Origin of the sequence: Pseudonocardia kongjuensis, assembly GCF_039526905.1 — a bacterium.
Classification (GTDB): Bacteria; Actinomycetota; Actinomycetes; order Mycobacteriales; family Pseudonocardiaceae; genus Pseudonocardia; species Pseudonocardia kongjuensis.
This window is the reverse complement of the sequence record NZ_BAAAJK010000024.1, coordinates 1-110,127: the sequence shown is the minus strand read 5'-3', so window position 1 is coordinate 110,127 and position 110,127 is coordinate 1. Positions and strand designations below refer to the sequence as shown.

119 protein-coding genes and 1 tRNA gene (1 of these 120 only partly in view) are annotated in these 110,127 nt (G+C 73.5%); 46 read left to right on the top strand and 74 right to left on the bottom strand.

Annotation, left to right across the window (positions count from 1 at the left end; all coding sequences use genetic code 11):
- On the top strand, positions 1-14 hold the end of the coding sequence (locus tag ABD160_RS20650; protein WP_344024938.1) for a phosphoribosylaminoimidazolesuccinocarboxamide synthase. The gene continues 847 nt to the left of window position 1, outside the view; 14 of the gene's 861 nt are visible here — the last part of the coding sequence; its start codon lies beyond the left edge, outside the window; its stop codon occupies positions 12-14.
- A 265-nt stretch (positions 15-279) separates the two neighbouring features.
- Here ABD160_RS20650 and ABD160_RS20645 read toward each other — a convergent pair whose 3' ends face one another.
- A complete protein-coding gene (locus ABD160_RS20645; RefSeq protein WP_344024936.1) occupies positions 280-1,230 on the bottom strand; it encodes a sugar-binding transcriptional regulator in 951 nt (316 codons plus the stop codon).
- 156 nt (positions 1,231-1,386) lie between these two features.
- On the opposite strand from ABD160_RS20645, the gene ABD160_RS20640 reads away from it, so the two are divergent.
- The 6 genes from ABD160_RS20640 (at position 1,387) to ABD160_RS20615 (ending at position 7,574) form a co-directional block, all read left to right on the top strand.
- Positions 1,387-2,484 carry an alcohol dehydrogenase catalytic domain-containing protein gene (locus tag ABD160_RS20640; RefSeq protein WP_344024935.1) on the top strand — a complete coding sequence of 366 codons (1,098 nt, stop codon included), beginning with the start codon at positions 1,387-1,389 and terminating at the stop codon, positions 2,482-2,484.
- Positions 2,485-2,495: 11 nt separating this feature from the next.
- Positions 2,496-3,803: an RbtT/DalT/CsbX family MFS transporter gene (locus tag ABD160_RS20635; protein WP_344024934.1), complete on the top strand. Its 1,308-nt coding sequence runs from the start codon at positions 2,496-2,498 to the stop codon at positions 3,801-3,803.
- Positions 3,800-5,512, top strand: coding sequence for a dihydroxyacetone kinase family protein (locus ABD160_RS20630; protein ID WP_344024933.1), 1,713 nt, complete (start codon positions 3,800-3,802; stop codon positions 5,510-5,512). Before ABD160_RS20635 ends, ABD160_RS20630 begins: the two co-directional genes overlap by 4 nt.
- A complete protein-coding gene (locus tag ABD160_RS20625) occupies positions 5,509-6,015 on the top strand; it encodes a ribose-5-phosphate isomerase (RefSeq protein ID WP_344024931.1) in 507 nt (168 codons plus the stop codon). The genes ABD160_RS20630 and ABD160_RS20625 overlap by 4 nt, the downstream gene beginning before the upstream one ends.
- Positions 6,015-6,734: a GolD/DthD family dehydrogenase gene (locus tag ABD160_RS20620; protein WP_344024929.1), complete on the top strand. Its 720-nt coding sequence runs from the start codon at positions 6,015-6,017 to the stop codon at positions 6,732-6,734. The genes ABD160_RS20625 and ABD160_RS20620 overlap by 1 nt, the downstream gene beginning before the upstream one ends.
- 78 nt (positions 6,735-6,812) lie before the next feature.
- On the top strand, positions 6,813-7,574 hold the full coding sequence (locus tag ABD160_RS20615; RefSeq protein ID WP_344024927.1) for a DUF2334 domain-containing protein: 762 nt from the start codon (positions 6,813-6,815) through the stop codon (positions 7,572-7,574).
- 69 nt (positions 7,575-7,643) lie between these two features.
- Here ABD160_RS20615 and ABD160_RS20610 read toward each other — a convergent pair whose 3' ends face one another.
- Positions 7,644-8,003 carry a VOC family protein gene (locus tag ABD160_RS20610; RefSeq protein ID WP_344024925.1) on the bottom strand — a complete coding sequence of 120 codons (360 nt, stop codon included), beginning with the start codon at positions 8,001-8,003 and terminating at the stop codon, positions 7,644-7,646.
- 186 nt (positions 8,004-8,189) lie between these two features.
- Here ABD160_RS20610 and ABD160_RS20605 point away from each other — a divergent pair, with 186 nt between their 5' ends.
- The gene (locus ABD160_RS20605) at positions 8,190-9,050 is read left to right on the top strand and encodes an alpha/beta fold hydrolase (protein WP_344024923.1); all 861 of its coding nucleotides are present in this window, start codon (positions 8,190-8,192) and stop codon (positions 9,048-9,050) included.
- Positions 9,051-9,062: 12 nt separating this feature from the next.
- Here the strand turns inward: ABD160_RS20605 and ABD160_RS20600 are convergent, their stop codons facing one another.
- Positions 9,063-10,079 carry an NAD-dependent epimerase/dehydratase family protein gene (locus ABD160_RS20600; protein WP_344024921.1) on the bottom strand — a complete coding sequence of 339 codons (1,017 nt, stop codon included), beginning with the start codon at positions 10,077-10,079 and terminating at the stop codon, positions 9,063-9,065.
- Between the two features lie 90 nt (positions 10,080-10,169).
- Between ABD160_RS20600 and purS the strand changes: the two genes are divergently transcribed.
- From purS to purM, 6 genes are all read left to right on the top strand, one after another.
- On the top strand, positions 10,170-10,403 hold the full coding sequence (gene purS, locus ABD160_RS20595; RefSeq protein WP_344024919.1) for a phosphoribosylformylglycinamidine synthase subunit PurS: 234 nt from the start codon (positions 10,170-10,172) through the stop codon (positions 10,401-10,403).
- Positions 10,400-11,080, top strand: coding sequence for a phosphoribosylformylglycinamidine synthase subunit PurQ (gene purQ, locus ABD160_RS20590; protein ID WP_344024918.1), 681 nt, complete (start codon positions 10,400-10,402; stop codon positions 11,078-11,080). The genes purS and purQ overlap by 4 nt, the downstream gene beginning before the upstream one ends.
- 74 nt (positions 11,081-11,154) lie before the next feature.
- Positions 11,155-13,452 carry a phosphoribosylformylglycinamidine synthase subunit PurL gene (gene purL, locus ABD160_RS20585; RefSeq protein ID WP_344024916.1) on the top strand — a complete coding sequence of 766 codons (2,298 nt, stop codon included), beginning with the start codon at positions 11,155-11,157 and terminating at the stop codon, positions 13,450-13,452.
- Positions 13,449-13,811 carry a sterol carrier family protein gene (locus ABD160_RS20580; protein WP_344024914.1) on the top strand — a complete coding sequence of 121 codons (363 nt, stop codon included), beginning with the start codon at positions 13,449-13,451 and terminating at the stop codon, positions 13,809-13,811. The genes purL and ABD160_RS20580 overlap by 4 nt, the downstream gene beginning before the upstream one ends.
- Positions 13,812-13,879: 68 nt before the next feature.
- Positions 13,880-15,451 carry an amidophosphoribosyltransferase gene (gene purF, locus ABD160_RS20575; protein ID WP_344024912.1) on the top strand — a complete coding sequence of 524 codons (1,572 nt, stop codon included), beginning with the start codon at positions 13,880-13,882 and terminating at the stop codon, positions 15,449-15,451.
- A 58-nt stretch (positions 15,452-15,509) separates the two neighbouring features.
- Positions 15,510-16,607: a phosphoribosylformylglycinamidine cyclo-ligase gene (gene purM / locus ABD160_RS20570; protein WP_344024910.1), complete on the top strand. Its 1,098-nt coding sequence runs from the start codon at positions 15,510-15,512 to the stop codon at positions 16,605-16,607.
- Between the two features lie 21 nt (positions 16,608-16,628).
- Here purM and ABD160_RS20565 read toward each other — a convergent pair whose 3' ends face one another.
- The 4 genes from ABD160_RS20565 to ABD160_RS20550 all read right to left on the bottom strand — a co-directional run bounded on the left by ABD160_RS20565 (position 16,629) and on the right by ABD160_RS20550 (position 19,629).
- Positions 16,629-17,345, bottom strand: a complete 717-nt coding sequence (locus ABD160_RS20565; RefSeq protein ID WP_344024908.1) for an NUDIX hydrolase — start codon at positions 17,343-17,345, stop codon at positions 16,629-16,631.
- Between the two features lie 205 nt (positions 17,346-17,550).
- A complete protein-coding gene (locus ABD160_RS20560) occupies positions 17,551-17,754 on the bottom strand; it encodes a DUF3073 domain-containing protein (protein WP_344024905.1) in 204 nt (67 codons plus the stop codon).
- Between the two features lie 223 nt (positions 17,755-17,977).
- Positions 17,978-19,114: a CAF17-like 4Fe-4S cluster assembly/insertion protein YgfZ gene (gene ygfZ, locus ABD160_RS20555; RefSeq protein ID WP_344024903.1), complete on the bottom strand. Its 1,137-nt coding sequence runs from the start codon at positions 19,112-19,114 to the stop codon at positions 17,978-17,980.
- Positions 19,111-19,629, bottom strand: coding sequence for a Fur family transcriptional regulator (locus tag ABD160_RS20550; RefSeq protein ID WP_344024901.1), 519 nt, complete (start codon positions 19,627-19,629; stop codon positions 19,111-19,113). The genes ygfZ and ABD160_RS20550 overlap by 4 nt, the downstream gene beginning before the upstream one ends.
- A gap of 248 nt (positions 19,630-19,877) precedes the next feature.
- On the opposite strand from ABD160_RS20550, the gene ABD160_RS20545 reads away from it, so the two are divergent.
- Both ABD160_RS20545 and ABD160_RS20540 read left to right on the top strand, forming a co-directional pair.
- Entirely contained in the window at positions 19,878-21,770 is a 1,893-nt protein-coding gene (locus ABD160_RS20545) for a hypothetical protein (RefSeq protein WP_344024899.1), read from the top strand.
- Positions 21,771-21,813: 43 nt separating this feature from the next.
- A complete protein-coding gene (locus ABD160_RS20540; protein ID WP_344024897.1) occupies positions 21,814-23,448 on the top strand; it encodes a hypothetical protein in 1,635 nt (544 codons plus the stop codon).
- 94 nt (positions 23,449-23,542) lie between these two features.
- Here the strand turns inward: ABD160_RS20540 and ABD160_RS20535 are convergent, their stop codons facing one another.
- Genes ABD160_RS20535 through ABD160_RS20520 form a run of 4 tightly spaced genes read right to left on the bottom strand, consistent with a single transcriptional unit; the run spans position 23,543 to position 25,829 of the window.
- Positions 23,543-24,406: a 5-oxoprolinase subunit C family protein gene (locus tag ABD160_RS20535; RefSeq protein ID WP_344024895.1), complete on the bottom strand. Its 864-nt coding sequence runs from the start codon at positions 24,404-24,406 to the stop codon at positions 23,543-23,545.
- The gene (locus ABD160_RS20530) at positions 24,403-25,017 is read right to left on the bottom strand and encodes a 5-oxoprolinase subunit B family protein (protein WP_344024894.1); all 615 of its coding nucleotides are present in this window, start codon (positions 25,015-25,017) and stop codon (positions 24,403-24,405) included. Before ABD160_RS20530 ends, ABD160_RS20535 begins: the two co-directional genes overlap by 4 nt.
- A complete protein-coding gene (locus ABD160_RS20525; protein ID WP_425563640.1) occupies positions 25,018-25,647 on the bottom strand; it encodes a heme-binding beta-barrel domain-containing protein in 630 nt (209 codons plus the stop codon).
- Positions 25,644-25,829 (bottom strand): hypothetical protein, encoded by a 186-nt coding sequence (locus ABD160_RS20520; RefSeq protein WP_344024892.1) that lies wholly within the window; start codon positions 25,827-25,829, stop codon positions 25,644-25,646. Before ABD160_RS20520 ends, ABD160_RS20525 begins: the two co-directional genes overlap by 4 nt.
- A gap of 140 nt (positions 25,830-25,969) precedes the next feature.
- Here ABD160_RS20520 and ABD160_RS20515 point away from each other — a divergent pair, with 140 nt between their 5' ends.
- From ABD160_RS20515 to ABD160_RS20500, 4 genes are all read left to right on the top strand, one after another.
- Entirely contained in the window at positions 25,970-27,511 is a 1,542-nt protein-coding gene (locus tag ABD160_RS20515; RefSeq protein ID WP_344024890.1) for an FAD-dependent oxidoreductase, read from the top strand.
- A 152-nt stretch (positions 27,512-27,663) separates the two neighbouring features.
- On the top strand, positions 27,664-28,602 hold the full coding sequence (locus tag ABD160_RS20510) for an alpha/beta hydrolase (protein ID WP_344024888.1): 939 nt from the start codon (positions 27,664-27,666) through the stop codon (positions 28,600-28,602).
- A 102-nt stretch (positions 28,603-28,704) separates the two neighbouring features.
- Positions 28,705-30,324, top strand: a complete 1,620-nt coding sequence (locus tag ABD160_RS20505; RefSeq protein ID WP_344024886.1) for a flavin-containing monooxygenase — start codon at positions 28,705-28,707, stop codon at positions 30,322-30,324.
- 83 nt (positions 30,325-30,407) lie between these two features.
- Positions 30,408-31,055 (top strand): GntR family transcriptional regulator, encoded by a 648-nt coding sequence (locus ABD160_RS20500; RefSeq protein ID WP_344024884.1) that lies wholly within the window; start codon positions 30,408-30,410, stop codon positions 31,053-31,055.
- A 60-nt stretch (positions 31,056-31,115) separates the two neighbouring features.
- Here the strand turns inward: ABD160_RS20500 and ABD160_RS20495 are convergent, their stop codons facing one another.
- From ABD160_RS20495 to ABD160_RS20475, 6 genes are all read right to left on the bottom strand, one after another.
- The gene (locus tag ABD160_RS20495; protein ID WP_344024882.1) at positions 31,116-31,415 is read right to left on the bottom strand and encodes a DUF1416 domain-containing protein; all 300 of its coding nucleotides are present in this window, start codon (positions 31,413-31,415) and stop codon (positions 31,116-31,118) included.
- 1 nt (position 31,416) lies between these two features.
- The gene (locus ABD160_RS20490) at positions 31,417-32,253 is read right to left on the bottom strand and encodes a sulfurtransferase (RefSeq protein WP_344024880.1); all 837 of its coding nucleotides are present in this window, start codon (positions 32,251-32,253) and stop codon (positions 31,417-31,419) included.
- 42 nt (positions 32,254-32,295) lie between these two features.
- Positions 32,296-32,763 (bottom strand): DUF4395 domain-containing protein, encoded by a 468-nt coding sequence (locus tag ABD160_RS20485; RefSeq protein WP_344024878.1) that lies wholly within the window; start codon positions 32,761-32,763, stop codon positions 32,296-32,298.
- A gap of 67 nt (positions 32,764-32,830) precedes the next feature.
- Complete coding sequence (locus ABD160_RS33350; protein ID WP_358481078.1) at positions 32,831-32,905, bottom strand: Ms5788A family Cys-rich leader peptide; 75 nt, start codon at positions 32,903-32,905, stop codon at positions 32,831-32,833.
- A gap of 80 nt (positions 32,906-32,985) precedes the next feature.
- Positions 32,986-33,411, bottom strand: coding sequence for a thioredoxin family protein (locus ABD160_RS20480; RefSeq protein WP_344024876.1), 426 nt, complete (start codon positions 33,409-33,411; stop codon positions 32,986-32,988).
- A 15-nt stretch (positions 33,412-33,426) separates the two neighbouring features.
- Positions 33,427-34,254 carry an LmeA family phospholipid-binding protein gene (locus ABD160_RS20475; RefSeq protein WP_344024874.1) on the bottom strand — a complete coding sequence of 276 codons (828 nt, stop codon included), beginning with the start codon at positions 34,252-34,254 and terminating at the stop codon, positions 33,427-33,429.
- 215 nt (positions 34,255-34,469) lie between these two features.
- On the opposite strand from ABD160_RS20475, the gene ABD160_RS20470 reads away from it, so the two are divergent.
- The 6 genes from ABD160_RS20470 to pstB all read left to right on the top strand — a co-directional run bounded on the left by ABD160_RS20470 (position 34,470) and on the right by pstB (position 40,505).
- Positions 34,470-35,264 (top strand): winged helix-turn-helix transcriptional regulator, encoded by a 795-nt coding sequence (locus ABD160_RS20470; protein WP_344024872.1) that lies wholly within the window; start codon positions 34,470-34,472, stop codon positions 35,262-35,264.
- Positions 35,265-35,326: 62 nt separating this feature from the next.
- Positions 35,327-36,229, top strand: coding sequence for a mycothiol synthase (mshD, locus tag ABD160_RS20465; RefSeq protein WP_344024870.1), 903 nt, complete (start codon positions 35,327-35,329; stop codon positions 36,227-36,229).
- A gap of 180 nt (positions 36,230-36,409) precedes the next feature.
- Positions 36,410-37,510 (top strand): phosphate ABC transporter substrate-binding protein PstS, encoded by a 1,101-nt coding sequence (gene pstS, locus ABD160_RS20460; RefSeq protein WP_344024868.1) that lies wholly within the window; start codon positions 36,410-36,412, stop codon positions 37,508-37,510.
- Between the two features lie 142 nt (positions 37,511-37,652).
- Positions 37,653-38,597 (top strand): phosphate ABC transporter permease subunit PstC, encoded by a 945-nt coding sequence (pstC, locus tag ABD160_RS20455; RefSeq protein ID WP_344024866.1) that lies wholly within the window; start codon positions 37,653-37,655, stop codon positions 38,595-38,597.
- Between the two features lies 1 nt (position 38,598).
- Positions 38,599-39,714, top strand: a complete 1,116-nt coding sequence (gene pstA, locus ABD160_RS20450; protein WP_425563639.1) for a phosphate ABC transporter permease PstA — start codon at positions 38,599-38,601, stop codon at positions 39,712-39,714.
- An 11-nt stretch (positions 39,715-39,725) separates the two neighbouring features.
- Positions 39,726-40,505, top strand: coding sequence for a phosphate ABC transporter ATP-binding protein PstB (pstB, locus tag ABD160_RS20445; protein ID WP_344024862.1), 780 nt, complete (start codon positions 39,726-39,728; stop codon positions 40,503-40,505).
- Between the two features lie 63 nt (positions 40,506-40,568).
- Here the strand turns inward: pstB and phoU (ABD160_RS20440) are convergent, their stop codons facing one another.
- The 7 genes from phoU (ABD160_RS20440) to ABD160_RS20410 form a co-directional block, all read right to left on the bottom strand.
- Entirely contained in the window at positions 40,569-41,228 is a 660-nt protein-coding gene (gene phoU / locus ABD160_RS20440; protein WP_344024860.1) for a phosphate signaling complex protein PhoU, read from the bottom strand.
- A gap of 84 nt (positions 41,229-41,312) precedes the next feature.
- A complete protein-coding gene (locus ABD160_RS20435; protein ID WP_344024859.1) occupies positions 41,313-41,480 on the bottom strand; it encodes a dodecin domain-containing protein in 168 nt (55 codons plus the stop codon).
- Positions 41,481-41,590: 110 nt separating this feature from the next.
- Entirely contained in the window at positions 41,591-42,247 is a 657-nt protein-coding gene (gene phoU, locus ABD160_RS20430) for a phosphate signaling complex protein PhoU (protein ID WP_344024857.1), read from the bottom strand.
- A gap of 102 nt (positions 42,248-42,349) precedes the next feature.
- Positions 42,350-43,879: an LCP family protein gene (locus tag ABD160_RS20425; RefSeq protein ID WP_344024855.1), complete on the bottom strand. Its 1,530-nt coding sequence runs from the start codon at positions 43,877-43,879 to the stop codon at positions 42,350-42,352.
- A gap of 1,284 nt (positions 43,880-45,163) precedes the next feature.
- Positions 45,164-46,039, bottom strand: a complete 876-nt coding sequence (locus tag ABD160_RS20420) for a GGDEF domain-containing protein (protein ID WP_344024853.1) — start codon at positions 46,037-46,039, stop codon at positions 45,164-45,166.
- Positions 46,040-46,193: 154 nt separating this feature from the next.
- Complete coding sequence (dusB, locus tag ABD160_RS20415) at positions 46,194-47,351, bottom strand: tRNA dihydrouridine synthase DusB (protein ID WP_344024851.1); 1,158 nt, start codon at positions 47,349-47,351, stop codon at positions 46,194-46,196.
- 60 nt (positions 47,352-47,411) lie between these two features.
- Positions 47,412-48,008, bottom strand: coding sequence for a superoxide dismutase (locus ABD160_RS20410; protein WP_344024849.1), 597 nt, complete (start codon positions 48,006-48,008; stop codon positions 47,412-47,414).
- Between the two features lie 94 nt (positions 48,009-48,102).
- On the opposite strand from ABD160_RS20410, the gene ABD160_RS20405 reads away from it, so the two are divergent.
- Positions 48,103-48,318 carry a hypothetical protein gene (locus ABD160_RS20405; RefSeq protein ID WP_344024847.1) on the top strand — a complete coding sequence of 72 codons (216 nt, stop codon included), beginning with the start codon at positions 48,103-48,105 and terminating at the stop codon, positions 48,316-48,318.
- Positions 48,319-48,462: 144 nt separating this feature from the next.
- A tRNA-Lys gene (locus tag ABD160_RS20400) sits at positions 48,463-48,535 on the top strand.
- Between the two features lie 12 nt (positions 48,536-48,547).
- On the opposite strand, the gene ABD160_RS20395 is transcribed toward ABD160_RS20400, so the two are convergent.
- The 12 genes from ABD160_RS20395 to ABD160_RS20340 all read right to left on the bottom strand — a co-directional run bounded on the left by ABD160_RS20395 (position 48,548) and on the right by ABD160_RS20340 (position 56,417).
- Complete coding sequence (locus ABD160_RS20395) at positions 48,548-49,642, bottom strand: site-specific integrase (RefSeq protein WP_344024845.1); 1,095 nt, start codon at positions 49,640-49,642, stop codon at positions 48,548-48,550.
- Positions 49,643-49,749: 107 nt separating this feature from the next.
- A complete protein-coding gene (locus ABD160_RS20390) occupies positions 49,750-49,938 on the bottom strand; it encodes a helix-turn-helix transcriptional regulator (RefSeq protein ID WP_425563638.1) in 189 nt (62 codons plus the stop codon).
- Positions 49,935-51,320, bottom strand: a complete 1,386-nt coding sequence (locus ABD160_RS20385) for a replication initiator (RefSeq protein ID WP_344024843.1) — start codon at positions 51,318-51,320, stop codon at positions 49,935-49,937. Before ABD160_RS20385 ends, ABD160_RS20390 begins: the two co-directional genes overlap by 4 nt.
- A gap of 103 nt (positions 51,321-51,423) precedes the next feature.
- Positions 51,424-52,083, bottom strand: coding sequence for a hypothetical protein (locus tag ABD160_RS20380; protein ID WP_344024841.1), 660 nt, complete (start codon positions 52,081-52,083; stop codon positions 51,424-51,426).
- Complete coding sequence (locus ABD160_RS20375; protein ID WP_344024839.1) at positions 52,080-52,295, bottom strand: hypothetical protein; 216 nt, start codon at positions 52,293-52,295, stop codon at positions 52,080-52,082. Before ABD160_RS20375 ends, ABD160_RS20380 begins: the two co-directional genes overlap by 4 nt.
- Positions 52,295-53,665: an FtsK/SpoIIIE domain-containing protein gene (locus ABD160_RS20370; RefSeq protein WP_344024837.1), complete on the bottom strand. Its 1,371-nt coding sequence runs from the start codon at positions 53,663-53,665 to the stop codon at positions 52,295-52,297. Before ABD160_RS20370 ends, ABD160_RS20375 begins: the two co-directional genes overlap by 1 nt.
- Before the next feature lie 184 nt (positions 53,666-53,849).
- Positions 53,850-54,038 carry a hypothetical protein gene (locus ABD160_RS20365; protein ID WP_344024834.1) on the bottom strand — a complete coding sequence of 63 codons (189 nt, stop codon included), beginning with the start codon at positions 54,036-54,038 and terminating at the stop codon, positions 53,850-53,852.
- A gap of 1 nt (position 54,039) precedes the next feature.
- Positions 54,040-54,390, bottom strand: coding sequence for a hypothetical protein (locus ABD160_RS20360; protein ID WP_344024832.1), 351 nt, complete (start codon positions 54,388-54,390; stop codon positions 54,040-54,042).
- 3 nt (positions 54,391-54,393) lie between these two features.
- A complete protein-coding gene (locus tag ABD160_RS20355) occupies positions 54,394-54,591 on the bottom strand; it encodes a hypothetical protein (protein ID WP_344024830.1) in 198 nt (65 codons plus the stop codon).
- 275 nt (positions 54,592-54,866) lie between these two features.
- Positions 54,867-55,130 (bottom strand): hypothetical protein, encoded by a 264-nt coding sequence (locus ABD160_RS20350; protein ID WP_344024827.1) that lies wholly within the window; start codon positions 55,128-55,130, stop codon positions 54,867-54,869.
- Positions 55,127-55,528, bottom strand: a complete 402-nt coding sequence (locus tag ABD160_RS20345) for a hypothetical protein (protein ID WP_344024825.1) — start codon at positions 55,526-55,528, stop codon at positions 55,127-55,129. The genes ABD160_RS20350 and ABD160_RS20345 overlap by 4 nt, the downstream gene beginning before the upstream one ends.
- Positions 55,529-55,640: 112 nt before the next feature.
- Positions 55,641-56,417 carry a GntR family transcriptional regulator gene (locus tag ABD160_RS20340; RefSeq protein WP_344024823.1) on the bottom strand — a complete coding sequence of 259 codons (777 nt, stop codon included), beginning with the start codon at positions 56,415-56,417 and terminating at the stop codon, positions 55,641-55,643.
- A 106-nt stretch (positions 56,418-56,523) separates the two neighbouring features.
- Between ABD160_RS20340 and ABD160_RS20335 the strand changes: the two genes are divergently transcribed.
- Entirely contained in the window at positions 56,524-56,922 is a 399-nt protein-coding gene (locus tag ABD160_RS20335; protein WP_344024821.1) for an NUDIX domain-containing protein, read from the top strand.
- Positions 56,923-57,495: 573 nt separating this feature from the next.
- Here the strand turns inward: ABD160_RS20335 and ABD160_RS20330 are convergent.
- The 6 genes from ABD160_RS20330 to ABD160_RS20305 are packed head-to-tail and all read right to left on the bottom strand — an operon-like array spanning position 57,496 to position 63,097.
- Positions 57,496-57,852 (bottom strand): cation:proton antiporter, encoded by a 357-nt coding sequence (locus tag ABD160_RS20330; RefSeq protein WP_344024817.1) that lies wholly within the window; start codon positions 57,850-57,852, stop codon positions 57,496-57,498.
- Positions 57,849-58,106, bottom strand: coding sequence for an MrpF/PhaF family protein (locus ABD160_RS20325; RefSeq protein WP_344024815.1), 258 nt, complete (start codon positions 58,104-58,106; stop codon positions 57,849-57,851). The genes ABD160_RS20330 and ABD160_RS20325 overlap by 4 nt, the downstream gene beginning before the upstream one ends.
- The gene (locus ABD160_RS20320; RefSeq protein WP_344024813.1) at positions 58,103-58,462 is read right to left on the bottom strand and encodes a Na+/H+ antiporter subunit E; all 360 of its coding nucleotides are present in this window, start codon (positions 58,460-58,462) and stop codon (positions 58,103-58,105) included. The genes ABD160_RS20325 and ABD160_RS20320 overlap by 4 nt, the downstream gene beginning before the upstream one ends.
- A complete protein-coding gene (locus ABD160_RS20315) occupies positions 58,459-59,970 on the bottom strand; it encodes a monovalent cation/H+ antiporter subunit D family protein (RefSeq protein WP_344024811.1) in 1,512 nt (503 codons plus the stop codon). The genes ABD160_RS20320 and ABD160_RS20315 overlap by 4 nt, the downstream gene beginning before the upstream one ends.
- Entirely contained in the window at positions 59,967-60,305 is a 339-nt protein-coding gene (locus tag ABD160_RS20310; protein ID WP_344024809.1) for a sodium:proton antiporter, read from the bottom strand. The genes ABD160_RS20315 and ABD160_RS20310 overlap by 4 nt, the downstream gene beginning before the upstream one ends.
- Positions 60,302-63,097, bottom strand: coding sequence for a DUF4040 family protein (locus ABD160_RS20305; protein WP_344024807.1), 2,796 nt, complete (start codon positions 63,095-63,097; stop codon positions 60,302-60,304). Before ABD160_RS20305 ends, ABD160_RS20310 begins: the two co-directional genes overlap by 4 nt.
- 535 nt (positions 63,098-63,632) lie before the next feature.
- On the opposite strand from ABD160_RS20305, the gene ABD160_RS20300 reads away from it, so the two are divergent.
- Positions 63,633-64,505: an alpha/beta fold hydrolase gene (locus tag ABD160_RS20300; RefSeq protein WP_344024805.1), complete on the top strand. Its 873-nt coding sequence runs from the start codon at positions 63,633-63,635 to the stop codon at positions 64,503-64,505.
- Between the two features lie 789 nt (positions 64,506-65,294).
- On the opposite strand, the gene ABD160_RS20295 is transcribed toward ABD160_RS20300, so the two are convergent.
- The 5 genes from ABD160_RS20295 to ABD160_RS20275 all read right to left on the bottom strand — a co-directional run bounded on the left by ABD160_RS20295 (position 65,295) and on the right by ABD160_RS20275 (position 69,028).
- Entirely contained in the window at positions 65,295-65,447 is a 153-nt protein-coding gene (locus ABD160_RS20295) for a hypothetical protein (RefSeq protein WP_344024803.1), read from the bottom strand.
- A gap of 677 nt (positions 65,448-66,124) precedes the next feature.
- Entirely contained in the window at positions 66,125-66,589 is a 465-nt protein-coding gene (locus ABD160_RS20290; protein WP_344024801.1) for an excalibur calcium-binding domain-containing protein, read from the bottom strand.
- 411 nt (positions 66,590-67,000) lie between these two features.
- Positions 67,001-67,141: a hypothetical protein gene (locus ABD160_RS20285; protein WP_344024799.1), complete on the bottom strand. Its 141-nt coding sequence runs from the start codon at positions 67,139-67,141 to the stop codon at positions 67,001-67,003.
- A gap of 26 nt (positions 67,142-67,167) precedes the next feature.
- Positions 67,168-67,827, bottom strand: a complete 660-nt coding sequence (locus tag ABD160_RS20280) for a trypsin-like serine peptidase (RefSeq protein WP_344024797.1) — start codon at positions 67,825-67,827, stop codon at positions 67,168-67,170.
- A 427-nt stretch (positions 67,828-68,254) separates the two neighbouring features.
- Positions 68,255-69,028, bottom strand: a complete 774-nt coding sequence (locus ABD160_RS20275) for a helix-turn-helix domain-containing protein (RefSeq protein ID WP_344024795.1) — start codon at positions 69,026-69,028, stop codon at positions 68,255-68,257.
- Between the two features lie 72 nt (positions 69,029-69,100).
- On the opposite strand from ABD160_RS20275, the gene ABD160_RS20270 reads away from it, so the two are divergent.
- The 6 genes from ABD160_RS20270 (at position 69,101) to ABD160_RS20245 (ending at position 75,988) form a co-directional block, all read left to right on the top strand.
- A complete protein-coding gene (locus ABD160_RS20270; RefSeq protein WP_344024793.1) occupies positions 69,101-70,378 on the top strand; it encodes a CaiB/BaiF CoA transferase family protein in 1,278 nt (425 codons plus the stop codon).
- The gene (locus ABD160_RS20265) at positions 70,375-71,520 is read left to right on the top strand and encodes an acyl-CoA dehydrogenase family protein (protein ID WP_344024791.1); all 1,146 of its coding nucleotides are present in this window, start codon (positions 70,375-70,377) and stop codon (positions 71,518-71,520) included. The genes ABD160_RS20270 and ABD160_RS20265 overlap by 4 nt, the downstream gene beginning before the upstream one ends.
- Entirely contained in the window at positions 71,517-72,815 is a 1,299-nt protein-coding gene (locus ABD160_RS20260) for an acyl-CoA dehydrogenase family protein (RefSeq protein ID WP_344024789.1), read from the top strand. The genes ABD160_RS20265 and ABD160_RS20260 overlap by 4 nt, the downstream gene beginning before the upstream one ends.
- A gap of 189 nt (positions 72,816-73,004) precedes the next feature.
- Entirely contained in the window at positions 73,005-74,618 is a 1,614-nt protein-coding gene (locus ABD160_RS20255) for a flavin-containing monooxygenase (protein WP_344024787.1), read from the top strand.
- Positions 74,619-74,846: 228 nt separating this feature from the next.
- The gene (locus ABD160_RS20250) at positions 74,847-75,125 is read left to right on the top strand and encodes a YciI family protein (protein WP_344024785.1); all 279 of its coding nucleotides are present in this window, start codon (positions 74,847-74,849) and stop codon (positions 75,123-75,125) included.
- Positions 75,122-75,988 (top strand): MBL fold metallo-hydrolase, encoded by an 867-nt coding sequence (locus ABD160_RS20245; protein ID WP_344024783.1) that lies wholly within the window; start codon positions 75,122-75,124, stop codon positions 75,986-75,988. Before ABD160_RS20250 ends, ABD160_RS20245 begins: the two co-directional genes overlap by 4 nt.
- A gap of 471 nt (positions 75,989-76,459) precedes the next feature.
- On the opposite strand, the gene ABD160_RS20240 is transcribed toward ABD160_RS20245, so the two are convergent.
- The 5 genes from ABD160_RS20240 to ABD160_RS20220 all read right to left on the bottom strand — a co-directional run bounded on the left by ABD160_RS20240 (position 76,460) and on the right by ABD160_RS20220 (position 81,199).
- Complete coding sequence (locus ABD160_RS20240; RefSeq protein WP_344024781.1) at positions 76,460-76,906, bottom strand: HIT domain-containing protein; 447 nt, start codon at positions 76,904-76,906, stop codon at positions 76,460-76,462.
- A 125-nt stretch (positions 76,907-77,031) separates the two neighbouring features.
- Positions 77,032-78,444: a phytoene desaturase family protein gene (locus tag ABD160_RS20235; protein ID WP_344024779.1), complete on the bottom strand. Its 1,413-nt coding sequence runs from the start codon at positions 78,442-78,444 to the stop codon at positions 77,032-77,034.
- 100 nt (positions 78,445-78,544) lie between these two features.
- On the bottom strand, positions 78,545-78,934 hold the full coding sequence (locus tag ABD160_RS20230; protein WP_344024777.1) for a DUF4870 domain-containing protein: 390 nt from the start codon (positions 78,932-78,934) through the stop codon (positions 78,545-78,547).
- Between the two features lie 375 nt (positions 78,935-79,309).
- Entirely contained in the window at positions 79,310-80,308 is a 999-nt protein-coding gene (locus tag ABD160_RS20225) for an amidohydrolase family protein (protein ID WP_344024775.1), read from the bottom strand.
- A gap of 129 nt (positions 80,309-80,437) precedes the next feature.
- The gene (locus ABD160_RS20220; protein ID WP_344024773.1) at positions 80,438-81,199 is read right to left on the bottom strand and encodes an EAL domain-containing protein; all 762 of its coding nucleotides are present in this window, start codon (positions 81,197-81,199) and stop codon (positions 80,438-80,440) included.
- Between the two features lie 317 nt (positions 81,200-81,516).
- Between ABD160_RS20220 and ABD160_RS20215 the strand changes: the two genes are divergently transcribed.
- Complete coding sequence (locus ABD160_RS20215) at positions 81,517-82,521, top strand: AraC family transcriptional regulator (RefSeq protein WP_344024771.1); 1,005 nt, start codon at positions 81,517-81,519, stop codon at positions 82,519-82,521.
- A gap of 170 nt (positions 82,522-82,691) precedes the next feature.
- Complete coding sequence (locus tag ABD160_RS20210) at positions 82,692-83,300, top strand: TetR/AcrR family transcriptional regulator (RefSeq protein WP_344024770.1); 609 nt, start codon at positions 82,692-82,694, stop codon at positions 83,298-83,300.
- On the opposite strand, the gene ABD160_RS20205 is transcribed toward ABD160_RS20210, so the two are convergent.
- The 10 genes from ABD160_RS20205 to ABD160_RS20160 form a co-directional block, all read right to left on the bottom strand.
- Positions 83,258-84,259: a DUF2891 family protein gene (locus tag ABD160_RS20205; RefSeq protein WP_344024768.1), complete on the bottom strand. Its 1,002-nt coding sequence runs from the start codon at positions 84,257-84,259 to the stop codon at positions 83,258-83,260. The two genes, ABD160_RS20210 and ABD160_RS20205, sit on opposite strands and share 43 nt — an antisense overlap.
- 7 nt (positions 84,260-84,266) lie before the next feature.
- Positions 84,267-85,241, bottom strand: a complete 975-nt coding sequence (locus tag ABD160_RS20200) for a 5-oxoproline transporter, DUF979 family subunit (protein WP_344024766.1) — start codon at positions 85,239-85,241, stop codon at positions 84,267-84,269.
- Positions 85,238-85,930, bottom strand: coding sequence for a 5-oxoproline transporter, DUF969 family subunit (locus ABD160_RS20195; RefSeq protein ID WP_344024764.1), 693 nt, complete (start codon positions 85,928-85,930; stop codon positions 85,238-85,240). The genes ABD160_RS20200 and ABD160_RS20195 overlap by 4 nt, the downstream gene beginning before the upstream one ends.
- 102 nt (positions 85,931-86,032) lie before the next feature.
- Positions 86,033-86,650 carry a vitamin K epoxide reductase family protein gene (locus ABD160_RS20190; RefSeq protein WP_344024762.1) on the bottom strand — a complete coding sequence of 206 codons (618 nt, stop codon included), beginning with the start codon at positions 86,648-86,650 and terminating at the stop codon, positions 86,033-86,035.
- Positions 86,647-87,387, bottom strand: a complete 741-nt coding sequence (locus tag ABD160_RS20185) for a DsbA family protein (protein WP_344024760.1) — start codon at positions 87,385-87,387, stop codon at positions 86,647-86,649. The genes ABD160_RS20190 and ABD160_RS20185 overlap by 4 nt, the downstream gene beginning before the upstream one ends.
- 22 nt (positions 87,388-87,409) lie before the next feature.
- Positions 87,410-88,354 (bottom strand): serine hydrolase, encoded by a 945-nt coding sequence (locus tag ABD160_RS20180; protein ID WP_344024758.1) that lies wholly within the window; start codon positions 88,352-88,354, stop codon positions 87,410-87,412.
- 307 nt (positions 88,355-88,661) lie between these two features.
- A complete protein-coding gene (locus ABD160_RS20175) occupies positions 88,662-89,441 on the bottom strand; it encodes an IclR family transcriptional regulator (RefSeq protein ID WP_344024756.1) in 780 nt (259 codons plus the stop codon).
- Positions 89,442-89,519: 78 nt separating this feature from the next.
- Complete coding sequence (locus tag ABD160_RS20170) at positions 89,520-89,924, bottom strand: hypothetical protein (protein WP_344024754.1); 405 nt, start codon at positions 89,922-89,924, stop codon at positions 89,520-89,522.
- Positions 89,925-90,091: 167 nt separating this feature from the next.
- Positions 90,092-91,303, bottom strand: coding sequence for an ATP-binding cassette domain-containing protein (locus ABD160_RS20165; protein ID WP_344024752.1), 1,212 nt, complete (start codon positions 91,301-91,303; stop codon positions 90,092-90,094).
- Positions 91,304-91,482: 179 nt separating this feature from the next.
- Entirely contained in the window at positions 91,483-91,944 is a 462-nt protein-coding gene (locus tag ABD160_RS20160) for a nucleotide triphosphate diphosphatase NUDT15 (RefSeq protein WP_344024750.1), read from the bottom strand.
- A gap of 37 nt (positions 91,945-91,981) precedes the next feature.
- On the opposite strand from ABD160_RS20160, the gene ABD160_RS20155 reads away from it, so the two are divergent.
- Both ABD160_RS20155 and ABD160_RS20150 read left to right on the top strand, forming a co-directional pair.
- Positions 91,982-92,335 (top strand): TraR/DksA family transcriptional regulator, encoded by a 354-nt coding sequence (locus ABD160_RS20155; protein ID WP_344024748.1) that lies wholly within the window; start codon positions 91,982-91,984, stop codon positions 92,333-92,335.
- Between the two features lie 71 nt (positions 92,336-92,406).
- The gene (locus ABD160_RS20150; protein ID WP_344024746.1) at positions 92,407-94,485 is read left to right on the top strand and encodes a transglycosylase domain-containing protein; all 2,079 of its coding nucleotides are present in this window, start codon (positions 92,407-92,409) and stop codon (positions 94,483-94,485) included.
- A 304-nt stretch (positions 94,486-94,789) separates the two neighbouring features.
- Here ABD160_RS20150 and ABD160_RS20145 read toward each other — a convergent pair whose 3' ends face one another.
- The 4 genes from ABD160_RS20145 to ABD160_RS20130 form a co-directional block, all read right to left on the bottom strand.
- Positions 94,790-95,050 (bottom strand): hypothetical protein, encoded by a 261-nt coding sequence (locus ABD160_RS20145; RefSeq protein ID WP_344024744.1) that lies wholly within the window; start codon positions 95,048-95,050, stop codon positions 94,790-94,792.
- Positions 95,047-96,444: a sensor histidine kinase gene (locus ABD160_RS20140; RefSeq protein WP_344024742.1), complete on the bottom strand. Its 1,398-nt coding sequence runs from the start codon at positions 96,442-96,444 to the stop codon at positions 95,047-95,049. The genes ABD160_RS20145 and ABD160_RS20140 overlap by 4 nt, the downstream gene beginning before the upstream one ends.
- Positions 96,441-97,217, bottom strand: coding sequence for a response regulator (locus ABD160_RS20135; RefSeq protein WP_344024740.1), 777 nt, complete (start codon positions 97,215-97,217; stop codon positions 96,441-96,443). The genes ABD160_RS20140 and ABD160_RS20135 overlap by 4 nt, the downstream gene beginning before the upstream one ends.
- A 179-nt stretch (positions 97,218-97,396) precedes the next feature.
- A complete protein-coding gene (locus ABD160_RS20130) occupies positions 97,397-98,284 on the bottom strand; it encodes a nicotianamine synthase family protein (RefSeq protein ID WP_344024738.1) in 888 nt (295 codons plus the stop codon).
- A gap of 129 nt (positions 98,285-98,413) precedes the next feature.
- Between ABD160_RS20130 and ABD160_RS20125 the strand changes: the two genes are divergently transcribed.
- Positions 98,414-98,743 carry a DMT family transporter gene (locus ABD160_RS20125; protein WP_344024736.1) on the top strand — a complete coding sequence of 110 codons (330 nt, stop codon included), beginning with the start codon at positions 98,414-98,416 and terminating at the stop codon, positions 98,741-98,743.
- A complete protein-coding gene (locus ABD160_RS20120) occupies positions 98,736-99,254 on the top strand; it encodes a TetR/AcrR family transcriptional regulator (protein ID WP_344024734.1) in 519 nt (172 codons plus the stop codon). The genes ABD160_RS20125 and ABD160_RS20120 overlap by 8 nt, the downstream gene beginning before the upstream one ends.
- A gap of 13 nt (positions 99,255-99,267) precedes the next feature.
- On the opposite strand, the gene ABD160_RS20115 is transcribed toward ABD160_RS20120, so the two are convergent.
- Positions 99,268-99,786: a TIGR02611 family protein gene (locus ABD160_RS20115; protein WP_344024732.1), complete on the bottom strand. Its 519-nt coding sequence runs from the start codon at positions 99,784-99,786 to the stop codon at positions 99,268-99,270.
- A gap of 61 nt (positions 99,787-99,847) precedes the next feature.
- On the opposite strand from ABD160_RS20115, the gene ABD160_RS20110 reads away from it, so the two are divergent.
- Positions 99,848-100,558: a metal-dependent transcriptional regulator gene (locus ABD160_RS20110; protein WP_344024730.1), complete on the top strand. Its 711-nt coding sequence runs from the start codon at positions 99,848-99,850 to the stop codon at positions 100,556-100,558.
- Between the two features lie 55 nt (positions 100,559-100,613).
- On the opposite strand, the gene ABD160_RS20105 is transcribed toward ABD160_RS20110, so the two are convergent.
- Positions 100,614-102,320, bottom strand: coding sequence for a BCCT family transporter (locus ABD160_RS20105; RefSeq protein ID WP_344024728.1), 1,707 nt, complete (start codon positions 102,318-102,320; stop codon positions 100,614-100,616).
- Between the two features lie 237 nt (positions 102,321-102,557).
- Here ABD160_RS20105 and ABD160_RS20100 point away from each other — a divergent pair, with 237 nt between their 5' ends.
- The gene (locus tag ABD160_RS20100) at positions 102,558-102,881 is read left to right on the top strand and encodes a DUF3040 domain-containing protein (protein WP_344024726.1); all 324 of its coding nucleotides are present in this window, start codon (positions 102,558-102,560) and stop codon (positions 102,879-102,881) included.
- A gap of 165 nt (positions 102,882-103,046) precedes the next feature.
- Here ABD160_RS20100 and ABD160_RS20095 read toward each other — a convergent pair whose 3' ends face one another.
- Positions 103,047-103,592 (bottom strand): Dps family protein, encoded by a 546-nt coding sequence (locus ABD160_RS20095; protein ID WP_344024725.1) that lies wholly within the window; start codon positions 103,590-103,592, stop codon positions 103,047-103,049.
- 46 nt (positions 103,593-103,638) lie between these two features.
- The gene (locus ABD160_RS20090; RefSeq protein ID WP_344024723.1) at positions 103,639-103,788 is read right to left on the bottom strand and encodes a hypothetical protein; all 150 of its coding nucleotides are present in this window, start codon (positions 103,786-103,788) and stop codon (positions 103,639-103,641) included.
- A 117-nt stretch (positions 103,789-103,905) separates the two neighbouring features.
- Here ABD160_RS20090 and ABD160_RS20085 point away from each other — a divergent pair, with 117 nt between their 5' ends.
- Entirely contained in the window at positions 103,906-104,847 is a 942-nt protein-coding gene (locus ABD160_RS20085) for a ring-cleaving dioxygenase (protein ID WP_344024721.1), read from the top strand.
- Positions 104,848-104,854: 7 nt separating this feature from the next.
- Here the strand turns inward: ABD160_RS20085 and ABD160_RS20080 are convergent, their stop codons facing one another.
- The 4 genes from ABD160_RS20080 to ABD160_RS20065 form a co-directional block, all read right to left on the bottom strand.
- On the bottom strand, positions 104,855-105,193 hold the full coding sequence (locus ABD160_RS20080; RefSeq protein ID WP_344024719.1) for an STAS domain-containing protein: 339 nt from the start codon (positions 105,191-105,193) through the stop codon (positions 104,855-104,857).
- A gap of 20 nt (positions 105,194-105,213) precedes the next feature.
- Positions 105,214-106,281 (bottom strand): cobalamin B12-binding domain-containing protein, encoded by a 1,068-nt coding sequence (locus tag ABD160_RS20075; protein WP_344024717.1) that lies wholly within the window; start codon positions 106,279-106,281, stop codon positions 105,214-105,216.
- The gene (locus tag ABD160_RS20070; protein ID WP_344024715.1) at positions 106,278-107,915 is read right to left on the bottom strand and encodes a PP2C family protein-serine/threonine phosphatase; all 1,638 of its coding nucleotides are present in this window, start codon (positions 107,913-107,915) and stop codon (positions 106,278-106,280) included. Before ABD160_RS20070 ends, ABD160_RS20075 begins: the two co-directional genes overlap by 4 nt.
- 128 nt (positions 107,916-108,043) lie before the next feature.
- On the bottom strand, positions 108,044-108,718 hold the full coding sequence (locus ABD160_RS20065; protein WP_344024714.1) for a DUF4383 domain-containing protein: 675 nt from the start codon (positions 108,716-108,718) through the stop codon (positions 108,044-108,046).
- Positions 108,719-108,875: 157 nt separating this feature from the next.
- Here ABD160_RS20065 and ABD160_RS20060 point away from each other — a divergent pair, with 157 nt between their 5' ends.
- On the top strand, positions 108,876-109,397 hold the full coding sequence (locus ABD160_RS20060) for a CvpA family protein (protein ID WP_344024712.1): 522 nt from the start codon (positions 108,876-108,878) through the stop codon (positions 109,395-109,397).
- Positions 109,398-110,127: the final 730 nt, after the last annotated feature.

Genomic DNA, 110,127 nt, shown 5'->3' with positions numbered 1-110,127 from the left:
CGGTCACCGGCTGAGGCCTCCTCCGGCGGGTGTTGTCGCGTGACACCCGCGGAGGAGCTCCACCACGAGCGGGTCATCGCGGTGCCCGAAACAGTGGGCCGACCCGGACCGACTGTCCGGGTTCGACGGTCAGCTACGGCCGTCGAGTGCGTGCTCGGTCGCGGCCAGGATCGTGTCCCACGGGAGCGGGCGGTTCGCCGGTGCACGTCCCGGCTCGTGGAGCTCCCAGACTCCGGGCCCTTCGATCAGCCGCACCCCCGCGCCCCGGCCGGCGCCGTCTCACCCCCCGCCCAGCGCCTCCAGCAGCGCCCGCGCCGTCGGGGCGTCGGTGACGAGCCGGTTGAACAGCCCGGCCCGCGCCCCGCCGACGATGCTCGGCACCTTCTCCGCCCCGACGGCCACCGCGATCGTCCGCGGCACCTTCCGCAGCTCGTCGGGGGAGATCCGGACCATCCGGTCGCTGCCCGGGAACGCGATCTCGCCGCCGTCGGCGCGGTAGAAGTTCAGGCACACGTCGCCGGCGCCGGCGCGCAGCCCCTCGTCGTCCAGCGGGACCGAGGTGGAGATCGACTCGCGCCCGGCGGGCGGCGCCCCGACGCCGACCAGCGCGGCCTGCGCCCGGCCCCAGAACCCGGTGACCCGCCGGAACTCGGGGTCCTCGGCGAGCGTGTGCCGCATCGCCGGTGACGGCATGGCCTGGGTGAACAGGAAGTGCGGGTGCGCCTGCATCCGTTCGGCGAGCGCCCGGGTGATCTCGTTGGTCTGGTGCCACGCCTCCGGCTCGGCGACGCCGCCGACGGTCGGCACGATCTCGCAGCCGGGGAACGGGGGCAGCGCCTCGTGGCTGATCTCCCACACGGTCCGGCCGGAGGACACCAGCAGCACGTCGCCGGGGGCGAGCGCGGCCTCGCGCAGCGCCTCGCCGACCGGCTCGGCGAGCGCCGGGCCGAGTGGGTCCGCCGTGTACGGCGCCAGCCACACCCGCTCGACGCCGAGTGCCGCGGCCAGCCGGACCGCGTCGTCGCCGCCGGTGGCCAGGGTGTCCGGGTCGTGCACGGTGATCCGGACGATGCCGACCCGCCGGGCCTCGGCGAGCAGCCGGGACACCGTCGGCCGGGACACCGTCAGCCGCTCCGCGATCGCGGCCTGGTTGAGGTCGTCGAGGTAGTACAGCCGCGCCGCCCGGTGCATCAGGGCCAGGTCGCGGCGGGTGAGCCCACGCGGCGCCATCGCCGGCCTCCCTTCGTCGTGGCCGATCCTGCCGCACCACCGTACTGCACGTTTGTTCATCATGGAACCGATGTGTTGACGGATGTTCACAACAGAACGCATGCTCAGAACCAGCGTTCATGCAGAGATCCGCATGGCACCAATGGAGGTTCTGCCGTGGCTGTCGATACAGCGATTCCCGCCCGGATGCAGGCCGTCGTCGTGCACGGCCCGGAGGACTACCGGCTGGAGGAGGTGGACGTCCCGAAGCCGGACGCGGGAGAGCTGCTCATGCAGGTCGAGGCCGTCGGCGTCTGCGCCAGCGATCTCAAGTGCTACCACGGCGCCGCCAAGTTCTGGGGCGACGAGAACCGCCCCGCCTGGGCGCAGACCGGCGTGACCCCGGGCCACGAGTTCGTCGGCCGGATCGTCGGCGGCGACGACGCCGGGCTCGCCCGGCACGGCGTCGCGCTCGGCGACCGGGTCGCCTGCGAGCAGATCGTGCCCTGCGAGGAGTGCCGCTACTGCCTGCGCGGCCAGTACTGGATGTGCGGGCCGCACGACATGTTCGGCTTCCGCAACTTCAACGGCGCGATGGCCCAGTACATGCTGGTCCCGACCCGCGCCCGGGTGCACCGGGTCTCGCCGGACCTGGAGCCGCAGCACGCCGCGTTCGCCGAGCCGCTGTCCTGCGCGCTGCACGCGGTCGAGCGGGCCACCATCTCCTTCGACGACGTGGTGGTCGTCGCCGGCTGCGGCCCGATCGGGCTGGGCCTGATCGCCGGCGCCCGCGCCAAGAACCCGCGGCTGCTGATCGCGCTGGACCTCGACGACGACAAGCTGGAGCTGGGCCGGCGCACCGGTGCCGATCTCACGATCAACATCGGCCGGGAGGACGCCGTCGCCCGGGTCAGGGAGCTGACCGACGGCTACGGCGCCGACGTCTACCTGGAGGGCTCCGGCGCCGTCCCGGCCGTCGCGCAGGGCCTCAACCTGCTGCGCAAGCTGGGCACCTTCGTCGAGTACTCGGTCTTCGGGTCCGACGTGACAGTGGACTGGTCGATCATCTCCGACGACAAGGAGCTCGACGTCCGCGGCGCCCACCTCGGCCCGCACTGCTGGCCCGCCGCGATCAAGATGCTGGAGGACGGCAAGCTCCCGGTCGCCGACATCTGCACCCACCAGGTGCCGCTCGCGGAGTTCCAGAAGGCCCTCGACCTGGTCGGCGACACCTCCGGTGCGTCGGTGAAGGTCTCGATCCTCCCGAACGCGTGAGGGGGCCGGACGTGAAGGAGACCTTCCTCGACCGGCTCGGCATCCCGCACTCGCTGCGCTGGGGATTCCTCGGCCTGCTGGTCTTCATGACCGGCAACGGCACCGAGTCGAACTTCATCTCGCCGCACATCGAGGCGGTCCTCGGCTCGCCCGAGGCCACCGTCGCCACGATCATCTCGATGTACGGCCTCGCCGTGCTCGTCGCCAGCTACCTGGCCGGCGCGCTCGCCGACCTGTGGGGGCCGCGCCGGGTGATGACCCTCGGCGTCGTCGTCTGGGTCGTGTTCGAGGTGCTCTTCCTGCTGAGCCTGCAGGCGGAGAGCTTCTGGGGCGTCGTCATCACCTACTTCCTGCGCGGCTTCGGCTACCCGCTGTTCGCCTTCGCCTTCCTGGTGTGGGTCACCGCGGTCACCCCGTACTCCCGCAACGGCGCCGCCGTCGGCTGGTTCTACGTGATGTTCACCGGCGGCCTGCCCACCCTGGGCTCGCTGTTCGCGATCGGCATGATCCCGGCGTTCGGCGGCGGGACCGGCGGCGAGACCGCCGCGATGGTCGGCGCGACCGCGCTCGTCGTCGCCGGCTGGGCGATCTGCCACTTCGGCGTCCACGAGGGACACGCCCACCGGCGCCTCGCCCCGGCCGGCGAGACCAGCGCCCAGGTGCTCACCGCCGGCCTGCGGCTGACCGCGAAGAACCCGCGGATCCTGATGGGCTTCCTGGTCCGGCTGATCAACACCGCGCCGCAGTACGGCATGTTCGTCATCCTGCCGACCGTCATCGCCGTCGACCTCGGCTGGGGCCAGAACCGCTGGCTGACCATGACCGTGTTCGTCTACGCGACGAACATCCTGGTCAACGCCGTGTTCGGCTGGGTCGGCGACAGGTGGGGCTGGCGCCGCACCGTGCAGTGGTTCGGCGTGTTCGGCTCCGCCGTGGGCCTGCTGCTCTGGTGGTACGTGCCGCAGGCCGTCCCGGCCGGCTCCACCTGGGGCTTCTGGGTCTCCGTCGCGGCCGGCTGCGTCTTCGGCTGCCTGCTCGCCGGGTTCGTCCCGATGGGCGCGATCATGCCCGCGCTGGCACCCGACCACAAGGGAGCCGCGATGGCCATGTACACCACCGCGGCCGGTGGCGCCGCGTTCCTGGGCGCGGCCGTCGTCGCGATCATGCTGGCGCTCGGCACCGGCAACGTCGGCGTCGTCTGGGCCTTCGTCGCCCTCTACGGGGCCGCCTTCGTGATGATGTACTGGCTCGACGTCCCCCAGCGCGCGGAGGACCTGCCCACCTCGGCCGACTCCGCCGGAGTGGGTGAGCGCGCATGACCCGCATCTACGACGACCCGGCCGAGTTCGCCGACGACCAGCTCGCCGGTTTCCTCGATCTCTACGCCGACCGTGTCCGAGGGGTGCACGGCGGCGTGGTCGCCCACCGCGGCGACGACCCGCAGGTCGCGGTGGTGATCGGCGGCGGATCGGGCCACTACCCGGCGTTCTGCGGGACGGTCGGGCCCGGCCTGGCGCACGGCGCCGTGGTCGGCAACATCTTCACCTCGCCGTCGGCGGCCCAGGCGTACTCCGTCGGCCGGGCCGCCGACCAGGGCCGCGGCGTGATCTTCAGCTTCGGCAACTACGCCGGCGACGTGATCAACTTCGGGATCGCCGCCGAGCGGCTGCGCGCCGACGGGATCGACGCCCGGATCGTGGTCGTCACCGACGACATCGCCTCCGCCGCCGACGAGGAGCGCCGCCGCGGCATCGCGGGCGACTTCACCGTGTTCAAGGTGATGGGCGCCGCCGCCGCGCGCGGCCACGACATCGACGAGGTGGAACGCCTCGGCCGGGCCGCGAACGCCGCGACCCGCACCCTGGGCGTCGCCTTCGCCGGCTGCACCATGCCCGGCGAGGACGAGCCGCTGTTCACCGTGCCGGACGGGCATCTCGGGCTCGGCCTGGGCATCCACGGCGAGCCCGGGATCCGGGACGTCCCGATGCTGCCCGCCCGCGAGCTCGCCGACCTGCTGGTCGACGACGTCCTGAAGGCCGCCCCGGCCGGCGCGGGCAGCCGGGTCGGCGCGATCCTCAACGGACTCGGGACGACCAAGTACGAGGAGCTGTTCCTGCTCTGGGGGCACGTCGCGCGGCGGCTGCGCGACGCCGGGTACGAGATCGTCGATCCCGAGGTCGGCGAGCTCGTGACCAGCCTGGACATGGGCGGCTGCTCGCTCACCCTGATGTGGCTCGACGACGAGCTGGACCCGCTGTGGCGGGCCGACGCCTACACCCCCGCCTACCGCAAGGCCGGCGCGCCGCTGGCCGGGCTGCGCGCCCCGAGCAGCGACGAGCTGGCCGGCGCGCAGGCCGCCGTCACCGCGCCGGAGGCGGGCGAGGCCGCCCGCCGGCTGGCCGGCACCGTGCGCGACGCGCTCGCCGCCGTCGAGGCGACGGTCCGGGAGCACGAGCACGAGCTCGGCCGGATCGACGCCGTCGCCGGGGACGGCGACCACGGCCGCGGCATGCTCAAGGGGATCACCGCCGCGACCGCGCGGATCGCCGACCTCGGTCCCGAGGTCGGCGGCGGCTGGCTGCTCCAGCAGGCCGGCCAGGCCTGGGCCGAGCGGGCGGGCGGCACCTCCGGCGTGCTCTGGGGGGCCGCGCTGGAGTCGTTCGGCCGGCATCTCGGCGACTCCGCGGACGGCTACCCGGCCGACGTCGTCGCCGCCGGCGTCCGCGAGTTCGCGAGCACCATCGAGCAGCTCGGCGGGGCCCGGCCGGGCGACAAGACGCTGCTCGACGCGCTGCTGCCGTTCGCCGACGACCTGCAGCGACGGGTCGCGGCGGGCGCGGACCTCGCCACCGCCTGGACCGCCGCCGCGGACAGCGCGACGGCGGGCGCGCGGGACACCGCCGAGCTGCGCCCGCGGATCGGGCGCGCCCGGCCGCTGGCCGAGAAGAGCGTGGGGACGCCCGACGCGGGGGCGACCTCGATGGCGCTGATCGTCACCGCGGTCGGACGAGTTCTGGAGGACGGATGAGCGACAAGCTGCGCATCGTGGTCGGTGCCGACGACGCCGGGTTCGACTACAAGGAACGGCTCAAGGCCGATCTGCAGGCCGACGACCGGGTCGCCGAGGTGATCGACGTCGGGGTGGCCGCCGACGGGCACACCGCCTACCCGCACATCGGGGTGGCCGCGGCCCGCAAGGTCGCCGACGGCGAGGCCGATCGCGCGCTGCTGGTCTGTGGCACCGGGCTCGGCGTGGCGATCTCGGCGAACAAGGTGCCCGGCATCCGGGCGGTGACCGCGCACGACCCGTTCTCGGTGGAGCGCTCGGTCAAGTCCAACGACGCCCAGGTGCTCTGCTTCGGGCAGCGCGTGGTCGGCATCGAGCTGGCCCGCAAGCTCGCCTCGGACTGGCTGGACCACCGGTTCGACCCGCAGTCCGCGTCGGCCGAGAAGGTCGCCGCGCTGGACGGCTACGACCGGCGGGACGGCGAGCGCACCGCCGCGGCCGGGACGGTGGGGACGGACTGCTGATGTTCGACCTGACGGGCCGGGTGGCCCTGGTGACCGGCGCCGCCTCCGGGATCGGCGCCGAGGTGGCGGGCGCGCTCGCCGCGCAGGGCGCCGTCGTCGCCGGGGCCGACCTGCGCACCGACGGGCTCGGCGGGTGCACCTCGGCGCACCGGGTGGACGTCGCCGATCCGGACTCGGTGCGCGCCTGCGTGGACGAGGTGCTCGACCGGCACGGCCGGCTCGACGTGCTGGTCAACTCGGCCGGGCTGGCGCTGCTCGCGCCCGCCCTGGAGCTGGGTGTCGACGAGTGGCGCCGGACCCTCGACGTCAACCTGACCGGATCGTGGCTGATGGCGCAGGCCGCCGGCCGGGTGATGGTGGAGCAGGGCCACGGCCGGATCGTGAACCTGGCGTCCCAGGCGGCGAGCAGCGGGCTGGAGAAGCATGCGGCCTACTGCGCGTCGAAGGCCGGGATCAACGGGCTCACCCGCACCCTCGCCGTGGAGTGGGGGCCGCACGGGGTGACCGTGAACGCGGTGTCGCCGACCGTCGTGCTCACCGCGCTGGGCCGCGAGGTCTGGGACAACCCGGCCGGCGACGCGCACCGCGCCGAGATCCCCGCCCGGCGGTTCGCCGAGCCGTCCGAGATCGCCGCGGCCGTGGTGTACCTGGCGTCGGCCGAGGCGGCGATGGTGAACGGCGCCGAGCTGCGCGTCGACGGCGGGTTCACCGCCCGCTGAGCGACCGCCGGTCGTTCGTCGCCGGGCCGACCCGCGCGGCTCACACCGCGTTCATCCCGGTGCGCTGTCATGGCGGGCATGGGAACGCTGCTGGTCTCGCTGTCCGGCCTCACCGACGGCGACGACGCCGACCGCGCCCGCGCCGTCGCCTTCGCCGTCGAGCTGGACCGGCGCGGGGTGCCGCTCACCCACCTGGTGCAGCCCCGCGCCGCCGGCGCGCCGCCGCTGCGCCGCGCCGACGACCTGGTCCGCTGGATCGCCGGCCGGGTCGGCGCCGGCGACGACCTGCTGCTGCACGGCTACGACCACACCGCCGACCCGGTCGGGGCCTGGCAGAACGGTTCGGTCCCGCGGATCGGGCGGCGCACCGAGTTCGGCGCGCTGCCCCGGCACGAGGCGCTGCTGCGGCTGACCGCCGCGCGCCGGGTGCTCACCGCGACCGGCCTGTCCACCGACGGCTTCGCGGCGCCCGGCTGGACGGCGTCCGCGGGCACCGTCGCGGCACTCCCCGAGCAGGGGTTCACCCTGTGTGCGGACGAGACCGCGATCCGGTCCACGCTCCCCGGCGGACCCGTCCTGCGGGCCAGGGTGCTGACCTTCCGCAGCTCCGAGCCGTGGCTGCGGGCCGAGCCGGCGGCGGGCGGCAGGCGGGCGCTGCCGGCCCAGGCGCTGCGCTCGGTCAGGCGGGCAGGCGTCGTGCGGATCGGCTTGCGCGCCAAGGACCTCCGGAAGCCGCACCGGGTCGGGGCCGCGCTCGAGGCGATCGACGCCGCCCGCTCCGCCGGTGCCGTCGGGTCGGTGCACCGCGGGCTGTTCCCGGTGGTCGCGGCGGCCGCGTGACAGCACCCGCCCACCGGGTTGTCCACAGTGTGTGTGTCCTGTGGACAACCCCGGTCGCCTGTGGATGGATCAGCTGCGGTGCTCGCCGAGCACGCAGAACTCGTTGCCCTCGGGATCGGCCAGCACGGTCCACGGCTGGTCCCCGTGCTGGCCCACGTTGATCCGGGTCGCGCCCAGCATCAGCAGCCGGGCGACCTCGGAGTCGCGCACGCCGTCCGGCCGCAGGTCGATGTGCATCCGGTTCTTCGTCCGTTTGCCCTCCGGCACCGGCACGAAGGTGATCCCCGGGGCGCCACCGCGGACCGGCCGGATGGAGAACTCGCGCGGCGACACGGCGACGACCTCCCAGTCGAGCGCCTCGGCCCACCAGCGGCCCAGCCGTTCCGGGTCGCGGGCGTCGAGGACCACCTGCTCCCAGGTCATGCCCATCGGAGGTGTCCCGCCGGTCCCCGGCCGGTGACCGGTGCGGGGCAGGGCGGGCCCGCCGGATCGTGCGTGTGGCTGCGGTGCATGCGACCAGCATCCCCGGTCCGTCCGCGCTCGTCCGAGCGGGTGACGTGGGTCGTTGCTCACGCGGCACCGATGAGAACGCCGTCCCGGCCCGGTCGGGGATGCATGGACACGCACACCCTCGACGTCGGTGACGCCGTCATCGCCTACGACGTGCACGGCCCCGATCCAGCGCCGGGCGACCGGCCGCTGCTCGCGATCGCCCAGCCGATGGACGCCACCGGGTTCCGCTCGCTCGCCGCGCAGCTGCCGGAGCGCCGGGTCGTCGCCTACGATCCGCGCGGGATCGGCCGGAGCACCCGGCGGGACGGGCGCACCGATCACGACCCGCAGGTGCAGGCCGCGGACGTGCACGCGCTGATCGGCGCCATCGGCGGGCCGGTGGACCTGCTGGCGAGCAGCGGGGGTGCGGTCACGGCGCTGGCGCTGGTCGCCGCGTACCCCGCCGATGTCCGGGTCCTGGTCGCGCACGAGCCACCGCTGATCGACGAGCTGCCGGACGCGGCGGCCGCCCGGCGGGCGTGGCGCGGGGTGCGGGAGGTCTACGACGCGAAGGGCCACGGCGCCGGGATGGCCGCCTTCATCGCGCTGACCTCCTGGTCCGGCGAGTTCACCGACGACTACTTCGCCGCCGGGCCGCCGGATCCGGCCGCGTTCGGCCTGCCCACCGACGACGACGGCTCCCGCGACGACCCGCTGCTGTCCGATCTGTCGGCGTCGGTCCTCACCCACGTCCCGGACGGGGCCGCGCTCGCCGCGGCGCCCACCCGGGTGCTGATCGCCGCCGGGGAGGAGTCCGGGGACACCCTCACCGCGCGCACCGCGCGGGCGCTCGCCGCGCGGCTCGGCCGGGAGATCGTGCTGTTCCCCAGCCACCACGGCGGATTCGCCGGCGGCGAGTTCGGTTACCCGGGCGATCCGGCCGGGTTCGCCGCCCGGTTGCGCACGGTGCTCGACGGCGGCTGAGCGGCCACCGGATCAGCCGGTGGCGTGCGCCCGCAGCACGGCCCGCTCCTCGTCGGGGGTGAGCCCGGACCGGCGGTGCCGGGCCACGCCCAGCTCCCGCTCGCGGTCCAGCGCGGCGCGCGCCGTCTCGCCGACCGACCGGACGCCGAGCCCGGCCGCCAGGGTCGCGGTGACGTCCCGGTCGGCGATGCCCCAGTGCGACTCGGGCAGCCACAGCGGCAGCGACCGCGGCCCGGCCCAGATCGCGACGTCCTCGGAGACCAGCGTCTCGGCCGGCACCCGCACCAGGTCCAGGTCCGGGGCGCCGACGGCGTCGGCGACCTGTTCCAGCACCCGGGCCAGGGTGGAGCGCGGCCCGGTGCCGTCGAAGACGCCGGTGGCGCCGGCCTCGGCGGACCGCACGATCCACTCCGCCAGATCGCGCACGTCGATGATCTGCATCGGGTGCCCCGGCACGTCCGGCACGACGGCGCGCCCGCCCCGGGCGAACCGGTTCGCCCAGTACCCGAACCGGTCCGACAGGTCCCCGGCCCCGCAGATCAGCCCGCCGCGCACGATCAGCGCCCGGTCCCCGACCCGTTCGCGCACGGCCTGCTCGCTCGCCACCTTCGCGGCGCCGTAGACCTCCGGGTCGTCGGAGTCCGGATCGGGACGGGTGTGCAGCGGACCGAGGGTGGGCTGGCCGACGGTCCCGCCGCGGACCGACGGATCGGCGTAGGCGTTGATCGACGAGACGAACGTCCAGTGCGCGGCCCGGTCGGCGAGCGCGTCCAGGGCGTCGCGCACCCAGGGCGCCGACATCGTCGCGACGTCGATCACGGCGTCGAACCCGCCTCCGGACGGCTCACCGGCCAGCGCCGCCGCCAGCGCGCCGGGCTCGGAGCGGTCCGCCTTCACCGTCGCCGCACCCGGCGGCGGCGCGCCGGAGACGCCGCGGGACACGCAGGTCACGGCATGTCCGGCGGCCAGCGCGGCCTCGGCGATCGCGCGCGAGAGGAAGACCGTCCCACCCAGCAGCAGAATCCGCATACCCGATGGTGGGGCCCGGCCCGGTGGGCTGTCATCCCCGTTCGCCGTGGGACGAGCAAGTGCCGCGGAACGAACCTCTACCCTGGTGCCGTGGCCAGAGTGGTGGTGGACGTGATGCCCAAGCCCGAGATCCTCGACGTCCAGGGACAGGCGGTGACCCGGGCGCTCGGCCGGATCGGGATCTCCGGGGTGAGCGGGGTGCGGCAGGGCAAGCACTTCGAGCTCGAGGTCGACGAGGCGATCGACGACGAGACCCTGCACCGGCTCGCCGGCTCGCTGCTGGCGAACCCGGTGATCGAGGACTGGACGGTGACCCGGCTGTGAGTCGTGTCGGCGTGATCACCTTCCCGGGCACGCTCGACGACGTCGACGCCGCCCGTGCGGTCCGGCGCGCCGGCGCCGAGGCCGTCCCGCTCTGGCACGGCGACCACGACCTGCGCGGTGTGGACGCCGTCGTCGTCCCGGGTGGCTTCTCCTACGGCGACTACCTGCGGGCCGGCGCGATCGCGTCGCTGGCGCCGATCATGCGCGAGGTCGTCGACGCGGCCGGGCGCGGCCTGCCGGTGCTCGGCATCTGCAACGGCTTCCAGATCCTCTGCGAGGCGCACCTGCTGCCCGGGGCGCTGGTCGCCAACGCCGGGCTGCACTTCCTGTGCCGGGACCTGGTGCTGACCGTGGAGAACGGCCGGACCGCGTGGACCGCCGACTACGCGGCCGGCGACCAGCTGCTGGTCCCGCTGAAGTCGCAGGAGGGCCGGTACGTGGCCGACGCCGCCACCCTCGACGAGCTGGAGGGCGAGGGCCGGGTGGTGTTCCGCTACCGCGACGGCGCCCCGAACGGCTCGGCCCGCAACATCGCCGGCGTCACCAACGCGGCCGGGAACGTGGTCGGGCTGATGCCGCACCCGGAGCACGCGACCAGCACCCTGACCGGTCCGTCCGAGGACGGTCTGGGCCTGTTCACCTCGGTGCTGAAGGCGACGGTGGCCGCCGGTTCCTGAGGCGCTGACCGGGCGGGCTGTGCTTCCGGGCACGGCCCGGCCGGGTGCCGGGACCCCGCGATTACCCTGGTGCCGTGACGCAGTCCCAGGTGCAGGTCGATTCCGTCTCCCACGCCGAGGCGACGCCGGAGGCGCCGCAGCCCTACCGCGAGCTGGGCCTCAAGGACGACGAGTACGCCCGCATCCGGGAGATCCTCGGTCGCAGGCCCACCGACGCCGAGCTCGCCATGTACTCGGTGATGTGGAGCGAGCACTGCTCGTACAAGTCGTCGAAGGTGCACCTGAGCTACTTCGGTGAGACGACGACCGAGGAGATGCGCTCGGCGATGCTCGCCGGGATCGGCGAGAACGCCGGCGTGGTGAGCATCGGCGACGACTGGGCGGTCACGTTCAAGGTCGAGTCGCACAACCACCCGTCCTACGTGGAGCCCTACCAGGGCGCGGCGACCGGCGTCGGCGGCATCGTGCGCGACATCATGGCGATGGGTGCCCGCCCGATCGCGGTCGGCGATCCGCTGCGCTTCGGCCCGATCGACGCCGAGGACACCGCCCGGGTGCTGCCCGGGATCGTCGCCGGGGTCGGCGGCTACGGGAACTGCCTGGGCCTGCCGAACGTCGCGGGCGAGGTCGTGTTCGACCCGTCCTACGCGGGCAACCCGCTGGTCAACGCGCTCTGCGTGGGGGCGCTCAAGCGCGAGGACCTGCACCTGGCGTTCGCCTCCGGTACCGGCAACAAGATCATCCTGTTCGGTGCGACCACCGGGCTCGACGGCATCGGCGGCGTGTCGGTGCTGGCGTCGGAGACGTTCGGGGAGAACACCGGCCGCAAGAAGCTCCCCAGCGTGCAGGTCGGCGACCCGTTCACCGAGAAGGTGCTCATCGAGTGCTGCCTGGAGCTGTTCGCGGCCGGGCTGGTCGTCGGCATCCAGGACCTCGGCGGGGCCGGGCTGTCCTGCGCCACCTCCGAGCTGGCCAGCGCCGGTGACGGCGGGATGAGCGTGGACCTCGACGCCGTCCCGCTGCGCGCCACCGGGATGACCGCCGCCGAGATCCTCTCCTCGGAGTCCCAGGAGCGGATGTGCGCGGTGGTGAAGCCCGAGCACGTCGAGGCGTTCCTGGCGGTCTGCGCGAAGTGGGACGTGCTGGCGTCGGTGATCGGTGAGGTCACCGAGGGCGACCGGCTGGTGATCACCTCCGGCGGCGAGACGGTGGTCGACGTGCCGCCGCGCACCGTCGCCCACGAGGGACCGGTCTACCGGCGCCCGGTCGCCCGCGACGAGGTGCAGCAGGACGCGCTCAACGCCGACCTGCCGGACCGGCTGCCGCGCCCGGAGACCCCGTCCGAGCTGCGCGCCGAGGTACTGCGGATGGCGGGCTCGCCGAACCTGGCCAGCCGCGCCTGGGTCACCGACCAGTACGACCGCTACGTCCGCGGCAACACCGTCGCCGCGCACGGCGCCGACGCCGGTGTCGTGCAGGTCGACGAGGAGACCGGCCGCGGGATCTCGGTCGCCACCGACTGCAACGCCCGGTTCGTCGCGCTCGATCCCTACACCGGCGCGCAGCTCGCGCTGGCCGAGGCGTACCGCAACGTCGCCACCTCCGGCGCGGTGCCGCTGGCCGTCACCGACTGCCTGAACTTCGGCTCGCCGGAGGACCCGCACGTCATGTGGCAGTTCCAGCAGGCCATCCGCGGCATCGCGGACGGCTGCGCGGTGCTCGGCACCCCGGTCACCGGCGGGAACGTCAGCTTCTACAACCAGACCGGTTCGACCGCGATCCTCCCGACGCCGGTGGTCGGCGTGCTCGGCGTGATCGAGGACGTCCGGCGCGCCGTCCGGTCCGGGTTCGCCGGCGCCGACGGCGACGCGGTGATCCTGCTCGGCTCCACCGCCGCCGAGTTCGGCGGCTCGGAGTGGGCGCACGAGGTGCACGGCCACCTCGGCGGATACCCGCCGGCCGTCGACCTGGAGCACGAGCGCCGGCTCGCCGGCCTGCTCGCGGCCGCCGCCGCGGACGGCGAGCTCACCGGCAGCCACGACCTCTCCGACGGCGGGCTCGCCCAGGGCCTGGTCGAGGCCGCGCTGGCCGGTGGCCGCGGCGCCCGGATCGACCTGGCCGAGGTGCACGACGACGCGTTCACCGCGCTGTTCTCCGAGTCCGCCGGCCGGGTGCTGGTCACCGTCGCCGCGGACGCCGCCGACGCCCTGCTGGCGCGGGCCGCCGACGCCGGGGTCCCGGCCGTCCGGATCGGCGGGACCGGGGGCACCGCGCTCGACCTCGGCGACGCCGCCGGGACGCTCGCGCTGGACGAGCTCCGGGCCGCCTGGGAGGCCACCCTGCCGGCCCGGTTCGGCCCCGTCTCGGTGTGACCGGCCCGCTGCACGACTGGCTCGACGGCGGCCCGGAACCCGACCGGGCCACCCGCCGGGCCGCCGTCAAGGAGTCGCTGGCCGAGCTGGCGCGGCGGGCGCCGGGGCACAGCGTCGAGGTGCGGGTCCCGCCGTTCGGCGCCGTCCAGTGCATCGACGGGCCGCGGCACACCCGCGGCACCCCGCCCAACGTCGTCGAGACCGATCCGCGGACCTGGCTCGCGCTCGCGCTGGGCCGGACCTCCTGGGGCGACGCCGTCGCCGACGGTTCGCTCCGGGTGTCCGGTTCGCGGGCCGCCGAGGTGGCGGCGCTGCTGCCGGTGCACGGACCGCGGAGTGACCCTGCTCCCCGAACCTGAAGGAACCCGCTGACGCGGCGTACGATCACGATCTGGTCCCGGTACGCCGCCAGCCGAGGAGCGCCGCGTTGAGTTCCGTCCGGAACACCCACGTCAGCACCGCCCCCACCCCGATTCCCGCTCCCGAACCCGACGAGACCGGCCCCCGCGAGGAGTGCGGGGTCTTCGGCGTCTGGGCGCCCGGCGAGGACGTCGCGAAGATGACGTACTACGGCCTGTACGCGCTGCAGCACCGCGGCCAGGAGGCCGCCGGGATCGCCGTGTCCGACGGCCAGCGGATGGTCGTGTTCAAGGATCTCGGCCTGGTCAGCCAGGTGTTCGACGAGCAGACCCTGTCCTCGCTGCGCGGTCACCTCGCGATCGGGCACTGCCGCTACTCCACCACCGGCGCGACCACCTGGGAGAACGCCCAGCCGACCTTCCGCACCACCGCCACCGGATCCGGGCTGGCGCTGGGGCACAACGGGAACCTGGTCAACACCGCCGAGCTGCGCGAGGACGTCGCGAAGCTGGAGAACCGCAACCGGTCCGGGCTGCGCGCCACCACCGACTCCGACCTGGTCGGCGAGCTGCTCGCCGCGGGCGCCGCCGATCTCGGCATCTTCGAGGCCGCGCTGCGGCTGCTGCCGCGGCTGCGCGGGGCGTTCTCGCTGGCCTTCGCCGACGAGACGACCCTGTTCGCCGCCCGCGACCCGCAGGGCGTGCGGCCGCTCGTGCTGGGCCGGCTGGAGCGCGGCTGGGTGGTCGCCTCGGAGACGGCCGCGCTGGACATCGTCGGCGCCTCGTTCGTCCGCGAGGTCGAGCCCGGCGAGCTGATCGCGATCGACGCCGAGGGCATCCGCAGCCAGCGCTTCGCCGCGCCGGAGCCCAAGGGCTGCGTGTTCGAGTACGTCTACCTGGCCCGCCCGGACACCCAGATCGCCGGCCGCTCGGTGTACGACACCCGGGTCGAGATCGGCCGCCGGCTCGCCGAGGAGCACCCGGTCGAGGCCGACCTGGTCATCCCGGTCCCGGAGTCCGGCACGCCGGCCGCGATCGGCTACGCGCAGGGCTCCGGCATCCCCTACGGCCAGGGCCTGGTGAAGAACGCCTACGTCGGGCGCACCTTCATCCAGCCCAGCCAGACCATCCGCCAGCTCGGCATCCGGTTGAAGCTCAACCCGCTGCGCACCGTCATCCGCGGGAAGCGGCTGGTCGTCGTCGACGACTCGATCGTGCGCGGCAACACCCAGCGCGCCCTGGTCCGGATGCTGCGCGAGGCCGGCGCCCTGGAGGTGCACGTGCGGATCGCGTCGCCGCCGGTGCGCTGGCCGTGCTTCTACGGCATCGACTTCGCCAGCCGCGCCGAGCTGATCGCGAACGGCGCCGACACCGAGGGCGTGCGCCGCTCGATCGGCTCGGACTCGCTCGGGTACGTCTCGGTGGAGCAGATGGTCGCCGCCTCCGAGCAGCCGCGTTCCCGGCTGTGCTGCGCCTGCTTCGACGGGGACTACCCGATCCCGCTGCCGGACGAGGCGAAGCTCGGCAAGCACCTGCTGGAGGACATCCCACCGGCCGAGCGGGCCCGCACGGCGCCCGCCCCGGAGCCCGGCCCGCTGTCGGTCGGATACGGTGCCGGTGGGGCGCTGTCCCGGCCGTAGGCCCGGCGACACGCCCCGCGCACGCCCCGTCACGATCCCCGTACTGGAGAACCGACCCATGCCCTCGACCGAGCCCGGCCCCGCCAGCTACGCATCGGCGGGGGTGGACATCGACGCGGGGGAGCGGGCGGTCGAGCAGTTCCGCCCGTTCGCGGAGAAGGCGACCCGTCCCGAGGTGATGGGCGGGATCGGCGGCTTCGCCGGCCTGTTCGCCGCCCGGTTCGGCAAGTACAGCGAGCCGGTGCTCGCCGCGTCCACCGACGGCGTCGGCACCAAGGTCGCGATCGCGCAGGCGATGGACAAGCACGACACCATCGGCCAGGACCTGGTCGCGATGGTCGTCGACGATCTGGTGGTGTGCGGCGCGGAGCCGCTGTTCCTGCAGGACTACATCGCCGTCGGCAAGCTGGTCCCCGAGAAGGTCGCGACCCTGGTCCGCGGCATCGCCGAGGGCTGCGAGCAGGCCGGCTGCGCGCTGCTGGGCGGCGAGACCGCCGAGCACCCCGGCCTGATGGACGCGGGCGGCTACGACCTGTCCGCGACCGGCGTCGGCGTGGTCGACGCCGAGAAGATGCTGCGCCCGGAGCGGGTCCGCCCCGGTGACGTGCTGGTGGCGCTCGGGTCGTCCGGCCTGCACTCCAACGGCTACTCGCTGGCCCGGCACGTGCTGCTCGACATCGCCCGGCTGCCGCTGGAGGGTGAGCTGGAGGAGTTCGACCACTCGCTCGGCGAGGAGCTGCTCGTCCCGACCCGGATCTACGCCAAGGACTGCCTGGCGATCGCCGCCGAGACCGGCGTCCGCACGTTCTCGCACATCACCGGCGGCGGGCTCGCCCGGAACCTGGAGCGGGTGCTGCCGGACGGCCTGGCCGCCACCGTGGAGCGCGGCTCCTGGACCCCGGCCCCGGTCTTCAAGCTGATCCAGAGCCGCGGCCGGGTGGACCGCGCCGAGATGGAGAAGACGTTCAACATGGGTGTCGGCATGGTCGCCGTGCTCCCGCCGGAGGACGTCGACCGGGCGCTCGCCGTGCTCACCGCCCGGCACGTCCCGGCCTGGATCCTCGGCGAGGTCGCCCGGATCGGCGACGTCGACGGTGCCGGCTCCGGCGGGATCGGCGCCCGGGTGCAGCTGCGCGGGGAGCACCCGCGCTTCTGAGCGGGACCGGCCGGCGCGGGATCAGCGCGCCGTCGCGGACCGCTCGTGCGGGCGGTGCGACTCCCGCAGCATCGGCGGGTGCAGCGCGGTGGCCGGGCCCCGCCGGAACAGCCGGGGCGGCCGCCCGCGGCCGCCGGTGACCAGCGTCGTCGTGGGGACCAGGAACCCCTCGGTGGAGGTCACCTTCCGCTGGAAGTTCCGCGGATCGAGCGTGGCGTCCCAGACGGCCTCGTAGACCCGGCGCAGGTCGGAGACGGTGAACTCGGGCGGGCAGAACGACGCGGCGAGCGTGGTGTACTCCAGCTTGGACCGGGCCCGCTCGACGCCGTCGCCGAGGATCCGTTCGTGGTCGAAGGCGAGCGGCGGGATCCGGTCGACCGGCCACCACGCCGACTTCGCGGCGCCGCCGCCGGGCGTCGGCTCCGGCATGTCCGGGACGAACGCCAGGTAGCCCACGGACAGCACCCGGCCGCGCGGGTCGCGGTCCGGGGCGGCGTAGCTCGCGAGCTGCTCGAGATGGCCGACGACGGCGTCACCGGTGGCGGCCCCGGTCTCCTCGCCGAGCCGGCGGCTGGCGGTGTGCACCAGGTCCTCCTCGGGGCGCACGAAACCGCCCGGGAGGGCCCACTCGCCGAGGAACGGCGGTTCGCCCCGCTCGATCAGCAGCAGGTGCAGCTGGTCGGACCGGACCGTGAGCACGACGAGATTGACGGCGACCGCGAAGAGGTTGCCGCGCATGTCGTGAACACCTCGGACAGGACGGGGACCGGTGAGCGCGCCCCTCGCGGAACGCGTTGGTGATCTTGCCCTATCCGGCCGGTCGGGCGAAACCGCCGGGTACGTCCGGCGTAGCGCTCGCAGCGGCGAGCGGGTGAGGAGAGGTCGCGCACGCGACGACGCCCGGTCGGGGAACCGGAGTCCCGACCGGGCGCCGGTGCGCGGGTCAGCGGCGAGGGTGGTCGTCCTCGTCGTTGTACTTGGCGGCGAGGTCGGCGTACTCGCCGTACTCCTCGTCGCCGTTGTCGGTAGTAACCGCCGTCCCGCTCCCGATCTCGCGCTGCAGCGCGTCGAGATCCATCGCGGGGGAGCTGTACTTGAGCTCGCGGGCCACCTTCGTCTGCTTGGCCTTGGCTCGTCCGCGCCCCATGGCTGGTCCCCCTTACAACAGGGAAGGGGCGGCCCGGTCACCTGACACGACCCGGCGGCCCCTCTCGTCTCATCAATGTCGTGGGTCCAACCGTACCCTGCGCACCCCGGGGCGTGCGATGCGGCACCGTCGTCGTCACAGGGGTGGGCGCGCCGGTGCGGTGGCCCGACGGCCGGCGTTCACCCGGTGGACACCACGGACGGGGTACGCCGGACCGCGCAGGTCAGCCGCGGCGCCCCGGCCCGCGCCCGGTGCGCTCCCGGGCGGCCCGTCCGGGTGGCGGCTGGTCCGGGTCGGGCTCGTAGGAGTCCGGGTCGATCGTGACGGGGGACACGCGGTCGTCGGCGCCGGCCGTCAGCTCCGCGTCCACCGGGACCGAGCGCTTCACCAGGGCGAGCGCGATCGGGCCGAGCTCGTGGTGCTGGACGACGGTGCCGATCCGCCCGACGGCGCGGCCGTCGCGCTGGACCGGGTCGCCGGTGCGCGGCAGGTCCTCGTCGCCCGCGTCGAGGTGCAGCAGCACCTGGCGGCGCGGCGGGCGGCCCAGGTTGGCGACCCGGGCGACCGTCTCCTGCCCGCGGTAGCAGCCCTTCGTCAGGTGGACCGCCGGTCCGATCCAGCCGACCTCGTGCGGGATCGTCCGGTCGTCGGTGTCCCGGTGCAGCCGGGGGGCCCGGGACTCGACCCGCAGCGCCTCGAACGCGATCGTGCCGGCCGCCCGCGCGCCGGCCGCGGTGAGCGCCGACCACCGGGCGTCGCGCTCGGCGCGCGGCACGACGACGTCGGCGGCGTCCCTCCCCGGCCACGGGGTGCGCCGGACGAACCCGCCGCCGTCGAGCCCGGCGACGCCGTGCGGTGCGGTGGGCACCGGCAGCCCGGCCCGTTCGAGCACCTCGGGAACGTCCGGCCCGACGACGGTGAGCACGGCCAGCTCCGCGGTCGCGTCGCGCGGCTCCACCTTCGACCAGAACACCATCTTCTGCAGGTAGTCCAGCAGCGGGGTGCCCTCGCCGGGCTCGGTGTCGAGGTACACGGTGTCGCCGGTGGCGGCGACGGCCATGTGGTGCAGTACCCGGCCCTGGATGTCCAGGACGAGCGCCTCGGTGCCGGTGTCCGGCGGGAGCTCGCTCACGTGCTGGGTGAGCAGCAGGTGCAGCCAGGACAGCCGTTCCGCACCGGTCACCGCCAGCACGTCCCGGTGGCTGCGGTCGACGACGGCGGCCGAGCGGGCCATCGCGCGCTGCTCCGCGGGCGGGTCGCCGTGATGGGCGGCGACGGCGGCGTCCGGGTCCGGCGGCTCCGTCGCGCCGTCGTGGGCCTCGTCGTTCTCGGGTGCCGTCTGCGGTCCGGTCGTGCTCACCGGTCTCCCTTCGCGACGCCCGGTGTCGCCGGGGCCGCGTCGCCGTGCTCGGTGCTGCTGTGCTGGGTGCTGCCGTGCTGGGTGCCGTGCTGCTCGCCGGTCTCGTCCGCCGCGCAGTCGGCGCAGGTCCCCGACAGTGCCACGTGTGTCGCGTCGAGGTGGAAACCCAGGTCCGTGAGGGTGCGTTCGGCCACACCGGACAGCAGCTCGGCCGGTGCCTCGTCGACCCGGCCGCATCGGTGGCAGACCAGGTGCACGTGCCGGTGCCGGTACTCGGAGTAGGTCGGCGCGCCGTGCCCCAGATGGGCGTGCCGGACGACGCCGAGCCCCTCGAGCAGATCCAGCGTCCGGTAGACGGTCGTGATGTTGACGGCGGGCGCCGTCGCCTGGACACGCGTGCACACCTGCTCGGGCGTGGCGTGCCCCAGTTCGCGCACCGCGTCCAGGACGAGTTGGCGTTGGGGGGTCATCCGGAGACCGCGCTTGTGCAGCGTGCCCTTCAGCGAGGAGTCCACACCGTGATGGTATTCGCTCCGGCCCGGTAGGCTGCGGTCGCGAGGACGGTAGCCGCGCATCGTGTCACGGGAGCGTCCTTCGCGGGGGACGCCACGCCGGTGAGTGATCATTGCGGGTCGCGGCGTTCGCCGTGACGGCGCTCCCGTGGCTACCCTGACCGGCGGGGTCGGATCGGTGTCGCCGGTTGCGTGGACCTCGCAGTGGTGTCTCACCGGCACTGCGCCGGACGAACTGTGAGGAGTGAGCGATGACGGCAGACGGGGCGGACCGCCCGGGCGGTTCCCCGCGGTTCGACGTCGTGCTCCGCGGATACGACCGCAGGCAGGTCGACGAGCACATCGTCGGGATGCAGCGGGTGATGGGCCGGATGCGGGCCGACATCGACGCGTTGCGCAGCCGGCCGGTGCCACCGCCGATGCCGGTGCCGCCGCCCGGCGGCTTCGTCGGGCCACCCGGTCCGGCCGGCCCGCCCGGTCCGCCCCGGCAGGGCCCGCCGCGCCCCGCGCCGGCGCCGCCCGGCCCGGGCCACGAGGCGGACCGGCACACCGGGTCCGACCACTTCTCCGACCGGATGCAGGCGATCCTGCAGAAGGCGGAGGAGGAGGCCGAGGAGATCCGGGCCAAGGCCAGGGCCGACGCCGAGCGGGTCACCGCCGAGGCGCGCAAGCAGGTCGACCGGGCCCGGGCGGACGCCGACCGGGCCCGCGAGCAGGGTGACAAGCTCCGCGCCGAGGTCGGCGAGCTGACCCGCCGCCGGGACGAGCTGCGTGCGGGCGCCGGGAAGCCGGGATCCGACCGGGCCCGGCCCGCCGCGGCGAAGGCCGAGGGCGCCGACGAGGCGGCCCGGCCCGGTTTTGCGGAGTCCCGCACCGGTGCGCCCGAGTCGCGCGAGTCGCGCAACGGTGCCGCCCAGCCGGCCCGCCCGGGAGCGACGGCCGGGTCCCAGCCCGGCCAGAAGGACCAGCCCTCGGGCGCCGGCCGCGGATCGGGCACGCCGCAGACCCCGTCCGGGGTCAACGGTGCCCGCCCGGCCGCCGCGCAGCAGGGCCCCGGCCAGGGTGAGTCCGGCGCGTCGCCGCGCCCCGGCCCGCGTCCGCAGCCCGGCCCCGGAGCGCCCGGGCAGCCGGGCGCCGGCCGCAACGACTCCGGTTCGCAGGCCCGCCCGCAGGGCAGGCCCGGCTCGTCCGACCAGCAGCCGGACGCCGCGAAGCCGGCCGCCGCGGCCGCCGGCGGTGCCGGACCGCAGGGTGCCGGACCGCAGGGTGCCGGACCGCAGGGCGCCGGACCGCAGGGTGCCGGACCGCAGGGCGCCGGGAAGCAGGCCGGCGGGCAGCAGGGTGCCGGGAAGCAGGCCGGCGGACAGGGTGCCGGGCAGCCGGGCGCCGGGCAGCAGCCTGGCGGCCAGCAGGGCGCCGGGCAGCAGGGATCCGGCCAGCAGCCCCGGCCGGGCCAGGCCGGCGGATGGAGCCAGACGATCCGGCCGGAGCAGGGTCACGCCTCCGGGCAGCAGCCCCGCCCCGGCCAGCCGGGCCCGCGGCCCGGCGCGGGGGCGCGGCCCTCGCCCGCCCCGCGGCCCGGTGCGGCCGCGCCCGGCCAGCAGGGGCCGGAGCAGGACGCCGAGCGGACCACCGCGGTGCGCCCGGGTGGCGAGGAGCACGAGCCCCAGCCCGCCGAGCTGTTCCGTCCGGCGTCCGACGCCCGTCCGGCGGAGCCCGCGACGTCCGCGGTGCCGCGCCAGGACGGGAAGCAGACCGGATCGGAGAGCGACGCCGAGAAGACCGTCGCGGTCGGGGCCGTCCGCCGTTCCGGTGACACCCCATCGGATGGTTCGGACAAGCCCTCCGCGGACGACGAGAAGGCCAAGCAGGCGAGGTCCGGGTCAGCCGCCGAGCCGCCGACCACCGCCAACCCGGCAGCCGGTCGGGGCAGCGGTCACGGCGACCAGGAGCCGCGCCGGAACGGCTCCGGCCAGGCCGGCAACGGTCAGACGGCCGGCGGTGGCGGATCCGAGTCCGCGGACAAGGCCGGCGGACGCCCGGCCAACGGCCAGTCGGCCGGCCCGCACAGCGGCACGAACGGTTCCGCGGACTCCGGTCGGCCGAGTGCGGCGCAGCCCTCGTCGGGGACGCGCAGCACCTGAGGTTGCACGCGCACGGGCCCGGGCCCCTTTAGGGTCCGGTCCCATGCAGCTCGGCTCGGTCACGGTTCCGCCCCTCGCGCTCCTCGCGGCGCTGGGGGCGGCAGTGCTCGTGGTCCTGGTCCTCTGGGGTGTGTGGCGGGCCCGCAGCGGCCCGGCGCCGCTGCCCGTCGCGCCGCCGGACATCGCCGGCCCGCAGCCGTGTGCCGAGGACTGGACCGGGGAGTCGGCCGGTGGCCCGGCCGATCCGCTGCCTCCGGCGCGTCCGCGGACCGTCGCGGACATCGTCGCGGAGCGGCACGTCGGGACTGTCGCGGAGCGACACGTAGGCGCCGTCGCGGAGCGGCACGTCGAGCCTGCCGCGGAGCGACACGTCGGGACTGTCGCGGAGCGGCAGAGTGGTGCCGTCGCGGAGCGGCACGTCGAGCCTGCCGCGGAGCGACACAGCGAGCCTGCCGCGGAGCGACACAGCGAGCCCGTCGCCTCACCGGCTGCCGGGGCCATCGCCGCCGGGGCTGCCGGCACCGCCGGGGCCTATGGCGAGCGGGGTGCCGGGGCGTACGCGGAGCGGGACCCGGGCGTGGACACGGGCCCGCTGCCGGGCCTGCCGGTCCGCCCCGGTGGGTCGGTCCCCGCCGGTGCCCGGCGGTCCGCGACCGGCGCCCCGGGCCGGCACGCCCGGGAGTCGGACCGTGGCGGCCCGCTCGACGAGCTCCTCGCCCCCGCCGACGAGCGGCCCGGCTCGGCGACCCGGGCCCGCACGCGCGGCCCGGTGCAGCCGGGCGCCGAGGACGCGGATCCGGTGACCGACGACCGGTCCGCCATCGACCGGCCGGACGGCGCCTCCGCGACGGACGCCGCGGGTGCTCCGGTGGCGGATGCCTCGGGGCCGGGTGGGACCACCGGCCCGGCCGTCCCGGTCGCGCACCTGCACATCGCCGACGAGCACCCCGACCCGGCCGCCGCCGGCACGTCGGCTCCCGGCCCCGGGAGCAGCGACCCGGCGAGCAGCGGTCCGGCAGGCGATCCGGCGATCAGCGGCCCGGCAGGCGACCCGGCGCCCGACGGTCCCGAGCCCCGCTCGGACATCGTCCCCCCGCCCGCCGACCACCCTGCGGCGCCGCTGCCGCCCTGGTCCGCCGAGCGCACCGTGCCCGCGCAGGAGGACCTGCCCAGCGGCGGGTCGCCGGGCACCGCATCCCCCGCACCGACGGGCCGGGACGCGGCCTCGGCGCAGCCGGCCCGGCCCGCACCGCCGCCGCTGTCCGAGCCGGTCTCCCGGGCCGTCCAGCAGGCCCTCGCGGCACGCGCGGTCCAGCGGGCGCGGATGCGCCGCGGCGAGACCGACCCGACCGGCCCGGATCCGGTGCCGGGTGAGCAGCAGGAGCTCCCGCTGGCGGTGGTGCCGTCCCCGCCCGGCGACGACGACGCCCGGGACAGGCTGCTCGCGGTGCTGCTGGCCGACCCGGTGCGCGCCCTCGACGCCACCCGCACCCTCGACGACTCGCAGCACCGGATCGAGGAGCTCGGCGACGTCCTGCGCCGCCGCCGCGACGAGCTGGCCGGCGCCGTCCGGCACCTGAACGAGTGCGGCCTCGATCCGGCGCAGATCGGACGGCTCTCCGGGATGGCGCCGGCCGACGTCCGGACGATCCTGGACGGCGAGGACGCCGGACGCTGATCGGCCGCGCCTCGCGGGGGGCTCGCCACGATCCGGGCCGGTCACGCCGCGTTCCGCGGAACGCGGACGCGCGCTCACCCGCCCCGGCACGGTCTCAGCCGAGCACGGTGAACCGGACCCTGGTCCCGGGCGCCGCCTGGGCCAGCAGCGGCAGGTCGTCCGGCTCGACGACCGCGATCACCGGGTAGCCCCCGGTGGTCGGGTGGTCGGCCAGGAACACCACCGGCGGCCCGTCCGGCGGGGCCTGCACCGCACCGGTCACCATGCCCTCGCTGCGCAGCTCGCGGTCCCTGGTGTCCGGGTGCCGCGCCGGTGGCGGTCCGTCCAGTCGCACCCCGATCCGGTTGCCGTCCTGCGACACCGTCCACTCCGGACGGACCAGCGCGTCCCGCGGGTCGGCGAACCAGTCGTCGCGGGGGCCGAGCCGGGCGCGCAGCCGGATCGCCGGCCGCGGCACCGACACCGGGACCGGCCCGCCGACCGGCAGCCCACCGGTCCGGCCGCCGACCGGCAGCAGGTCGCCGTCGGCGAGCGCGGCCGGACCGAGCCCGGACAGCAGGTCGGTGCTCCGGCTGCCCAGCACCGCGGGCACGTCGAGCCCGCCCGCCACCGCGAGGTACACGCGCAGACCCCCGACCGGGCCCCCGACCTCGAGCACGGCGCCGTCGCGGAGGTGGACCGCGGTGTGCGACGCCGCGGGCCTGCCGTCCACCCGGACCGGCGCCGGCGCTCCGGTCACCGCGACGACGCGGCCGCCGTGGGCGCGCAGCCGCAGCCGCCCGCCCAGCAGCTCCAGCCCGGCGGCGCCGTCGTCGTTGCCGACCAGCCGGTTCCCCAGCTCGTAGGCGGGCCGGTCGAGCGCGCCGGACGGCGGCACGCCCAGGTGTGCGTTGCCGGGCCGTCCGCGGTCGGTGACCAGCGCCTGCGGTCCGGCGGCGAGGACCTCCAGCCCGCTCATCGGGCCTCGAACCGCACGCGGTCGCCCGGGGTGAACAGCGCGGGCCGGTCCGCCGCCGGATCGAACAGGACGGTGTCGGTGCGGCCGATCAGCCGCCAGCCGCCGGGGGAGCGGCGCGGGTACACGCAGCTGTAGACGTCGGCGATCCCGACCGAGCCGGCCGGCACCGCGGTCCGCGAGCTCTCCAGCCGCGGCTGCTGCAACGGCCCGGGCAGCCCGGACAGGTAGCCGAACCCGGGGGCGAAACCGCAGAAGTCCACCGTGTACTCGGCGCCGCTGTGCAGCGCGACCACCTCGTCCCGGGAGATCCCCGCGGTGTCCGCGACGAGATCGAGATCGGCGCCGTCGTAGGAGACCGGGATCGTGTGCAGCACACCGGTGCCACCGGCCCCGTCGCGCGGGTCGGCGTCGGCGACGGCGGCCCGCACCCGGTCCAGACCGGCCCCGGCGGAGACCTCCACGAGGACGGTCCGGGCGGCGGGCACGAGCTCGGTCACCTCCGGCAGCCGGGCGGCCCGCACGGCGTCGACGATCGCGGCCACCTCGGCGGCGGTCCGCACCTCGAACAGCAGTGCCCGGCTCCCGCACGGACGGGCGGTCGCGCCCTCCACCTAGCCGACCACGCGGTGCAGCAGCGCCGAGATGTGCGGCTGCATCGGCTGGCCGACCATCGCCCGCTCGTCGACGTAGGCGAGATCGCCCTGGTTCACCAGGCCGTAGAGCCGCTTCGCCCCGGTGACCTCCTTGGCCGACGGGGTGCGGGCGATCGCGTCGGTCTCGATCTCCCAGGACCGCATGTCGCCCTTCGGCCCGTAGTAGAGCTCGACGATCCCGGTGTTGTGGGCGATCAGCACCTCGACCGAGCCGTCCGGCTGCGGGCGCCAGAAGCCGGTCTCGCGGGCGGCCTGCCGGATGATCCCGCCGTCCGGGTCGAGCAGCCAGGACCGCGACTCGTAGGACAGGAACGGGCGGCCGTCGTGCGCGAAGGTGATCTGCTGTCCGAAGTGGAACGGGCCGTCGATCGTCGGGTAGACGACCTCGCCGGTGCCTCGCCAGGTGCCGACCAGCGGCAGCAGGCCCAGGCAGGCCTCGTTCAGGTCGGGGCCCTCGCGCAGGTTCGCGGTGTCGTCGTCGACCGGCAGGTCCGGCCACTGCGGCCGGTTGCGCTGCGGCGAGTCCGGGGCGGCGTTGGCGGGGCCGGTGATGGTGGTCTGCAGCTGCTCGTCGTCGGGGTCGGTCACGAGTCGCGCTCCTCGGTGTGGTGGTGGTCGTCGTCGGCGTCGTCCGGGACGGGACGGTCCGTGCGCCCGGGCTCGGGGGCGGCGGCGGGCTCGACGACGAACAGGCGCCGGAGCAGCCACCCGGCCCAGGCGGCGGTCCCCGCGGACAGGGCGATCAGCAGCCCGGTGGAGAACCAGTGCACGACGCGCCAGCCTACCGGCCCGCCGGTGCGGGACCCGCCGGGCCGCCGGGGCGGGCGTCCGGCCCTCCCCGCGGGTGCGCGCCGTGTGGTCTATTGGTGGTTCGACGTCGGCGAGCGGGTGGCCCGCGACCGGAGGCCCTGTGCACAGCGAGTACGACCTGATCTGCGTCGGTTCGGGGATCGGCGGTTGCGCCGCGGCCGCGGCGGCGGCCGACGCCGGGGCCCGCACCCTGGTGCTGGAGCGCACCGACGTCGTCGGCGGGGTCACCGCCGTCTCGGGCGGCCAGATCTGGATCCCCGGGAACCGCTGGGCCGCCGCGCTGGGCATCGCCGACACCGCCGAGGACGGCGCCCGCTACATCGACGCGGTGGCCGGCGGGCACAACGACCCGGCCCGGACCAGGGCACTGCTCGGCGCGGCCGACGAGGCGCTCGACCTGTTCACCGCACGGGGCCTGGAGCTGCGGGTGCTCCGCGGCCTGCCCGACTACTACCACCCGGACGTCGCCCACTCCACGGCCGAGGGGCGCTACCTCGAACCGGTCCCGCTACCGGCGGACGCGCTCGGCGGGTGGGCCGGCCGGCTGCGGCGGACCGCCGTCTGGAGCATGGGTGGCGACGGCGGTGGCACCACGCCGGCGGCCGAGCTGGTGACCGGGCAGGCCCTGGCCGGCTACTTCCTGCGTGCCGCGCTCGGGGCCGGCGCGCAGGTGATGACCGGAGCGCGGGTCACCGGGCTGCGCAGCCGCGACGGTGCGGTGACCGGGGTCGTCCTCGACGACGGCCGGGAGATCGCCGCCCGGCTCGGCGTCGTGCTGGCGACCGGCGCCTACGACCGCAACCGGGAGCTGGTGCACCGGTTCGAGGGCGTGCTCGACGACCACGGGACCGGCTCCCCGCCCGGGATCACCGGGGACCATCTCGGCATGGCCGCCGCGCTCGGGGCGTCGATCCGGGCGCTCCCGGCGGCCCGCAACACCGTGCAGGTGGGCTTCCCGACCGGTGAGCCCGACGAGGACGGCGGGCCCCGCTACCGCACGCACTGGGTGGTGCACCCGCACGAGATCATCGTGAACGCGCAGGGTGCGCGGTTCGCCGACGAGAGCTTCTATCCCGCGATCAACGCCGCGCTGCACCACCTGGACGGGGCGTCGCAGCGGCTGCCGAACTGGCCCGCCTGGCTCGTCTACGACCACGATCTCGCCGAACGCGGTGTCGTGCAGGTCGATCCGGGCCGGGTCGTCAGCGCGCCGTCGGTCGAGGAGCTCGCCCGGCGCGCGGGCATCGACGCCGCCGGGCTCGCCGCCACGGTGGCCGGCTACAACGCGGCCTGCGCCCGCGGCCGGGACGACGCCTTTGGCCGCGGCGAGCGGCCCTGGACGCTGTGGATGAGCCGGCTCGCCGGCTCCGGCACCGGCCCGAACCCCACACTGGGGCCGATCGTGCGGCCGCCGTTCCACGCCGCCCGGCTGGCCCGGGTCCAGGCCGGGCTCGGCTCGGCCGGGCTCGAGGTGGACACCTGCGCGCGGGTGCTCCGCTGGTCCGGCGGGCCGATCCCCGGGCTCTGGGCGGTGGGCAACGCGACCGCCCGCGACGACATGGGGTTCTCGGCGCAGAGCGGCACGTCCAACCTCCGGGGGATGGTCCAGGGGTACCGTGCCGGGCGCTCCGCCGTCTCCTGACCCGATGATCTTGATGCAGCATGCAGGATGCATTATTCACTCGTTCGGATGTGATGTAACTCGCTGACGCGTTCGTATCTTGTGGTTCCGCCCTTCGGCGCGGCTATCCGATCCGGACCTGTACGACCCCACATTCACAACGAGGTGAAACCATGGCGCTCGACGACGCGACGGCAGGATTCCTGGCCCAGATGGCGGAGAGCGGGGCCAAGCCGCTGCACGAGATGACCCCGGCCGAGGCCCGCGAGCTCGGCGGCATGCTGCGGGACATGTACGGCCCCGGCCCCGAGGTCGCGCAGCGGATCGACGAGACCGTCCCGGTCGACGGCGGCAGCATCGGCGTCCGGCTGCTGCTGCCGGAGGACCCGCGGGCGGTCATCGTCTACTACCACGGCGGCGGCTGGGTGATCGGCTCGCTCGACGAGTTCGAGACGCTCGGGCGGAACCTCGTGGCGCGCACCGGCGCCGCCGTCGTGCTGGTCGACTACCGGCTGGCGCCCGAGCACCGCTACCCGACCGCGGCCGAGGACTCCTGGGCCGCGCTGCGCTGGACCGTCGACCACCTCGCGGCCCGCGGCCTGCAGCTGCCGCTGATCGTCGCCGGGGACAGCGCCGGCGGGAACCTCGCCGCGATCATGGCGCAGCGGGCGAAGGCCGAGGGCGGGCCGGAGATCTCGCTGCAGGTGCTGGTCTACCCGGTGACCGACGCCGACGTCGACAACGCCAGCTACACCGACCCGGCCAACCAGCTGATGCTCAGCCGCGAGTCGATGATCTGGTTCTGGGACCACTACGCCCCGGACACCGCCGGCCGGTCCCGGCCCGACGCGTCGCCGCTGCGGGCGGCCGATCTGTCCGGCCTGCCGCCCGCCGTCGTGCTCACCGCCGAGCACGACGTGCTGCGCGACGAGGGCGAGGCCTACGCCGAGAAGCTGCGCGCCGCGGGCGTCCCGGTGCAGAGCCGCCGCTTCGAGGGCCAGATGCACGGCTTCTTCACCTTCGTCAACGTCCTGCCCGGCTCGGCCGCCGGCCTCGACTACGTCGCCGACCAGGTCGAGAAGCACCTCGCCGGCCGCTCGCAGCCGGCCTGAGCCCACCGGGCCGGCAGCACGCGCTCCCCACGCCGCACTGCACTCCGATCACTGCACTCCGATCTGCACTCCGATCTGCAACGACGCACGTCAGGAGCAAGCATGTCCAACGAACGGACCGTGGACGCCGTCATCGTCGGTGCCGGACTCGCCGGCCTCTACCAGCTGTACCGGTTGCGCGAGCTCGGGCTGACCACCCGGGTGTTCGAGACCGGCGACGGTGTCGGTGGAACCTGGTACTGGAACCGGTACCCGGGCGCCCGCTGCGACGTCGAGAGCCTCTCCTACTCCTACTCGTTCTCACCCGAGCTGGAACAGGAATGGCAGTGGACCGAGCGCTACCCCAGCCAGCCCGAGATCCTCAGCTACATCGAGCACGTCGCCGACCGGTTCGACCTGCGATCCGGGATCACCTTCCGGACCCGGGTCGTCTCGGCGGTCTTCGACGAGGCGACCAGCCGGTGGCGGGTGGACACCGACACCGGTGAGTCCGTCGACGCCCAGTACCTGATCATGGCGACCGGCTGCCTGTCCCGGGCCAAGGACATCGACATCCCGGGGATCGCCGACTTCCAGGGCGCGACCTACCACACCTCGCGCTGGCCACGGGAGGGCGTGGACTTCACCGGCAAGCGGGTCGCGGTGATCGGAACCGGATCGTCCGGCGTCCAGTCGATCCCGGTCATCGCTGAGCAGGCCGCCGAGCTCACCGTCTTCCAGCGCACCCCCGCCTACTCGCTCGCCGCCCGGAACCGGCCGCTGGAACAGTCCGAGATCGACGAGATGAAGGCCGACTACCGCAACTGGCGGGAGGCGCAGCGCACCTCCGGGTTCGGCGTGCCGGTCGAGCTCGCCACCCAGTCCGCCCACGAGGTGTCCGAGGCCGAGCGGAACGCGAAGTACGAGGCGGGCTGGCGGGAGGGCACGCTCGTCTCGATCCTGGCCGGCTACACCGACACCCTCACCGACGCCGCCGCCAACGAGACCGCCGCCGAGTTCGTCCGGCAGAAGATCCGGGAGCGGGTCCAGGACCCGCAGGTCGCCGAGACGCTGTGCCCCAGCACCTACCCGTTCGGCACCAAGCGGCCCTGCCTGGACACCGGTTACTACGAGACGTTCAACCTGCCGCACGTCTCGCTCGTCGATCTGCGGCGGACACCGCTGATCGAGGTCACCCCGGCCGGGGTGCGCACCTCCGAGCACGAGTACGCGTTCGACGTCATCGTGTTCGCCACCGGGTTCGACGCGATGACCGGCGCACTCGACTCGATCGACATCCGCGGCCGGGACGGCGTGCTGCTCCGGGAGAAGTGGGCGCAGGGTCCGCGCACCTACCTCGGGCTGGCCGTCGCCGGGTTCCCCAACCTGTTCACCATCACCGGCCCGTCCAGCCCGTCGGTGCTGTCGAACATGATCGTGTCGATCGAGCAGCACGTCGACTGGATCACCGACTGCATCGTCTCGCTGCGCGAACGGTCGATCGCCGCGATCGAGGCGACGACCGAGGCGGAGGACCAGTGGATCGCCCACGTCGAGGAGGTCGGCAACACCACGCTCTACCCGACCGCCGAGTCCTGGTACATGGGATCGAACGTGCCCGGCAAACCGCGGGTGTTCCTGGCCTACATCGGCGGGGTCGGCTTCTACCGCGAGCAGTGCGACGCGATCGCCGCCGACGGGTACCGCGGGTTCCGGTTGCACGAGGCACTCGCGACGACGTGAGCGACCCTCGCACCCCCGGGGCCGGTGCACCGGACACCGGCCCCGGGGGTGACCGGCCGGAGCCGGGAGAGCATGATTTCCCGGTGTCCTTCGCGATCCCGCCGACCCGGCGCGAGGCGATCACCCGTCAGCTCCGCGGCGAGATCGTCCAGGGCACCCTCGCGCCCGGAACCGTGATCAAGGACGCCGAGCTCGCCGCCCGGCTCGGGGTCAGCATCACCCCGGTCCGGGAGGCCATCGCCCAGCTCGTCGCCGAGGGGCTCGTCGACGTCGCACCGAACCGGACCCGGCGCATCGCCGACCTGAACGTGCAGGACACCGTCGACCTGTTCGACGTGATGGGCCTGCTCGCCTGCGCCGGCGTCGAGTGGGGCATCGAGAACATCACCGACGAGCACCTGGGCCGGCTGCGCACCCGGCTCGCCGAGTTCGAGGACGCGCTCGCCCGCCACGACGTGACCGTCGCCAACGCCGCCGGATCGGACTTCAGCACCATCCTGATCCTGGCCAGCGGCAACCGGGAGCTGCAGACCCACGTCGATCTCGTGGTGACCCGGACCCAGCGGATGATGGCGCTGAACTGGGACAGCGCCATGTGGACGCCGTGGACCGCGGGCTACCGCGCCGTCCTCGAACTGCTCGAGCGCGGCGACCGGGCGGGCGCCGTCGAGCGGTACCGGCAGATCTACCGGGAGTGCCGGGCGCTGCTCGGCGCCGCCGAACAGCCCTGACAGCGCGAACGGGCCCCTCCCGGGATCGGATCCCGGGAGAGGCCCGTGCGGCAGGTAGGCTCAGGCGACGGTGATTTCCGCCTGGTGCAGTCCCGGCCCGTCGGCGACGAGCTCGGACTGCCCGTTGCCCGAGCGCGACAGCGCCCGGACGGTCCAGGTGCCCGGGGCGGCGAAGAACCGGAAGTCCCCGGACGCCGACGACACCACCTCGGCGGTGAACTCACCGGTGCCGTCCAGCAGCCGGACGAACGCGCCGCCGACCGGGTCGCCCCCGGCCACCACGCGTCCGGCCAGCACGGTCTCCTTCTCCAGGTCCGTGCCCGCGGGCAGGCTCACGGTCTGGTCGGGTGCACCACACATGTCACTTCGCTCCCAGCTCGATCGGAACGCCGATCAGCGAGCCGTACTCGGTCCAGCTGCCGTCGTAGTTCTTGACGTCCGCGTGACCGAGCAGCTCGTGCAGCACCACCCAGGTGTGGCTCGAGCGCTCGCCGATCCGGCAGTAGGCGATGGTCGACCGGCCCTCGTCGAAGCCGGCCTCCTTGTACAGCGCGGCCAGCTCCTCGTTGGACCGGAAGGTGCCGTCCTCGTTGGCGGCCTTCGACCACGGGATGTTGATGGCCGACGGGATGTGCCCCGGGCGCTGCGACTGCTCCTGCGGCAGGTGGGCCGGGGCCAGGATCTTCCCGGAGAACTCGTCGGGCGACCGGACGTCGACCAGGTTCTTCGTGTCGATGGCCTCGACGACCTCGTCGCGGAACGCGCGGATCGAGGTGTCGGCCTCCTTCGCGGTGTAGGAGGTCGCCGGGCGGTCCTTGACGTCGGTGGTCAGGGTCCGGCCGTCCAGCTCCCACTTCTTGCGGCCGCCGTCGAGCAGCACGACCTTGTCGTGGCCGTAGAGCTTGAACTCCCAGTAGGCGTAGGCGGCGAACCAGTTGTTGTTGCCGCCGTAGAGCACCACCAGGTCGTCGTTCGAGACGCCCTTGGCGCCGAGCAGCTGCTCGAACTGCTCCTTGGTCACGATGTCGCGGCGGACCGGGTCCTGCAGCTCGTCGGTCCAGTTGACCTTCACCGCGCCGGGGATGTGACCCCCGTCGTAGGCGGTGGTGTCCTCGTCGACCTCGAGGAACACCACCCCGTCGGTCTCCAGGTTCTGCTCCGCCCAGTCGGCGGTGACGAGGACGTCCTCGCGGCTCATGTGTGATCTCTCCCGAATCGTGTCGCGTGAAGGTGTGGACGGTCAGGGGCGCGCGGCGGCGGTGCCGCCACCGCGCAGGCGGGCGAGCAGCCCGTACATCTCGCAGCCCAGGCAGTAGCCGAAGGCCGCGTTGAGGAACGCCGCGACGAGTGCCGCCGCGGCGGCGACGACGCCGAGCGCGGTCAGGCCGGTCAGGTACCCGGCGGCGGCGACGACGGTGAACACCAGCCCGACGGTCTGCGAGAAGCGGACCGGGGCGGCGTCCTCCCACTCGGTGGGCGGCCCCAGCCGCGGCGCGAGCAGCACCCGGTACAGCGCCCCGTACGGGGCGAACCGCATCCCGGCGACGGCGCCGACGGCGAAGACGACGGCCTGCGCGATGGCGAGCAGGCCGCTGCCGCTGACCAGCACCAGCGCCAGGACGACGGTGGTGAGGGCGGCGGAGAACCGGACACCGCGCGGGTCGAGCCGGGGCTCGGTGCGCGCGGGCCCGTTGTCCGTGACGGACATGGACACTCCTGGTGAACCGGGTTTCAGCCGGGCGCCCGACGGACGCCGCGGCGGGAGGGCACGCGGGTCAGGAGTCCAGACAGAGGCAGCCGGCGAGGCGGCACAGATCAACTGCGCGGCGTCGGGTCAGCGGCCAGTTCACACCCCGAGCGTAACCGACCCGGAGCGACCCGCACACCCCGTGCGCCCCGCCGATGCGTCACGGAGCGGGAGGGTGTCCGGTCAGGCCGGTGCGGCCGGCAGGGCGCCGGTCAGCTCGTCGGTGCGCGGGACCCCGGAGACGCGCAGGATCTCGCCGCCCGCGGCGTCGAAGACGACGGTGGTCGGGGTGCGCAGCACACCCAGCGCGCGGGCCACGTCGATCCGCTCGGCCACGTCGACCTCGACGTGCGCGAGCCCCGGATCGGCGGCCGCCAGGTCGCCGAGCAACCGTGCGGTCTGCCGGCACGGCGTGCACACCGGCGAGGAGAGCTGCAGCAGCAGGGCGCGCCTGCCGTCCGGCGCGATCCCGGCCAGCTCCCAGCCACCGGGGCCGGCCGCCCGGGCCGTCGTCGTCCGGACCCGCCCGGAGCGGTTGCGCAGCACCAGACCGGCCACCGTCGCCAGCGCCAGCACCACGATCAGCACGACCAGTCCACCGGTCTGCACCTGCGCCTCCCCGGGTCAGCTGGTGGAGCGGGTGGCCCCGTCCCCGCCGATGTCCAGATCCCGGACCGCCCCGGAGATCTCCAGGACGTTGTACTCCGGAATCGACGCCGACGTCGGCGTGACGCCCAGCGGGAGCGTCCCGGGATCGAGCTCGACGGCCAGCGCGCGCAGCAGCGAGTCGCGCACCGCGGCCGGGACGGGCTCGTTCGTGTCCATCTCCCGGACGTCGCGCGGCACGATCCGCAGCACGCCGTCGGTGACGACGAGCGCGCTCAGCACGCCCACCCGGGTGTCCGAGCCGTCCACCGGCAGCTCGGCGACGAACCGGGCGGCGGTGCGCGGGTCGGTGCCGCGCAGGGTCGGGTCGGCGCTGGCCCGGATCGCGGTGTCGATCGCGTTCGCGTCGACCTCCTCGACGGTCAGCCGCTCGACCGCGGCGGCCGGCCCGCCGGCCGCGACGACCATCCGCCGGACGTCGTTCGGGCTGATCCGGACGGCCCCCTCGGCGGCGGCCGCGCGGAACTCGGCGGGGCCGGAGCCGACCAGCGCGGACAGCGGGGCGCGCACGCCGTAGAGCTCCGCGCGCACCTCCGGGGTGCGCAGCGGGCCGATCGGCACCCGATCCATGCTCACCTCGACCTTGCCGTAGCGGCCGGTCACCGCCTGGGCCAGGAAGGAGAGGCCGGTCACCCGCACGGCCGGGTCCTCCGGCAGGTCGAGGGTGTCGCGCATCTGCCGGGCGATGCCGGACTCCGCCGCGGCGCCGGTACCGAGATCGGCCAGCACGAGCACGGCGGCCACGGCCAGCACGGCGGCGAGCGCCCGCTTCACGGTGCCTCCCACGGGCGGTGCCTCCCTGTGGCGGGTTCGGGACCCCAGAACGGTAGAGACCTGACGCTCCGTGCCCGCGCCCGACCCCCGACCTCACCTTCCGGACAGGTCCGGTAGGCCGATCCGGGTGGATCGATACACCCGGCGGGCGTGAGGCTGATCGCGATCCGGCTGACCAGCGCGTGACGTGGCGGTATCGTCCACGTATCGCGCGAGAGGAGGAGTCCATGGAACTGCTCCTGCTGACCACGGCTCCCGACGCGGCCGCCGTGCTGCCTGCCCTGTCCCTGCTCCCGCACAACGTGCGGACCGCGGCCCCCGAGGTGGCCGCACTGCTCGACGCCGGACCGCACGACGCGGTCCTCGTCGACGCCCGCAGTGACCTGGTGGCGGCCCGGAGCCTGTGCCGGTTGCTCGGCAGTACGGGAACCGACGTCCCCGTCATCGCCGTCCTCAACGAGGGCGGTCTGGTGGCGGTCTCCGGCGAGTGGGTGGTGGACGAGATCCTGCTGCCGGACACCGGGCCCGCCGAGGTGGACGCCCGGCTGCGGCTGCTGCGTTCGCGGCCCGGCGCGGAGTCCGCATCCGGTGGCGGTGCGCTGGTGCTCGGCGAGCTGGTCATCGACGAGGCCACCTACTCGGCCCGGCTCAAGGGCCGGCTGCTCGAGCTCACGTACAAGGAGTTCGAGTTGCTCAAGTACCTCGCGCAGCACGCCGGCCGGGTGTTCACCCGGGCCCAGCTGCTGCAGGAGGTCTGGGGGTACGACTTCTTCGGTGGCACCCGGACGGTCGACGTCCACGTGCGGCGGTTGCGGGCCAAGCTCGGCGGTGAGCACGAGCAGATGATCGGCACCGTGCGCAACGTCGGCTACAAGTTCGTCCGGCCGTCCCGCGGCGGTCTCACCGCCCCGCCGGACCCGGAGGGCGAGACCGATCCCGAACCCGCCGACCGTCGCCTCCCCGGAGCGGCCCGTCCGACCCCCCCGGGCCGGACCACCCCGGGGGCGCTCTCCTCGCGCTGACCGACACCGACGCCGACACCGATACCGACGCCGTCGATCGGGTGGGCACTAGGGTCCGGCCCGTGGATCCGCAGGTGCTCACCCGACTCGACGCCGACACCGCCGCCGCGGTGCACGAACTGCTCGCCGCCGCATCGCGCGCGGACGGCGCGGAGCCGCTGTCCGAGGCGTTCCTCCGCAACCTGCGTCCCGGCGCGACCGCGGACGGGGTGCTGCACCTGGTCAGCACCGGCGGTGCCGGAGACGTCGCGGTCGACGGGTACGCCCAGCTCGACGGCGGGTACGCCGAGCTGGCGGTGCACCCGGACCGGCGCCGGCGCGGGATCGGCAGCGCCCTGGTCACGGCGCTGGAGGCGGCGACGCCCGATCCGCACGTGTGGGCGCACGGCGACCTGGACGCCGCGAAGGCGCTCGCCGCGGCCCGCGGCTACCGCCGGGACCGGGTGCTGTGGCAGATGCGCCGCCCGCTGGCCGGGCCGGACGCGCCGGCGCTGCCCGAGGTGGAGCTCCCCGACGGCGTCACCCTCCGCTCGTTCGTCCCCGGCCGGGACGACGCCGAGTTCCTGCGGGTCAACAACGCCGCCTTCGACTGGCATCCCGAGCAGGGCGGCTGGACCGGCGACGAGCTCGCCGCCCGGCAAGCCGAGGACTGGTTCGACGCCGACGGGTTCCTGCTGGCCACCGACCCGTCCGGCACGCTGCTGGGCTACCACTGGACCAAGGTGCATCCCGCCGCGGGCGACGAGCCCGCGATGGGCGAGGTCTACGTGCTCGGCGTCGACCCGGCCGCGCACGGCCGCGGCCTGGGCCGGGTGCTGACCCTGGCCGGGCTGCACCACCTGCGCGATCGCGGGCTCGGCACCGTGCTGCTCTACGTCGAGGCCGACAACGCCCCCGCCGTCCGGGTCTACGAGCGGCTCGGCTTCGGGGTGCACGCCGCCGACGTCAACTACACCCGGGAGTGATCATCGTCCGGTCGCCGCTCGTCGATCGTGTGACACGGATCCCCCGACCGGCGGTCCTGTTCATTCCACGTTCATCTTCCGTGGGTCCTGCGTCCAACGGCGGCTCCTAGCGTCTGCGCTCGGACGGCCACCCCGGGCCGTCATCCCGAACGGCACCGGCCGACCACGGAGGAACCTGCAGTGAAGACGAAGCGGCGCGCGCCCCGGGCGCGCCTGGCGGCCGTCGGCGTCGCCACCACATGTGCGCTGTTCGTCGCCGGCTGCGGCGCGGCGAACGAGGGTGGCGGCGCGGCCGAGGGCGAGGGCGTCTCCGGCACGATCTCGGGCGCCGGTGCGAGCTCGCAGCAGGCCGCGATGCAGGCGTGGATCGCCGGGTTCGGCGACGCCAACCCGGGTGCGACCGTGAACTACGACCCGGTCGGCTCCGGCGGCGGCCGCACCCAGTTCATCCAGGGCGGTGTGCAGTTCGCCGGCTCGGACGCCTACCTCCACGACGAGCAGCTGGACGAGGCCCGCCAGCGCTGCGGCGGCTCGGTCATCGAGATCCCGAACTACGTCTCGCCGATCGCGATCGTCTTCAAGCTCGACGGCGTGCAGGACCTCAGCCTCTCCCCGGCCACCATCGCCGGGATCTTCCGCGGCGAGATCACCACCTGGAACGACCCGGCGATCGTCGCCGACAATCCCGGCGTCACGCTCCCGGCCACCGCCGTCACCCCGGTGCACCGCTCCGACGAGTCGGGCACCACCGAGAACCTCACCGACTTCCTGAACCAGGCCGCGCCGGACGTCTGGACCGACGAGGCCGACGGCAACTGGCCGATCCAGGGCGGCGAGGCCGCCCAGGGCACCTCCGGCGTGATCGGTGCGGTGAACGCGGGCAACGGCACCATCGGCTACGCCGACGCCTCGCAGGCCGGCGACCTGGGCCAGGCGAACGTCAAGCTGGGCGACCAGGACGTGGCGCCGACCGCCGAGGCCGCCGCGCAGATCTTCGAGGAGTCCCAGCGGGTCGAGGGCCAGGGCGACGGCTCGTTCGCCTACGAGCTCAACCGGACCGCCGCCGGCGGCGCCTACCCGGTGGTGCTCGTGTCCTACCTGATCGCCTGCCCGACCTACCCGGACCAGGCGCAGGCCGACGTGGCGAAGGCGTTCCTGAGCTACGTCGTCAGCGCCGAGGGCCAGGAGGCCGCGGCCCAGGCCGCCGGTTCCGCCCCGCTCTCGGACACCCTGCGCGGCGAGATCACGCCCGTGATCGACAGCATCTCGGCCGGTGGCTGAGCGGGTCCTGCGACCACTGGAGATCGAGTCGTATGTCATCTAGCCAGGAGCCCCGGGCGGTGTTCATCATGGACGCGCGGCCCGGGGCTCCGGGTGCCGTTCCGACCCTGCCCAGCGCACGTCCGCACATCCAGGGATCACTGTGACCACCACTCACGCCCCGCCTGAGCGCCCTGCCGGGAAGCCGGTCTCGCAGCTCGGTGACCGCATCTTCGCCGGTTCCGCGAAGGGCGCCGGGATCCTGATCCTGGTCGTCCTGGCCGGGGTCGCGGCCTTCCTGCTCATCGAGGCCTTCCCGGCGATCACCGCCTCCGAGTCGGAGCTGCCCGGCGGGATCGTCCTCTACGTCGCCCCGCTGATCTTCGGCACGCTGCTCAGCGCGGTGATCGCGCTGGTGGTGGCGACCCCGCTGGCCGTCATGGTGGCCCTGTTCATCAGCCACTACGCCCCGCGCAGGCTGTCCCAGGGGCTCAGCTACATCGTGGACCTGCTCGCCGCGGTCCCCTCGATCGTGTACGGCCTGTGGGGCGCCTGGACGCTGGCGCCGCTCTCGGTCGGCCTGTCCACCTGGCTCGCCGACAACCTCGGCTGGATCCCGCTGTTCGCCGGCCCGCCGTCGACCACCGGCCGCACCATGCTGGTCGTCGGGCTGGTGCTGGCGGTGATGATCCTGCCGATCATCACCGCGGTCGCCCGCGAGGTGTTCCTGCAGGCGCCGAAGCTGCACGAGGAGGCCGCGCTCGCGCTCGGCGCCACCCGCTGGGAGATGATCCGGCTCGCGGTCCTGCCGTTCGGCCGTTCCGGGATCATCTCCGGGGCCATGCTGGGCCTCGGCCGCGCACTGGGCGAGACGATGGCCGTCGCGATGATCCTCTCCGTGTCCGGCGCGATCACCTTCAACCTGATCAGCTCCGAGAACCCGGCGACGATCGCGGCGAACATCGCGCTGCAGTTCCCGGAGGCGTCCGGGCTGCGGGTCAACGTGCTGATCGCGTCCGGTCTGGTGCTCTTCGTGATCACCCTCCTGGTCAACATGCTCGCCCGCTACATCGTCGAGCGCCGCCGCGACTTCTCCGGAGCGAACTGAGATGTCCACCGGAACCGAACCCGACCGCACCGGAGAGGTCCCCGTGACCGGAACCGGGCTGGAGGCCCCCGCCTCCGCCACACCGGCGGTCCTGCGCCGCAAGGGCAGCCTCCCGCGGTGGGCGCCGCTGGGCATCCTCGCCGTCACCGCCGCCGTCATGGCGGGCGTGGTGCTGGCGATCGGCTCCGGCGTCGGGCTGTGGCTGTTCTTCACCGCCGTGGTGTACGCGGGCGCCACCTACACCGCGTCACGCGTCGTCGAGGGTGCCCGCAAGGCCGCCGACCGGCTGGTCACGGTCGTGGTGACCAGCGCGTTCCTGCTCGCGATGATCCCGCTGGTCTCGGTGCTCTACACCGTGGTCAGCCAGGGCTGGGAGCGGTTCGACGCCACCTTCTTCACCAACTCGATGCGGGGCGTGGTCGGCGAGGGCGGCGGTGCGCTGCACGCCATCCAGGGCACCCTGATCATCACCGGGCTGGCGGCGGCCATGTCCATCCCGGTCGGCGTGCTGACCGCCATCTACCTGGTCGAGTACGGCAACAACTCGCGGCTGGCCCGGGCGATCACCTTCTTCGTCGACGTCATGACGGGCATCCCGTCGATCGTCGCCGGCCTGTTCGCCTACGCGCTGTTCGCGCTGCTGCTCGGCCCGGGCGTGCGGTTCGGCTTCGTCGGCGCCGTCGCGCTCACCGTGCTGATGATCCCGATCGTGGTGCGCTCCACCGAGGAGATGCTCAAGATCGTCCCGAACGAGCTGCGCGAGGCGTCGTTCGCGCTGGGCGTGCCGAAGTGGCGGACGATCCTCAAGGTCGTCATCCCGACGACGGCGGGCGGCATCGCCACCGGCATCACCCTGGCGATCGCCCGGGTGATCGGCGAGACGGCGCCGCTGCTGGTCACGGTCGGCCTCGCGACCGGGGTGAACCTCAACCCGTTCGACGGCCGGATGGCGACCCTGCCGGTGTTCTCCTACTACTCCTACGCGGTGCCCGGCGTGCCCCGTGAGCCGTTCCTCGACCGGGCGTGGACCGCGGCCCTGGTGCTGATGCTCATCGTGATGGTGCTGAACGTCGTCGCCCGGCTGATCTCGAAGTTTTTCGCCCCGAAGACCCGATAGGACATCCCGCCATGGGTAAGAGCGTCGAAGCCAAGAACCTGAACATCTACTACGGCTCGTTCCTCGCGGTCGAGGGCGTCAACATGACGATCAACCCGAAGACGGTGACCGCGCTGATCGGGCCGTCCGGCTGCGGCAAGTCGACCTTCCTGCGCTCGATCAACCGGATGCACGAGAACATCCCGGGCGCCCGCGTCGAGGGCAGGCTCGAGCTGGACGGCCAGGACCTCTACGGGGCGAACGTCGACCCGGTCGGCGTGCGCCGGCAGATCGGCATGGTGTTCCAGCGGCCGAACCCGTTCCCCACGATGTCGATCTACGACAACGTGATCGCCGGGATGAAGCTGAACAACCGCCGGGCGTCGCGGGCCGAGTTCGACGACACCGTCGAGCGCTCGCTGCGCGGCGCGAACCTGTGGAACGAGGTCAAGGACCGCCTCGAGAAGCCCGGTTCCGGCCTGTCCGGCGGCCAGCAGCAGCGGCTGTGCATCGCCCGCGCGATCGCGGTGCGCCCGGACGTGCTGCTGATGGACGAGCCGTGCTCGGCGCTGGACCCGATCTCCACGCTCGCGATCGAGGACCTGATCAACGAGCTGAAGAACGACTACACGATCGTCATCGTGACCCACAACATGCAGCAGGCCGCCCGGGTCAGCGACTTCACCGGCTTCTTCAACATCGAGGGCACCGGCAAGCCCGGCAAGCTGGTCGAGATCGACGAGACGAAGACGATCTTCTCCCAGCCGTCGCAGAAGGCCACCGAGGACTACGTCTCCGGCCGCTTCGGCTGAGCCGGCCCCGGACCGTCCGGCCCCGGTGCCCCGCGTGGGTGCCGGGGCCGACCCGTGTGCCGGTCAGAGGGTGACCTCGTCCGGGGTGGCCCCGGTGACCGCGTAGACGACGTGATTCGCCAGGTGCACGCAGTGGTCGGCGTAGCGCTCGTGGAACCGGGCCAGCAGCGCGGCATCCACCGCGGCGGGCACGCCGGCCGCCCAGGTGGGCCCGAACATCAGCTCGAACACCGAGCGGTGCACCTCGTCGATCGCGTCGTCGTCGGACTCCAGCTCGCAGGCGAGGACGACGTTGCGGGTGCGGAGCACGGTGACGGCCTTGTGCCCCAGCGCGGTGACCAGCGCGCCGTACTCGGTGAACAGCTCGACGGCCTGCTCGGGCAGCGCCGGCCGGTCACCGGCCCGGACGACCACCTCGGCGACGTGCCGGGCCAGGTCACCCATCCGCTCCAGCTGCTGAGAGCAGCGCAGCGCGGTGATCACCGACCGCAGCGGGCTCACCATCGGCTGGTGCAGCGCCATCGTCTCGACGGCCAGCAACTCGATCGCGGCCCGGTGCCCGTCGATGATGTGGTCGCGTGCGACGACCTGCTCGGCCAGCCGGCGACGGTTGTGCAGGAGGGCCTCGGAGGCGTTGCGGAACGCCGTCACGACCAGCGGGCCCATCTCGTCGAGCATGGCCTGCAGCTGCGTCAGGTTGTCGTCGAGTGTCTCCCTGCGCATGCCCACGACCTTAGATCGGCTCGGACGGCGGCCTCGCCGGGACTGCGATGAACGGTCGGTGAACGGGCGGCGCGTACCGGGCGCTCAGGCGGCCATCCGGACGCCGACCCGCAGGTCGACCTGGAAACGCTCGGTCGAGGCGAGCACGGTGGAGCGCACACCGGTGACCTCGAACCACTCGAGGGACTGTCCGGCCCGGCCGACGCCGTTCCGGATCGCCTCCTCGACGCTCTCGTCCGACGTGCCGGTCACCTCGGTGACGACACACCCCGCGTGTTCCATGGCTCAGGTGTGCCCCGGCCGTCTCACCGCCAAACGCGATCCGGCGGGCGCCGGGGTTCCCGCGCGCCGTGCGGCGACCCTCAGACGGCCAGCGGGCCCGGCATCTGGCCGGTCACGACGTAGACGATCCGCCGGGCGACGGCCACCGCGTGATCTGCGTAACGCTCGTAGAACCGGGCGAGCAGCGCGACGTCGACGGCGGCGGACACCCCGTGCGTCCAGTTGCGGTCCATCAGCACGGTGAACATGTGCTGGTGGAGGTCGTCCATCTCGTCGTCGTCGACCTCCAGCTCGGTCGCCGCTTCCAGGTCCCGGCTCCGGATCACCCGGCCCGCCTTCTCGGCCAGCGCCACCCCGACCCGGCCCATCTCGGTGAAGTACGGCTTGACCTCGTCGGGCAGCACCGACTGCGGGTGCCGCCGCCGGGCCGCCTGCGCCACGTGCAGGGCGAGATCGCCCATCCGCTCGATGTCACCCGCACCGTGGATCGCGGCGACGACGACCCGCAGGTCGGTCGCCACCGGGGCCTGCAGCGCGAGCAGCCCGAACGCCCGGTGCTCGGCGGTCGCACGGACCCCGTCGATCCGGACGTCCTCGGAGATGACCTGTTCGGCGAGCTGCAGATCGGCCTCGAGCAGCGAGCGGGTCGCGCGGTCCATGGCGGCGGCGACGTCGTCGCACATCCCCGCCAGGCCGGACGCCAGCTCGTCCAGCTGCTCCTGGTACGTGTCGCGCATGCCCCGAGCCTAGAGCCGGTGTCGACCCCGGTCAGCCTCGGCGGATGAACCCACGATGAACGGTGTCCGACGTCCGGAGGGCCCGGGGCACCGCCGCGGCGCTCAGGAGCAGTCGGCGTCGTCGGCCGGGACGGCCTGCACCGGGGCGGTGCCGGTCGCCCCGACGACGATCTCCAGCCGTCCGCTGCCGGTCGGGTCCGGTGCGGGCCACGCCCCGGGGAGCACGCCGACGAGCGTGCCCGCCGCATCGGTCCGGTCGGGGGAGTAGCGGACCGTCGCGCCCTCGGCGGGATCGCCGGTGCGGACCGCGCCGATCTCGTAGCCGCGCTCCCGCAGGTTCTCGGCGATCCGGTCGACCGAGCCGGGGGAGCCGGTGGCGTCGACCAGGTCGACGACCGTCCCGGCGGTCGCCGGGGCGGCGGCGGACCGGGCGGCCGGCGCGGTCGCCGACTCGGGCAGCGGCTCGTGCTTGCGCAGCGCGGCGAACAGCGCCCGCGCGTCGCTGCGCTGCAGCTCCAGGTGCCCGCGGGTGTTCGGCGTCTCGGAGACCGGCAGGCCCAGGAACAGCGGGGTGCTCCCGTCGCCTGCGGTGCCGGCCCGGCCGAGGCCGCGGGCCAGGGTCAGGATCTCCCCGGCATCGACGCCGTCGGCGACGATCGCCGCCGACACACCCTCGGCGGCCCGGCCGGCGGCCCCCGGGGTGAGCAGCGAGGTCGTGGAGAGCGCGTCGCCCAGCGCCGCGCCGAGCACCCGCTGCTGGCGCTGCACCCGGTTCGCGGGGGAGCTGTCGGCGGTCGCGGCGGCGGCGGCGAACCGGAGGGCGAGCGGGCCGTCCAGCGGGACCGAGCCCGAACCCTCGACGACCGGCCCGAGCACCGGATCGACCACCGGGCGCTCGGTGCAGACCCGGATCCCGCCGACGGCGTCGACCAGCTCCGGGGTGCCCGCCAGGTCGAGCGCGACGACACCGGTCACCGGGATGCCGGTGAGCTGCTGCACGACGCCGACGGTGCAGGCCGGGCCGCCGACGTCGTAGGCGGTCGCGAACGCCGTCCGCGACTCGGCCGGGACGGTGTCGCCGTAGCTGCCGGTCGCCGGGTCCCAGCGGTCGCACGGCGGCCGGGCCACCTCGAGCGTCGCGGGCACCGACAGGGTCACCGGCTGGCCGCCGCCCGCCGGCTGGTGGACCAGGACCGCGGTGTCGGTGCGGGCCGACTCCGGTGCGTCCGCTCGGTCCGCCTGCAGGCCCAGGACCAGGATGTTCCGGTCGCCGGTCTGGGTGTCGGCGTCCAGGATCGCGTCGGAGTCCGGGGCGAGCGCCGCGGCCGGCCGGATCCCGTCGTACACCTGGCCGCGGGCGCTGAACCCGAACGCGGTCGTGACCAGGACCAGCGCGGCCGCCGCGGCCGCGCCGATCCGGGCCCAGCGCCGGTGGTCGGGGCGGGTGGGCGTGGCCCCGGTCGCTTCCGTCGCGCCGCCTGCTGTTGCGCTGCCTGCTGTCGCGCCGCCTGCCGTTGCGCTGCCTGCTGTCGCGCCGCCTGCTGTCGCGCCGGCTGCCGTCGCGCTGCCTGCTGTTGCGCCGGCTGCTGTTGGTCCGGCCGCGGCCGGACCGGTCGCCGGTGCGCCGGTCACGGTGGCTCCGGCCGGGTTGCCTGCGTCCGCTGCGTTGCCCGGCCCGGCCGCCGCACCCGTCCCGCCCGGCGCACCGGCGGGTGGCTCGTCGGCGACCTCGTCTGCGTAGCGGCGGCGCAGCCGGCGGGGCACCGCCGAGATCTGGGTCTCCCGGGAGTCGGTGGCGCTCCGGGCGGGCGCCTTCCCGGCGGCCTTCCGGCCCTCCGCCGCGCGTTCCGGTGCGGCCGCACGTTCGCCTGCGCCGCGTTCGCCTGCGCCGCGTTCACCTGTTCTGCGTTCACCTGCGCCGCGTTCCGGAGTGGCGCGTTCCGGTCCGGGGCCGCGTCCCGGCGCGGCGGGCGGCTCCGGCGCGGCGCGGCGGTCACCGTTCGGCGCGTCGTCGGGCCCGGTGCGGGCCGGTCCCGTCGGTGCTGCCGCCGGCCGGTCGGTGGCGGGCACGCCGCCGGTGCTGCCGGCCGGACCGTGACGGCCGGTAGCACCGGTCGCGGGGACTGCCGGGCCGGGATGGCCGGTGGCGCCGGTCGTGGGGACGGCCGGGCCGGGATGGCCGGTGGCGCCGGTCGTGGGGACGGCCGGGCCGGGGCGGCCGGTGGCGCCGGTCGCGGGGACTGCCGGACCGGGATGGCCGGTGGCGCCGGTCGTGGGGACGGCCGGGCCGGGGCCAGCAGGATCGTGGCCGCCGGTGCCGACCGGCCGGGGGAGGCCGGGTGCGGGCGTGGCCGGGTTGCGGCTGCCCGGCGGGGGAGGAGTGGGGCCGCCTGCCGGGTTGCGGTGGTCCGGTGGGGGCGGTGTGGGGCCGCCCGCCGGGTGGTGGCCGCCGGTGCCGGTCGCCCGGGGGAGCCCGGGTGGCGGCGTGGCCGGGCCGGACCGCGCCGGGCCACGGCCGGGCAGCACCGGCCCGGGCATGCCGGGGGCCGGCGTCGTGGGGGCGGGCCCGGCCGGACCGGACCCGGTGGGTGCCGGGCCACCCGGACGGGAACCGCCCGGTGCGGGGCCACCGGGGTGCCGGGGCACCCGGCCACCGCGCACCCGTCGCACACCGGCCGGCGGGACGGGGCCGGGCGGCACCTGCCGGCCGGAGCCGGTGGGGCCAGGCGGCGACCCGGGCCGGTCGTCCGCGGGCTGGTCCGGCGGATCGGCGGCGTCGGCCCTGCGGCGGGTACGCCGGGGCCGGTGGCCGTCGTCGTCGCCGTCCTGCACCGGGCCTCCTCCTCGCGCGGCCGTTCCCGGCGCGCTCGCCGTCCGTGTCGGGGGACGCGGACGACCGGATCCTGCGCGGTGAGTCTATTCAGCCGTCAGCGGGGACGGTGGCCCGGGGCGGCCGCCGTGTGCGTCCGGTTGGGGGATCGACCTGCGTCCGGATGCCGCACCGGCGAGCACCACGCGACCGCCCGGGCCACGGTGCGCGACGGCGTTGCGGCCCGCCTGCTTGGCCGTGTAGAGCAGCAGGTCGGCCTCGGCGACCAGCGGGTCCACCGCCGCGTCCCCGGGGCCGGTGTGCGCGATGCCGATGCTGATCGTCATCCGCAGCTCGGGGTGGAGCTCGGACCAGTCGTGCGCGGCCACCCGCTCGCGGGCCGCCTCGCAGGCCGCGACGCCCTCGTCCGGGCCGAGACCGGGCAGCACCAGGGCGAACTCCTCGCCGCCGTACCGGGCGCAGAACGCGCCCCGGGGCAGCGCCCGGCCGAGCTCGAGCACGATCCGCTGCAGGACCCGGTCGCCGAAGGGGTGCCCGTGGGTGTCGTTGACCAGCTTGAAGTGGTCGATGTCGGCGAGCGCCAGGCAGACCTGCCGGTCGGCGCCGAGCAGGTCGGCGAGCGTCTCGTCCAGGTAGCGCCGGTTGTAGGAGGCGGTCAGGCTGTCCCGGCGGCTCTGCTCGTGCGCCTCGGCGTGCTCGCGCCGCAGCCGGTCCAGCTCGTCCTCGACCACCGCGGCGCCGTTCAGCAGCCGGACCGCCTCGCGCAGGTGCAGATACGCCTGCTCGAACCGGTCGTGGGCGGCGAGCCGCTCCGCGGCGGCGGTGTGCAGCGCGGCCCGGGCGGTGGGCGTCGTCGGCGGGACGTCACCGATCCCGGGATCGGGGGCGACGTCGGTGGGCGGCAGCGCCGCGCGCCGTGCGGAGCGCACCAGGTTGCGCACCGTCCAGGCCGTGTCGGTCACCGTCCACCTCCCGTCTCGTCGATCATCACCGGTGTTATCGGTGCGACGATTGTGGTGCTTGAGACGCATGATGATTCAGTACCCGTTCGGCGTGTCCGGTTCCCCCGGCCCGGGGACGGACCCGTCGCCCCGGGGTGGCCCGGACACTCGATGATCAGCCGCCGGAGTGCTCCACGTCCGCACCGAAGGGGACGGACGGGTCGTCCGGGTCGTCGAGCCAGTGCTCCGGGAGCACCACCCGGCCGGGGGAGCCCTGACGGCCACGCGGGCCGTCGGCGTCCGCCGGGAAGGGCTCGTGCGGGTCCAGCTCGGCCAGCAGGTCGTCGAGATGCCCGATCGAGGTGACCATGCCCAGGCTGCGGCGCAGGTCCGAGCCGACCGGGAAGCCCTTGAGGTACCAGGCGACGTGCTTGCGGACGTCGCGGATGCCCTTGTGGTCGCCCATGTGCTCGCAGAGCAGCACGGCGTGCCGGCGCAGGGTCGCCGCGACCTGGCCGAGGTTCGGCGGGGCGGGCAGCTCGCGCCCGGCGAACGCCGCCTCCAGGTCGCCGAACAGCCACGGCCGACCCAGGCAGCCCCGGCCGACCACGACGCCGTCGCACCCGGTGCGCGCGACCATGTCCAGCGCGTCCTGCGCGGAGAAGATGTCGCCGTTGCCGAGCACCGGGACGTGCGCCGGCACGGCCTCGCGCAGCCGGGCGATCGCGCTCCAGTCCGCGGCGCCGGAGTACCGCTGGGACGCGGTGCGGGCGTGCAGTGCGACGGCGACCGCGCCGGAGTCGACCGCGATCCGGGCGGCCTCGAGGTGGGTGTGGTGCTCGTCGTCGATGCCGATCCGCATCTTGACGGTGACCGGCCGGTCGCCCGCCCCCTCGACCGCGGCCCGCACGATCCGCTCGAACAGCTTCCGCTTGAACGGCAGCGCGGCGCCGCCGCCGCGACGGGTGACCTTCGGGACCGGGCAGCCGAAGTTCATGTCGATGTGGTCGGCGAGATCGCGCTCGACGATCATCTCGGCGGCCCGGCGCATCGACGCCGGATCGACGCCGTAGAGCTGCATCGAACGGGGGTGCTCGTCGCCGTCGAAGGCGATCATGCGGAAGGTGAGCGGGTTCTTCTCCACCAGCCCGCGGGCGGTGATCATCTCGCAGACGTAGTAGCCGGCGCCCTGCTCCCGGCACAGACGGCGGAAGCCGGCGTTCGTGATACCGGCCATCGGTGCGAGCACCACCGGCGTGTCGACCGCATAGGGGCCGATCCGCAACGGTGGCAGCACGCGGCCGCGACGGGCGGGGGCGTACTGCACGGTCACACCGACGATTGTCCCAGGTGCGTCCCGCGCGTCGCGCCCCGCCCGCCGACGGGGGACGGATCAGAAGTCGACGGTCACGCAGCCCGGGCGCCCACCGGCGGTGCCGGCGTGCCCGGCGTGGGTCGCGGTGGGCTCCTCGTGCAGGATCACCGACTCCGCGCGGCGGTCGTCCGGGAAGGTCCACGGGACGGTGCTCGTCGACTCGCCGGCACCGGTCCCGTCGGTGGTGACGTCGAGCCAGATCTCGTTCTGCGGGTTCGCGTACGCCGGGTCGACGCTCGGCGTGACCGGGTCCTCGGAGAACTGGTAGTGCGGGCCGGCGTCGGCGCCGTCCTCGGGCGTGCACGCCTGGGTGTGCGCGTGCGAGCCGTACGTGCGGTTCGGCTGGAGGCCGGTCACCCGCAGCGTGGTCGTCGTCGAGCCCTCGCTCTCCTCGCTCGTCACCTCGACGGTCGCGCCCACCGGGACGAGCTCGGTGTCGTAGGTGTAGGCGGGACCCTCGCCGCCCTCGGCGAACGTGGCGGAGACCTGGACGGTCTGCCCGGCCGTGGCCTCGGCCTGCTGGTCGTCGCCGTTCCCGTTGCCGCCGCAGGCGGTGACGAGGAGCGCGGCCGCGCCGAGCATCGCGAGCCGGGTGGTCGTACGTCGGAACCTCATGCCCCGATGGTGCGCCGAACCGGACTTTCGGGCCGGATCCGCCACGCCGTCGTGGCCCGGATCCACCGGGTCGGGTGTCCGCTACCGTTGCCGCGTGACTACCGACGTGGTCGAGCGCACCGAGGATCTCCCCGACCCGCTGGACGCGGTCGCCGAGCCGGTCAGCTGCGTCCGTTGCTCCACCGGGGCGCTCCTGACGATCGTCGGGCGCTGCGCGGACTGCATCTCCGACATGGGCCGCAATCACCCGGACGAGCGCGAGGCGTGGAAGCGGGAGCTCACCGAGGCGATCGAGAGCCGCGGCGAGTAGCCGGCACCTCCCCGTCCGGAGGTGTCGCATTGACGAGATCGGTGCCGCCCGGCTGTACGATGTGACCCGGGATCGCCGAGACCGTCCGGGGGGACAGATCATCCGGCGGCGGTTCCGCCCCGGCGTCGGTCGGGGTGGTTTCTGGGGCCTCTAGCTCAATCGGCAGAGCAGCGGACTTTTAATCCGCGGGTTCGGGGTTCGATCCCCCGGGGGCCCACATTCTCCCAGGTCAAGCACCTGATGCCGCATCCTCGTCAAGATCCACCCCCGGTTTACCCCCAGGATTGCTGAAAATCTCCAGGACGTTCGCGGCGCCGGTCTGTGCGATCTTCCGGCCGAAGTAGTTGTCCTGCGTCATCGACACCTTGGCGTGCCCGAGCTGGTCGGCGGCCTGGCGGGCGGTCAGCCCTGCCTCGTCCATGAGCGTGGCGACGGTCTTGCGGTAGACGTGCGAGGTGACCCACTCGTACCCGGCCCGGTCGAAGATCTTGCGCAGGTCGGATTGGGTGTTCGAAGGATCGCGCAGACCGCCGAGCGGCGCGGTGAACACGACGTCCCAGTCGTTCGGCACGGATTCGGCGCGTCGTCGCCGGAGCATCGCGATCGCCCAGGCAGGCAGCTCCAAGGTGCGATACCCGCTCTTGCTCTTCGGCCGGGGCTTGATCTGCAGGCCCTCGCCCTTGACCCGGACCACCGTGCCGCGGACCTCGACGGTTCCCGCGTCGAGATCGAGCGCAGGCCAGGTCACCGCCGCTGCCTCCCCGATCCGCAGGCCGGTGGCGAGCATGAAGTCGGTGAAGTCGACCAGGTCCCACTCGCGGCTCTTCGGGTCGGCGCTGATCTTCGCCCGCAGGTCGACGGCCTGCGCCGTGGTGAGCGAGCGTGCCGTCGACGTCGCGTTCTCGATCCGCCGGACGTCCCGGACGAGGTTGCGGTCGAGCGCGTCGTGCCGGACCGCCAGGCCGACGAGGCCGCTCAGCACCGTGCGCGTGGTCTTGGCCGCACCCACGCCGTAGCGGTCGTGGACCTGGACGACGAGGCGGTCGAGCCGGGACACCGTCAGCTCCCGGACCCGGAGCATCCCGAGCCCGTCCCGGACGTGGCGATCCCAGCGGTAGCGGTACGCCTCCGAGGTGGTCGGCGAGCGCTTGCCCAGGCGCACGGCCCGGTCGATCTCCGCCAGCCACAGCTCACCGACCTCGGCAACGGTGGAGTCGCGGTTGATCTCCCCACCTCGGGAGACGCGGCCGCGGTCGCGCAGGGCTATCCGTAGCGCGTTTTCTGCCGCCGCCCGACTCTGTGCGGTGCGCTCGACATCGCGCACGACACCATCGTGATCCCGGTAGCTCGTCCGTGCCCGGAACCGCTTGGGGCCGAGCTGGTAGATCCGGATGCGGCCATGTGTACCGATGGGCAGCGGAGGGCGGCCCATCAGGCGACCTCGTCTCGAAGAGAGACGACCCACTCCCGGACGTCGTCGGGGATGTAGCGGACGTGCTTGCCCATCCGGCGACCACGCGGGCCGTAGCCCTGGCACCGCCACCGGTAGAGCGTCTGGACCGGGATACCGAGGTACTCGGCGACCTCCTTGACGCCCCACAGCTTCTCCATCCCGGTCATGACGTCCTCCCGTGCTCGGTGCTGGCTGTGCGATCGGTGGTGCGGGCGCGTCGTTGTTCGCGCCGTCGTTCGGCGATGCCCAGGGCGATCTCGCGTTCGGCGTCGTTGCGGTGCCCGAACTGGGTTACGTGCCAGTCGTTGACGACCAGGACCGCGCCGACGTCGACGGCGGCGTCGAGGCCGGCCAACGTCTGCCCGAGCCGGTAGGTGCGGCGTTCGCTGCGGATGGCGCCGAAGGTGGTGGAGTAGTTGCGGGACTTGGTGAGGAAGTGCCCGCGGAAGCCGAGCATGTGTGCCCACCGGCGCAGGCCCAGTTCCTCGTACTGCTCGTGTCCGCCGAGCTCCCATGCGGTCTCGATGAGTCGTCGGTGGTGGTCGGTGATGTCGAGGTAGCGCAGGTGGGTGATGTCGCGGATCGGCCGGTCGGTGGCCTCGCTCTTGCCGGTGCCCTTGGTCGAGTACTTCGCAACGTAGGCGGCCAGGGCGGCGTCGGTGATCTGGCCGTCGTCGTTCTCGAGCGCGGCCGTGGTGGTGGAGGTGATCGGTCGGACGTCGACCTGACGACCCCACCCGAGCGCCAACGGGGTGCCGTCGGGCCGATCGACGACCAGCGACACATCACCGGCCGCGTCGCGGATCGCGAGGGTCAGCGCGTCGCCGGTGATCCAGGCGGGCGGGGCGGTGGTCGGTCCGTCGGGTCCGTCGAGTCGGACGACGGCGTGGAAGTGGACCAGGCCGCGTCGCTGGTACTCGGCGACCTTCGCGTAGGACAGCCGTGCGTGGTCGCGGAACTCCCGGACTTTCACGCCGAGGATCCCGGCGAGGATGCGTCGGAGCCGGATGGCGAAGCGGTTCCACAGCTTCCCGGCGTGGGCCTGCCACAGGATCGCGCCGGTGTAGTCGTGCGTCGTCGGGTCGAGCGCCGTGCCGATGCGAGGGTCTTCGCTGTGGCGGTGCTTGTCCCCGCAGGCGCAGGGGACGACGAGCCCGCGGGCGGTGACCCGTCGGGTGTGGACTGGCCCGAACGAGGGGGCAGTGAGTGTGACGAACAGTCGCGGATGTTGTGCGGCGGTGTCGGGGAGGCCTTTGCCGCCTGCCATTCCGGCGCGGATGAGGTGGTAGGCGTCGGAGGCGTAGCGGTCCGAGCAGGCCGGGCACACCGAGGCGCGGCGGTTGCCGCAGGGGGCGAGGATGTCGCCTTCGCGGTGGGTGAGGACGGTGCCGTCGCGGGTCGCGATCGTCGAGGTTCCGGTGAGGTGGATGGGGGCGGTGCAGCCGCCGAGGGCGGTGACGGCGCTGCGCCACTGCTGGAAGCCCTCGGACTGGATCAGGTGGGACAGGTCGTGGTCGTGCTGGTCGAGCGGTGTCGTGGCAGCCGTCATGACGGCATCCCTCCCAAGGGGGCACGAAGACGAGACGTAGCGATGGAGGTGGTGGCTCCGGCCCCGCCGGGGGCTGTTCTCACGCGGCGGGGCCGGGCCGGATCTATCGGCCGTACTGGCGGTGTTCGTACTCGATCTCGACGGGGCCGGGTGTGAACCCGTGGTGACGGGCGACGATCCGAGCGGCGGCCCTGTAGGACGAGGCGTGGCCGATCTGGGTGCCGTGGTCGTTCTCGACCCGGTACCGGCCCCCGTCGCGCAGGATCGTGCCGCCCTGGCCGTTGCTGGCCAGGACCACGAGGGCCTTGCCGGGTTCGACGACGTAGACGCCGATCACGCCGCTGCTGTTCATCCGGACCGGCTTTGGTGCCTGCTTCGGCTGGCGCTGTTCTGGGACAGGCCGGAGGTGGTCCCAGCGGCTGACCATGTCCCGGGTCGCCTTCGGGACCAGCACTGATCGGGCCGGTCCCTCGTGCCCGCCGTGGTGGATGTGGTGGCTCCCCCCGAGCGTGAGGTGACCGGAGTCCAGGAGCTGGGCGACGGTGTCCCCGTCGTGCCGAGCTATCGCGTCGGCGCAGCCGGGTCGGGAGGGGTCGGCGCGCAGGACGCGTCCGGTGCGTTCGATGACGAAGAACCCCGGGTCCTGGGCGGACCGCACGATGCGGGCGACGTCACGCGGGTCCTGTGTCGCGGCGGGTGCGTGGTCGTCAGTGGCGACTGTGACGGGGTCGCCGAACAGGCTGTGCTGCACGGTGTCGGTCATGCGGACCACCACCAGGTGGCGCGGGCGTCCCAGGCCCATTCACGAGCGAGCTGCCGGATCACGTAGTACTCGGTGACGACAGCGACGGCGACGGCGGTCCAGAACCAGCCCGAGCCGGTGCCCAGGTAGAGCCACAGCCCGCCGACCAGCAACGCGAGCAGGAGCGTCAGGCGGGCCCAGGTCCGTAGCGCCCACAGGGTCGTTGTACCCATCACGCCGCACCCCGCTCGTCATCGGTGGAGCCGTCCTGGTCGGGCATGTCGATGACCTGGGCGTCCGGGTTGGCCGGCGGGGTGGCGCGGAAGACGAGTTCCGCGATCTCGTCGTCGGTGACGAACGCGGCCCGGAAGCGAACGGGCATGCGGGAGCCCTTGTCGATGACGAACCCGATCCCCGCATGCCGGGCATCCCCAGGGATCTCATCGGCCAGCGCGCCCCGCTCCCGGGCTCCCTCGCCGAGCACCATGTCGACGTGCGAGGCGGCCGTGACGCCGAGGCAGATGCGTTGGGTGAACAGCTCCCGCACATCCAGGACGTCCTTAGACGGTTCCTGGAGGTAGCCGTGCACGGTGAACAGCGACGCCCGCCCCTGGGTCATCACCTCAGCCAGCAGCCGCAACGCCTCACGCACGGCGGAGCGGTCGCCGTAGGCGGTGAGCATGGCCATCTCGTCGATGACCAGCAGCTCCACCGGCGTCCCCGCCGAGGGCGTGCAGGCGCGGATGTTCTGGTCGCGCATGTCGTCCTGCCGGTCCCGCATGCTGTCGCGGAACTCGGTCAGGAGTTCGAGGGCGTCGCCCATGCTGGTGGCGTAGCGGTGGAACAGCGGGGCGCCCTGCTCGGTCTCCACCCCGCCCTTGAGATCGATCATCCAGACCCGCACGAGGCCGTCGCGGATGCACGGCCCGACCCCGCGCAGCGTGGACCAGAGCACAGAGCCCTTGCCTGATCCGGAGGCTCCGGCAACGAGCCGGTGTCCGCCGATCACCGGCGCGACGAAGGGTTCCCCGCGTTCGTTGTCGCCGATCTCCACCGCCCCGAGGTCAACGTCATCGGCCTGCTCCGGGATGTCCGGTGCCGGGATCGTCCGGGTGAACGGGAGCTCCCACTCGATGACGATCGCGACCACGCCCGGGCGGTGGCGGGTGATCGCCACCCGGTGCGCGATCAGGGCCTCCCACAGCACGGGGGCGCGTTCCTGCCAGAACGCGACGTCCTGGCCGCGGACGAGGCGGACGTAGACGGTGTCGATGGTCGGCGAGTACGACCGCACCCGCAGCACGCGCGGGACGAGGGTGTCGCCGGTGTGGCGGTGTTCGCGGGTCAGCCCGCAGTCCGACATCAGCCGGGCCCAGCGGTTGCCCCGGTAGACCGTCCAGCGACGCCAGGTCGCCCGCAGCCGAGGGGTCGCGTACCGGTCGAAGGTCGCCGGATGCGCACGGCCCCACACGACGAGACCGAGCGCCAGGCCCACGACCACGGCCGTGGTGACGAGCGCGCCGAGGGTCAGGGTCAGGCCGAGCCCGATCAGCGGGGCGATGACGAACCCGGGATGCCGGGCCAGCCACGCCGCCGCCTGCACCTCACGCCCGGGAGGGCGGGTCCGGCCCGTCCGCTGCCGCGAGGGCCCGTTGATGCGTGTTGCCGAGCTACTACGCTTGTTCACTGCTACCAGTCCTCACCACTGTGTGTCGGGTAGCAGGGGCCGTCCGCCGTGTGTTTCCGCCAAGAATCAGTGCGGCGGGCGACCCCACTACCCGTGGATGTCATTTCTGTTCGCGCAACGCGCCGCGCGCCGAATCCAGATGAACGGTCAGAGTGGCGACATCGCGGGCGAGATTGTCGTGGGTGTTCTTGAACCCACCCGTCCGATACGGAATCCCATGCAGACTCCGGCGAAGCTCCCGCATCGCCGCGTCGAGTTCCTCCACGGTCCGGTCGACAGCTTTCGACATGTCACTTTCTCCATTCGCGGGAGATGAGTTCTGCTTCCCACTTCTTCGCCGAGGCGGCCATGACGCGCAGGGAGCCGTGGGCCTTCTTCGCCGACACCGCGATCTCGTCCGGCGACGCGACCGACCAGTGCTTGCCCTCGCCGTTGGCCTTGGCTGAAGCCCCCTTGTCGGCCCGGCCGCTGCGCTTGCCTCTGCCGGCGTCGGTGGACTTGGCGGCGACCTTCTCCGCCTCCGACAGGGCGTCCCCGACGAGCTGCAGGGCCCGCCAGAATTCGCCGTACTTGCGCAGTGCGCGCCGGTTGACCTTGGGGAGTGTCTTGATCCGGTCTCGCGGACCCAGGTTGATCGCCATGGTTCAGACGCCCTTGCGGATCGCGAGCTGCGCCAGCCGGAGGCCCTCGGCGACCCCGGCGCGCCATGCCTGCTCGGTCGGGATGGCCGGGGTCTCGGTGCGGGACCAGCGGCGCCGCTCGATCTCCAACCGCCGCACCAGCCGCCCGACACCGGTCGTCACCCGCGGCCGCGGGGCCGTGTTCGTCTTGGCCGTGTTCATCAGAACTCCCTGCTCGTGTTCGGCACCGGTTCGGTTGACAGATCCACCAGGCCCGTGCAGTGACGGCACACCCCGGAGCCCTCACACTCACGACAGATCCGGTCGAATTCATGAGTGCCGTATCCGCCGCACTCGTCACACCCGCGACTTCCGCCGCATTCCATACATGTCATCGCAGTTGGCACTCCTGGTTGCGGACACAGATGTCCCCGCATCGGAATTACTGGGATTTACTCAGACAGGGCCGGAAACGATCCGGCCAGATATGAGACCGCTCAGGCGGTCGACTCGCCGATGGGGTCGGCGGTGTTCATGTCGGTGGCGCGGGCGGCGAGTTCGCGCTCGATCTCGCCCAGGGTGTCGCGGAAGCGGGCCAGCTCGGTGTGGTCGAGGAACAGCGTCACCGAGCCGCCCGGCTTCGCCACGTCGACCGTGACCCGGTCCTCGCCCGGGTAGTAGTGCGCCGGGAAGTCGGTCTCCGGGTCGACGTGGGCGTACACGACCACCATCGACGACCGCCGGAGCGCAGGCCGGGTCACTGCTCGCCCCCGTCGTCCTTGCCCCGCCGCGACGGCACCGGGGACGGGTGGGCGTGCTTGAGGCCCATCGCCTTGAACGAGATCCCCGACACCGTCCGCCCATCCGGCGACTCGATCGCATACGGGCTGATCTTCGGGTCGATCAGCTGCACCCGCACGTCCTCCGGGAAACCGTCACCGGGGTCGGTCGTGAGGGTCACCTTGATCTCCTCACCCTTCGGCACCCGCTGCCCGGCCTGGGGCTGCAGCTTCGCGAAAAGCGACACCACGAACTGCGCCACCCCATCCCGATCGGTCACCGGCACCTCCGCACCGTTCGAGTCCTGCCGGGTCTTGGGCGCGGGCGGCTCCACCACCGTGAGCTTGTAACCATCGAGCACCACCGGAAGATCCCTCATCGTCTTCTCCTCTCGCAGCCCCATGACTGGACGTCTAGGGGAGTGATGTCGAGAGTAGAGCACGTCTAGACGAGTCGCAACAGGTTGTCTGTCTGCGCTCGGATTCCGCTGGTCAGCGTGCGGGGACGTCGTACTCCAGCACGTACGCGGGGGCCGCCTTGACGGTGTCGCAGACCTCGACCGGGGTTCCGGCGGTGTCGTAGGCGGTGCGCACGACGACCAGGACCGGGACCCCGTCGGGGAGGTCGAGCCGGCGGCGTTCGTCAGCGGTGGGCATCCGCGCGGTGACTTCCTCGACGAAGTGGTCGAGTACGTGCCCGGTCTCTTCCAGGCGTGCGTAGATGCCGCCGGGGCCGGTGTTGGCTTCCAGGATCGCGGTGCCCTCGGCGATCGTCAGGGGCAGGAACGACGTTGCGACCTCGATCGGCCGGTCGTCGGCCAGGTAGCGCCGGGACCGGACTGCGACCCGCTCGTCATCGGACAGGCGCAGGCGTTCCCGGACGTCGGTCGGGGGGGTGGTGCGGCTGATCTCGATCTGATCGACCGACGGCCGCACACCGGCCTTGTCCGCCTCGGCGAGGAACGCCGCCTGCCCGGCATCCCGGTGCTTGCGCGCGAACCGGTCGGAGGCCAGCCGCCGCACCGGGGCGGGCATTCGCACGAACACCCCACGTCCGTGCTCGGCCACGACGCGCCCCTCCGTGCGCAGCTCCTGGATCGCCTGACGCGCCGTCATCCGAGCCACCGAGTAGTGCCGAGTCAGCTCAGCCTCAGAGGGCAGCCGGTCGCCAGGGCGCAGGTCACCGCCGTCGATCGCAGACCGCAGGTGGTCCGCGATCTGCCGATACGGTGGCCGGCCATCCTGCCGGTCAAGCTCCCCAAGCTGCACTCGACTCCTCCAGTCGTCCAGACGAGGCGCTAGCATATCCTGGCAAGCATGTTCGCAAGCATCGGGAGGCGGCGAAATGTCCGACACGCCTAAGCATTCAGTGAGCGTGGCCGGAATCGTTGTACGCGACGATGGCCGAATCCTGGTGATTCAGCGGCGCGACAATTCCCACTGGGAGCCGCCCGGCGGTGTCCTGGAACTGGGAGAGACGTTCGAGCAAGGCGTCGCCCGAGAGGTCGCAGAAGAGACCGGCGTCGCCGTCGAGGTCGAACGACTCACAGGCGCCTACAAGAACCTGCCACGAGGAATCGTCGCCTTGGTCTTCCGCTGCCGCCCCACCGGCGGAACGCCCACCGTGTCCGACGAGTCTCGCCGCGTCGACTGGCTCACCCCGGACGAGGTCCGCGAGCAGATGGACCCCGCCTACGCAGTGCGCGTCCTCGACGCCCTCACCGACACCCCGGCATCACGCGCCCACGACGGCGTCCAGCTCGTCGCCTCCTGACCAGCGTCCACACGGCAGCAGCGTGCGCCGTGTTTAGACTCTCTGTTCAGTATCAAGGCGGCGCCTTCGGCGCCGCAGCCGCAAGCAGCTCGCGCGGGGCATGCGGCCTCCGGCCGGTCCCCGCGCAGCGCGCGGCTGCGATCACCCTTACCGCGACCTCGAGCTATCCTGGCGGATTTCACGTTGTCAACCGTCGCGATCCCGCACCATGGACTTCGACGCGGCTCATCTGTCGACGCTCGGCACCAGTCGTGTCGCTGACTTGCACCCCGGGCAGGTCAAGGCTGACCCTTTGTCATCGAGCACGGCGACGCCGAGTTCACCCTTGTTCACTCCACGGCAGATAGACCCGAGGGGTACCGCTCATCGCGTGCGCCTGACCGGCTGGTTCGCTGATCGCATCGAAGTCGGGGACCTCTCTCGTCGCCACGAGGCCGATGAGGAGTCCGGAGTCTGACGAGGAGTCCGGGCCGATCCAAATGCGCATCGCTGCAGCGAGCAGTGCGACGAGCAGTACCGCGGCGAGGAGAACGAATGGACCGCCGTTGTGCGACCACCAGGACGGTTGGCGTCTCAGCATGGCGGGTCCTCCGTGGCGGAAACTGGGCCCTGTGCCTCGGGGATATCGGTGTCGGGTCGGAACGGGTGGTCTGTGAGCACGGCCGAACGGGCGACCATGATCCCGCCGACGGCAGCGGTGACGATCTGGAGAGCGACCGCCAGCAGTGCCTTTATAACGTCGGCGACCCCCGGCGCCACCAGCAGCGATCCGATGATGACCAAACTGATCCCAACGCCGGAGGCCGTCGCGACTGAGGAAGCCCGCATGTAGACGTCGCCGAATCGGAGCAGCCCGATCGCGGCGAGGAGAAGGGTGAGCCCGCCGGCGACGGCGACGATCTGCCCGAGGACAGCGAGGACCCCGCTCATCGTGCACCTCCGGTGAGCGCGCGGGCGAACGAGACGGCGGCCAGGAATGCGACCATGGTCGCCACGAGCACGAGATCGAAGGTCGACGTGCTGCCAGAGCGGACACCACCGAGTGCGATCAGACTGACCACGGTGACGGTGAGCAGCTCGGCACCGATGACACGGGAGCCGCTGTCCGGCCCGCGCACGATCCGCACCACGGCGAGCAGCGCGGCCACGCCACAGCAGACGAGCGCGATGTCGAGCCCGATCACACCGGCACCTCCTCACGTGGCGGACCGAACGCTCGCAGCATGCGGGCTTCCATGTCGCGCAACTCCGTCACCGCGGTCTCGGCGTCCTTGTGGTACATCGAATGGACCTGCAGCTCGTGGTGGTCGTCGATGACACCGAGGGTGAGAGTCCCCGGAGTCAGCGTGATCAGTGCACCCATGACCGCGGCCCGGGCACCGGTCTCGGACGCCAGGGGAAGCCTGACCACCCGCGGCGTCGCGGACGAGCCCGGCGTGAGGACGTCGGCCAGCACGTCACGACAACAGAACAGGACCTGGCCGGCGAACCACAGGCCGAACAGGAACAGGCGCGGCAGCCGCGCAATGGATCGGATCATCGGAGCACCGCTTCCACGTATCCGCTGGTGTCGAGCAGGCCGGCCGCCGCCGTCGCGGACAGTCCGTAGAGCAGCTCGGCGCCGAGTCCGAGGCCGAGAGTCACGGCGGCCAGCACGAGCGCGGGCAGCGTCAGTCGCAGCCCCACCGAAGGCACCGGTGGAGCCGCGACGGCGGTCCCACCGCCACCGGCCGGCTCGCCGTCCTCGTCGGGCCTGCGGACCAGCGCGTTCCAGATCTTGATCATTGACAGCAGGGTGAGCAGGCTGACCACGATGGCGACGACCGCGGCGGCGACCTGGCCGGCGTCGAGCGCGGCGAGGATCAGGGTCAGCTTCGCCACGAACCCGGAGAACGGCGGGATTCCCGCCAGCGACAGGGCAGCCACGCCGAACGCCGCGACCAACAGCGGATCGCGGCGGGCGACGCCCCGGATCCCGTCCAGCGCGCCGGTTCCGTGCCGTTCCTCGACCGCGCCCGTGGACAGGAACAGCGACGCTTTCACGATCATGTGGTGCAGCAGGTAGAAGATGCCCGCTGCCAGCCCGAGCGGGGTGAACAGGGCGACGCCGAGCAGAATGTAGCCGATCTGGCTGACCATGTGGAAGGCCAGGATCGAGCGCATCGTGGACTCGCCGACCGCTCCGAGGACACCGACGAGCATCGTCGCCGAGAACAGCACGACGCCGATCCACAGCCAGCGGGTCTCGCCGTCGAACACGACGGCGTAGATGCGGTAGATCGCGTAGATCGCGACCTTGGTGTGCAGCCCGGAGAACAGCGCCGTGACCGCGGGCGAGGTCGAAGGGTAGGCGCGGGCGAGCCACCCGTGGACGGGGACGACGGCAGCCTTCATCGACAGCGCGGCCAGGCAGATTCCGGCCGCGGCCGCGACGGTCCCGGACTCCTGTGCTGCTCCGGCGAGCTCGGCCAGGTTGACCGTCCCGGCGGTGCCGTAGACGAGTGCGACGCCGGCGAGGAAGACGGTGGAGACGAACAGGTTGAACGCGACGTAGAGCCGGGTGCCGCTGACCGAGCGCAGGGTCCCCTGCCTGCGCCGGGCCAGGACCAGGAGCCCGTACGAGGGCAGGAGCATGACCTCGATGAAGACGAACAGGTTGAACAGGTCCGCGGTCAACAGAGCGCCGTTGACCCCGCCGACCAACGCCAGGACCAGGGGCGGGAACAACCGCGCGGCTCCGGGCCCGGTCATCAGCCCGAAAGCGGTGCACACCAGCGCGAGCAGTCCGGTCACCGTCAGCATCAGCGACGACAGCGCGTCCGCGACGAACGGGATCGCGATCCCGCCGGGCCAGGCACCGACCGGCTCGGCCAGCACCACGCCGCCGGAGGTGGCGGCGACGAGCGCGATCCCGGCGGCGAGATTCGCACCGAGCAACCCGATCAGGACGACGCGGGCCCACAGCGCGCCGGCCCTGGCCGGCGCGGTGAGGCCGGCGGCACCCAGCGGCAGCCCGACGAGCAGGGGGAGGAGGGCGGCGGACGTCATCGGGCCGGCTCCGATCGTACGGCCGGACGTTCCCGGTCGGCGGTGTCGTCACCGGGCCGCCCGGTCACGGCGAGCACGAGCATGACGACGGTGATCGCGAAGGCGATCACGATCGCTGTGAGCACGAACGCCTGTGGCAGCGGGTCGGCCGCCGCGGCCGGGTCGGTGCCCTCCAGGGGCTCGCCGCGGCGCTGGATCCCGCCGGAGGCGAAGAGCAGCAGATTGACGGCGTGGCCGAGCATCAGGAAACCGAGCACTGCCCGCAGGTAGCTGCGGTCGAGCATGAGGTAGGCGGCTCCTGCGACGAGAAGTCCGATCGTCAGGGCGAGGATCATCGCGAGACCTCCTCGGACGCGTGGCCCACCTCGGACCGGTCGGGCGGCAGACGGGGATCGGGCTCGTCGTCCTCCGGCGGTGCGCCGAGCAGGTTCAGCCCGGCGACCACCACGCCCAGGACCGCCAGGTACACCCCGACGTCGAACACCAGCGCGGTGGAGAGGTGGACGCCGAGGACGTCGGCGTGCAGCGGACGTAGGAAGGAGCCGTCGAGCAGGCCGAGCAGCCCGGTCGCCGCCGCGACGACGGCGCCCATTCCGGCCACCAGGAGGAACGGCAGCCGGACCCGGCCGGTGGCGTCGGACGGCGCGGCGAGATACGCCAGTACCAGCGCCGAGGCGCCGATGAGCGCGCCGATGAACCCTCCCCCAGGAGCGTTGTGCCCCCGGAGCAGCACGTACACGGAGGCGAGCAGCAGGAACGGGACGAGCACCTTCGCCGCCGTGCGCAGGAAGATCGCGTTCGCGCGGGGATCGGTCACCGGAGCGGCCGGAGCGTCGGTCACCTGAAGGGGCTGCGGCCTGCGCGCGTCGAGCAGCGCGGTCATCACCAGGGCAGCCAGCGCGAGCACCACGAGCTCGCCGAAGGTGTCGAGTGCACGGAAGTCGACCAGGATCGTGTTGACGACGTTGCTGCCACCGGTCTGCTCCTGCGCCTCGGCCAGGAACCACGTCGACGCCGCGGACGGGCCCCGCCACCCGGTCGATACCAGGGTCGCGGTGGTCGCGGCGACCCCCGCACCGACCGCGAGCACCGCGCGCGTGACGGTACGACGGGCGCCGCCGGTCCCCGCCGGGAAGCCGCGAGGGAGGCGCCGCAGGATCAGCACGATCACCGCCACCGTCAGCACCTCGACCAGGAGCTGGGTGAGGGCGACGTCCGCGGCACCGAGGCCGAAGAACCACAGGGCCACCGAGAACCCGACCACCCCGGCTCCCAGGACCGCGGCGAGCCGGTTGCGCGCCATCAGGACGGCCCCGATCCCGCAGGCGCTGAGCAGCAGGAGCAGCACGTCGGACGCGTCGGACGTGCCGGGTGCGGCGGCGATGTCGCCGGCCCGCAGCCCGACGGCGACGGTGCCGGCCAACGCGATCAGCAAAATCGGGACGAGCAGGTGCCGGGCAGGTGCGTCGCCGGCGGTGGGGCGGCCGGTGACGCGGCCGAGTTCGATGATCCCGGTGCGCAGCCTCTCCACGGCGCTGACGCCGGTGAACGGCCACAGCGGGCGGGCGAGGAACCGGTCGACACGCCCACGTGCGAGGACCAGCCCGGCGCCGATGGCGATGGCCAGTGCGGAGACGAGCAGCGCCGGGTTGAGCCCGTGCCACACGTAGAAGCCGTCGATCGCTGCGGGCGGGACCTGGAGCGAGGCCGCCGCGGAGGTGCCGAGCAGTGGATCGAGGGCGCTCGCTGCGGGCCCGAGGACTCCGCCTGCGAGAGCGGTCACCGTGACGGTTCCGGCCATGGTTCGGGCTCCGCCGCCGGGGCGCAGATCGGCGGCCGGTCCGAACATGACCGGGACGACCAGGCGGGCGCTGTAGGCGACGGTCAGCACCGCCGCCGCTCCGAGACCGGCAGCAGCGAGCGTGCCCGGCCCGGTGCCGGCGGTCAGCGCGGCGTCGAGCACGTACTCCTTGGAGACGAAGCCCAGGGTGAGCGGGATCCCGGCCATGCTCAGCGCGGTGAGCACGATCATCGACGCCGTCCAGGGGATCGCACGGAACAGGCCGCGCAGCTCGCGCAGGTCCCGGGTGCCCGCCCGGCGTTCGAGCAGGCCGACCGTCATGAACCCGGCCGACTTGAACAGCGCGTGTGCCACCACGTGTGCGCTCGCCGCGAGCAGGGCCGTGGGGGTTCCGATTCCGATCACCGCCACCAACAGACCGAGCTGACTGACGGTGGAGTACGCGAGAAGCTCCTTGAGGTCGTGCCGCTGCAACGCGAACACCCCGCCGAGCAGGGCCGTGACGACCCCGACCGTCACCAGCAGCCAGGGCCACACCGGCGAGGCCGCGGCCGCTCCGGAGAACCGCATCAGCAGGTAGATTCCCGCCTTCACCATGGCCGCCGCGTGCAAGTACGCGCTCACCGGGGCAGGGGCGACCATCGCATCCGGAAGCCACGAGTGGAACGGGAACTGTGCCGCCTTCGTCATCGCCGCCATCGCCACGAGCACGGCGACCACGCCGGCGAACACCGGGTCGGTTCCCCACGCCGGGTCGGCGAGCGCGACCGACAGCTGTGTCGTGCCGGTGCGCACCACGATCGTGCACACAGCAGCGAGCAGCGCGAGCCCGCCCGACACAGTGATCAGCAGGGTCCGGGCGGCCGGCTCGCGGCCTCTCGGGCCCACCCGCAGGATGAGCAGGTAGGAGCAGATCGTCGTGATCTCCCACGCGACGAAGAGCAACACCAGGTCGTCCGCCAGCACCAGGGTCAGCATCGCCGCGGCGAACGCCGTCATCAGTGTGTAGAACCCGCCGGAGCGTTCCTCGGTCACGTAGGACGTCGAGTAGGCCATGATCACCGCGCCGATACCGAGTACCAGCAGGGCGAAGAGTGTGCCCAGGCCGTCCATCCGCAGCCGCAGCATTACCTCGACGGCCGGGATCCAGGGAAGGACCTCGTCCACGGAATCCGGCGACGAGGCAGGACCGGTGGCGACCACGACGGTGAGCGCGCCCAGCACGGCGGCGGCGACCCAGCCGGCACGGGTCCCGAGCCGTGCGCCCAGCACCGGCACGACCAGCACCAGTACCCATGCGGTGACTAGCACGGGGAACAACGACACGAATCCTCTTCCCGGGACGTCGGGCGGGGTGGCGGACCGGTCCGACGTCCGTCACGGAGACAGCCCGGCCGGGCCGGACAAGCGACCCCACGAGCAGGTGGCCGCTCTAAGCAGGTCCGCCGAGCGGCGCGAGAGGGGCTCAGGCGTCCGGAGCCACGCCGGCCAGCATCGGGCCCCACGATGTTGGGTGACCGTTGGTGCCCGGGTGCGGGACGAGCCACGCTATGGCGCGCAGTACGCATGCGGTGCTCATGGGCCGGGAGTGTAGACGGCGGAACCCATGGGACGCCGGACCCCTGACGATCGGTTCGGCAGCGCCTCTCGTCGACGAGGCCGGCCGGTGGTCCGCTCACAGTCCTGGCCTGGGACTTTCCCCTCTTCTTCACGCTACTCGCTTCGGGAGGCGGCAAGAGCCGCCTTAGCAGGATCTTGATACCCGGTGTCCGTTCAGGGGCGTCCGCGAGAGATATACTGCGTTCGGTGTGCCGGGAAGTCTGGTCGGCGAACAGTGGACGCTGCCGTCGAGAGGGCTGACATGGAGATTTACCGATCCGCATCCGGGCGCCAGGTGATCCAGGACTGGTGCACGCACGAGCTCGAACGTGTCCTGCCGACGGCAGACCTGAGAACAGTCGCGACTCCGCTCGGGCCAACACACCTGACCACGGTGGGAGTGGGGCCGAATGTGGTCCTGCTGCCGGGGACGAACTTCGGTGCGGCGACATCGACGCCGTTGATCGCGGCGCTCGCCGGGGCGTTCCGGGTCACCACCGTCGACCTGCCGGGGCAGCCAGGGCTGAGCTGCGGGACACGACTGCAAGACAACCTCGTCGCGCAGCACCGACGCTGGTTGGCCCACGTCCTCGGAGAGATCAGTGGCTCCGGCCAGCCGCCGCTGGTGATCGGGGAATCCCTCGGAGCCGCCGTCGCCCTCTGCGCCGAGCCCGGCCCACACATCGGGGGACTGATACTGGTTGTACCGGCCGGTCTGGTCGGTGCTCGGGTCGACGTGAGGACGCTCGCAGCGACGCTTCCATGGCTGCTGCGCCCCACACGGCCCCGGGCCGGGCGGCTGCTCGCGACGATGGCGAGCGGAGCCGCGATCCTCGACGCGAACCAGCTAACGGAGTGGATGACGCTGGTGCCAGAGCACGTGCGGAGCAGTCTGGCTCCCGCCCCGTTGCCGAATCCGGTGCTGTCAGCTTGGCGGAACACGCCTTGCCAGGTCGTGGTGGGCGCGCGCGACCGGATTTACGGCCCGCACCGGTTGGCCGATCCCGCACAGAAGTTGCTGCATTGCAGCACCACTGTCGTGCCCGATGCCGGGCACCTGCTTACCCACACCGCTCCATACGCGGTCGCGCAGGTCGCATCAAAGTTGAGTCGGTTGGTCGGCGGCGCGACCTGACCGCGCCCCATTTGTGGCAGAACAACTAATTCTAGGGATGGCCGAACTCGCAGTTAGCAGACTCGAGACATGCACGCCCCACCCTTGCCGTCGATATATGGGTCGAGACCATCTGCGCCATCCACTGAAGTTCCGGACTCGTGATGCTAGGGGCTGGTGGTGGGTCTTCGTCGGATGGTGATTGTCCGAGGTGCCGTGCCCCGGTCAACCCCGCTGCGCGCGCCTTCGGCGTTTCAGGGTTGACCCGTGCCCGGCACCTCTGGAGGCGGCCAGGACGACGAAGACGCCGGTAGTGCGACCAAGATCTGTTAGAGCTCGAAACGGTCAGGACAGTAGTGGGTGCCTCTCGCACAGGCTCCTATCAAGTCACGCCGCCCGGCCCCTCAGCACAGTCAGGCAGCGCCACCCCACCAGGGCCGACCGGTCCCGACAAACACAACGAACCGGGAGTCCGCGGCAGCCGACGGTGGGTCAGACCCGAACGAAGGCGGTGCCGCCTGCATGGTCCATCTCACTGTCGACGGGGTGGCACTCGGAAGATGCAGGGGGCGGGCTCGCCCCCCGGTAACCCCCGGAAATCAACAGCAGAAGCCGACGACGGGCCGTCGCCGGTAGAAGACGAGGCAGCGAGTCAGTGCAGCACACAAGAGGTAACGGCGAACGTCGAGCATCGCCGGAAGTAGTGGATCTTGTCTCCGCGGGTTCGGGGTTCGATCCCCCGGGGGCCCACACAACACCAGGTCACAGCGTCGCTGACTGGTGGCGAACAAGATCAAGGGATCCTTTGGGTCACTTTTCGTCGGGTGGGTCGAACAACCCTTCCAACACCTCGGCGGTCTGACGGTCGGTGAGTCGACGGCCGAGATGGCGGTCCTGGGTCATGCTGATCGTGGAGTGGTCGAGCTGGTCACTGATCTTCCGGACAGTGACGCGCTCGCTCACTACACCTCCGGCCCGTTCGCGGTGCCGTGGCCGTCTGCCCGGCCTCACCGGCGATGTGCGGCGTCGTGCCCCAGGGAACGGTCAGAACCAGTCACGTCGCTGCCACCACGGCGCCCCCGCGGGCACTGACGGATCGGGCACGGTCGCCGACAGGAATCGCCGGTCGAGTGCGGCGACCATCCGGCGAAGCGGCCGAGCCTCACGTACAGGTAGGGCCGCCACCGCGGCGTCGAGCCTGATGCGAGCGGACTCGCCCACCCACTCGTCGTAGGGGTCCTTCTCCAGGCGTCGAGGTCCGACAGGAATCTCGATGTACCAGCGCCACTGATCCAGGGCGTCCGCAACAGCGGCTGCGCTGAGCTCGGGTTCGGCGACCTGGTCCAGAGCCTGGATCGTCCGCGGGGGAAGTCCCCGAACTTGAGACGGGGCGACGATAGAACTGCTGGCCCCGCGTAGGGCGCCTACGCCCCATCGTCCTTTCGGAAGGTCGTCATAGGTCTCAGCATCTCCCTCTGCCGGAGAAGTGTCCACGTCGTGGTGCCGGCCGCAAGGGCGCCTTCGGCGTCGCTCCGCGATGGCGGCGCCACCCTTGCCCCTGACTTGCGACGAGCGGAGTGGCCTGTACGAGGGGGGAAGGGGGGAGGTACGGGCACGCCCCGCTGGCCGCAGCGTGGTCGTCATCCTTCGCCGCAGTACCCGTCGTTGTCTCCGTCGCGCTCGCCCGGCAGGCACGGGTGTCCGGAGTTGCCCGATCGCGGTCGGGTGCCGCCGCTGCTGCTGTCATCGTCCGCCGGCGCCCGCGGAGCCGGCACATAGGTGTCCGGTGAGCTGTTGTCCGAACCGTAGGTGTGGTTCTCACACGCCACGCCATCGTTGTCCGGATCTAGCTGCTCGGGGTCGCCGGGGAGCAGCGCAGCCTGAGCGTCGGTCTGTGAGCTGAAATCCGCGCAGTCACGGTCGGCGATGGGCTGTGCGGGAGCAGGAGCGTTGTAGGCCGTGGTCGGCGCCGCCGAGGTGGTGGGCGGGGCGGCAGTCGTCGTTGTCGGCGGAGCTGCCGCGGTCGGAAGCGCCTGGTCCGAAGGCTCGTCGGAACCGCCCAGGCACGATGCAGCGAGGCCACCGATGAGGAACAGGATGACCAATAGGCACCCACATCCGAGAAGGGGGTTACCCTCCTGCTTCTTGTCGGTCGAGGTCTCCTGAGATGCCACCGTCGGACTCGCGTTCTGAGGGGAGTAGTAGGGGGAGCGCGCCCGTGCGACTGGCTGTCCGGAACGCGACCGTATGGTCGGTTGCGGGCCGCAAGGTGTTACTGCCCCATCACAGCGTGCGACCTGGCCGTCGATCGCCACGGAGCTCGACGGGACTTCTCGGGAAACGAAACCACGCGACAAGCGCCGGAATCGACCCCGACGACCACTGGTCCGCGGGTGAGAATCTGCAGATCACGCCAGTGTTGCGGCAATTTGATCAACAGCCCGATCCGGTAGCCGGCCGGAGAGCGGAGGTTGGCGGAGTCGGCGCCTGCGGCGCTCAGCAAGTGAGACGAGCGGTCAGCGCGTGCCGCGGTCGGCCGCCTCGTAGAGCTGCTCGGACTCGGCGCTGAGCGGCGGCCCGACGACGTAGCCGTTACCGGCGCCGGACTCGACGGCGGTGAGGTAGCCGAGACCGGTGGCCGGGTCGATGTCGGTCATCCACGCCGATCCGGACGATCCTGCGGTCAGGTCGCAGTCGACGCGGACGAGCTCACCGTCGGGGCCGCCGATGTCGTGGGCGATCCCTGCACAGGACTGCTGGGTCTGGCCGTCGTAGGGCGGCTCGCCGGGGTAGCCGGTGATCGTGACCGGGCCGCCGGCGGGTTGTCGAAGGAGAACCCCTGTGCGCCGAGGACGTCCTGGGCGCGGTTTCCTGCGGCGTCGGGGGCGAGACGGACGAAGGCGATGTCGTGTTCGGAGCGGAACTGCGCTCCGGCGCGTCCGGCGGTCTGCTGCCAGGCCGCGGGGACCCAGGCGCCTTCGAGGTCCCAGATGCCGAACCGGCTGTCGCCACGACTGTAGCCAGGGTGGAACCGCAGTCCCTCCACCCAGCGGTCGTCGGCGTAGACGCAGTGTGCCGCCGTCGCGAGGACGCTGCCCGAGTTCGAGGAGACCATCGTGGCCGTGCACGCCTTCTCGTCGTTCGCGAGGATCCCGACCGTGGACGGGGCCGGACCGGCGCCGTCGGAGTAGCGGGCCCGCTCGGCCAGGTCGAGTCGGGCTGCCGCCGAGGGTGTCACCCCGGAGCCGCGGGAGTCCGTGGTGAGCCACCAGCCCACCAGGCCGACCGCCCACCCCAGCAGTAGTACGGCGACCGCGATGACGACGATCGTCCGTCTCGTCATCGGTGGACCGGTGATCTGCAATGCTCCGCCCCTTCGGTGCCGCCTGCGCCCCGTGCGTGGGCGGAGCACGGATCCCAGCAGTTCAGCCCGGCCACCGAAGTCGATCGAGCGAGATCGTTCCCGCCCGCTAACGAGTGGGAGCCCCCGACCGCCGGTGTGCCCGCGTGCCGCACGAAGACGTGCTGATGGACCGTGCGGGACCTGGCGGCCGATGATCGCGGTGAAGACGCCCTCGATATCGAGCAGCCGACGTAACGCTCGTGCGGTGAGCCAGGCGGCCCTCCGTGATGGTGAGGAGATCCCACGTGGCGACATGGCGTCATGGCTCGACGAGGAGGTGGCCGACGAACCCGAGGCCGTCGGCGAGCGCATGGTTCTGCACCACGAATCGGCGGCACTCAGCTGCGCCCGCCGGATTCTCCTCAAGTCATTCCGGGGGCGCACCGACGCTGAACGACGGCTGGTGGCGCCGCAGCGTCTCCACCAGCTCGTCGCATCGGGCGGAGATGTCGTGCCGGGTTCCGACGATTCCGATCGCGGCCCTGGTCCGGCCGTTCTCCTTGACGGCCACCGACACCCCTTCGCCGATGTCGGAGACGTGCGGGGAGGCGCAGATCCCGGTTTCCTGCAGCTCCTGGAGGTGGTCCAGGAAGGGATCGACGTACTGTTCCTCGTTCCGCGGGAGATTCCGCAGGTAGGTCCACAGGGTGCGCTGTTCCATGCCGGCCAGGAGGACCCAGCCGGACGACGCCCGTATCAGTGACCGTCGCACCCGGTTCTCCGCGAGGTACGCGTATTTCGGATCGTTCGACACATGGTCCACATAGAACAGGTCGTTGGCGACCGCGATCGAGAGGACCGTCGTCAGGCCGGTTTCCGCGTGTATCGCTTCCAGGTGCTCGTGGGTCACCTTTCCGGGCATGTACCGGCCGGCCATCAGGTTCAGCAGGTAGGGCGCGGCGCCCAGCGTGTAGCGCCGCGCGCGCTCGTCCAGATATCCGGCGACGACGAGCCCGTTCACCAGGGTCTGCACCGTGCTCAGCGGTGCCTCGGTCCGCGCGGCCATCTCGGTGAGGGTCAGGCCCTCCGGCGATCGTGCCGCCTCCTGGAGCAGGACCGCCATCAGGTCGACCATGCGGTGCCGTGGTCGTCCGCGGCCCCGCATCGCGCCGTGTGTCGTCATGACCGCCTCCTCGTCCATCGTAACTGCAACGTATATACGTAGCTTTACACGTACTTGCGGACTTCGCAGTTAAGTGGCACAGTTCGGCTTGTGCGAGACATCACAGATGATCCGGGCGGCCCGGCCGGCGCGGCCTCGCCCCGCGCGGTCGGACCGTTGGACGGCGTTCGCGTCATCGATCTCACGACCGTCGTGATGGGTCCGTATGCCACGGCCGTGCTCGGCGATCTGGGTGCTGATGTGGTCAAGGTCGAGCCGTTGGAGGGCGACATGACCCGCGGCATCGGCGCCCGTCGGCACGCCGGGATGACCGCGATGACGCTGAACCTGCAGCGCAACAAGCGCAGCATCGCGCTGAACCTGCGCGAGCCGGACGGGCTCGCGGCGCTGCGGCGGCTGGTCGAGGACGCCGACGTGATCGTCACGAACCTCAGGCCGCGGTCCCGGGAGCGCCTGGGCATCACTTACGCGGCGCTGTCCGAGTGCAACCCGCGGCTGGTGATGTGCACCGCGCAGGCCTACGGCTCCCGGACGGACCTGGCGGACAGCCCGGCCTACGACGACATCGTGCAGGCCGCGTCCGGCGCGGCGCTGCTCACCGACCGGGTCCACGGCCGGCCGAGCTACGCCCCCTACGTCATCGCGGACAAGGTGGTCGCGCTGCACATCGCGGTCGGCGCACTGGCGGCGGTGCTGCGGGCCCGCGTGACCGGCCGCGGACAGAGTGTGGACATCCCGATGGTCGACGCGATGATCGCGTTCAACCTGGTCGAGCACCTGGGCGGGCACACCTTCGATCCGCCCGAGGGGGACTTCGGCTGGTCCCGGATCCTCGTGTCGGAACGCCGGCCGCACCGCACGGCCGACGGGTGGATCTGCATCATGCCGTACTCCGACCAGAACTGGCGGGACTTCTTCGCCCTCGCCGGCCGGCCCGAACTCGCCGACGATCCGCGGTTCCGCGAGGTCAACGAGCGTCACCGCAACATGGACGAGCTGCTCGGCACCGTCAGCCGGATCGCCCGGCACCGGACGACCGAGGAGTGGCTGGAGCTCTGCGCGAAGCACGAGATCCCGGCGAGCGAACTGCTCGATCTCGCGGCGGTGGGGGAGGACGACTACGTCCGCGAGCGGAATCTCCTGCGCAGCGTCGAGCACCCGTCCGAGGGCCGCTACTTCGTGACCCCGACACCGATGGACTTCTCCGAGACCCCGATCGGACTCACCCGCCACGCCCCACGACTCGGGGAGAACTCCGCCGAGATCCTCGCCCAGGCCGGCTACTCGCCTGCCGAGGTCGCGGACCTGTTCGCCCGCAGGGTCGTGGCGGGTGACCACCCGGCCCCCGTGAACGAGGAGTGCGCGTGAGCACCTCGACCGTCACCGACCGGCCGGCGCCGGAGCTGCGCGAGCTACGGACCGAGGTGCGCCGCTTCCTGGCCGCAGCCGTCGATGCGGGTGTGTTCACCCCCCGCGTCAACAGCTGGCTCACAGGCTGGGACGAGTCGTTCAGCCGCACGCTCGCCGAGCGGGGCTGGGTCGGGATGACCGTTCCGGCCGGGTACGGCGGCCACGGCCGGAGCCATCTCGAACGGTTCGCCGTGACCGGGGAGCTGCTCGCCGCCGGCGCCCCGATCGCCGCCCACTGGATCGCCGACCGGCAGATCGCGCCCTCGATCCTCAGGTACGGCACCGAGGAGCAGAAGCGGTACTACCTGCCTCGGATCGCCTCCGGCGGGTACTACTTCGGCCTGGGCATGAGCGAGCCCGACGCCGGCTCGGACCTGGCGAGCGTCCGTACCCGCGCGGTCCGGGTCGACGGTGGGTGGCAGCTCACCGGCACCAAGGTGTGGACCTCCGGCGCGCACCGGGCACACGCGCTGGTCGTACTGGCCCGCACCGCGACCGATCCCGACGACCGGCACGCCGGGCTCAGCCAGTTCGTGGTGGAGCTCGGCGACCCCCGGATCCAGGTCCGACCGATCATGTCGATGAACGGGGAGCACCACTTCAACGAGGTGGTGCTCGACGAGGCGTTCGTCCCGGATGCCGGCGTGCTCGGCACCGTCGGGAACGGCTGGACGCAGGTGACCTCGGAGCTCGCCTTCGAGCGCAGCGGCCCGGAGCGGCTGCTGTCGACCTACCCCCTGCTGCAGGAGCTCGTCGCCGCCACCGGCCGCGGCTCGGTGCCCGCCGACGCCCGGATCGGCAGGCTCGTCGCCCGTACCGCGGCCCTGCACCGCATGTCCGCGGACATCGCGGAGACCCTCGCGCGGGGCGACTCGGCGGCCGGCGAGGCCGCACTCGTCAAACTGCTGGGGACCCGGCACGAGGGCGACATCGCCGACGTCGCGGACACGCTCGCGGGTGGCCTCCCGCCGGACCGTGAACCCGCGCTGCAGGACCACGTACGGACCGGCCTGCTCGAGATGCCCGGCTTCACCCTGCGCGGCGGCTCGAACGAGGTCCTGCAGGGGATCGTCGCGCGCCGGATCGGGGTCCGCCGATGAACGCCCGCAACGTCGACCCGATGCTGGCCGACACGATCGACTCGGTACTGGGTGACCGGCGCGGCCGGCCCGCCGACGGCCGCGGCGCCACCTCCTTCGACCGGGAGCTGTGGACCTCGCTGACCGATCTCGGGTTCGCCCGGCTGACCACGCCGGAGACCTCGGGTGGCAGCGGCGCGGGCGGGCCGGCCGGGGCGTACCTCGCCCGCAGGCTGGCCTTCCACGCGCTCGACGTCCCGCAGGTCGAGCACGACCTGCTGGCCGGGTGGCTGCTGGACCGGACCGGGCTTCCCCCTGCCGGGGACGGGGGTGTCGACACCGTCTGCGTCCTCGATGACGACGGGCGCGGGATCGCCCCGTACGGCGCCGTCGCCGACCGGGTCGTCCTGGTCCGGCCGGACGGCGACGGGTGGCGCGTTGCGGTGGCCGCACCCGCCGATCTCGTCCTGGGACACGGGACGAACCCGGCGGGCGAGCCCCGGAGCGCCGTCGTGGCCACGGGCCCCGTGCACGGGGTGCCGGTCGATCGGCGCCTCGTCGAGGACCTGCTGCTGCGCGGGGCGCTGGCCCGCGCCGCGCAGATCTGCGGCGCCCTCGAGCGGGCGGTCGAGCTGAGCATCCAGCACGCCGGGACCCGGGAGCAGTTCGGCCGCAGGCTGGCGGACTTCCAGGCCGTCCAGGCCCTGATCATCGACGCCGCCGCGGAGACCGCCCTCGCACTGGCCGCCGTCGACGGCGCCGTCGACCTGGCCGGGGCCGCGGATCCGGGCCTGCCGTTCGCGGTCGCGGTCGCGCGGTCCTGCACCGGACACGCGGCGTCGGTCGTGACCCGCAACGCCCACCAGGTGCACGGCGCGATCGGCACCACGGCGGAACACGACCTGCACCGGTCCACCACCCGGGCGCTCGCGTGGCGCAACGACTACGGACACCTCCATGGATGGGACGACGCCGTGACGACGATGGCCGCGCGGGCCGGCGACCGGGCACTGTGGCCGCTGCTGCTGTTCCACCTCGGCGGCCCGGTGCGGGGCTGGGCGCCGGGCCTCGTCCCCGGCTCGGAGGCCGGGCCCTTCAGCGTCCCCGCATCCGCCGGTCCCACCGGACCTGTGGGCCGCGCGGGCGGCGACACAGCCGCCGGACCTGCCGACCTCGGCGACCCGGTCGGACCTGACGACCGCGACGGGACCGGCCCGGGCGAACCCGCGGGACCGGCATCCGCCAGGGCCGCGCACGCCGGCCTGCGCGAACCCGCCGGACCGGCACCCAGCCGGTCGCGACCGTCGCGGACCTGACCGCCGCGGCCCCCCGCGCCGCCGAAGGCCGCGCATCCCGGACACCGGATCCGTCATCGCCGTCGCACGGCCGATGCCGCCACCGCCGGTACTGCCTCCATCCGATCCCCGCTGGACCTCGCCAGGGGTCCCGCATCGCCATCCGTTCAACTCTCAATGTCGATTCTCAATGAGGAGAGGGACTTCACCATGGCCACTACCAGCACCAGCGTCGACGAGCTCGACGTCCTGATCGTCGGGGCCGGCTTCGCCGGTCTCTACCAGCTCGAGAACCTCCGCAGACGCGGGTTCACGACCAGGATCCTCGAAGCCGGCGGCGGCATGGGTGGCATCTGGTACTGGAACTGCTACCCGGGTGCCCGGGTGGACAGCGAAGGTCCGATCTACCAGTTCACCCGCGACGACCTGTGGAAGGATTTCGGGTTCTCCGAGCTGTACCCGGGCTGGCAGGAGCTGCGTCGCTACTTCGCGCACGTCGACCGGAAGCTCGACCTGAGCAAGGACATCCGCTTCAACGCCCGGGTCGAGTCGGCGACCTTCGACGAGCGGACCAACCGCTGGACGGTCGAGGCGGGTGACGGCTCGACGACCAGTTGCCGCTTCCTCGTGCTCTGCACCGGCTTCGGCTCGAAGCCGATCTTCCCGGACATCCCCGGCCTGGACGACTTCACGGGCGTCAGCCACCACACCGGCCTGTGGCCGCAGGAGGGTGTGGACCTGCGCGACAAGCAGATCGCGATCATCGGTACCGGTGCGAGCGGGGTGCAGGTCGCCCAGGAGGCCGCGACCTGTGCCGCGCAGCTGACGATCTTCCAGCGCACCCCGGTGCAGGCGCTCCCGATGCGCCAGTTCGACCTCGGCGACGAGGACAACGAGCGGATCAGGCTCGATCTCGAAGACCGCTTCAGTCGCCGCGGGAGCACCTTCGCCGGCTTCGAGTGGGACTTCATCCCCACGTCCGCGCTCGCGGTCAGCGAGGAGGAGCGCACCGCCACCTACGAGGAGCTGTGGGAGGGCGGTTTCAAGTTCTGGCTCGGCACCTACCAGGACGTCCTGTTCGAGGACGAGGCGAACGACACCGCCTATCGCTTCTGGCGGGACCGCACACGCGCCCGCATCAAGGACCCGGTGCTGCGGGAGAAGCTCGCACCGCTCAAGAAGGCCTATCCCTTCGGTGTCAAGCGCCCCTCGCTGGAGCGCACCTACTACGACATCTTCAACCAGGACAACGTCGAGCTGGTCGACCTGCACGAGGATCCGATCGAGCGGATCCTCCCGAACGGGGTCCGAACCGCCTCCGGTGATCGCGAGTTCGACATCATCGTGCTCGCCACCGGCTTCGACGCGGTGACCGGCGGGTTGACCGCGATCGACATCCGGGGCACCGACGGCCGCTCGCTCCGGGACAAGTGGTCCACCGGTGTCGAGACGTACTTCGGGGTCGCAACGGCGGCCTTCCCGAACATGTTCTTCCTCTACGGCCCGCAGAGCCCGTCCGGCTTCTGCAACGGTCCGACCTGCGCAGAGCTGCAGGGCGACCTGATCCTCGACACCATCGATTACCTGCGCGACAACGGGTACAGCCGGATCGAGTCCGAGCCGGACTCGGACCGGAACTGGACATCGCACGTCACCGAGCTGACCGAAGCCGGCCTCTACGACCGGGCCAACTCCTGGTACATGGGCGCGAACGTCCCCGGCAAGCCGCGGCAGCTGCTGAACTACCCCGGCGGCCTGCCGACGTACTTCCGCAAGTGGTCGGAGATCGCGAACGCCGGTTACAAGGGCTTCGCACTGAGCTGACCGCGGCCCACGACGAGCGGCGGCACCGGACGAACCCCGGCGGGGCCGGTGACCTGCCGCGTACACGAGCCGCGCCCACGAACGAGCGGGCGGCGCGGGCGCGTCCGGGCGACCGGCCCGCCGCCGCACCGCGATGCGCGCACGCGCGCGACAGAGCCGGCCGACCACGGCCGGCATCCCGGCGCACTGTCCGACGGCAGTGAGCCCGACATCCCGAGGAGACATGTCATGGCGTTCTTCACCGTGGTCTGGAAGTACACCGAGGACACCGATCTGATCGACAAGGCGCGCGGCCCGCACGGCGCATACCTCAAGGAGCAGGTCGCGGCGGGCACGATCCGCGTCGCAGGCCCGTTCGAGGACGGCACCGGCGGCATCCTCGTCGCCGAGGTCGCCGACGTGGCCGAGCTGAAGTCGGTGCTCGACGGCGACCCGTACGTCGCCGACGGCGTCGTCGTCGACACCCGGATCTTCCCGTTCAAGCCGGTGCTGGGAGCGCTGGCATGACGGCTCCGGCCCGCTCCGCTCCGCAGGAGTCCGTCGACGTCGGCGACATCCGGATCACCTATCTGCCCGACGGCGACGCCGTGGTGTCGGCGGAGGCGGTCTTCCCGACCGGCAACGCCGAGCTGTGGGAGGCCCATCGGGAGCTGTTCGACGCCGACGGCCTGCTGATGCTGACCATCGGCGGGTTCCTCGTCGAGACCGGCGGCGAGAAGATCGTCGTCGATCTGGGATTCGGGGACATGACCGTCCCCTTCGAACCCGTCGGCGGGGAGTTCCGCGGCGGACGGCTGCTGTCCAGCCTCCGCGCGGCCGGGGTGGAGCCCGCCGAGATCGACACCGTGTTCTACACGCACCTGCACCTCGATCACGTCGGCTGGACCGCCCAGGACGGCAAGCTGACCTTCCCCAACGCCCGCCACCTGGTCGGCGACGGCGAGTTCGAGTTCTGGCAGGGCGTCACCGACGAGCGGCTGATGGTGGTCGGGCCGCACCCGGTGGCGGTGCAGGCGCCGCTGCGCGACCGGGTGGAGTCGGTCGCCGACGGTCAGGCCCTGGCGCGCGGGGTGAACGTGCTCGCCAGCCCGGGCCACACCCCCGGCCACTGCTCGCTGGTGGTCTCCTCCGGCGTCGAGCGCGCGATCATCCTCGGCGACGTCGTGCACTGCCCGCTCCAGCTCGGCGACGACGACCTGCGGATCATCTTCGACGTCGACCCGGACACGGCCGCCCGGACCCGCGACAGGATCGCCGCCGAGCTCGAGGGCACCCCGTCGACGATCGGCGCCGACGCGCACTTCAGCGGTTCGGCGTTCGGCCGCGTCGTCCGGGGCACCGGGAGGCGGTGGGTGGGGCTGTCGTCCTGATCCGGCCGCGACCGGCCGGGAGCCCGGGTGAGGTGTCGCGGTGAGCACGGCGAGACCTCCGGGCGGAGCGGATGTGCCCGACGCACCTGCTCCGCCCGGAGGTCCGCCACCCGGCGAGCCCCGCCACGGGCTCGACCGGCGCGTCGAGGATCGCCAGGGCCCGGGTCCGGGCCTCCGCGACGACGTCGGGCCGGATGCTCGAGGGAGGGAACCGGCCGATGCCGCCGTCCCGCGGACGACCGGCCACCGGTCAGCGCGCCGGACGGGCGAGTGCGCGGGCGGCGCCGTCGGAGTAGCGGGCGCGCTCGGCCAGGTCGAGTCCGGGCGGAGCACGGATCCCAGCGGGTCGGCCCGGCCACGGAGGCCGATCGAGCGAGATCGTTCCCGCCCGCTGACGAGCCCGTCGCCGACGTTCCCCGGGAGTCCCGCCCCCAGGGGGCTTCACCAGGAAAACCCCGGGCAGCACGGCGGTCACGTGGTGCCGGCGGCATGGCGCACCTGCCGTGCGAACTCCTCCAGGCCGCCGAGAGTCCGTGTGGGAGCCCCCGACCAGTCGGGGGACTCGTCCCAGCGGAGGTCCGCCGGTGTGCCCGCATGCCGCACGAAGACGTGCTGATGGACGTGCGGGACCTGGCGGCCGATGATCGCGGTGAAGACGCCCTCGACGTCGAGCAGGCGACGTAACGCTCGTGCGGCGAGCCAGGCGGCCGTGGCCATCCCCTGCACCTCCGTGATGGTGAGGAGATCCCACGTGGCGACATGGCGTCGTGGCTCGACGAGGAGGTAGCCGACGAATCCGAGGCCGTCGGCGGCGGGAGCATGGTGTGTCACCACGAATTCCTCGGTGGTCCATGCGACCGGCGCGACGAGCGGGCCACGGCCCTCGTGTTTGGCGCAGATCAGGCAGTCCTCCACCATCCGCCGAGGTTACGGCCGATGCCCGGCGATTCCGATCGCGACCCGGAGCCGCGACAGGATCGCCGCCGAGATCGAGGGCACCCCGTCGACACCTGGTGGCCGTCCCGCGGACGACCGGCCACCGGTCAGCGCGCCAGACGGGCGAGTGCGCGGGCCGCGGCGTGTGCACCGCACATCCCGTGCGCACCCGGGCCCGGCGGCGTCGCCGCCGAGCAGAGATAGTGCCCGGCCGCCCCGGTGTCGTAGGGCTGCAGGGTCGTCCGGGGCCCGAACACCAGCTGCCGGAGGTCCTTGGCGCCGGTCAGGATGTTGCCGCCGACGAAGTTGGGATTGCCCGAGAACGCCGCCGGGTCCGTGCTCGTCGTGGCGACGATCCGGTCCCGGAACCCGGGGGCGAACCGCTCGATCTGGGCGGTCACCGCCTCCGTCGCGTCCCCGGTGTAGCCGTGCGGGACGTGGGCGTAGGCGTAGACCGGGTGCACGTCCCCGACCGCCCGGGTGGGATCGGCGAGGGACTGCTGGCCGACCAGGACGAACGGCCGTTCCGGCATCCGCCCGGCGTGCACCTCCCGCTCGACGTGCGCGGTCTCCGCCGCCGGGCCCGCGACGTGCACCGTCCCGGCCCGCCGGGCACCTGCTGCGCTCCACGGGATCCCGTCCTGCACCGCGTAGTCGACCTTGAACGCCGCCGGGCCGTACCGGAACCGCCGGTAGGAGCGGGCGACCCGGGCCGGCAGCAGCTCGCCGAGCAGTGCGGGCAGCTGATCGGGGCCGACGTCCCACAGCGTCACGTCCGACGGCGGCAGCTCGCGCCACGAACGGACGTGCACGCCGGTCTCGATCCGGCCGCCGTGTTCGGCGAGCACCGCGGCGAGCGCCGCCGGGATGGCGCCCGACCCGCCCTCGGCGACCCCCCAGCCGTGCCGGTGGCCCGCGGTCAGGATCCCCATGCCGATCGCCGACGACAGCGGCCGGTTCAGCGGCCGGAAGGCGTGCGCCGCGGTGCCCAGGAACAGCGCCCGCCCCTGCTCCGTGCGGAACGCCCGGGCCAGGACCTCCGCGGGGAGCACCGTGGGCGCCCCGAACCGGGCGATCCGCAGGGGATGGCCGGGGACGCGCAGCAGCGGCCCCATGATGTCGGCGGAGAACTCGTCGTAGTGCCGCGACGGGCCGCCGAACAGCGCTCGCCACAGCGCCCCGTCGGCGCCGAGCCCGGCCGCGGTCTCCTCGACCGAGCGGTGGAGCAGACCGGCCCCGCCGCCGTCGAGCGGATGTGCGCAGTCGATCTCGGGCAGCCGCCAGCGGAGGCCGTGGCGCTCCAGGTCGAGGTCCCGCAGCGCGGTGGACCCGATGGCCATCGGGTGCACGGCCGAGCAGTGGTCGATGCGCAGGCCGGGGACGAGTGCCTCGATCGTGCGGGTGCCGCCGCCGATCTCGTCGCCGGCCTCCAGCACCGTCACCGTCACCCCGGCCCGGGCCAGCACGGCGGCGGCGACGAGCCCGTTCGGCCCGGAACCGACGACCGTCGCCTCGCTCATGGAAGCGCCCCTTCGCTGATCGTGCCCCTGCCCGCGGACGCGACGTGTCAGCGGTACACCGGTGGCGCGCCGTGCGGGCGTCGCCGGTGGAGCGTCCGGGTCAGGACAGCACGCGGAGCTGGAAGGGGTAGTCGTAGGTCTCGTTGTTCGGCGCGCGGATCGCGCCCTTGATGTGGCACCACGCGGACACCACGAACAGCGCGAGCAGCAGCGGCACGGCGACGATGATCCCGATCACGGTGAAGATCAGCAGCCAGCTGACGACGAACAGCACCCAGAACGTCAGGTTGAAGTTGAACGCCCCGGCGGCGGCCCGGCGCGCGAACGGGTCGTCCTTCTTGATCAGCCAGACGAGCAGCGGGCCGAGCAGGCTCAGCAGCCCGGCGCTCAGGACCGCGGCGATCGGCGCGGAGAGGTGGGCGAGGACGGCCGCGATCCGGCTGCCCTCGGACGGCCGGGGTGCGGACGGGCTGGGGTACGGATACGACATCGGGAGCCTTCCTCTGGTCCGCGAGCCCTGGTCGGCCGGGCATCGGCGCGACCGGATGACGGCCGCCGGTTGCCACCAGCCTGCCAGCTCACGGCCCGTCCGCGGGGTCCGGCCGGCCCGGGGCCGGGGCTGCGTCACCCGGACGGACGACCGGAGCGGAGAGGAATCGGCGGACACCGGGGGCGGGCCGCGCCGGCCCCCGGTGTCCCCCGGGCCCACCGTCCGCCCCACGACCGGCGGCCCGTCCTCGGCCGGTCCTGATGGAGCGCGGCGGGCAGGGGTTCCGGGTACCGGCGCCGGGGGGCAACGCCGGTACCCGGAACGGACGCGGACCGGGTTCCGTCCCGGGGAAGAAACGGAGTCCGGTCCGCAGCTCTAGGCGGTCGGGATCCGCAACAGCTCCGCCGCGTTGAGGCGGCCGATCCGATCCGCGTCGTTCCGGTTCAGCGGGGTCGCGTCGAACCAGGTTGCCGCCTCGTCCATGGACTCGTACGGGTAGTCCGCCGAGAACAGCACCCGGTCCGAGCCGATGGTGCTGATCGTGTAGGCGAGCGCCTTGGTGTCGAAGTGACCGCTCGTGGTGAGCACGAAGTTCGACGTGAAGTACTCCATGACGGTCCGCTTCGCCGCCCCGAGCCCGGTGCCCTCGCGCTGCTTGTGCAGCCGGTGCGCGAGCCGGGGCAGCAGGAACGGCATTGCCTCGCCGAGGTGCCCGACCACGATCTGCAGGTCGGGATGCCGGTCGAACAGCCCGGACAGCATCAGCCGCACCGCGTGGGTCGCGGTCTCGTGGCCGAAACCCCAGGCCGAACCGACCAGCGACCCGTAGCCGTCGTAGATGCCGCGGGAGCTCGGATGGGGTTCCCGCGGATGCAGGTACACCGGTACGCCGAGCTCGGCGGCCATCTCCCAGAACGGTTCGTAGGACGGGTGGTCCAGGTAGCGGACCCCGCCGTTGGGCAGGTCGGTGTAACCGTTGACGAGCGCGCCCTTGGCGCCCAGCTCGGTGACGGTCCGCTGCAGCTCGAGGGCGCCCGCGTCCGGGTCCTGGACGGCGACGGTCGCGAAGAACGCGAACCGCGAGGGGTGCGGCCGGACGAACGTGTCGTGGATCGTGTCGTTCGTGTGCCGGGCGACCGTGCCGGCCACCTGCGGGTCGGGGATGCCCTGCACCCCGGGGGAGGTCAGCGACAGCACGGACACCGCGATGCCCGTGCGGTCCATCGTCGCGATCCGGTCGTCCACGTCGAGCAGCCGACGAGCCACCTCGGCCATGTATGCCGGCCCGTTCCGCGCGGCCTCCCCGGCGTCGTCCCAGTACTGACCGTTCTCCCGTGTGGAGAGGTGCTCCTCGAGCGCGATCTTGTCCTGCACGTGGTCATCCCCTCCTCGTCCGGACCCTGTTCACCACCCTGACGTTAGAACGGTGGAACGGTCGCGTCTGGCCGGATCGGGACCGATCTCTGGCCACCTGGCGCGGGGGATCGCCCGGCCGGGTGACGGTCAGGCCACCGGTGCCCGCCCGGCCGGCGCCGGCCTGCCGAACAGCCACCCCTGGCCGAGGTCCACCCCTGCGCCGGCGCAGCGTTCCGCGGTCGCGACGTCCTCGATGCCCTCGGCGACGGCCACCGCGCCGAGCTCGTGCACCAGCTCCAGCGCCCGGCACAGGGCACGGCGGCCGCGCCCGGTGTGGATCAGCCGGATCAGCGCGCGGTCCAGCTTGACCACGTCGAACGGGTACTCGATCACCCGGGCCAGCGTGCTGAGGCCGGCACCGAGGTCGTCGGCGGCGATCCGGACCCCGGCCCGCTGCAGCGTCGTCATCGCCGCCCGGAACCAGTCGGGCTCGCGGATCACGCCGGTCTCGGTCACCTCGAGGAGCAGGCGGTCCGGCGGGAACGCCCGCAGGGTGCAGGCGTCGAGCACCCGGCCCGGGAAGGTCGGGTCGCAGAAACCGGCGACGTCGACGTTGACCGACAGGAACCCGCCGCCGCGGACGACCTCCATGCCGTCCAGCAGCGCGCGGGTGGTGAGGCCGGGGAGCCTGCCGGTGTCATCGGCGATCGGCACGAAGTCGGCCGGGGCGACCTCGCCGAGCTGCGGATCGGTCCATCGGGCCAGGCTCTCGACGCCGACCGTCGTGCGGCCGGTCAGACACACGATCGGCTGGTAGGCGAACCGGACGTGGGCGAGGAAGTCCGGCCGGCACAGCCGCTGGGTGATCAGCGCGGCCCGTCCGGGGAGGTCGATCGTCGCCTCGTGCATCGTCGCTCTGCCTGCCTCTCGTCGACGACTGTCTGGCGACGCTAACGGGCGCCGGGTTGCGCCGTCTGGCCGTTCCGCGCGGTTCGATGGTCACCGAGCGCGACATCATCACACAGACGTCCCTCCTGGGTGGGATCGAGGCGGACCGGAACCGGCACGACGATCACATCGGGTGCCTTCGGCCGGCCGTTACCGGTCACTGGATCCCCCACCCGGGTGGCCCGGTCCGGGGCGTTGTCCGGCGTCACGATCGCCGATACATTGGTACTCGTCCTGTAACAGTGCCGACGGCGAGCAGGGTCGTGGCGTGGAGTGTCATGAGGGATTCCGCCGGAACCGGCCGGTCGGAGCCGCACAGCGGCCCGGACACCCGGCTCGACACCACCGACATCGAGTACGCGCGCGCCGTCGTCGGGGAGGCCTACTGCCCGCACACCATCAGCGTGCGCGGGGCGCCGGCCCGCTTCCACGCCGTCCAGTCGTCGCTGTCCGACGGCCCGGTCGCGCTCGACGAGCTGCGCTACGGCACCGAGTGCGATGTCGTCCCGATCCGGCCGCTGTCCCAGGTCTACTGCATCATGCAGCCCGCCTCCGGTGCGATCACGGTCAGCGCCGGCCCGGCGTGCGAGCTGCTGGTGCCCGGGCGCTCGGTGGTGCTCGACGCCGAGATCGAGTTCCGGATGCGCTGGCACGACGACGTCACGATCACCAACCTGCGCTTCGACCGCACGACCTTCGACACCGCGGTCGCCGACGTGGTCGGGCAGGAGGTGGCGCAGGCCCGGCGGTTCCTGCTCGCCTGCCCGCGCTCCGAGCGGGACGCCCGGCTCTGGCGGTCCGGTCTGCGGCTGGCCGAGGCGTCGTTGCGGGACCCGGGCCTGTCCGCGGCGGGCCCGCTCTGGCGCGCCGAGCTGCACCGGCACCTGGCGGAGCTGCTGGTGGCGACGCATCCGAGCGCCGGGCCGGCCGGTACCGGGTCCGCGGAGCCGGCGCCGCCGTCGTCGGTGGCCCGGGTGATCGACCACCTGAACGAGCACGCCGGCGAGCCGTTCAGCGCCCGGGCGCTGGCACGCGCCGCCGGGACCTCGGTCCGGTCGATGCAGGAGGCGGTCCGCCGGGAGCTGCAGACGAGCCCGCTGCAGGCGCTGATCCGGGTCCGGCTGGCCAAGGCCCGGGCCGAACTCGCGGCGGCGGAGCCCGGCGCGATCACCGTCGCCGACGTCGCCACCAGGTGGGGGTTCGGCAATCTCGGCCGGTTCGCCCGGCGGTACGCCGAGGAGTTCGGTGAGCTGCCCTCGGAGACGCTCCGCGGGCGGCGCTGAGCGCGACCGGCCTGCACCCGCGCGTCGCTCGGTTATGCTCCCCGGGTACGACACGGCCGGAAGCCGGTCCTGGTCGCGACCCGCTGGTCGCCCCCCGGGGCCGGACGACGCGGAGGGAAGCATCGCCCATGCTGACGGGCGGCCCGACTGGCCCCGATCACTCCGGCCCCATGCGTGACGGGACGTCCGAGACCGATGCCACGGCCGCCCGGATCCTCGTCGCCGCCCGGCGGGTGGCCGAGGAGTTCGGGCTCCGCCGCTTCACGATGGACGAGGTCGCCCGGCAGTGCGACATCGCCCGGGTCACGGTGTACCGCTACTTCCCGCGCAAGGACGAACTGATCCGCGCGCTGGTGCTCGAGGAGCTGCGGCTGTTCACCGAGGAGGCAGACAAGGTCGTCCGGGGTGAGACGACGGTGGACGGCACGATCGTCGTCGGCGTCCGGTTCTGCGTCGGCTACCTGCGCAGTCACGTCGTGCTGAACCGGCTGCTGCGCACCGAGCCCGAGGTGATCCTGCCGCACCTGACGACCTCGGGCGGGCCGGTGCTCGCGATGGCGACCGAGTGGATCGGCGAGCACGTCCGCCGGGAGATGGACGTCGCCGGGCTCGCCGTCCCGCCGGAGCACGCGGAGCCGTTCGCCGAGCTGCTCGTGCGGACGGTGATCTCGCTGGTGCTGACCCCCGGCACGCTCGACCTGGACTCCGACGAGGGCTGGGAGCGGGTCCGCAGGCTCTACGTGGCGCCGTTCGTGGCGATGCTGCGCCGGGACGGCTGATCCGGCCGGCTGCGCAGCGCGTCCCAGGCGAACGTGGCGAGCCAGTGGGTGGCCACGAAGTCGCGGTTCGCCAGCGACCGCAGGCCGTGCCCGAGCAGCTCCTCGGCGGCCGCCGCGAGCTGCGCGTCGCCGAGCACCGCGGCGAGCCGGTGCGCGGCGCCCGCCCGGGACAGGTTGAGCCCGTCCAGGTGCACCAGGTACGGATCGCCCGGGTCGCTCACCTCGACCGGCGCCAGCAGCGGCGCCGGGTCCGGGAGGAAGCCGTCGAACCAGGTCGCGAACTCGTCGGCGGGCAGGACGCGGGCCATCAGGTCCGCCTCGCAGAGCCCGGCGGAGAGGAAGTCCTGCCCGGACAGCTCCCACCGGGCGGGCCAGCCGCGGTCGCCGGAGAACAGCCGGCGGGCCGCGTCGGCGATCCGGTCCGCGTCGTCGGTGCGGCCGAGATCGAGCGCGGCGCCGTGCAGCAGGGTCAGGCCGAACGCCGTGTTCGAGTGCAGCCCGTGCCGGACCGGATGGTGCAGCCGGGGGAGCCAGCCCGCGGTCAGCCGGTACACGGTGTCGGTCAGCGGCTGCAGCGCGTCCCGCCAGTCCGGCCGGGGCAGCCGGGCGCAGGCGGCGGTGAGCCGGGCCGCCCAGGCCCAGCCGTAGGGCCGCTCGAACACCGGGTGCGCGTCGAGATTGGCGGCCTCGCCGTGCAGCCGGTCCGCGGTCAGCGTCCGGCCGAGGACCGCCGGCAGCTGCGGGTCGTCCGCCCCGGCCAGCAGCAGCTCGACGCCGAGCCAGTGCATGTGCACGCAGGAGTGCCAGTCGAACGAGGTGTGGAACGCCGGGTGCACCCGCTCCGGGGTGATCCCGGACCGGACCTCGCCGGCGTCGGCCAGGTGGACGAGGTGGTACGGCGCCGTCGTCGTCAGGTTCTGCAGGACGACGGCGGTGAAGTCGGAACGGCTCGGGATCACGGTGCGGTCACCTCGGGAACGCGAAGATGTACATGATCACCACGTTGGCCACGAGCATGATCGCGGCCGTCGGGGCGTGTGTGCGGATCACTCCGTAGCGGTCGCGCATCTCCAGCAGCGCGGCCGGGACCAGGGTGAAGTTGGCCGCCATCGGCGAGACGAGCGTCCCGCAGAACCCGGCCAGCATCCCGACGCTGAACACCACCGCCGGGTCCGCCTGGTGGATCTCGACGAGCAGCGGCCAGCCCAGCGCGGCGGTGACGATCGGGAAGGCCGCGAACGCGTTGCCGACCAGCAGCGTCAGCAGCGCCATCGTCAGGCAGTAGGCCGCCACCGCGACCAGCCGCCCGTCGGGCAGGACGGCCTGCAGGACCTGCCCGACCGCGTCGCCGAGGCCCGCCCTGGTGAACAGCACCCCGACCACCGCGAGCACCAGCGGGAGCAGCGCCATCGAGCCCATCAGGTCGAGCAGCCTGCGTCCCTCCTGGAAGGGCGCGCCGATCGGGTGGGCGCCCAGGAGCAGGTAGCCGACCACGGTGGCGACGACCGCGCCGAGCGCCAGCCCGAGCAGCGACGCCGAGCCCTCGGCGACCAGCGGCCGGCCGCCCACGGTGACCGCCGGGCCGGCCAGCGTCACCACCAGGGTGATCACCGGGACGCACAGTGCGGGCAGGAACAGCCGGTGGCCGAGCCGCGTCGCGGATTCCTCGCGGGCGGCGTCGCCGGTGCTGGTCACCGTGCCGGGGCGCAGGGTCCGCGCCGACGAGCCCAGCACGACGACGGTCAGCACGACCAGTCCGAGCGGCCAGGCCGGCGCGGCGCCTGCGGTGACCCACGACGCGTAGACGAACCCGGCACCGGCCAGCCCCCAGAACGCCGCGCTGGTGTGCCGCCGGGGATTGCCGCGGTCGCGGGCGGTCAGCCCGGCGACCACGAGCAGCATCGCGGCGATCGCCCAGTTGACCGGCTCCGGGCCGATCACGGCACGGCGTCCGGCGCCGGGGCGGCCGCTCGCCGCCGGAGCATCCGGTCCGTGCGCAGCGCCCGGAACCCGTGCACGGCGAACGCGACGCCCGCCGACGGGATCGCCCAGACGGCCAGGTCCAGCGGTTCCAGCTGCAGGCCGTAGTTCGCGTCGACGAAGGAGGTGATGAGCAGGACGCTCCCGACGGCGACGAACACGTCCTCGGCGAAGAACATCCCGACCGTCTCGACGCCGACCGAGGAGCCCTTCAGCCGGTCCCGGACCTCCTCGGTCAGCGGGCCGGTCCGGCGCTCGGCGGCGGCCTCGACCATCGGGTACAGGACCGGGCGCACGGTCTGCGCGACGCCGAGCACGGTCAGCAGCCCGGCCGCCGCGGTCACCTGGCGCAGTGCCAGGTAGCCGAGCAGGATCCGGCCGGGGGTGAGCGAGGCGAGCCTGCCCACCGTCCGGCGGACGTGCGCCTGCAACCCCATCCGCTCGACCAGCCCGACCATCGGCAGCGCGAGCAGCAGGATCATCACCGGCCGGCTGTCGGCGAACGCGGTACCGACGATGTCGAGCATCTGCAGCGGGGTGAGACCACCGACGGCACCGGTGACCAGACCGGACACGGTGACCACGAGCAGCGGGTTCATCCGCAGCACGAACCCGATCACGACCAGTGCGAGGCCGATCAGGACCAGCATCGAGGCAACTCTTCCCGGGACGGACGACGAGCTCTGTTGACACGTGAAATTGTCCTACAATCCAACAACACGCAAGCTCCTGTGGCGCGCCTCATGCCGCGCTCACGCCAGGCCGAAGAAGAAGTCCCGGAAGGTCCACGCGGCGGCCGCCAGGATCAGCAGGTACCAGACCGCCGGGACGCTGGAGTGGAACCGGCGCAGCGCCACGACCAGCGGGCGGGCCGGGCGGACCAGCGCCAGGGTCTCCAGCGTCGAGTACCAGAACACGGTGATCGTGACGAGCCAGACCACCATGCAGTACGGGCACAGCGCGTGGATCTCGGCCAGGCTCTGCCAGATCAGCCAGTGCACGAACACCAGGCCGAGGGTGCTGCCGACCTGCATGCCGACGGTGAACCAGGCCGGCGGTTCGAACCCGGCGAGCATCGCGACGCCGCCGGTCACCACCACCGCGAACGCGACCAGCCCGATCAGCGGGTTCGGGAACCCGAACACCGACGCCTGGGCGCTCTCCATCACCGAGCCGCAGGAGATCACCGGGTTGATCGAGCAGGACGGGACGTAGCCGGGATCGCTGAGCATCGCCAGCCGCTCCAGCACGAGGACCGCGGCCGCGGCCAGCCCGATCGCGCCGCCGACCAGGTAGACCGCACCGGCCCGCCGGCGGCGGGCGACGGCCCCGGACGACGAGCGCCCGGTCCCGGCGAGCGTGGCCGTCACGCCGCCTCCGCCAGCGCCCGGTCCAGCTCGGCGCGGATCTCCTGGTCGACCTCGGCGAAGGTGCTGCCGGCCGGCTCGAAGCGGCGGCCGTCGATGAAGAACGTGGGGGTGCTGAACACGCCGAGCTCCTCGCCGAGGTCCATGTCGGCGTCGACCCGGTCGGCGACCTCGTCGGAGTCCAGATCGGCCAGGAACCGCGGCATGTCGAGCCCGAGGCGCTCGGCGTAGCCGGTGAACCGCTCGCGGGCGGAGTCCTCGTCGGACGCGGCGCCGTTCCCGGCCCACGCCGAGTACTCGTCGTAGAGCAGGTGGTACATGTCGGCGTAGCGGCCCTGGTTCTCCGCGGCCTCGGCGGCCTGCGCGGCGAGCGGGGCCAGCGCGTGCATCTCCAGCGGGAAGTTGCGGGTGGCGAACGTGATCCGGTCGGCGTAGTCCTGCTCGATGCCGACGGTCAGGTTGTCGTAGAACGCCGAGCAGGCCGGGCACTGGTAGTCGAGGAACTCGACCATCGTCACCGGCCGGCCGGGCTCGGTGATCATGCTGGCGCCGACGACCAGCTGGTCCTCGGACACCTCGGACGGCGGCGCGGGCGAGAGCAGCGCGCCGCCGATCGAGAACGCCGCGAACAGCACGACCACCACGGTCAGCACCGTGTTGATCGAGATGCCCCTCCGCTCGGCCATCGGGTTCGTGGCCGGCTTGGCCGGGCGGGCCTGCGGCTTCTTCTTCTTGGACATCGGGATCTCCTCCGGAAGGGGGTCAGTGCGCCGAACCCGGCGCGGTGAGTGCGGGGAGCAGGGACCGGATCCCCGCGGTGACGGCGGCCCGGCCGTCGGCCCGGCGGGTGCCGCCCGGCTGGTGGGTCAGCAGCACGACGACGAACCGGTCGTCCGCCCCGACGACGCCGGTGGTGTTGAGCACCAGCTCGCCGCCGGCGACCATCCAGCCCTGCTTGATCGCGCGCGGGAGGCCGGGCAGCGCGTCCGGGATGCCGAAGTACTGGTCGACGCCGTCCAGCGCGATCCGGGGCGCCTCGCGCAGCGCCGAGAGCACCAGCGCGCGGGAGCGGGCGGGCAGCCGGTCCAGCACGAACCGGTAGACGGTGACGACGTCCTCGGCGGTGGTCCGGGTCAGCTCCCACTCCTGCGGCTCGGCCGGCGGCACGGTGCCGGTCAGCTGCAGCTCGGCCACCGCCCTGGTGACGACGGCCGGTCCGCCCTGCGCGGTCCACAGGCGGGTGGCCGCGCCGTCGTCGCTGCCCCGCAGCATCCGCGCGACGACGGTCGCGGTGGCCGGATCGGGCGGCTGCCAGCCGTTGGCGCGCAGCACGTCCAGCGCGATCAGCAGCTTCACCACCGATGCCGTCGCGAAGCCGGGGCGGTCCGCGACGCCGACCGTCTCCCCGGTCCGCCGGTCGTGCACGGCGACGCCGACCTCGGCCCCGGGAACCTGCGCGACGACGGCCGCGCGGGCCCGCTCGGCGACCGACCGGCCCAGGGTGGGCGGCGCCGCGGACGGGGTGCCGACGACGGTGGTCCCGGGCATCCCGGTCGAGACCGCCACCAGCGCGGTCGTCACGACGGCGGCGGCGGCGACCACCAGCAGCCCGCGGCGGGGGCTCGCCGGCCGGGCCGGGCCCTGCGGGCCGTGGCCCCCGGTGCCGGACGCCGAGCCGGGGCCGGCCGGCCCGGGGCCGGCTGACACGGTGTCGAACGCTGACACGGGGGCCTCTCGTCCGGTCGGATGCGGATGGACCGGTGGCCGGGCACGCAGGTGACCGCCGCCGGGCCGCCCGGCCGGAGGGCACCCGCCGGCCGGGCGGGGTTCCGGGGCGGGGGAACCCCGGAACCGGGTGTCACCGCGGTCGTGGGGCCGGTCCGGTGACGCCGTCGGCGACCGTACGAGCACCGGCGACGGTCCCGCCGGGACGTGAGCAGGCGCTTTCCCCGGCGCGGAAATCAGCGACCGGCCACCCGGGGGTGCACCGGCCGACCGGTCGGTGCCGGGCCGGTCAGGGCCTGCCGAGGCACCAGCTGCGCTCCTCGGGGAGCGCGGCGAGGACGGCGCCCGCGGTGTCCTGCAGCAGCGAGGCGAGGTAGGGCAGGTCGGCGGCCGGGATCCGGTGCCGGGGGCCACCGACCACCAGGGCGGTCTGGTCGGTGACCGCGAGCCCGATCCCGCGCACGTCCGGTTCGGACTCGCCGTCGATGGTGGCGTAGCCCCGCTCGCGGACCCGGTGCAGGTCGGCCAGCAGCGCGGGGACCTCGGTGATCGTCCGGTCGGTCATCCGGCGCAGCGGCCGCCCGGCGTAGAGGTGGCCGACCGTGTCGTCGGTGTAGCGGGCCAGCAGCGCCTTCCCGCCGGAGGTGGCGTGCGCGGGCATCGTCATGCCGAGCCGGGTGGTGACGCGGGTGGAGCGGTCGCTCTCCCCGTTCGCGACGAACTCGACGCTGCGCCCGACGAGCTGGACCAGGTGCGCGGTCTCGCCGCAGGAGCGGGCCAGCTCGCGCAGGTGCGGGAGGACGTCGTCGGGCACCCGGGGGGCGGCGAAGGTGGTGGCCAGCTCGGCGAGTGCGGGACCGGGCCGGTAGAGCTTGGAGCCGGTGACCCGGGCGAGCATCCCGGTGTGTTCCAGGCTGCTCAGCAGCCGGTGCGTGGAGCCGAGCGCCAGGTCCAGCTCGGCGCTGACCTCGGAGAGCCGGACGACGCCGCGTTCGGCGATCAGCCGCAGCACCTGCACCGCGCGGTCGACACCGCGCAGCGAGGTGCCGTCCCGGTTCGTCTCGGTCATGGCTGGTGTCCTCCGGCTCCGGTGGTCGGGCTGGGCGTCAGTCTGTGCCGGTACGGGCGGCGCGGGCCACCGGGTCGCTCAGCCGGATGACGGCCCGGTCCGGCGGGGTGCCGTCCGGCAGCGGCTGCCGGTCCCGCCGTGGCAGCGGTCGCGCCCGGCGTCCCGCCTGCGCCGGCGCCGGCGGGCGACCAGCGGCCCGTGCGGGGGGTGCACGATCAGGTTCCCCGGACCGTCGAGCAGGCAGGTGCCGGTCGCCGCTGCGCACGGCCCCGGAGGCCGCCCGCGCAGCAGGGCGAGCACCCGCCGGCCGGCCCGGCGGCAGCTGGCGCCGGTGTGCCGGACGACCCGGCCGGCCGCGGCGGCCAGGGCGACCAGGCAGCCGGCGAGCCGCGGGACGTCCCGCTCGTCGTGCCAGTAGGTGTCGTGGCCGCGGTCGGCGGTGTCGTCCGGCTCGTCCGCCCAGCCCATGTTCACGTCGTGCACCCGGTGCGGAGGAGATCCATGGTGGTCCTTCCGGAACTCGGTGTGGCAGGCGGTCCCGGAGGACCGGGGGCGGGGTGCGCGCAGCGGTCCCCCGGCCGGTGGGACACGGCGGCGGGCCGATCCTCACGGCGGCGCGCCGAGCGGATCCGTGACAGCGGGGACACGGCTCAGCCGTGGTCGGCGGGCACCGGCGTGCGCGGCGCCGTGACCGGGAGGTGGATCCGCCGCCCGTGCCGGTCGAAGGCGTGCAGCGACCGGGCGTCGAAACCGACCGCCATCCGCGCGTTCACCGGTGGCCGGTCGTGCGGCCCGAGCCGGACCCGGAACAGCGCGCGGCGCGGGGGCCGGTCGAGCGGGGTGAGCACGTCACCGCCGTCCGGTTCGCCGCCGCCGTGCGGATCGATCCCGCCCGCGCCGGTGTCCAGCACGGCGTAGACACCGCCCGGACGCTGCTCGACACCCTGCACCACACCGGTGAGCACGAACCCGGACCCGCCGGGGAGCACCGCGTCCGGCCGGACGCCGAGCACGATGCGCTCCCCGTGGAAGCGCGCGATCGACCGGGACCGCAGGTCGTTCCAGGGCATCCAGTGGTTCTGCCGCCCGATCGTCAGCACGACGTGCCGGTCCTGCTCGGCGTGCACGCCCGCCTCGACGAGGTTCATCGGCGGATCGCCCAGCGCGACCGCGCCGAGCACGGTGCCGGGCCGGTCGGCGAGATCCCGCGGGGTGCCGGAGTCGCGCAGCCGGCCGCCGTGCAGCAGCGCGACCCGGTCGGCGATACCGGCGGCCTCGGCCGGATCGGCGGTCGCGTACAGGATGGTCCGGCGCTCGGCGCGGAACTGGCGGAGGACCTCACGCAGCACCGCCTCGGTCTCCTCGTCGACGCCGGCCAGCGGCTCGTCGAGCAGCAGCATCCGCGGGCGCCGGGCGAGCGCGGTGGCCACGGCGACCCGCCTGCGCTGTCCGGCGGACAGGCCGTCCAGCGGGTAGGGGAGCAGGTCGCCGACGTGCAGCCGCTCGGCCAGCTCGGCGATGTGGCAGGTCCGGGTCCAGGTGCCGACGCCGGCGACCTGCATCGGGCGGCCGATGTGCTCGGCGACGGTGCGCCGCCGGGTGGTGTCGCGCCGGGTGTCGACGAGGGCGGCGGGCCGGTTCCGGGCCCGGAACCGGGAGCAGGCGGTGCCGTCGATCAGCACCGAGCCGGTCGCGGGGGCGAGCTCACCCGAGCCCAGCCGCAGGACGGACGACTTGCCGCTGCCCGGCGGGCCGAGCAGCGCGACGATCTCGCCGTCGCCCACCTCGAACGTCACGTCCACCAGGGCGACGGTCCCGTTCGGGTATCGCGCGCCCGCGCCGCGGAACGACAGTGTCGGCATGCGTTGTCCAGAGCCCCGTTCCCGCTTCTCGTCGCACCGGCGTGCGATTCCGGGAAGCTAGGAGATCGGAGATCAGGGAACTGCGGATCTTTACCATTTCTTAAGGAGACAACGGCCGGAACGGCGCGTTGCACGATGCTCGTACACGAGCGGCCGAATTCGCAAGATAGTTGACGAAATCAATTCGGTCGGGGGACGGCGGGGTGGGCCAGCGGATGCAGGTCCCAGCCCGCGAGCCCGCTGCCGGGCGCGCGCCAGGCGTGCCGCACGGCCGCGGTGTGCACGAACAGCGGCCCGGGCAGGTCGTCCGGATCGGCCCAGCGCCAGGCGTCGACGGCGTGCGGCTCGGTGACCGTGAGCAGCGCGCCGGCCGGGGCGGCGACGTGCACCGCGAACGTCACCCCGCTGCCGGCGGTCCGCACGCACACCGCGAACAGCGATCCCCGCGCGGCGACGACGCCGGTCTCCTCGGCCAGCTCGCGCAGCGCGGCGGCCACCGGCGTCTCGCCGCCCTCCAGGTGGCCGCCGGGGAACGACCAGCTCGGCTCCTCGCCGGCGGTGACCCGGTGGCCGATCGCGATCCGGCCGTCGTCGCGCTCCAGCACGACGCCGACCCCGGACACCGGGCGCGGGAGATCCATGCGGACGAATCTGGCATGCCGGAGGATCCTGGTCGGCATGGACCCCGCAGCGCTCGACGCCGAACGGGCCCGGGTGGACGGCCGGCTCGCCTCGCTGCGCCACGAGCTGGCCTCGCTCGCCGAGGAACAGGCGCTCACCAGCCACGACGACGAGCACGATCCGGAGGGCGTCACGATCGCCGTGCAGCGGGCGCAGCTGCAGGGCCTGCTCGCCGCCGCGGAGCGGGACCGGGCCGAGCTCGACGACGCCGCCCGGCGGCTCGCCGACGGCAGCTACGGCGTCTGCGCGGAGTGCGGCGGCCCGATCGCGCCGGAACGGCTGGAGGCGCTGCCCGCGGCCCGCACCTGCATCGGCTGCGCCGCCCGCCGGCGCCCCCGGTCCCGGCGCTGACCCGCGGATCGTCAGGTAACCGTCAGGGTGACCTCACCACCCTGTCACGATCTCCCGGGGAACCTGGGGGCATGCCCGACTCCCCACCCGCCGGTGACCGCGCGCGCTTCGTCCGTCGCAGGCTGTTGCAGGGGATCGGGGCGAGTGCGCTGGCCGGGGTGCTGCTCGCCGGGATGCTGGCGCCGGTCGCCGTCGCGACGGCGGTGGTGACCGAGGAGATCACCGGCGTCGCCGACGAGGCGACCAGCGCCCGGCTCGGCGACGGGCGGATGGGCGCCACGTCGGTGCTGCTCGACGCCGCGGGCGAGCCGTTCGCGCACCTCTACGACCAGCACCGGGAGCCGGTCGGGGCGGACGGCATCGCGGACACGATGACCGCCGCGATCGTCGCCATCGAGGACCGCCGGTTCTACGAGCACGACGGCGTCGACTGGTACGGGATGGGCCGGGCGCTGATCAGTAACGCGGCAGGCGGCTCCGCACTGGACGGGCAGGGCGCCTCCACGCTGACCATGCAGTACGTCAAGAACTACCGGCTCAACGTGCTCGCCTCGACACCGGAGGAGGAGCGCGCGGCGACCGCGAACACCCCGGCCCGCAAGCTCGCCGAGGTGCGGCTGGCGCACCAGGTCGAGGCGGTGCTGGACAAGGAGGAGATCCTCGCCGGCTATCTCGACCTGATCTACTTCGGCCGCGGCGCCTACGGCGTGCAGAACGCGGCCCGCACCTGGTTCGGGACGACCGCCGACCGGCTCACCGTCCCGCAGGCCGCGCTGCTGGCCGGGATGATCCAGGCCCCCGAGCGGTTCGACCCGCTGAACAACCCGGAGGCCGCGCAGAACCGCCGGGACACGGTGATCTCCGCGATGGTCGACGTCGGCTCGATCACCCCGGCCCAGGCCGAGCAGGCCCGCGCCACCCCGGTCGAGGTCCGGCCGGACGCCGGCGTCCCCGCCCAGGGCTGTGCCGGCGCCCGCGAGGGCACCGGCCACTTCTGCCAGGCCGTCGTCGAGGCGCTCGACGCCGCCGGCCTGGAGGCGGGCGTGCTGCGCAACGGCGGGTACACGATCCGCACCACCCTCGATCCGCGGGCCACCGAGGAGGCGCTGACCGCGGTCCGCCGGACCGGCGGCGCCGAGGGCTCGTCGTCGGTCGCGAACGTCGCCGCGCTGGTCGAGCCGGGCACCGGCCGGGTCGACGCGCTCGTCTCCAGCAGCGAGTACGGCTTCGACGCCGACGCCGGCGAGACCGCCTACCCGCTCGCCACCCTGCCGCTGCACGGCGCCGGCTCGGTCTACAAGGTGTTCACCGCGGCGGCCGCGCTGGAGAGCGGGATCGTCACCCCGGACAGCATGCTGGACAACCCGGCGAGCTACACCTCGCGCAACTTCCGCAACGGCACGGCGCCCTACACCGTCGCGAACTACGGCAACTCCGGCAGCGGCCCGATGACCCTGCGGCAGGCGCTCGCCAGCTCGCCGAACACCCCGTTCGTCGAGCTCACCGACCGGATCGGGTCGTTGCAGCCGGTGGTCGACATGGCATGGCGGCTCGGGCTCCGGCAGACCCTGGAGGCGCCCACCCGCGACGGCGGCACCGTCGGCGAGGCGGTGATCGCCCAGCGCCGGGCGTCGTTCACCCTCGGCCCGGAGGGCACCAGCCCGCTGGAGCTGGCGACCGTCGGCGCCACCATCGCCTCCGGCGGGGTGCACTGCACGCCGCTGTTCGTCGAGTCGGTGACCGACCGGGACGGCGGCGACGTCGCGCTCCCGGGCCCGCGCTGCGACCGGGTGATCGACGAGTCGGTGGCCCGCGACCTGGTCACCGCACTGTCCGGGGACGCGACCTCCGGCACCGCCGCGGGCGCGGCCGCCGCGGTGGGCTGGAACCGGCCGGTGATCGCCAAGACCGGGACCACCCAGAACTACGCCTCGGCCGCGTTCATCGGGGCCACCGGCGACCGGGCCGGCTCGGTGATGACGCTGCCGACCGGGACGCCGCGCCCGGTGTGCACCGGCCCGCTGCGCACCTGCGGGTCCGGCAACCTCACCGGCGGGGCGGTGCCGGCGCGGGCCTGGTTCGCGATGGTCTCCGCCCTCGACGGCGGCGCCGGGGCCACCCCGCTGCCCGGGACCGGCGCCGGGACCTGACCGGCCGGCGGCCCGCCGGGCCGTCCGGCCCGGGACCCGGCCGCCGGACGGTGATCGGCGGCTCGCCCGGCGCGTGCGGTACGGACCGGTCCGTCCGGGACGTCCGGTCCACCCGGGACGGCGACGGGCGTGAGCCGTCGCCGTCCCCGGTCGCGGACGGGTACCCGTCCGCGGTGGGCCGTAGCGGCGGGGCCGTGCGCGACCGCTCCCCAGAAGCCGCGCACTCCACCGCCGATCACCCGTCCCCGATTCTGCCCCCGGCAGCTCCCGGCCGGGGACACCGATCGCGATCGTCAGCCAACCGTCAGGCATCTCCGCCCTGGTCAGGGCGGGTGTCCGGAGCAGTTCCGGAGTGCGTCGGGGTCGAGGTGGGGGTCGGGGCCGGGGTGGCCGACGGGGTCGGCGGGTCCTCCGGCAGGTCGTCCGGCCGGACGCTCACGGTCGGCGCGGGCGACGGCGCCTCCGTGGCCGGGCCGTAGGGCTCCGGCTCGTCCTCCAGGGTCACCCCGCACCCGCCCAGCGCGACCGCCAGCCCGACGGCGAGCACCACCGCGACGCGTCTCATCCCGCCACCCCCGGAAGCTCCACCACGACCCGGGCACCGCCGCCGGGCCGGTCCTCGATCCACACCGATCCGTCGTGCCTGCGGACGTGCGCCGCCACCAGCGACAGTCCGAGCCCGGTGCCGCCGCCGTCGCCGCGGCTGCCCGCCCGGGCGCCCCGGGAGAACCGCTCGAACACCTCGGCCCGCTTCCCGGCGGGCACCCCCGGCCCGGCGTCGTCGACCTCGATCCGGCCACGGCCCTCCCGCGCCGACACCCCGACCCGCACGGCGCCGCCGCCGTGCGCGTCGGCGTTGTCGAGCAGGTTGCCGAGGATCTGGTCGATCCGGCGCCGGTCCGCGCGCACCGTCACCGGCTCCGGCGCGTCGATCTCCGGCGGCGCCCCGCCGCGCACCCCGACGATCCCGCGCACGAGCTCGCCCAGCTCCCACGGCTCGCGCTCCAGGGTGTCGCTGCGGGAGATCTCCAGCAGGTCGAGCACCATCCGGCGGAACCGCTGGATGTCGCCGTCGAGCAGGTCCACCGCCTGCTGCGCGGTCGGCGGCAGCTCGGAGCGCCTGCGCCGCAGCACGGCGACCGCGTTCACCAGCGTGGTCAGCGGCGAGCGCAGCTCGTGGCTGACGTCGGCGGCGAACCGCGCGTCCCGGGCCACCCGCTGCTCCAGCGCGTCGGCGGTCCGGTTGAAGGTCGCGACCAGTGGCGCGAGTTCGGCGTCGGAGCTGCCCGGCAGCCGGGCGGCGAGATCGCCACCGGCGACCCGGCCGGCCGCCTCGGTCAGCTCGGTCAGCGGCTGCAGCGCCCGCCGGCCCGCCCAGTGCCCGAGCCCGAGCCCGAGCACCGTGCTGACCGCCACGCCGATGATCAGCACCGAGCTCAGGAACCGCAGGTTGGCGTCCAGCAGCTGCAGCGGGAAGACCTCGACGAACACCGTCTCGCCGGGCATCGGGGCGGCGACGACCAGGCTGGGCATCCCCTCGACCAGCATCCGCTGCCGGGCGCCGATCCCGGACCGGGCCATGTCCAGCAACGGCTTCGGCAGCTCGGAGACGTCGATGTCGCGGCCGCTGGTGATCCAGTTGCCGTCGTGCCGGAGGGCGACGGTGGTGTTCGGGGTGCCGGCCAGCCCGGTGAGCAGGTCGTCCAGCCCGTCGGACTCGGGACTGGCGGAGATCGCCCGCTCGACCAGCCGGACGTTCACCTCGACCTGCCGGGTCGCGCCCTCCACCCGCTGCTCGACCAGGTAGTAGGACGCCAGGTTCCAGGTGACGGTGGCGAACAGGCCGGTCACCACCAGCGACACCAGCGCGAACGCGGCCCCGACCCGGTGCCGCAGCGGCAGCCGCCGCAGCGGCAGGCGGTCCAGCACCGACCGGCGGGGCGCGCCGGGAGGGGTCATCCGCGCCAGCCGGGCACCGGCTCCGAGTCCGGGACGGCCGGTTCGGGCCTGCGCTCGACCCGGCCGGCCTTGTAGCCGGCCCCGCGCACGGTGAGCACCACGGTGGGCCGGTCCGGATCGGCCTCGACCTTGCGCCGCAACCGGCGGACGTGCACGTCCAGCAGCCGGGTGTCGCCGTGGTACTCGTAGCCCCAGACCCGGGACAGCAGCTCGTCGCGGGTGACGATCCGGCCCGCGGCCGCCGCCAGCTCGGCGAGCAGCCGGAACTCGGTGCGGGTCAGGTGCACCGGATCGCCGGCGCGCAGCACGACGCCCTCGTCGGGGCGCAGCTCGACGTCGCCGAGCAGCAACCGGCGCGGGGTGGCCGGGGCCGGCCTGCGGCGCCGCAGCAGGGCCCGGATCCGGGCCGCCAGCTCGCCCGCGACCAGCGGCTTCGTCACGTAGTCGTCGGCGCCGGCCTCGAGCCCGGCGATGACGTCGGCGGAGTCGGACCGCGCGGTCACCATGATGATCGGCAGGTCGCCCGCGTCGCGCAGCCTGCGGCAGACGGTGAGCCCGTCGATCCCGGGCAGCATCAGGTCCAGCAGCACCAGGTCGATGTCGGGCGCGCCGGCCCGGGCGAGGGCCTCCTCGCCGGTGTGCACCGCGTCGACGTCGAAGCCCTCGTCGTCGAGGGCGAGCCCGAGCGCCTGCCCGATGCGCACGTCGTCGTCCACGATCAGCACCCGGGTCCGGGAACCGACTCCGCCCTGTGCCACCTCGAGCTCGACCATGATGACCCCGATTCCACCCGATCGCCGACGTGAGGTCGAACCGCTGGGTCCGCCCGCGACGATCGTCAGCTGATCGTAAGCAGCGGGCGGTCGGCGTGCACCCCACGCGAACGGGGCGGCACGCCGACCGGGCCGGGATCCGGCTGCGCCGGCCCGGGATCCGGCTGCGCCGGCCCGGCTCAGCGCGGCGCGCGCGCCACCAGGACCGAGTTCACGACGTCGGTGCGCGGATGCACCTCCAGCAGCACGTCCAGGGCGGGCAGGTCGGCCGGGCCCACCTCCGGGTACAGCAGGGTCCGCAGGCCGGCCGCGGTGCGCACGAGCAGCGCCGTGCCCGGGCCCGCGGCGGCCGCCAGCCGGGCGGTGACCGCGTCCTTGGCGGCGGCGTCGGCACCCACCAGTGCGCCGAGCAGCACCAGGTCGGCGCGCCGGATCTCGTCCGCCAGGTCCGCGGGCAGCGCCGCCGCGGACAGGTCCGCGGCGAGGCTGCGGGTGCCGATCCCGACGGCGTCGGCGACCGCGGTGCCCGCGGCCAGGGCGGCCGGGTCCCGGTCGACGTGCAGCACCTCGCTGCCGTGCCGGTCGGCGAGCACCATCCCGGTCAGCGGCAGCGGACCGGACCCCAGCACCACGGCCCGGCGCGGCACACCGAACCCGACCGCGGCCAGCGCGGCCAGCTCGAGCCGGACCAGGTCGAGATAGTTCCCCAGGTAGGGGAACCGTTCGAGCTCGGCGGCCGGGTCGGCGGCGCCGGCGATCCGGTCCGCCCAGTACTGCTCCATCAGGCCCTCGCCCGCCGAGCTCAGCCCGCGCAGCCGGTCGACGTGCGCCGCCACGCGCTCGAGGACCGCGCCGGTACAGCCCGCCGGCGGATGGCAGCAGAGCCGCACCAGCTCGCCGAACGTGGCGTCCACCACCGGACCGGGCCGCAGGTCGGTCCGCTCCAGCTCCTCGCACAGCGCGACCAGCCGCTCGGCGGTCGTGATGGCGGCACCGCCGGCGTCCCGCGGCGCGCGGGGCGCCGGAAACCCGATGGCAGTGATCGCTTGGCTCCTCTGCGTAGTCACGTTGATCGACAGTAACCAATGACAATCGTTATGCATGTCGGTCGACCGGGTGGCCGATAAACCTGAGCATCTGCTCCAGAATCGGGGTAGCCTCGGGCCGGACACCGCCGGACAGGGGAGGACGGACACATGTGGGGATGGCTCGCACTGGCGATCGGGGCCGAGGTGACGGCCACCATGTCGCTGCGGGCGTCGCAGGGTTTCAGCAGGCTGCTGCCGTCACTGGTCACCGTCGCCGGCTACGGCCTGGCGTTCTGGGCGCTGGCCCAGGCGCTCACCCGGGGGATGGCGCTCGGCGTCGCCTACGGGGTGTGGGCCGCGGCCGGGGTCGCGATCGTCGCGCTGCTCGGGGTGCTGTTCCTCGGCGAGTCGCTGACCTGGGTGCAGGTCGGCGGGATCGTGCTGGTCATCGGCGGCGTGCTGGCGCTGGAGATGGGCGGATCGGCGGCGCATGCCTGAGCCCGCCGACGGCCGGCTGCGCAAGGGCGAGCGCCGCCGCCGCGCGCTGCTCGACGCGACGCTGCGGCTGGTCGGCCGGGACGGGACGGGCGCGGTCACCCAGCGCGCCGTGGCGGCGGAGGCGCAGGTGCCGCCGAGCGCGGTGCTCTACTACTTCGCCTCGGTCGACGAGCTGCTGGTGTCCGCGCTGGCCACGGTCAACGACCGCTACATCGACCGGCTGGCCGGTGTGCGCACCGTCGCCGAGCTGGTCGTGGCGCTCGGGGAGTGGGGCAGCAGGCACGACCTGTCGCTCACGGTCGCCGAGTACGAGCTGCTGCTGTTCGCCGCCCGCCGCCCGGACCTGGCGCACGAGCTGCGGCGCTGGGACGACGCGCTGGCGGCGGCCGCCGTCCGGCTGCTGCCCGACGACCCGCAGCGGCGGCCGCTGCTGGTGGCCTGCGTGAACGGCCTCTGCCTGGCCGCCGCACTGGGCGCGCCGGAGGACCCGTCGGTGCTGCTGCGGATCTGACGCCACCGACGGCTCAGGCGAACGGCTCCAGCGGCGAGTCCAGCCAGCCGGCGTCGATCCCGAACCAGTCGCTCACCAGCCCGAACACGTCGAGCAGCCACAGCGTGACCAGCACCACGGCGCCGGTCGCGGCGAACAGCAGCAGCCGGACGACGATGTGCTGCTGCTTCTGCCAGTCGTTCCACCGGTCGTAGTGCCCGCGGGCGAAGTGCAGCAGCCGGCGCGCCCCCTCGAACTCCGAGGCCAGCACCGCCAGCCCGGTGAACACGACGAGCCAGCCGGGGCCGGGGTAGGGGATCAGGATGATGCCGACGATCACGATCAGCGTGCCGAGCACCCCGATGCTCCAGCGCCAGCAGCGGTCCACGACCGGGCGGTGCCGCAGTCCGTCGCGGAAGCCGCGGTAGCGGGTGTGCGCGCCGTGGTAGCGGGCACGCCAGCCGCGGACCGGCGGGGCGGCGGACGGGTCGGCGGACGGGTGGGTGGAGGAGCCGTGGTCGGGTGCGCTGCCCGGGGGCCGACCGTCGCTCATGGCCAGCATGGTTGCAGATGTTCATCCCCGGCTCCTGCTGCGGGCGGATACCGTGGGCCTCATGAACACGGTTCCCACCGGCGAGCGCCATTCGGAGTCCGTGGAGAACTACCTGAAGACCATTTTCCTGCTCGGGGAGCGGTGGGAAGGCTCGGTGGGCATCTCCGCGCTGGCCGAGCGGCTGCAGGTGTCGTCGCCGTCGGCGTCGGGGATGGTGCGCAAGCTGGTCGAGACCGGGCTCGTCGATCACGCGCGCTACGCCGGGATCACCCTCACCCCGGCGGGCCGGGCGTCCGCGCTGGCCGTGGTCCGGCGGCACCGGCTGATCGAGATGTTCCTGGTGACCGAGCTGGACCTGGCCTGGGACGAGGTGCACGAGGAGGCCGAGGCGCTGGAGCACGCCGTCTCCGACCGCCTGCTGGACCGGATCGACGACCGGCTCGGCCATCCCCGCTACGACCCGCACGGCGATCCGATCCCCGGCCGGGACGGCGAGCTGCCCGAGGTGCTCGCCCGCCGGCTGCCCGATCTCCGCTTCGGCGAGGGCGGCGAGCTGGTCCGGGTCGACGACACCGATCCCGAGGTGCTGCGCTTCCTCGACGCGCACGACGTGCGGCTCGGCGACCGGGTGCAGCTGGCGGCGCGCAAGCCGTTCGACGGCCCGTTCGTGGTGCGCCTGCAGCGCACCGGCGACGGGCGGGACGACACCGACGAGGAATGGGGCCCGTCGCTGGCCCGCGCGCTGTGGGTGGGATCGGGCGACCCGGCCTGACGCCCGTGACGGCGGCGGGGCCGGGGGACCCGCGTCCCCCGGCCCCGCCGGCCGGTCAGCTCCGGTCGCCGGGACCGGACGCCCGCCCCGGGCCGTCCCCGCCGTCCGACGGGGACGACGTGGCGAACTCGGCGACGGCCGTCTCGCGCATCAGCGGATCGGACCCGGTCCGCTGCCCGGCCGGCCGGTCGTCGTCCGCACCGGGCTCGGCCCGGCTGGTGCTGCGGCGCAGCGAGTCCAGCGGCGAGGGCTCCGGCGGCAGCGCCACCACGAACTTCTCGTCGCGCAGTGCCGTGGACAGGCCGATCGCCATCAGGATCAGCACGATGCCCAGCGGGAGCCCGGCCACGATCGCCGCGGTCTGCAGCGCGGACAGCGCGTCCGCCCCGGTCGCCGCGCCGGCGGCGAGCAGCACCGCGGCGATCACGCCCTCCAGCACCGCCCAGAACAGCCGCTGCTGCCAGCGCGGGTTCGGGTCGCCGCCGTTGGTCAGTATGTCGACGACGAGCGAGCCGGAGTCCGAGGACGTCGCGAAGAACAGCACCACCACGAACACCGTCAGGACGGACGCCAGCGTGATCAGGATCTGGGCGACCGGCAGCTGGGCCAGCAGCACGTAGATCGCGGTCTCCGGGTCCGCGGTCGCCAGCGGGTGGTCCGGGTCGTTCTGCACGAGCTCCAGCGCGCTGTTGCCGAAGACGGTCAGCCACACCATGGAGGCGCCGACCGGGGCGAACAGGCAGCCGGCCACGAACTGCCGGATGGTGCGGCCGTAGGAGATCCGGGCCAGGAACATGCCGACGAACGGCGACCAGGAGATCCACCAGCCCCAGTAGAAGAGCGTCCAGCCGCTCTGCCACTCGGCCGCGGTGCCGTTGCCGCCGTCCGGGAAGGTCTGGAAGCTCAGCCCCGGGACCTCCTGGACGTAGCTGCCCATGTTCGCGGCGAGGCTGTTGAGCAGGTCGCGGGTCGGCCCGAAGAAGAACACGAACAGCATCAGCGCGAGCGCGAGCCACAGGTTCAGCAGGGCCAGCCGCCGGATGCCCTTGTCCAGGCCGAGCATCAGCGAGGCGATCGCGACGGCGGTGATCCCCAGGATCAGCAGCACCTGCAGCGTGGTGGTGTTCTCCCAGCCGAACAGCACGTCCAGCCCGGCGGCGACCTGCTGGGCGCCGATGCCGAGGGAGGTGGCCAGGCCGAACAGCGTGCCGAACACGGCGAGCACGTCGACCAGGTAGCCCGGCCAGCCGTTGATCCGCTCCTTGAGCAGCGGGTAGAGCGCGGCGGCCGGGCGCAGCGGCAGGCCGCGGCGGAACGCGAAGTAGCCCAGCGACAGGCCGAGCACGATGTAGATCGCCCACGGGTGCAGGCCCCAGTGGAAGAACGTGTAGAGCATCGAGTCGCGGGCCGCCTCCGGTGAGCTCGGCTCACCGGTCGGCGGTGCGGTGAAGTGCGAGATCGGTTCCGACACCGCGTAGAACACCAGGCCGATACCCATGCCCGCGGTGAACAGCATCGCGAACCACGAGGTGTTCCCGTACTCCGGCGTGGAGTCCGACGGCCCCAGCTTCACCCGGCCGTACCGGGACATCATGAGGAACAGGACGAAGATCAGGAACCCGGTGGCGGAGAAGATGTACAGCCAGCCGAGCGTGTCGGTGATCCAGGTGTTGACGGCCCCGGCGACCTCGCCCAGCGACGTCGGCGAGATCACCCCCCACAGCACGAAGGCCACGGCCAGCACGGCCGAGCTGATGAACACGGGTGGGCTGGTGTGCTCCCGGAAATATCGAAGAATCAACTCATTTCCCCCCATACCGCTCGGATCGACACGACGACGACCACGGTCACGATTCAGACCTTTGCGTCATATCGCAGGCACTGTAGGTCCACTCGGAGCATCCGCACAGCACGGGGGCGCGCTCCGGTGGCCGGTGCCACCGCCGCGACCTACCCTGAAGACCCATCGCGTCCGCGCCGGACCCTGACGAGGAGTGCCGTGCTGGAGGACCGTCCCGCCCGTCCGCTGGACCAGCGTGAGCTGCGGGTGCTGGACGAGATCTCGGCGGCGACGCTGCGCGACGACCCCGGTCTGGTGCACCGGCTGCACGGTGTCGAGGGGAACACGCACCCGCCCGCGGCGCAGACCGGGACGCCGCTCGCCTGGCCGCTCGTGCTGGGGGTGATGACGGTCGCCGTGCTCTACGCGCTGGTGATCGTCGCGCTCCCGCCGGTGCTGGCCCTGGCCGTGGTGCTCGGCGTGCAGCTGGTGCTGGTGCCGGCCGGCTGCCTGTACTGGGCCCGCCGGCGCGGCGAGCTCTGAGCCCCGGGCCGCCGGCCCGGGAGCGGTCCCGGCGCCCGGCCCGGGAACGGTCCGGCGCACACGGACGGGCCCGGTCCCGCGGATGCGGAACCGGGCCCGGGTGCGTCAGGCGCTGTGCATGGGACTCAGCGCGGGCCCCAGCGCATGGGACTCAGCGCATGGGACTCAGCGCGCGGCGTCGGCCGCGTCGGCCTCGGTGCCGGAGTCCGCCGAGCGCAGCGAGCCGTCCGAGCTCTCCAGGTGGGCGCGCACGAACCACTGGAACTGCTCCAGCTCACCGGACTGCGCGATCAGCATGTCCTGGGTGACCGGGTCGAGCGTCTCCAGCTTCTCGATCTGGGTGCGGTGGTCGGTGATGACCCCGGTGTAGACGAGATCCAGCGCCCCGAGGTGCGCGATCGCCTCGTCCCGGCCGATCGAGTAGTCGTCCCAGGTGCGGTCGCGCACGAGCGCCCCGGGGGTGCCGTCCGGCGAGCCGCCGAGGGTGGCGATCCGCTCGGCGACGTCGTCGACCATGCCGCGCACGCTGTCGACCTGCGGGTCGAGCATCTCGTGCACCGCGATGAAGTTCGGGCCCACCACGTTCCAGTGCACGTGCTTGAGGGTCAGCTGGAGATCGTTGAGCGCGTGCAGGCGGTTCTGCAGCAGCGCGACGACCTGCTCGGCGTCGCCCCGCTCGAGTCCGGGAACGGTGTAGCGGATGGTGGCCATGAGGGATCGCTGTCCTTCCGTGTGGTGATCGTGTGCAGGGCGGGTCTCAGGACGCCGCGGGACGCTCGTCGTCCGGTTCCACCGGCTGCTCGGCGAGGTGCACGCCGTCGCCGTCGGGGGTCTCGTCGACGGGTGTGTCGCTCTGCTCCGTCGGGACCGGACCGGTCTCGCGGCGGGTCGCGTCGGACGTCGTCATGGAATCCGGGTACCCGCTCGGCGCGGGTTCATGTACGGCACCGCGATCGGGGTTCCGACAGGTGCGCCGCCGGTCGCCGTGGTAGTTGTGAGGGCAACGACCAGACGAGGAGGGTGGATGTCGACCGAACTCACCCCGCACGGCCTGCACCACGTCACGGCGGTGGCCGGTGATCCGCAGCGGAACGTGGACTTCTACGTGACCGTGCTGGGGCTGCGGCTGGTGAAGCGGACGGTCAACTTCGACGCGCCGCAGGTCTACCACCTCTACTACGGCGACGGCGGCGGCAACCCGGCCACGCTGCTCACCTTCTTCCCGTGGCCGGACGTGCGACCGGGCCGCACCGGCGCGGGGCTCACCACGGCGACCTCGTTCGCCGTCCCGCCGGAGTCGCTGGGCTGGTGGCAGGGCCGGCTCGCCGGCCTGGGCGTCCCGGTCGACGGGCCGGTCACCCGGGACGACGAGGAGGTGCTGACCCTGCGCGACCCGGACGGCCTGGTCGTCGAGCTGGTCGCGGCCCCCGGCGACCACCGTTCCGGCTGGGACGGCTCCGGCCACGTCCCGGCCGAGCACGCCGTCCGCGGGCTGCACGCGGTGACCCTGTCGGAGGCCGACGCCGAGCCGACCCACCGGATGCTGGCCGAGCTCGGGATGAGCCACGCCGGCGACGACGGGCCGCGCTCCCGGTTCCGCGCCGACGGTCCGGCCGCGACCGCGGTGGACGTGCTGGACGGGGTGGACGGCCGCGGGCTGCAGGCCGGCGGCACCGTGCACCACATCGCGTTCCGGGTGCCGGACGGGGAGACCCAGCAACGCTGGCGCGACGAGCTCGTCGCCCGCGGTCTCGAGGTGACCGAGATCCTCGACCGGCGGTACTTCACGTCGATCTACTTCCGGGAGCCCGGCGGCGTGCTGTTCGAGCTCGCCACCGACGGCCCCGGCTTCACCGTCGACGAGCCGCTGCTCGAGCTCGGCCGGTCGCTGCGGCTGCCGCCGTGGCTGGAACCCGATCGCGCCTCGATCGAGGCGAACCTGCCCGCACTGACGGCCGGGGACTGAGCCCCGGTCAGGTGTCGTGCCGCTCCGCGCGGTCCGCCGGGTGCTCGCCGGTGAGGTGTTCCCAGGTGCTGGTGATGCGGAGCAGCCGGTCCAGCGCGCGGCCGCGGTTGTCCAGGCGCAGCGCGATCCCGGCCGCCGCGGTGCGCCGGCGCAGCATCAGCAGCGCCGACAGGCCGTAGGAGTCGCAGAACCCCAGTCCGGCGCAGTCCAGCCGGAGCTCGTGCGGATCGGCGACGGCCTGCAGCGCGGCGTCGGCGGCGTCGGCCAGCTCGTCGGAGGTGTCGTAGTCGAGATCGCCGGAGAGCGCGACCAGCGCGACCCCCGGTCGTGGCTCGGAGTGGGGCACGTCCGGTCCTCGTTCGTCGTTCATGCCGGCCTTCCGGCACCGTGCGGGTCGCCGTCGCGGGCGGCGGCGGCCACCGCCAGCAGGTCCGACGCCCTGGGGAAGTCGCGCAGCTCCTCGCCCAGCAGGTCGAGGACCGGGGGCAGCACGTGCGGCGGCACCGACCGGGCGGACAGCACCGAGGCCGTCCAGTCCAGGAACCCGGTGAACAGCTCCGGATCGCCGGTGTAGAGCGCGACGGCCAGGAAGTCGACGATGTGGCGGACGTCCTCGGCGGTGCGCAGCAGCTGCGCGTCGTCGTAGTGCGCCATCTCGGGGATCCGGCCGGACAGGCCCTCGACGACGGCGGCGACCAGCCCGGGCGCGTTCCGGTCGACCAGGGTGAACTCCTGGTCGGACAGGTGCGGCAGGTCGTCGGTCGGCTGGGCGTGCGGGCGGGCCGGTACCGGCAGGCCGCCGGCCAGTGTCTCCGCGGCGGCCCGCGCGTCGGGCGCCCAGGCGTCGGCCGCGAGCAGCCGGGCGTACCGGCCGTCCGGTCCGAACGCGGCCCCGCCGACGATCACCGGGACGCCCGCGGCCTGGCAGGCCGAGATCGTGGCGTGCGCGGTCGGCAGCCGGGTGGCGATCGACGACGACAGCGCCACCGCGTCCGGCCCGGTCCGGTGCAGGTGGGTGATCAGGTGCGCCGACGGGACCTGGGCACCGAGGTAGTCGACGTCGAAGCCGCGCAGCCGGAGCACCTCGGCCAGCAGCCGGGCCGGGAGCGCGTGCCACTCGCCGTCGACGCAGGCGACGGTGATCCGGCCGCGGCCGCCGGGGCTGCGGGGGGTGGACAGCGCGAGGGTGCCGATCACCCGGTCGTTGATGGCCGTCGCGGCGTGCTCCTGGGCCACCGAGATGCGGTTCGCGGCCCAGTCCTCGCCGACCGACGCCTGCACCACCCCGATCACCTCGAGCAGCACCGTCTCCGCGTCGATCCCGTCGTGCAGGGCGTCCACGACGACGTCGACCGCGGTGTACTCGTCCCCGCGCAGCACCGCGTCCCGCAGCAGCGCGGTGCAGCGGACGACCGGATCCGGATGCCCGCTCATGCGGTGTACCGGCCGCGACCGTGCCCACCCACCGCCGACAGGTGACGCCCGCGGGGGGCGGTGACGGCCAGCAGGGCCATGTCGTCGTGCGCGTTGCGGCCGACCCACTCGGCGGCGACCATCTGGATCCGCTCGACGAGGGCCTCGGCGGGCAGGCCGGCGCACTCGCCGGCCACCCGCTGCAGGCGCTGCTCGCCGAACTGGTCGTGGCCCATCGGGCCGCCGCGGGCCTCGGTGATGCCGTCGGTGTAGAGCAGGCAGGTCTCGCCCGGGGCGAGCCGGGTCTCGTGGGTGGTCGCCGCGACGGCGGGGAGCACCCCGACCAGGGTGCCCCGGGTGTCGGCCTCCTCGACCCGGCCGTCCGCCCGCACGATCAGTGGCGGCGGGTGGCCCGCGGCGGTGAGCCGCAGCCGGACGTCCGCCCCGTCGCGGGTCACCGACGCCAGCACCATCGTCACGAACCGGGTGTGGTCCTCGCTGAGCAGGGCGTCGTTGAGCAGGTCGAGCAGGCGGCCGTGGTCGTCGGCCATCGGGAGCAGTGCGTGCAGCGTGCTGCGGATCTTCCCGGTCAGCACGGCCGCCTCCAGGCCCTTGCCGCAGACGTCGCCGAGCACGGCGAGGGTCCGGGCGGCCCCGTCGGCGGTGGGCGCGCAGGGGTGCACGTCGTAGAAGTCGCCGCCGACCCGGTCGCCGTCCTCGGCGGGCCGGTAGCCGCCGGCGAACTCCACGCCGGCGATCTGCTCCAGGCGCGGTGGCAGCAGGTCGCGCATCAGGGTCTCGGTGACGGACGCCTGCTGGGCGAACATCCGGGCGGCGGACATCGCCAGGCCGGACCGGGCGGCGAACTCGCGGGCGGTCGTCTCCTCGCCCTCGCTGAACGGGCCGGAACCGGCGCGGCGCAGCAGCACCAGCGCCCCGGCCGGGATGCCGTGGCCCGGCAGCGGGGTGATGACGATCGAGCCGGCCGCGCCGATCCCGGACGGCACCAGCCAGGCCGGGGCGGCGGCCGGGTCGATCCAGCGCGACGGGACGGGCGGGAAGCCCTGCAGCGCCTCGGCCAGGCCGGGCACCTCGTCCGGATCGAGCCGGGTGGTCGCCGACTGCACCGGGCCGCCGCCCACGACGGCGCTGACGACCCGGTACTGACGGCGGCCCGCCGGGGAGAGGACGACCGCGGCGTCGGCGAGCACGTCGACCGCCAGCCCGGCGGTCACCTCCATGCACCGCTGCAGGTTCAGCGAGCCGAGCAGTGCGGCGGACGCCTCGGACAGGAAGGTCGCCCTGGCCTGCTCGATCCGCAGCTCGTCGCGGACCGACCGGACGTCGGTGACGTCGACCAGCCACCAGGTGACCGAGCCGTCGTCGTGCGATGTGGGGGTGGCCTCGATGGCGCGGCCGTCCACCACGTCGGCGAAACCGGCCGGACCGGCGGCCACGTGGGCGCTGTGCAGCCACGGCGCGACCCGGTCCAGCGGCTCACCGGTCCGCAGCGTCGGCACCAGGACCAGCGCCGCGTCGTTGATCTCGAGCACGGTCCCGTCGGCGCGCACGGTCAGTGCGGCGCAGGGGGCACCCGTCCACCGGGGGTCGGCCACCCGGGCCGGCCCGCCGGTGGTCTGCTGGATCTCCGTCACGTCGGGTACCGGTCTCCCTGCTGTTCGTGGCGTGTTCCGGGTTCGGAAGGGGGTACCGCACCGTACCGTCCGCGCGGCCCTCCCGGAGGTCACGGTCCGGCCGCACGGTGCGCGGCCGGACCGTGGGATCACGCGTGTGTGCTGCCCCGGCCGGTGAGTTCCTGCCAGGCGCGGCGCCGCTCGGCGAGATCGCGGATCGACCCGACCTCGGCGAGCAGGCGGCGCTGCTCGTCGGTGCCGCCGCCGGAGGCGACCAGCCGTTCGGTCTCGGCGAGCGACCCGGCGGCCTCGATGTCCGCCGAGCCGTGCGGGAGCCGCTGGTCGCGGTCCTCGTCACCCTCGGCGTCCACCGGATGCCGCTGCTCGTCGGAGTACGGATTGTCCGACGGGAGCCGTCCGGTGAACCGGCCGTAGCCGCCGAGCGTCAGCAGGACCAGCCCGGCCAGCAGGCTGAACACGACGTTCGGCATCCGGAACGACAGGATGTTGTACGGCGTCCCGATGAGCAGGACGTTGGCCACGCCGGACAGCATGAACAGCGCGCCGACGGTCACGCTCACCGTGGACGCCATCCGGCCGCCGCGCACCGCGGCCGCCACCAGCACGGTGCCGACCACCAGCGAGACCGCGGACAGCAGGTTGTTGGTGGTCATGCCGAACAGCGGTGCGCCGGTGGTGGAGAAGAAGTCGAGGTTGTTCGTGATTCCGAGCCCCCCGAACACCCAGAGGGTGACACCGATCAGCGCGCTGCTGACCCGGTGCAGGCCGTTCAGCAGACGCGGGTCGGACCCGAGCGATGGCATGCAGTTCCTCCGATACTGATCGAGCGGGGCTCTTCCGGATATCCCCTCGCCAGGCCGGTCAAACCCGGCGGCGGGCCGGGCCTCAGCGCGCTCTCAGCTCCGCCGGGCACTGTCGGTCGGGTAACGGCGGCGGAGGACGCCCGCCGGGGGAGGACCCATGACGCTGCTCGACGTGATCGTGCTGATCGTGCTGCTCGCCGCCGCGGTCGGCGGGTTCCGCAGGCTCGGCGGGGTGGCTCGGGCCGGGAGCCTGCTCGGCCTGGTCGTCGGCGCCGGTGTCGGTGCCGCCTGGGGCTCGCAGCTCGCCGGATTCGGGGCCACCCCGGGCTCGGCCTGGCTGTGGGGGCTGCTCGGCATCCTCGGCGGCCTGCTGCTGGGCTCGCTGGTGGGGAGGTTCCTCGGCGGCCTGGTCAGCAGGCTGCTCGCCGGTGCCCGGCTGTCGTTCCTGGACCGGGTGGTCGGGGCCGTCACCGGCGGGGTGGCCGCGCTGCTGGTGATGTGGCTGGTGTCCTGGGTCGTCCCGGCGCTGGTCGACCCGGCCGCACTGGCCCCGGTGGGCTCGCTGGTCGACGCGCTCGGCGGGGGCAGCCGGATCCTGAGCTCGGTCGGCGAGGTGTTCCCGGCGACGACGTCCGCGGTGCGGGACGCGGTGGACGCGGCCCGGCCGCCGGCCGGCTGAGATCGGGGAGTGCTCCCCGCCGGATCGCGACGCGCATTCGCCCCCGACGCGCTGCGGGAGCCGGCGAGGAGCACTCACCCGGTCAACGCGCCGGACCCCGGCGCGGATACCCCCCTGATGCGGTGACGGCACCGACGGTCGGCCACCCGCAGCGACCGGAGCTCCGTCCCGGCCGGCCGGGACGGAGCCGCTGCCGGGGCCGGGCCGGCGGCGCCGCCCTGTTCAGTGCGGGGTCGCCACCCGTCCGGGAGGTCCGCCGCCACCGCGCGATCCCGGTGCCGGGGTGCGGACGGCGGGGAGCCGCCGATACCGGGTGCCCGGGCGCTACCGATCCGGCGATCCGGCCGTTCCGCCGGGCAACGGGCCTGGTCGGGGCACCCGATCCAGGGCCGATGCGACGACCCCGACCGTCGAGAACACCACGCGGACACCGTCCCGCAGCCGTGAAGTGCTCGGCGTCACAGAAGTCCGGGGATCCCCGAAATCGCTTGTGAGGGCCGCTCGGGAACCGTGCAGCCGGTCCTCGCATGCCGGTTGACCTGCGAGGACACCTGCCGTTCGACACGAGGACCCCCCGGTTTGACCATGCCGGACACCGTGCCGTAACTTCTTCCCTGTCAGCGAGTGAGCCGGACAGAACGGGCCGCAGAGCCCGGTCAACAGGCTCCGTTGGCCAGATGGTCCCCCCGGTGGATGTCCGAGTTTCTCGGGTGTTTATGGTGGTGGGGTC

Excerpts from the sequence above, each read along its gene's own strand:
- ABD160_RS20075 (WP_344024717.1), bottom strand. The coding sequence starts at position 106,281 with ATGAGCGGGCATCCGGATCCGGTCGTCCGCTGCACCGCGCTGCTGCGG.
- ABD160_RS20285 (WP_344024799.1), bottom strand. The coding sequence starts at position 67,141 with ATGACCGACATCGACCCGGCCACCGGTCTCGGCTACCTCACCGCCGTC.
- ABD160_RS20330 (WP_344024817.1), bottom strand. The coding sequence starts at position 57,852 with ATGAGCGGGGTCCTCGCTGTCCTCGGGCAGATCGTCGCCGTCGCCGGC.
- ABD160_RS20215 (WP_344024771.1), top strand. The coding sequence starts at position 81,517 with ATGAGGGATTCCGCCGGAACCGGCCGGTCGGAGCCGCACAGCGGCCCG.
- ABD160_RS20390 (WP_425563638.1), bottom strand. The coding sequence starts at position 49,938 with ATGACCGGGATGGAGAAGCTGTGGGGCGTCAAGGAGGTCGCCGAGTAC.
- ABD160_RS20090 (WP_344024723.1), bottom strand. The coding sequence starts at position 103,788 with ATGACGACGTCCGACGCGACCCGCCGCGAGACCGGTCCGGTCCCGACG.
- ABD160_RS20185 (WP_344024760.1), bottom strand. The coding sequence starts at position 87,387 with ATGTCCAAGAAGAAGAAGCCGCAGGCCCGCCCGGCCAAGCCGGCCACG.
- ABD160_RS20320 (WP_344024813.1), bottom strand. The coding sequence starts at position 58,462 with ATGATCCGATCCATTGCGCGGCTGCCGCGCCTGTTCCTGTTCGGCCTG.
- ABD160_RS20535 (WP_344024895.1), bottom strand. The coding sequence starts at position 24,406 with ATGAGCGGGCTGGAGGTCCTCGCCGCCGGACCGCAGGCGCTGGTCACC.
- phoU (WP_344024860.1), bottom strand. The coding sequence starts at position 41,228 with ATGCGCAGGGAGACACTCGACGACAACCTGACGCAGCTGCAGGCCATG.
- ABD160_RS20095 (WP_344024725.1), bottom strand. The coding sequence starts at position 103,592 with ATGGCCACCATCCGCTACACCGTTCCCGGACTCGAGCGGGGCGACGCC.
- ABD160_RS20485 (WP_344024878.1), bottom strand. The coding sequence starts at position 32,763 with ATGTCCGTCACGGACAACGGGCCCGCGCGCACCGAGCCCCGGCTCGAC.
- ABD160_RS20310 (WP_344024809.1), bottom strand. The coding sequence starts at position 60,305 with ATGATCCTCGCCCTGACGATCGGACTTCTCGTCGCAGGAGCCGCCTAC.
- ABD160_RS20235 (WP_344024779.1), bottom strand. The coding sequence starts at position 78,444 with ATGAGCGAGGCGACGGTCGTCGGTTCCGGGCCGAACGGGCTCGTCGCC.
- ABD160_RS20300 (WP_344024805.1), top strand. The coding sequence starts at position 63,633 with ATGGAGATTTACCGATCCGCATCCGGGCGCCAGGTGATCCAGGACTGG.
- ABD160_RS20610 (WP_344024925.1), bottom strand. The coding sequence starts at position 8,003 with ATGGGCATGACCTGGGAGCAGGTGGTCCTCGACGCCCGCGACCCGGAA.
- ABD160_RS20615 (WP_344024927.1), top strand. The coding sequence starts at position 6,813 with ATGGGAACGCTGCTGGTCTCGCTGTCCGGCCTCACCGACGGCGACGAC.
- ABD160_RS20195 (WP_344024764.1), bottom strand. The coding sequence starts at position 85,930 with ATGCTGGTCCTGATCGGCCTCGCACTGGTCGTGATCGGGTTCGTGCTG.
- ABD160_RS20165 (WP_344024752.1), bottom strand. The coding sequence starts at position 91,303 with ATGCCGACACTGTCGTTCCGCGGCGCGGGCGCGCGATACCCGAACGGG.
- ABD160_RS20545 (WP_344024899.1), top strand. The coding sequence starts at position 19,878 with ATGACGGCAGACGGGGCGGACCGCCCGGGCGGTTCCCCGCGGTTCGAC.
- ABD160_RS20600 (WP_344024921.1), bottom strand. The coding sequence starts at position 10,079 with ATGCGGATTCTGCTGCTGGGTGGGACGGTCTTCCTCTCGCGCGCGATC.
- ABD160_RS20110 (WP_344024730.1), top strand. The coding sequence starts at position 99,848 with ATGAACACGGTTCCCACCGGCGAGCGCCATTCGGAGTCCGTGGAGAAC.
- ABD160_RS20380 (WP_344024841.1), bottom strand. The coding sequence starts at position 52,083 with ATGACCGACACCGTGCAGCACAGCCTGTTCGGCGACCCCGTCACAGTC.
- ABD160_RS20385 (WP_344024843.1), bottom strand. The coding sequence starts at position 51,320 with ATGACGGCTGCCACGACACCGCTCGACCAGCACGACCACGACCTGTCC.
- purM (WP_344024910.1), top strand. The coding sequence starts at position 15,510 with ATGCCCTCGACCGAGCCCGGCCCCGCCAGCTACGCATCGGCGGGGGTG.
- ABD160_RS20065 (WP_344024714.1), bottom strand. The coding sequence starts at position 108,718 with ATGCCATCGCTCGGGTCCGACCCGCGTCTGCTGAACGGCCTGCACCGG.
- ABD160_RS20135 (WP_344024740.1), bottom strand. The coding sequence starts at position 97,217 with ATGGTCGAGCTCGAGGTGGCACAGGGCGGAGTCGGTTCCCGGACCCGG.
- pstA (WP_425563639.1), top strand. The coding sequence starts at position 38,599 with ATGTCCACCGGAACCGAACCCGACCGCACCGGAGAGGTCCCCGTGACC.
- ABD160_RS20540 (WP_344024897.1), top strand. The coding sequence starts at position 21,814 with ATGCAGCTCGGCTCGGTCACGGTTCCGCCCCTCGCGCTCCTCGCGGCG.
- ABD160_RS20565 (WP_344024908.1), bottom strand. The coding sequence starts at position 17,345 with ATGCGCGGCAACCTCTTCGCGGTCGCCGTCAATCTCGTCGTGCTCACG.
- ABD160_RS20630 (WP_344024933.1), top strand. The coding sequence starts at position 3,800 with ATGACCCGCATCTACGACGACCCGGCCGAGTTCGCCGACGACCAGCTC.
- ABD160_RS20275 (WP_344024795.1), bottom strand. The coding sequence starts at position 69,028 with ATGGACGAGGAGGCGGTCATGACGACACACGGCGCGATGCGGGGCCGC.
- ABD160_RS20250 (WP_344024785.1), top strand. The coding sequence starts at position 74,847 with ATGGCGTTCTTCACCGTGGTCTGGAAGTACACCGAGGACACCGATCTG.
- ABD160_RS20495 (WP_344024882.1), bottom strand. The coding sequence starts at position 31,415 with ATGTGTGGTGCACCCGACCAGACCGTGAGCCTGCCCGCGGGCACGGAC.
- ABD160_RS20085 (WP_344024721.1), top strand. The coding sequence starts at position 103,906 with ATGTCGACCGAACTCACCCCGCACGGCCTGCACCACGTCACGGCGGTG.
- ABD160_RS20315 (WP_344024811.1), bottom strand. The coding sequence starts at position 59,970 with ATGACGTCCGCCGCCCTCCTCCCCCTGCTCGTCGGGCTGCCGCTGGGT.
- ABD160_RS20345 (WP_344024825.1), bottom strand. The coding sequence starts at position 55,528 with ATGAGGGATCTTCCGGTGGTGCTCGATGGTTACAAGCTCACGGTGGTG.
- ABD160_RS20360 (WP_344024832.1), bottom strand. The coding sequence starts at position 54,390 with ATGGCGATCAACCTGGGTCCGCGAGACCGGATCAAGACACTCCCCAAG.
- ABD160_RS20120 (WP_344024734.1), top strand. The coding sequence starts at position 98,736 with ATGCCTGAGCCCGCCGACGGCCGGCTGCGCAAGGGCGAGCGCCGCCGC.
- ABD160_RS20115 (WP_344024732.1), bottom strand. The coding sequence starts at position 99,786 with ATGAGCGACGGTCGGCCCCCGGGCAGCGCACCCGACCACGGCTCCTCC.
- ABD160_RS20355 (WP_344024830.1), bottom strand. The coding sequence starts at position 54,591 with ATGAACACGGCCAAGACGAACACGGCCCCGCGGCCGCGGGTGACGACC.
- ABD160_RS20280 (WP_344024797.1), bottom strand. The coding sequence starts at position 67,827 with ATGACGAGACGGACGATCGTCGTCATCGCGGTCGCCGTACTACTGCTG.
- ABD160_RS20490 (WP_344024880.1), bottom strand. The coding sequence starts at position 32,253 with ATGAGCCGCGAGGACGTCCTCGTCACCGCCGACTGGGCGGAGCAGAAC.
- ABD160_RS20365 (WP_344024834.1), bottom strand. The coding sequence starts at position 54,038 with ATGTCGAAAGCTGTCGACCGGACCGTGGAGGAACTCGACGCGGCGATG.
- ABD160_RS20155 (WP_344024748.1), top strand. The coding sequence starts at position 91,982 with ATGGACCCCGCAGCGCTCGACGCCGAACGGGCCCGGGTGGACGGCCGG.
- ABD160_RS20060 (WP_344024712.1), top strand. The coding sequence starts at position 108,876 with ATGACGCTGCTCGACGTGATCGTGCTGATCGTGCTGCTCGCCGCCGCG.
- ABD160_RS20240 (WP_344024781.1), bottom strand. The coding sequence starts at position 76,906 with ATGGTGGAGGACTGCCTGATCTGCGCCAAACACGAGGGCCGTGGCCCG.
- ABD160_RS20645 (WP_344024936.1), bottom strand. The coding sequence starts at position 1,230 with ATGGCGCCGCGTGGGCTCACCCGCCGCGACCTGGCCCTGATGCACCGG.
- ABD160_RS20145 (WP_344024744.1), bottom strand. The coding sequence starts at position 95,050 with ATGAGACGCGTCGCGGTGGTGCTCGCCGTCGGGCTGGCGGTCGCGCTG.
- ABD160_RS20150 (WP_344024746.1), top strand. The coding sequence starts at position 92,407 with ATGCCCGACTCCCCACCCGCCGGTGACCGCGCGCGCTTCGTCCGTCGC.
- ABD160_RS20410 (WP_344024849.1), bottom strand. The coding sequence starts at position 48,008 with ATGAGGTTCCGACGTACGACCACCCGGCTCGCGATGCTCGGCGCGGCC.
- ABD160_RS20245 (WP_344024783.1), top strand. The coding sequence starts at position 75,122 with ATGACGGCTCCGGCCCGCTCCGCTCCGCAGGAGTCCGTCGACGTCGGC.
- ABD160_RS20470 (WP_344024872.1), top strand. The coding sequence starts at position 34,470 with ATGGAACTGCTCCTGCTGACCACGGCTCCCGACGCGGCCGCCGTGCTG.
- ABD160_RS20140 (WP_344024742.1), bottom strand. The coding sequence starts at position 96,444 with ATGACCCCTCCCGGCGCGCCCCGCCGGTCGGTGCTGGACCGCCTGCCG.
- ABD160_RS20260 (WP_344024789.1), top strand. The coding sequence starts at position 71,517 with ATGAACGCCCGCAACGTCGACCCGATGCTGGCCGACACGATCGACTCG.
- ABD160_RS20620 (WP_344024929.1), top strand. The coding sequence starts at position 6,015 with ATGTTCGACCTGACGGGCCGGGTGGCCCTGGTGACCGGCGCCGCCTCC.
- ABD160_RS20175 (WP_344024756.1), bottom strand. The coding sequence starts at position 89,441 with ATGACCGAGACGAACCGGGACGGCACCTCGCTGCGCGGTGTCGACCGC.
- ABD160_RS20510 (WP_344024888.1), top strand. The coding sequence starts at position 27,664 with ATGGCGCTCGACGACGCGACGGCAGGATTCCTGGCCCAGATGGCGGAG.
- ABD160_RS20125 (WP_344024736.1), top strand. The coding sequence starts at position 98,414 with ATGTGGGGATGGCTCGCACTGGCGATCGGGGCCGAGGTGACGGCCACC.
- ABD160_RS20210 (WP_344024770.1), top strand. The coding sequence starts at position 82,692 with ATGCGTGACGGGACGTCCGAGACCGATGCCACGGCCGCCCGGATCCTC.
- ABD160_RS20625 (WP_344024931.1), top strand. The coding sequence starts at position 5,509 with ATGAGCGACAAGCTGCGCATCGTGGTCGGTGCCGACGACGCCGGGTTC.
- ABD160_RS20605 (WP_344024923.1), top strand. The coding sequence starts at position 8,190 with ATGGACACGCACACCCTCGACGTCGGTGACGCCGTCATCGCCTACGAC.
- ABD160_RS20230 (WP_344024777.1), bottom strand. The coding sequence starts at position 78,934 with ATGTCGTATCCGTACCCCAGCCCGTCCGCACCCCGGCCGTCCGAGGGC.
- phoU (WP_344024857.1), bottom strand. The coding sequence starts at position 42,247 with ATGCGCGACACGTACCAGGAGCAGCTGGACGAGCTGGCGTCCGGCCTG.
- ABD160_RS20505 (WP_344024886.1), top strand. The coding sequence starts at position 28,705 with ATGTCCAACGAACGGACCGTGGACGCCGTCATCGTCGGTGCCGGACTC.
- ABD160_RS20255 (WP_344024787.1), top strand. The coding sequence starts at position 73,005 with ATGGCCACTACCAGCACCAGCGTCGACGAGCTCGACGTCCTGATCGTC.
- ABD160_RS20220 (WP_344024773.1), bottom strand. The coding sequence starts at position 81,199 with ATGCACGAGGCGACGATCGACCTCCCCGGACGGGCCGCGCTGATCACC.
- ABD160_RS20560 (WP_344024905.1), bottom strand. The coding sequence starts at position 17,754 with ATGGGGCGCGGACGAGCCAAGGCCAAGCAGACGAAGGTGGCCCGCGAG.
- ABD160_RS20160 (WP_344024750.1), bottom strand. The coding sequence starts at position 91,944 with ATGGATCTCCCGCGCCCGGTGTCCGGGGTCGGCGTCGTGCTGGAGCGC.
- ABD160_RS20375 (WP_344024839.1), bottom strand. The coding sequence starts at position 52,295 with ATGGGTACAACGACCCTGTGGGCGCTACGGACCTGGGCCCGCCTGACG.
- pstB (WP_344024862.1), top strand. The coding sequence starts at position 39,726 with ATGGGTAAGAGCGTCGAAGCCAAGAACCTGAACATCTACTACGGCTCG.